Source organism: Polaromonas sp. P1_F6, from assembly GCF_056405695.1.
Map to the genome: position 1 here is coordinate 454,602 of NZ_JBFUBQ010000002.1, position 113,885 is coordinate 568,486.

Below are 113,885 nucleotides of genomic sequence, written 5' to 3' on the forward strand. Positions count from 1 at the left end.
GGCCAGCGAGGCGATGTACAACGCCGAGCAATTAGGCGTCTTTACTCCGCATACCGAGCCTCGCCAGGCACTCGAATCCGGCGAGGTGGGTTTTGTCATCGCTGGCATCAAGGAGCTTCAGGCGGCGCGGGTCGGCGACACCGTGACCCTGATCAAGCCCGGGACAGGCGGCGCTGCCTTTACCGCCACCGAGGCCTTACCCGGCTTCAAGGAAATCCAGCCTGCGGTGTTTGCCGGCCTGTATCCCTCAGAGGCCAGTGAATACGAATCCCTGCGCGATGCACTGGAAAAACTCAAGCTCAATGATGCGTCGCTGCACTATGAGCCGGAGGTCAGCGAGGCGCTGGGTTTCGGGTTTCGCTGCGGTTTCCTGGGGCTGCTGCACATGGAAATCGTCCAGGAGCGGCTCGAGCGGGAATTCGACCAGGACCTGATCACGACGGCTCCCAGTGTGGTCTATGAAGTTCTCCAATCCGACGGAACCCTCCTCAAGGTTGAAAATCCCTCCAAAATTCCCGACGGCGGAAAGGTTAACGAGATCCGCGAGCCCATTGTGACCGTGCACTTGTATATGCCGCAGGACTACGTGGGCGCCGTGATGACGCTGGCCAACCAGAAGCGCGGCATCCAGCTGAACATGGCCTACCACGGCAAACAGGTCATGCTGACCTATGAAATGCCGCTGGGCGAGATCGTGCTGGACTTCTTCGACAAGCTCAAGTCCGTCTCCCGCGGCTATGCGTCGATGGACTACGAATTCAAGGAGTTCCGGGCATCCGATGTGGTGAAGGTGGACATCCTGCTGAATGGCGAGAAGGTCGACGCGCTGTCCATCATCGTCCACCGCAGCCAGTCGGCCTACCGCGGCCGGGCGGTGGTGGCCAAAATGCGCGAGATCATTTCCCGGCAGCAATTCGATGTGGCCATCCAGGCGGCGATCGGGGCCAATATTATTGCGCGTGAGACAATCAAGGCGCTGCGCAAAAACGTGATCGCCAAGTGCTACGGCGGCGATATTTCACGCAAACGCAAGCTCCTTGAAAAACAAAAAGCGGGTAAAAAACGCATGAAACAAATCGGTTCCGTTGAAGTCCCCCAGGAAGCCTTCCTGGCCATTTTGCAGGTGGAAGATTGATGCGCGGCGCAATGAGCACGATCACGGCCGTGGTGCTGGCCGCATTTGTGGGTTATGGCGCTGCCTGGTACTTCGGCGTCGTGGACGGAAACTTCTCCCTGCTGCTGTTCCTGGCATCGGTGGTCACCGGGATTTACTGGCTGGCCGAGCGGTTTTACTTTTTGCCGCAGCGCTACCGCGCGGCGGCGGCATTCGAGGAAAGTGCTGCCAGGCGGCAGGCTGAGCTCGCCGGAAAAGGAATCAGCCAGGTCGACAACCATGTTGACGAAGCCAGAACCCGGCTCATCATGCAGCCCTGGTGGCTGGATTGGACCGCCGGCCTGTTCCCGGTGATCGTGGTGGTTTTCCTGTTGCGCTCCTTCCTGTTTGAGCCCTTCAAGATTCCTTCTGGCTCCATGATCCCGACCTTGCTCGTCAACGATCTGATCCTGGTCAATAAATTCCATTACGGCGTTCGCTTGCCGGTGCTCAATATCAAGGTACTGGACAACAACACCCCGCAGCGCGGTGATGTGATGGTGTTTCGCTACCCGCCAAAACCGAGCCTGGATTACATCAAACGGGTGGTGGGTGTGCCCGGGGATGAGGTGGCCTACCTGAACAAGAAGCTGACCATTAACGGCAAGCCTCTGGTCAAGACGCCTTTGCCCGACTTTTTTGACGAAGATATTTTGCGTTACGCCAAACAGTTCGAAGAGGTCAATGGGACAAAGAAATACCGCCTGCTGAATGACGACTCCCGGCGGGCCGGCCTCGATGAGCGGGAGGTCATGGACTTTCCTTTCAAGGAAAATTGCCGTTACAGTAGCGAAGGCGTTGTCTGCAAGGTGCCTGAGGGGCAGTATTTCATGATGGGCGATAACCGCGATAATTCGCTGGATTCCCGTTATTGGGGGTTTGTTCCCGATAAAAACATTGTCGGCAAGGCCTTTTTTGTCTGGATGAATTTCGGCAACCTCAAGCGTATCGGTTCTTTCGAGTAGCCGCTTTTTTGGCACACTTTGGTGTACCAGGGGCAATACGACAGGACTTCCTAGTCAGAGCAGGAGAAAAAATGAAACATCGTCAACGTGGCATTTCCTTTATTGGCCTTCTGTTTGTGGGCATCGTTCTTGTATGTGGTGGCATTTTGGCTGCCCAGGTTGCCCCGACGCTGATTGAATATCAGGCCATCCTCAAGGCCGCCGGAAAGGCGAGGGAAGGCAATACCGTGGCTGAGGCCAGAACTATCTTTGACAAGGCCGCCCAGATTGACGACATCAAGTCAATTACTGCCAAAGATATCGAAGTGACCAAAGAGGGTGACAAAACTGTGGTGTCTTTCGCCTATAACAAGGAAATCCACATGGCCGGCCCAGCTTATCTGCTGCTCAAGTACAACGGCCGTGCCAAGTAAGTGCGAGCGAGTGCTACCTCAAGTCCTGGTCTGCTGGCACTGCAAAAGCGCCTGCAGCATGATTTTTCCGACCCAAGGCTGCTCCAGCAAGCGCTGACGCACCGCAGCTTTTCAACCGACCATAACGAGCGTATCGAGTTTCTGGGCGATTCCGTCCTGAACCTGGCTGTCGCGGGGTTGCTCTACGAGCAACTGAGCACCCTGCCTGAGGGCGATCTTTCACGTGTGCGGGCTAACCTGGTCAAGCAGGACACCCTGCACAAACTTGCCGTCGTGCTTGGCTTGCCGGATCTGGTACGGCTGGGCGAAGGCGAGGCAAAATCAGGCGGACAGAAGCGGCCCTCCATCCTCGCCGATGCGCTGGAAGCTGTCATAGGCGCCGTTTACCTGGACGCCGGCTTTGAGGCGGCCAACCTGCTGGTGCGCCGGCTGTTCAAGGACGTGGAAATCAACCCCCAGATGCAGGCCATCGGCAAAGATCCGAAAACCGAATTGCAGGAGTGGTTGCAGGGGCGCAAAATGAACCTGCCGATTTATCGCGTGGTGGGTACCATGGGTGCGGCCCACAAGCAGACCTTCGATGTGGAATGCGAGATCACTGAATATGGCCGGGCCGAGCGCGGGATCGGCGGCTCCCGCCGGGCCGGCGAACAAGCCGCCGCCGCCGCCATGCTGATGTTTGTCAAGACACTGGATTCCTGACTCCGAGCCGGCAGCCGCCCGAAGGCCGCAGGCCAACACACCAAGATTATGAGTACAGGTAAAAAAGAACCGAAAAAACCGGTAGTTGCTGCGGCGACTCCCCCTGCAGTCGCGCCGAAAAAGCGTCAAGCCAAAGCCCCGGAAGCCGTGCAGCCGCCCGATGCGCTGGAAGCCATGCTGGCGCAGGCGCTGTCCTCGCGCGGCGCGGCCGTGCCCGCCGCTGCTGACACATCGTCCGCCGGCGAGCAGCGCTGTGGCCTGATCGCCATCGTCGGCAAGCCCAACGTGGGCAAGTCCACTCTGCTCAATGCCCTGGTGGGACAAAAGATCAGCATCACCTCGCGCAAGGCCCAGACCACGCGCCACCGCATCACCGGCATGCGCACGGTCAAGGCAACGCAGTATGTCTTCGTGGACACGCCGGGCTTCCAGACCCGGCACGGCAACGCGCTGAACCGCTCGCTGAACCGCACTGTGGTCGGCGCCGTCAATGATGTGGACCTGATTGTCTTTGTGGTGGAAGCCGGTCAATTCAACCAGGCCGACGCCAAGGTTCTGGCTCTGCTGCCCGAAAAGACACCCGCGATTTTGCTGGCTAACAAGTTTGATTTGATTCACCGCCGCGCCGAGATCGCGCCCTGGCTCAAGGAAATGCAGGAGCGGCACAATTTCGCCGAGTTCGTGCCGATGTCGGCCAACAACGCCAAGGACATCGAGCGCCTGTTCGGCATTTGCGAAAAATACCTGCCGGTCCAGCCCTGGATGTACGGTGCCGACGAATTGACCGACCGCAGCGATCGCTTCATGGCGGCGGAAATCATTCGCGAGAAGCTCTTTCGCCTCACGGGGGACGAACTTCCCTACACCTCAACGGTCATCATTGACCGGTATGAAGAAGAGGGCACCCTGCGCAAAATTGCCGCCACCATCGTGGTGGAGCGTGACGGCCACAAAGGCATGATCATTGGCGAGAAGGGTGAAAAGCTCAAACGCATCGGCACTGAAGCCCGGCATGAGCTTGAAACCCTCACGGGCGGCAAGGTGTTCCTGGAGATCTGGGTCAAGGTCCGTTCGGGTTGGGCCGACGATGAGGCCCGGGTCAAGACATTCGGGTATGAATGAGGCCCCCACGGTCGCTCACTGCGTGTAGCTCCCTGCCCCCCGAGGGGGCCGCTGCGCCTGCGGCCCGGCAAAGCCGGTTCCGCGGCCCCGGCTTGAAGGGGGAGTTCCCTCAGTTCTCGCTGCTGGTTTCCTGCCTGGCCTCCTGAACCACATGGCCACCAAACGCATCGGCGATGAACCCGCTTATGTCCTACATCGCTACGACTGGAGTGAGTCCAGCCTGATCCTGGAGGTGTTCACCCGTAAATATGGCCGGGTGGCTCTGGTGGCGCGGGGGGCGAAGAAGCCCAGCTCCAGCTTCCGGCCGATCTTGTTGCCTTTGCAGCCGCTGCATATCGCCTTTGGCGGCGACGCTGAAATCCGCACCCTGAAAAGCGCTGAGTGGCAGGGCGGCCACGTCATGCCCACGGGGGATGCATTGCTGTCGGGTTATTACCTCAACGAGCTCTTGATGCGCCTGATGGCGCGTGACGACCCGCATCCGGTGCTGTTTGACGCCTACGCCGCCACGGTGCAATTGATCGCCGCACAAAGTGCCGAAACCCTGCAGCTGGCGTTGCGCGCGTTTGAGCTGCGGCTGCTGCGCGACATCGGCCTTTTACCCCTGCTGGACGCCGAAACCGCCACGCTGGCGCCGCTCGATCCGGACACCCGCTATGTGCTGGTGCCAGAGGCGGGGCTCCGGCAAGCGCACGACGACGATCGCGTCAGCCTGCCCGGCGGGCAATGGCAGGCGCTGCAGCAGGCGCTGGGTGACGAGGCGCTGTTCTCTGACACGGTACGGGCCTGTATCCCCGGCTTCAATGAGCTTAAAACCCAGTTGCGCGGGCTGCTGCACTACCATTGCGGCGTCAAGGTCCTGAAAACCCGGCAGATGATGATGGACCTGCAAGCTTTCTAACGAGCAACCGCCATGAAACTCCTTTCGCCCGCTCCCCTCGTGTCCCATGTGTATGACAAGACCGCACTGTCGGTCAACGTCAACAAGGTCGCCCTGTTGCGAAATTCCCGCCACCTGGATATTCCTAGCGTGCGCCGTGCCGCCGAGCTGTGCCTGGAAGCTGGTGCACAGGGCATCACGGTGCACCCGCGGCCCGACGAGCGGCATATCCGCCGTGACGACGTCTTTGAACTCGCCGCGCTGATGAAGGACTGGCCAGACCGCGAATTCAACATCGAAGGCAACCCGTTCCAGAATCTGATGGGCTTTGTGCACGATCTGGCCGCCCGGGGCCTGCCGCTGCACCAATGCACCTTTGTGCCCGACAGCGAAGACCAGTTCACCAGCGACCACGGCTGGAATTTCCCCGAAGACGCTGAGCGCCTGCAGCCCCTGATAGAACAGGTGCATGACCGCCGTGTGCGGGTCAGTCTTTTCATGGACCCGATTCCCGAAGCCATGGCAGCGGCCAAGGCCGTGGGCGCCGACCGGGTGGAGTTTTATACCGAGACCTACGCGCGCGCCTGGGCAACTCCTGAAAAGGCCGAAGTTCTGGCGCGCTTTACCCGTGCGGGCCAGGCCGCTGCGGCAGCCGGCCTGGGCATCAACGCCGGCCACGACCTGAACCGCGACAACCTCACGGAGTTTGTGCGAGAAGTACCCAATGTGCTGGAGGTGTCGATAGGCCACGCTTTTGTTGCCGACGCCCTCGAGTTGGGTTACGCCGCGACCACCCGGCGTTACCTGCTTAGCATCACCCAGGCATTCGCCCCCGCATGATTGGAGCCCCCACGCTCCCCCACTGCGTGTGGGTCGCTGCCCCCCGAGGGGGCCGCCCGCCTGTGGCCCGGCAAAGCCGGTTCCACGGCTCGAGCTGGCCTGTTTTGTGTCACCTTACGGCAGCGACTGTGCGGGCAGAATGATCTACGGAATCGGTACTGACATCTGCGACGTGCGCCGCATCCGCGCCAGCCTTGAGAGGCATGGTGAACGGTTTGCCCGCAGGATTCTGAGCGACGGTGAACTTGCCACCTGGAAACACCGCAGCGCCCGCTGGCCCGACCGCGGCGTCAGCTACCTTGCCACCCGGTTTTCAGCCAAAGAAGCTTTCAGCAAGGCGATCGGCACAGGCATGCGGATGCCCATGACGTGGCGCAGCTGTGAAATCGCCAAGGCGCCCAGCGGCAAACCCGAGATCGTGCTGCACGGCACGCTCAAGGCCTGGTTTGAAGCCCGCCAGCTCACTGCCCATGTGTCCGTCACCGACGAAACCGATTACGCCGCCAGTTTTGTGGTTGTAGAGAAAAATAGCCCCTAGCGCCCGTCAATATTGCGCTAGCAGCTATCAATTTAATAGTATTTAATTCCTGATTTCAATCCCATGACCCAGCACGCTCCCCTCATCATCGACATCGCCGGCCTCACGCTGACCAAGGCCGACCGCCGGCGCCTCAAGCACCCATTGACCGGCGGGATCATCCTGTTTGGCCGCAACTGGCAAGACCGCCGGCAACTGAGCGCGCTCTGTGCTGAGATCAAGAGCATCAGGCCGGACTTGCTGATTTGCGTGGACCACGAAGGCGGGCGCGTGCAGCGCTTCAGGACGGATGGTTTTACCCACCTGCCGCCCATGCGCGCGCTGGGCTCGCTGTGGATGAAGGACCAGCTTGCGGCCACCAACGCCGCCACCGCCTGTGGCTACGTGCTGGGTGCCGAGTTGCGCGCTTGCGGCGTTGATTTCAGTTTCACGCCGGTGCTGGACCTCGATTGGGGTGAAAGCGGGGTCATCGGCGACCGCGCCTTTGGCCGCGACCCGCGCGTGGTCACGCTGCTGGCCAAAAGCCTGATGCACGGCCTGCTGCAGGCCGGTGTGGCCAATTGTGGCAAGCACTTCCCCGGCCATGGTTTCGTCAAGGCCGACTCCCATACCGACATCCCGGTCGACAAACGCAGCCTGAAGGCCATTCTGGCCGACGACGCCGCGCCTTATGAGTGGCTGAACACCACGCTCACCAGCGTGATGCCGGCGCATGTGATCTACCCCAAGGTGGACGCCAGGCCGGCAGGTTTTTCGGAAAAGTGGCTGACCTACATCCTGCGCGGCCAGCTGGGTTTTGGCGGCGCGATTTTCAGCGACGACCTGAGCATGGCCGGCGCACGCCTCATTGACGGCAAGGAAGTCAGCTACACCGAGGCTGCTGTCACGGCGCTTAACGCCGGCTGCGACATGGTCCTGCTGTGCAACCAGTCGGTGGGGGAGGGCAAACCGGTGGACGAACTGCTGGACGGCATGGCCGAGGCGCTGCTCAAGGGCCAGTGGGAAGCGCTGGAGTCCAGCGAGCTGCGCCGGCTGGACCTGCTGCCCGCCATCCCAGCCCACGAATGGGACGAACTGATGCTGCACCCTGCCTACATGCACGCGATGGGACTGATTCCCTGAGATGCGTTTGCCGGAGATGCTATTAAATAAATAGCTGTTGGCGCAAGACTGTATTGGGTCTCAGGCATTTTTCTTGTAAATTTGACCGATTCGGGACCCGCGCGGGCGGCTGTGACCACACCGCAGTGGGGTCAGGCTGAAGGCCACTCCAGCCGGCCCACCGCATCCATATGCGTCAGGTACACCCGCAGGTCAAATTCATACTGGTGGTAGCGCGGCTCCATATGGGTGCAGAGCTGGTAAAAAGCCTTGTCGTGCGCTTTTTCCTTGATGTGGGCCAGCTCGTGCACCGCAATCATCCGCAAAAACTCTTCCGGCACTTCCCTGAACAGCGTGGCCACCCGGATTTCACGCTTGGCTTTGAGTTTGCTGCCCTGGACCCTGGAAACGGTGGTGTGTGTGCCCAGCGCATGGGCAATCACGTGCAGCTTGCTGTCAAACGCGACTTTGGAGAGTGGCTCCGAGCTGCGTAAAAACTCGCTTTTGAGCCCCATCACGTAGTCGTACAGGGCCTTGTCCGTCCGCACGCCATGGGCAAGGGGGTATTTGGCGAGCAGCACCTCACCCAGCCGGCCTTGCGCCAGCAACTGCTGCACCTGGGTCTGCAGACTGTCGGGGTAGCCGAGAAGGTATTTGAGTGGCATATGGTTCACCCCCGTCCAGGCTCACTGCGTGTAGCCTGTTCCCCCTCAAGGGGGCGGCGCCAGCGGTCTGGCAAAGCCAGTCCCGCGGCCCCTGCTGGTGTGGAATCGCGTATGGCGAAGTGCGCGATCGTGGGCTAAACCTCACGTCGCAGCGCGGGGAACAGAATCACATCGCGGATGCTGGGGCTGTCGGTCAGCAGCATCATCAGCCGGTCTATGCCGACGCCGCAGCCGCCGGTCGGCGGCATGCCGTATTCCAGCGCGCGGATGAAGTCGTGGTCATAAAACATGGCTTCGTCGTCACCGCTGTCCTTGGCGGCTACCTGGGCGTTAAAGCGCGCGGCCTGCTCTTCAGCGTCGTTCAGCTCACTGAAACCATTGCCGAATTCGCGGCCGGTGATGTAGAGCTCAAAGCGCTCTGTCACCTCAGGGCGGCTGTCATTGGCGCGGGCCAGGGGGGAGATTTCGGTCGGGTGCTCCATGATGAAGGTCGGTTGCCAGAGCTTTTCTTCGACCAGCTCTTCGAAATACAGCACCTGCAGGCCGGCCAGGGAGCGTGTAGACAGACGGTCTTTTTCCTCGTTCATGCCCAGCTTGCGCAGCGCATTCGTCAGCCACACGGTGTCATCGACGTTGTTGCCGGCTTCGGTGTGCTTGAGGATGGCTTCGCGAATGGTCAGGCGGGCAAAGGGTTTGGCGAGGTCGACTTTTTCTTCCTTGCCGCCGTAGCTCAGCTGTAGCGTGCCCACGGCTTTCTGGGCTGCGTCGCGAATCAATGCTTCGGTGAAGTCCATCAGGTCGTTGTAGTCCCAGTAGGCCGCGTAGAACTCCATCATGGTGAATTCAGGGTTGTGCCGTACCGAGATGCCCTCGTTGCGGTAGCTGCGGTTGATCTCGAAGACGCGGTCAAAACCGCCGACGATCAGGCGCTTGAGGTAAAGCTCCGGCGCGATGCGCAGGAACATTTCCTGGTCCAGCGCGTTGTGGTGCGTCTTGAACGGCTTGGCATTGGCACCGCCCGGGATGGGGTGCAGCATCGGCGTCTCGACTTCCAGGAAGTCGTGGCCGACCATGAATTCACGGATAGAGCTGACGGCCTTGCTGCGGGCGGTGAAACGCTTGCGTGCCTGCTCGTCGGTGATCAGGTCCACATAACGCTGGCGGTATTTCTGCTCCTGGTCGGCCATGCCATAAAAATCTCCAGGAAGGGGGCGTAGGCTCTTGGTCAGCAGGCRCACGCTGGTGGCGTGGATGGATAACTCGCCGGTCTTGGTCTTGAAGACCTTGCCTTCTGCCGCGACGATGTCACCCAGGTCCCAATGCTTGAAAGCGGCATAGAGCTCTTCGCCTATTTCGTCGCGCGTGAGGAAAATCTGGATACGCCCGGTGCTGTCCTGCAGGGTGGCAAAACTCGCCTTCCCCATGACACGCTTGAGCATCATGCGGCCGGAGATTTTCGCGGGAACCGCCTCGGCGGCCAGCGCCTCGCCATCCTTGCCGCCGTGCATGGCGTGCAGCTTGCCCGCGTGGTCGGACGGCTTGAAGTCGTTCGGGAACGCAATCCCCTGGCTCCGGATGGCCTTGAGCTTTTCGCGGCGTTCCGCGATCAGCTTGTTTTCGTCTTGGGCGGGGGGCAAGGTGTTGTTATCGGACATGGTCAGAAGTGTGAAAACGATCGGGGCGCCGCTATCAGGCCGGTTTTGTGGCTGTGCGGATAAAGCGCCAAACCGTTGATTTTAGTTTTTTAAGTGGCTGGTTTCCCCATTCAGGGCCGGCTGCCCCTATTTAAGCCTTGATAATCCCGCCTATGTACCTGCGCGCCGGCGTTTTTTCCCTGGGTTTGCTCATGGCCAGCCGCCTGCTCGGCCTCCTGCGGGAATCGGCCCAGGCCGCTGCTTTTGGCGCCACCGGACTTGGCGACGCGGTGATTGTGATGTTCACCCTGCCGGACTTGCTGGTCGGCATATTGTTCAGCGGCGCCCTGGGTTACGTGTTGTTGCCGGAATGGGCGCGCCAAACGCCTGCGCAACAGGATGCCAGCCAGAAAAAAGTCGCACGGGCGCTGCTCGGCACTGGTCTTGTGCTGGCTTTGCTGATCTGGTTACTTCGGGGGGCGCTGTCCCATGCGCTTGCACCTGGCCTGCGGGGCGACATGGCCATCCTTGGCCGCGACTCGCTGGCCTGGAGCGCCGCCGTGCTGCCGCTGGCCATGCTGGCCGCGCTCTGGGTAACGCGGTTGCAGCATGAACGGGATTTCGTAGGCATGTACAGCGGTAATCTCGTGGTCAACCTGCTGCTGGTTTTTGCGCTGTTCCTGGCGCCGCAAAACAGCGGAGATCGAACTGTCTTTATCCTGGGCTGCTTCCTTGTGCTGGCGATGGTCGCGCGCCTCGGCTGGCTGGGCTGGCGGCTTCCGCAGGCTGCGCCGACTGATCCGGCGGCGATGGCTATGCCGGCCCCGCCTGCTGCGGGCATATGGATATGGGCCGGCCTGTCTTCGGGCCTGCTGCTGCTGTTGCCCCTGATGGGGCGCAGCCTGGCGTCCCAGGCCGGGGAGGGGGCCCTCGCAGACTTTAATTACGCCTGGAAGCTGGTGGAGTTGCCGCTGGTGCTCGCGGTGCAGCTCGTGGCCAGCCTGGCTTTTCCGGCAATCACCCGCACCCAAGCGGGCTCTGCGGAACGCGACAGGGCTTTGCAAATTGCCTTTCTCCTGGCCTGGGCCCTGGCTTGCGCAGCGATTGCCGTGGTGGGCAGCTTTTCGCTGCCGCTTGCTCAACTGCTGTTTGGCTGGGGCCGCATGGATGCCGGGCATCTGGAAGTTATTGCGCGCTGGGGGGCCATCGGTATCTGGTCACTGCTGCCACAGGCTTTGATCGCCGTATTGCTGACAGTCATGGCTGCATCGGGGCATATGCACCGCGCGGTCTGGGCTTATGTCGCCGGCCTGGCTGCGCTCGCCGTTGCAGCTTGGTCCGGGCTTGCCGGAGGCGCGCTTGTGATGGGTGCGCTCAATGCTGTATTGGCTGGCATCACCCTCGCCATGTTGTTTGCCGAGCGCGAGCAGCTTCACCGGGCGCTGCCGTGGCGTGCCATGCTTGCCCCATTGGCCGCTTGCCTGCTTCTGGTAGCGGCCAGTCGCTGGTTTGGCCGCTGGAATTTTCTGCCCAGCGCGCTGGCAGCCAGTTTTTTTGCGGTAGTGGTGTTGGCCAGCGCGCTGCTGGCCAGCCCTTTGCTGCGCAGTTTTCTGGGCCGCCAGCCGTTGGCCGTGCCGCAGGCCGGCGGGCAATAATGGCTTATTCCTCTTTCGTCCCATGATTGACTTACTGACCATTACCAACCAGCCAGAGCTGGCGAAACGCTGTGACCGGATGCCGGCCATGCGGCTGTTTGTCGATCTTGAGCGCAATGGCAAGGCCGAGCGCCAGGCCGGGCGCAACACTTTCATCAGTACGCACCAGATTGACGATGTGGGCCGTGTCAAGGCAGTTTTACGGCACTCGCGTCTCATGGTCCGCGTCAATCCATACCGGCTCGATCAGCCAGCTGCAGCCCGTGCGGAGGTCGATGCTGTGCTTGCGCAAGGGGCCGACCTGCTGATGCTTCCGATGTTTTCGACCGCGCAGGAATTGCGGAGCTTCTGCGAAATCGTCGATGGCCGTGTGCCGGTAGTGCCCCTGCTCGAAACCGTGGGTGCGCTCGAATCACTCGAGCAATGGCTGGACACGCCGGGGCTTGGAGAGGTCTTCGTCGGCCTGAATGACCTGCACTTGGCGATGGGCTGCCGCTTCATGTTCGAGCCGTTGGCCCAGGGCCATGTTGACCGCGTAGCGGCAGCGGCAAGGCGGCGAGGTTTACCGATGGGCTTTGGCGGGATCGCCCGCGCAGACGAGGGCTCACTTCCCGGCCGCGATGTTATGGGTGAGCATTTGCGCCTGGGTTCGCAGGCGGTGATTCTTTCGCGGACTTTCAACCGGCCCGATGGTGAACAGTCGTTCGAGGCGGCGGTGGAAGCGCTTCGCGAGGCCGAGTCCGGACTCGCGAAGCGTAGCGCGGCACAAATTGATGCCGACCGCATACGCGTGGCCGCGTTGATCGGCCAGCTCGCGCAGACGGCAAGGCCCGCATGAAACGCCTGATGGACACGGCACTGTCGTTTATGGCGCTACTGCTGCTGTCGCCATTGCTGCTGCTGGCAGCCCTTGTGATCGGATTCGATAGCGGTTTCCCGGTTTTCTTTCGTCAGACGCGGATCGGAAAAAATGGCAGGGAATTTGACATGTACAAATTTCGCAGCATGGTCAGAAATGCCCCGGGGCTCGGACCACATTTCACCGCGAACAACGATCCGCGTATTACACGGGCGGGCCGCTGGATCCGGCGAACCAGCATTGACGAGCTGCCTCAATTGATCAATGTGCTGCGAGGTGACATGAGCCTGGTCGGCCCGAGGCCGCATGTGCCGGCCGAGCGGTCCCTGTATACAGCCGCCGAATGGGAAAGCCGCTGCAGCGTGTTGCCCGGAATCACCGGCCTGGCGCAGATCAGCGGGCGTTCGGACATCTCGTTTGAGCAACAGTGCGCCCTTGACCAGCAATATGTCCAGGAGAATTCATGCTGGCTCGATATCCGGATTCTCTGGGGAACGGTACGCCAACTCGGCGGTAAACATGCCAATTGAGGGGACATGGTTGTCCGCTTCAGCAGGGGCCGGACCCTATAATCCCGCTATTGCAGCCGACTCCCCAAAGCAGCGCTCTGGCCGCTGAAACAACGTGAATCAAAGACAAGCTGAATCTCCCATGGAGCAAAAGCCGATCGGCTACAACGTTCACACGGGCTCCGACCGGCAGGCAATGCTTGAGGCAATAGGGCTTTTTTCGGTGGAACAGCTGTTTGCCGATGTGCCGCAGCAGGTTCGCCTTCGGCGCGAGCTTGACATTCCTCCTGCCCTTAGCGAATGGGAGCTAATGCGTGATGTCACGGCGATGGCCGGGCTGAACCAGACAGTACTCACGCATTCAAATTTTCTCGGCAGCGGCGCCTACGAGCATTACATTCCGGCCGTTGTCGACGCCATCGTTTCCCGCGGCGAATTCCTTACGGCCTACACGCCTTATCAACCCGAAATGAGCCAGGGCCTGCTACAGGCCCTGTTTGAGTTTCAGGTGCTTGTGGGCCGCTTGCTGGGCCAGCAGTCCGTCAACTGCTCGGTGTATGACGGTGCGACGGCGCTTGCCGAATCGTGCTGGATGATGTGTTCAGCCACCGGTAAGCGCCGTATTGTGGTGGCTCAGGCGCTCTGGACCGAATATCGCGAAGTGTTGACTACCTATCTGGAGCCGCGTGGTGTTCGGCTCGATAGCGCAGGGCATGATGCTGGCACTGGCCAGATCGACGTCGCGGCCATAGCCGCATTGTTAGCGTCCGGCGATATCGCCGGTGTCGTGCTGCAAAGCCCCAATGCCCTTGGCGTCGTCGAGGATGTCGCAGCACTTTCGCCGATTTGCAAACAAGGGCAGGCACTGCTTGGGGTGTGTGTCAACCCGTTGCTTTGCGGCTGGATCGAAGCGCCTGGCAGGCTCGGGGCAGACATTGTTGTCTGCGAAGGCCAAACGCTTGGTTTACCGCTCAGTGCAGGCGGGCCTTATGTCGGCATCATTGCTTGCAGCAAACCACTTGAACGGTACCTGCCGGGCCGGCTGGTCGGCCGGGTGCACGACCTCAACGGAAAACTTGGTTACGCGCTGGTCAAGGAAGATCGCGAGCAGCACGTGGCACGCGACAAGGCTACCAGCCACATTTGTTCCAACCAGGCGCTCAATGCGATTCGCGTTGCAATCTACCTGGCGTGCCTGGGTGACGCAAATTTCATGCGAATCGCTGAGGCTAATGCGGCGAATGCAGCCCTGCTGCACGAGCTGCTGGTTGCGCTGCCCGGCGTCAGGCCGCTGCGCAGCGGCGCTTTTTTCAACGAATTTTCGATTGAATTGCCTGTTGCCGCCACGGCCTTTTGTGCGCGCATGCGCAAGCTCGGATTTTTCGCGGGTGTGCCCATCGCGGCTGCGTTGGCGGGCCACAAGAACGGCCTGCTGGTCGCGGTCACTGAAACCAAATCACGCGCTGATATCGAGGCTTATGCCACGCATGCGCGGGCTTGCCTGCAGGAGTGCTGAGATGGCTGCTACGTCCGCCTCCCAGACCATCACCGAATTGCACCGCTCTGGCGCGGCCAGCGATGTCTTTGCCGGACGCCTGTCCGGGAAGACGCCTGCGCTGCCGATTTTTGCACGAGCCCGTACCGCCATTGGGCTGCCCGAAGTCAGCGAGGTTGACGTCGTCAGGCATTTCACTCGCCTGAGCCAGGAGTCTCATGGTGTCGACAACGGGCCCTATCCGCTGGGCTCGTGCACGATGAAATACAACCCGAAGCGCAATGACGAGCTCGCACGTCTTTCTGGTTTTGCCAATGCCCACCCGATGCAGGATACCGACACGCTCGGCGGCGTCTGGGAAATGTACGAGAGGCTGCAGGCCATGATTTGCGAGGTTACGGGGATGGACGCCTGCTGCCTGGCACCTGCTGCCGGTGCCCATGGCGAACTCGCAGGCCTGCTGGTGATCCGTGCACATTTTGCGCGGCTGAATACCCGTCGCCCGGTGGTGCTGGTACCCGACTCGGCACATGGCACCAACCCGGCGTCGGCGGCCATGGCAGGCTTTGACTGCCGTATCGTGCCGTCCGACCTCAAGGGCCGGGTCGATCTTGCCGCGCTGCGCGGGATGTTGACCTCCGATGTCGCGGCTTTCATGTTGACCAATCCCTCAACTCTGGGCCTGTTTGAGGACCAGATCGTCGAGATTGCCGATGCGGTTCATGCCAACGGTTCATTGCTCTATTACGATGGTGCCAATCTCAATGCACTGATGGGTATCGTGCGTCCCGGCGACATGGGTTTTGACGTAGTTCACGTCAATGTGCACAAGACTTTTTCGACGCCGCATGGCGGCGGTGGACCGGGCGCCGGCCCGGTCGCGGTCAAGGCCGCGCTGGCTGCCTATCTGCCGAGCCCGGTCGCAGTTCGAAAGAACGGCGTGGCTCAACGAGACGACGACAGGCCGCTTTCCATCGGTCGCATGAAAAGCTTCCACGGCCATGTTGGTGTGTTGCTGCGTGCTTACGGCTACTTGCGCACTATGGGTGGGGCCGGCTTGCGCCAGGCGTCCGAAAATGCGGTGCTGAACGCCAATTACCTGCAGCACCGGCTGGCGCCAATGCTGCCGCCGGTTTACGACCAGTTCTGCAAGCATGAAACCCTGTTGTCGGGCGAGAAGCTCAATACATCGGCACGCCAGTTCGCCAAGCGGCTCATCGATTACGGCATCCATCCGCCAACGCTGGTAGGTGCGGGCTGCGTTTATTTCCCGGGTGACCTCAAGTCGGCGATGTTGATCGAGCCAACCGAAACAGAGACCAAGGCCAGCCTGGACTACCAGGTGGAAATTTTCCAGCGGGTCTTTGATGAGGATGCTACCGATGAAGCGCTTGTCGAAAGTGCACCGCTGAGCCGAAAAATTGCACGAATTGATTTGAAGACTTAAGGATTTGCCATGTGTGGAATAGCTGGCGTGGTCAACGCTGCGGGTACGACCAAAGATGATGTCTGGAAGATGATCGACTGCATCAAGTACCGTGGGGTCGATGAGCAGGGGGTGGAGGACCTTGGGCAGGCGGTGCTGGGTCACGCACGACTTGCAGTGGTGGATCCCGAAAACGGCATGCAGCCCATGTCGAGTACCGACGGCAAGGTCTGGGTTGTTTTCAACGGCGAAATCTTCAATTTCATTGAGTTGCGCGAACAGCTCAAGGCCAAGGGCTACAAGTTCAAGTCGCGCTGCGACACCGAGGTGCTGGTGCATCTGTGGTGCGAAAAAGGCGAAAAAATGCTCGACGACCTGGTCGGCATGTTCGCTTTTTTTATCTGGGATCAACGAACGGAAACCGGCATGCTTGCGCGTGACCGCCAGGGCATCAAGCCGTGCTTTTATGCCCCTTATCAAGGCGGCCTGGCTTTCGCCAGTGAAATAAAGGCCATCCTTGCGCTGCCGAAATTTAAACGCAAAGTCAATGAATCCGCGCTTGGCAATGTCTTTACCTTCAACTATTGCCCTCCGCCGGAGACTTGCTTTGAGGGCATTCGCCATCTGCCGCCCGGCACTTTTATGCGCTATGGAGCGGGAAAATTCTCCGAACCGGTGCGCTACTGGAGCTGGCCCCTCGATGGTCCGCGTGTTGAAGCGTCTCAGGAACAGCTTGAGCAGGCACTTAACGAGGCAATCAAGCTGCAAATGAGGTTTGACGTCGACGGTGGCCTGTTTCTTTCTGGCGGTGTCGACTCGTCGGTGATCGCCAATCGGCTGGTGCCGCAATGGAACCGGCCGCAACTCGATGCAATCGGCTTACGCATCGAGGACAAGGGGTTTTCGGAGTACTCCTATGCTGAGCGTGTGGCATCGGAGCTCGATATCAATCTGAAGCCGCTTGATATCAAGCCAGCCGACATTCCTGAGATTGCACAAACTGTGGTGCGGCACGCGGAACAGCCACACGGTGATTTTTCATTTTTTTTATTCTTCCTGCTCTCGCGTGAGGCACACAAGCAGGGAAAAATCGTGATGTTCACGGGTGATGGACCTGACGAGGTGATGCTCGGCTTCCGTCACAACGAACAGTTTTTCTCGGAAATGACACGCACCAATTTTCCGATGCGCAGCTACTTCGACCTGATCAGCTACAGCACCGAAAAAGACCGTCAGCGGATGATGAGCCCGGCTTTTTTCCCGCACACCCAGGGCGCCCTGGACAGGTTTATGGAAATCATCGAGCCATTCGGCGACCTTGAGCCGGCAGAGCAGGTTGCAGCCTATGAACTCAACTCACTCATGCCGGGCAATAATTCGGTCAAGGGTGACCGTATGGGAGCCTGCTGGTCAATCGAGGGCCGTGCACCTTTTCTCGACCACCGGGTCAGCGAAATGTTTGCACGCCTACCAGTGACTTCAAAGTTCCGCGATGGCATCGGCAAGCATTTTCTCAAGCAGGCCGCGGCGAGCTATTTCGACCACGATTTCGTCTTCCGTCCCAAGACCATGCCGACCCTGCCGATTGGCGAGTGGATCAAAGGGCCGCTTTATACCTGGGCACGCCAAGTGCTGAACCTGCCTGATGGCGGCCGCTTCGACCGCAATGAGCTGCTGGTGATGCTGGAGGAGCACCGCAGTGGTTTGCATAACCATACGAAACAGCTACGTACTCTGTTGATGACGAAGCTCTGGTTGCAGGAATTTTTTCCCGAAAACGCATAATTAAAGACGGAAGGCCGGACATGGCAGATTTTGATTACTACCTCGCGCAGTTTGTCGATATTCATGGCCGGCCCAAGGCAAAGTTGGTGCCTGGCAAGCACAAGGAAATGATTTTTGGGGCGGGGGCGGGCTTCGCGGGCTTTGCGATTGCCGGTATGGGAATGGGTCCACATGGCCAGGAGTTCATGGCCGTCGGTGACCGCGACAGCGTGCGTCCCGTGCCCTGGATGCCGTCGACGGCCAGCGTGAGCTGCGATGGACATGTCGATGGCAAACCACATGCGCTTGATTCACGCGTCATCGCCAAGAAGGCGATTGCCGCCTTTCGCGAGGCCACGGGCCTTGAATTTTTCTCCGGCCTCGAACCCGAGTTTTTTCTGCTCAAAGCAACTGCTGCTGGTGGATACGAGGTTGCCACCGGCTCGGAGTCGCTCGACAAGCCTTGTTACGACTTCCGGCACCTGTCGTCGGTGTCTGAATTTCTCATGGAGTTGCGCGCCGCACTCGAGGGGGCGAATATCGACGTGTATCAGATTGACCATGAAGACGCAAACGGTCAATTTGAGATGAACTTCACCTATGCAGATGGTCTGCGCACAGCAGACAACCTGACCTACTTCAAAATGGCAGCGACGGCGATCGCGAAAAAACACGGCATGCTGTGTTCGTTCATGCCGAAACCGTTTGCCGAACGCTCGGGCAGCGGTCTGCATATGCACATGTCGGCGGGCAAAAAATTTGGTGACAACGCTTTTGAAGATAAGGCTGATCCGGGCGGCATGAATTTGAGTCCCTTGGCCTATCATTTCCTTGGCGGGCTGATGGCTCATGCCCCGGGGTTGACCGCGATCGCCGCTCCATGCGTCAACTCCTACAAGCGACTGGTCTCGCGCGGCTCGCGCTCTGGTGCTACCTGGGCGCCGGTCAATATTGCCTGGGGGAATAACAACCGGACCGCGTTTGTCCGTATTCCGGGGGGGCGGCTTGAGTTGCGCGTTCCTGACGCCTCATCAAATCCTTATCTCCTGACCGCTGCCATCATTTATGCGGGTCTGGACGGCATCAAGCGTAAGCTTGATCCTGGGATGCCGTGCAACGAAAATCTTTACCAACTGAGATCGGATGAGCTGGATGCACGCGGGATTCAGCGGTTGCCGGCTTCGCTGCCAAATGCACTTGATGCGTTGGAATCTGATGAAGCATTGTGTGCCGGGCTTGGTCAAGCCTTTGTCGACGAGTTCACACGGCTTAAGCACCTTGAGTGCGACGAATTGTTGCTCCATATCGCGCCGGCTGAGTTCCGGCGATACGTTGATTTTTATTGACGGACTGCATTGCGTCATGCCGTGTGTTCGGTCAAGCCAAAGGTTTCCAAGCTGGCCAAATTCGCACGCTAGAAAAACCGTTCGTCCCATGCGTGTTCATCGATGAGAGTGCTCTTTGTCAGTTATGGTGGCGGGCATATCGAAATGTGCCTGCCCGTAATGCGAGCGTTACGCCAGCTTTCGCCAGCTATTGAACTTCGGCTTATGGCGCTGACCACTGCTTTCGCAGTTGCTCACGATGCTGGCGAGATGGCGCTTGGTTACCGTGATTTTTGCGATCCTGCAGAGTGGGAGCGGATCAAGGCCTATGGTCATCAAATGATGCGAGGCCAATCTCACCCATCGATAGATACATCTGAGTCTCTGGCTTACCTTGGTCTCAATTTTGCCGAACTCGTTGATGAGTTGGGCGAGGAGGATGCTTGGGCGCGCTGGCACAGTCAGGGACGCCAGGGATTTATGCCATTGCGATTTTTCGAGCGAGTACTCGGTAGGGTTCGTCCAGACGTAGTCGTTACGACTAATTCACCGCGCAGTGAGCAGGCTGCCGTTGCTGTTGCTATTGAGCTTGGCATTCCCACTTTGTCAATGCTTGATCTGTTCGCGCTGGCGAGTGATCCGTTTTTGCGACGAAAGATTTACGCCGACCGGTTGACTGTGCTGAACGAAGGGGTTAAGGCCAATTTGGTGAATGCGGGGTTTAATGCGGACCGGTTATTCGTGACCGGTAATCCGGCATTCGATGTTTTGGGCACGTCGACGGCGCGGCAAGCTGGCGAGACATTTCGCCGGTCGATGGGCTGGGATAAAAAAAATATCGTGCTGTGGGCGGGCCACCTGGAGGCTCCCGACGCTTTGCCGCACGAGTTCGCCGGTACCGGTCTGGCGCGGCTGGTGCAGGATTGTCTGGTGTCTTGGCTTGACTCTCGTCCTGATGCCGCGCTTGTTATTCGTTATCATCCCAACGAATGGCACCGCTTTCCGGTGCCGCAGGGAGTTCCGCGGCTACATTGGAGTCAACCCCAAATCGAACCGCTACTGCCTGTGTTGTTGGCGGCGGACCAGGTCATCGTTCAGGGAAGCACCGTCGGGGCGCAGGCCTATTTTGCCGGGAAACGTTTGATCAATATCACCTTTTCGCCTTTTGTCAAAAGCACAGGCCTTGATTACCAAGCCCTCGGCCTGGCTGACGGTGCGTCTGACATCGCCATGCTCCAACAACGACTTGACGAGGGTTTGGACCACCGCTGTCGGGAGTTGTCGGCTGCACGCGAAGTACCGGAAGCGGCGACCGCCGTGGCGTTGCATATTTTGCAGCTTGTGAAAGGGCACGGTCATGGGCATGCCGGATAAGTTGTCTCTGCTCGGTATTATCCTGGCGCGGGGTGGGAGCAAGCGGTTGCCCGGGAAAAACATTCGGATGCTGCAGGGCAAACCTGTATTGGCGTGGAGCATCGACGCCGCGCGTTCGGCGCATTCGCTCGACAAGGTTATGGTGTCGACGGACTCGTCATCCATCGCTGATGTCGCGTCTCGTTTTGGTGCCGAGGTGCCCTTCCTGCGACCTGCCGAGCTTGCGGGTGACGATTGCAGTTCGGTGGATGCGGTGTTGCACGCGCTCGATTATTGGCATGACCATGGGCATGAATTTGATGCCGTAATCCTGCTTGAACCGACTTCGCCATTGCGCGCGAGTGGTGACATCGACGCGGTGGCTGCACTGTTAGCACGTCACTGGGATGTGGCCGACGCTGTGGTTTCGGTCGGCGAGGTTCAACTCGAGAAGCCCGATGTTATGAAAGTCGTCGGTGCTGACGGCTATCTCTCGAAGTGGGGCGATGCTGTGCCGCCTGCCACCGACGTTGCTGGGTCTGTCGCCTATTTTCCATATGGCGTGGCTTATGCGATTAAGACTGCGGTGCTTCGCCGCGATATGACTTTTTATCCGCGCAACGTGATTGGCTACAAAATTCAGCGATGGCAAAACTATGAGATCGATGATGAATTCGACTTTGCATGTGTCGAAGCCATCATCCAACATTTCAAGGGAGAGTTGCCATGAAGGCATTGGTGATTGGCCTCGGATCGATGGGTAAACGAGGTATTCGTTGTCTGCAACATCATGCGGTGACATCGATCTGCGGCTTCGATAGGGCCCCGGAGCGTCGTGCAGCGGCTGCCGCACAGTACGGCATCAAGACTGTCGAGACCTTGCAGTCGACCGATCTGCAGGCATTCGACGTGATATTGATCTGCACACCACCGGATCAGCATCATACGGCGATGGCATGGGCCATCGACGCTTATCGCCCTTGTTTCGTGGAAGCCAGTGTAATTCGCGATCCATTGCCGGAGCTGCTTGAACGAGCTTACCGTCATAAGGTATTGATCGCGCCGTCCTGCACGCTTCGATTTCATCCGGCGATTCGCGACATAGCCGCCATCGTGAAATCCCAGCGTTATGGCAAGGTTTGCAATTTCTCCTATCACTGCGGGCAGTATCTGCCAGATTGGCATCCTTGGGAAAAAGTCAGCGATTATTATGTTTCTCAGCCGCTGACCGGCGGTGCGCGGGAAATTGTGCCGTTCGAGTTGACCTGGATGGTCGAGGTGTTTGGTTGGCCGCTAGCGGTACAGGGCCTTCGGATGAGGACCACCGACGTAGGTGCGCCTATCGACGACACTTACGCCTCGTTGCTGAGCTTCGGCGGATTTGTCGGAACCATGGTAGTTGACGTTGTGGCTCGCCAAGCGGTGCGCAGGCTTACCTTGAATTTCGAACGTGCGTCACTTTACTGGGACTGGGACGAAGCTCGGGTGCGCGTGTATGAAGCAGACGCCGGGCGCGTGCTCGAGCTGCATCAGCCAAAGATGGCCGCTCAAGTCGGGTACAACCGGAACATCGGCGAAGCAATGTATCTTGATGAAGTGGGCAGTTTTCTTGCTGCGGTGCGAGGCGAATCAGTGTTTTCGCACAACCTCGCGGCGGATATTCGTGTGTTGGAATTGCTTGAAACCATCGAAAACGGTGTCATAACCTGACCGTTGAATAGAAAGGCTTTCGAACCATGAGCATGTCATTCCGCGAGCGCTTGCATCGAGTCATCCCTGGCGGCGCTCATACCTATTCGCGTGGGGACGACCAGTATCCAGCGAACGCAYCGGAGATATTGATCAGCGGCAAGGGGGCTTACGTCAAGGCCGCCGATGGACGGACATTTCTGGACTATGGGATGGGCTTGCGCGCGGTTACGCTCGGCTATGCCGACGATAGGGTGAATCGCGCGGCCATGGGAGGTATGTCGCTTGGTGTCAACCTGACCCGCGCTTCTGTGCTGGAACTGGAAGCGGCTGAGCGCCTGGTTGCGTTAATTGATGGCGCGGACATGGTGAAGTTCGCCAAAAACGGCTCGAATGTCACGACGGCTGCCGCAAAGGTGGCTCGGGCCTACACGGGCAGGCAGTACATCTGTGTACCGCGCCAGCATCCATTTTTTTCGTTTGACGACTGGTTTATCGGAGCGACCCAGCTCAAGCGCGGCATTCCGCCGATTCATCATCAGACCACGCTGCTCTTCGACTACAACAATATCGCAAGTCTGCAGGCGTTGTTTGATGCGCATCCGGGAAACATCGCCGGAGTGATGCTTGAACCAGCCACTACGGTCGGTCCTTGCCCGGAATGTGCTTCGGCCAATCGCATGGCGCCTCCTGACTGCCAACGTTGCCCGGGCCACGCAGGCAATTTTCTGCTACAGGTACAGGCGTTGTGCCGACGCGACGGCGCATTGTTCATTCTCGACGAAATGATCACTGGATTTCGCTGGCATCTCAAGGGCGCGCAGTATTTGTTCGGCGTTAGCCCGGACCTGACAACCTTCGGTAAAGGCATGGCCAACGGTTTTGCCATGGCCGCGCTGGTCGGCCGGCGTGAGGTCATGGAAGTTGGTGGCATCAACCGTCCCGGCCAGGAGCGCACTTTCCTGATCTCGACGACTCATGGCGGCGAAATGTCGAGTCTCGCCGCGTTTATGGAAACTGTCAGCATCTATGAGGAGTTGCCGGTTGTTGAGCATTTATGGAGTTTCGGTCGCGAGCTTATCGAAGGGCTTGAAGCGCTCGCGCGCGAGGCTGGTGTCGACCATTCATTCCAGATTCAAGGCAATGCAATTTCCATGAACTACCTGACGCTTGACGCACAAGGTCAGGCAGATCTCAGGCTGCGCACGCTTTTTTCACAGGAGATGATACGCGGCGGGGTGTTGATGCCATGGATCGCGCCGAGCTACGCACATAACCAGGCGGACCTTGACCGGACGATGCAGGCGGCACAGAAGGCCTTCGGAATCTACGCGCAGGCGCTCGAGAACGGCACACAGGGCCTGTTGATCGGTGATCCTATCAAGCCAGTGTTCCGGCAATATAACTAGGGCGGAGGGCGGCGTATGAGCGATCCATTCGGGCTTGATGGGAAAGTCGTCGTCGTTACGGGCGCGGCGGGCATTATCGGGCGTCAAATTAGCGCGGCCTTTATCGAAGCTGGCGCTCGGGTGTTCGCACTCGACCGTGATGCCGACCTTCTTGAGAAAAGCCTCGGTCCGGCGCATGAGGGTCTGCTGACCTGCGCAACAGACATTGCCCGACAGGATGACGTAAAACATGCGTTCGAGTTGTTGTTCGCAAAATGGGGCACCCCGGATGTACTGCTAAACAATGCAGCGACCAAAAGCGAAAACTTTTTCGAGCCTTTCGAAACCTTTCCGATTGACGAATGGAATGAGGTGATGTCGGTCAATCTGACCGGCGCAATGCTTTGTGCGCAGGTGTTCGGCGGTGCGATGGCGCATCGTGGCGGCGGCAGCATTGTAAACACCCTGTCAATCTATGGCATTGTCGCGCCTGACCAGCGCATTTATGAAGGCTCGGAATATCTTGGTCGGGCGATTAACACTCCCGCCATCTACGCCGCCAGCAAGGCCGGTCTATGGGGACTAACAAAATACCTGGCGGCGTACTGGGGCCATCGTGGTGTGCGCGTGAATGCCGTGACGCCAGGCGGTGTATTTAGCGGACAAAATAATACATTTGTGGAAAACTATTCGCGCCGCACTCCCCTGGGGCGCATGGGCGGAGCCGATGACATGGTCAATGCAATGCGCTACCTCAGCAGCGATGCCGCAAAATATGTGACGGGTCATAATTTGGTCGTTGATGGCGGGTGGACCGCATGGTAGGGAACGAAGCGGCGAAGCCGGTTTTTCTGATTGCCGAGGCGGGAGTCAACCATAACGGCGAGCTTACGATGGCGTTACGTCTGTGCGATGCGGCGAAAGCGTCAGGTGCGGATGCGGTCAAATTTCAGACTTTCCGGGCCGAAGACCTGGTCATTCGTGGTGCTCCGACAGCGGAGTACCAGGAGCGTCAAACAGGTGCTCAAGACCAGTTCGCGATGCTTGCGAAGCTGGAGTTGTCTGAGGCACAGCACGGGGAGATCAAAAAGTATTGCGATGCCATCGGCATCGAATTTTTCTCTACGCCGTTTTCTGTCGATGCCGTTGACATGTTGGTCCGTCTCGGTGTCGGGCGGCTTAAGCTGTCTTCGGGCGAACTTACACATCGCACACTGGTTGAACATGCGGCGGCGACCGGGTTGCCGCTCATCATTTCCACAGGCATGGGGACGATGGCAGAAATTCGCGAGGCGCTCGGCTGGATCGGTGCCGCACGCGGTGGCCTGCACGATGTCGTGGTATTGCATTGCACTTCTGCCTACCCGGCGCCTGATAGCAGTTTGAACCTTCTGGCGCTGGCAAGCATGGCGCAAGATCTCGGGCTTGCCACCGGCTACTCAGACCATAGTATGGGCGTCGAAGCATCCCTCGCTGCGGTGGCGATAGGCGCCAGCGTGATCGAAAAGCATATTACTTTGGACCGCACGCTTCCCGGGCCAGATCACAGCGCTTCTCTTGAGCCTGGTGAATTTTTGCGCATGGCGCAAGGTATAAGACGGGTTAGTGCGATGCTGGGTGACGGCCTTAAACAACCGCTTCCCGAGGAGATTGACACTGCTCGTGTCGCCCGACGCAGTGTCGTTGCTGCGGTTGACATAGCGCCCGGGGAAGTTGTGCTTGCAACCATGCTGGCCTGCCGGCGGCCGGCGACCGGTATCGCGCCACGGGATTTTCAGCGTGTCGTTGGCCGACGCTCGCTCGTCGCAATTCCTGCGGATTCGGTTATTCAATGGAATCAGCTCTCCGATTCGGAAGGCGATTGAGTGCCATGGGCGAATATCGGCGAAAAATCATCTACCTGAGCGGAACGCGGGCCGACTTTGGCTTGATGCGGAGTACGCTGATCGAAACCGCACGGCTTGCCGGTCTCAGTGTGGCAGTCACCGGCATGCATCTCGACGCCCGTTACGGCAACACCATTGAAGATATTCGCGATGCCGGTCTGCGCATTTGTGGGGAGATTCCTGTCGATGTTTCAACGCGCAGCCCGCAGAGCATGTCTGCCGGTATCGCCGAGTGCCTCAAGGGACTGACCGTCCTGCTTGATCGTGAACGTCCGGACCTGTTGGTCGTATTGGGTGATCGTGGCGAGATGTTGGCAGGAGCGATTGCCGCCTTGCATCTGGGAATTGTTTGTGTGCATGTTCATGGCGGCGAGCGATCTGGTACGGTTGATGAACCAGTCAGGCACGCAATCAGCAAACTGGCTACCTACCATCTTGTAGCCACCGAGCAGTCACGGGAGCGGTTGATTCGTATGGGCGAGCCGCAGCAGCGGATTTATGTGACGGGCGCCCCCGGCCTTGATGATTTGGCGCAGGACGCGGACATTTCTCCCGAAGCGTGTCGGGAGAGCCTTGGTCTGTCGGCAGGGGCCTTCGTGCTGGCTGTGTTTCACCCAGTGGTGCAGCAGGCGGGGGATGCTTGTGGGCAGACTACCGCGCTGTTGCAGGCGCTGGGTAAGACAGGTCTGCCGGTAGTCTGGTTGGAGCCTAATGCCGATGCCGGCTCCGGTGACATTTTGAAAGCGCTCGACGAAGTGGCACTTCCCGCCGGGTCTCGCCGGTTCCGTCATTTAAAGCGCAATCTATTTTGTGCGGCCATGAGACATTGTGCTGTGATGGTCGGAAACTCGTCTGCTGGGATTATCGAATCCGCCTCCTTCGGTACACCGGTGGTCAACGTCGGTGATCGCCAGAGACTTAGGGAAAGAAATGCCAATGTACAGGATGTCCCCGTAGAAGCCGGCGCGATCACTGTCGCGATTGCCGAAGCGTTGAGGCACGGAAAATGGCCGTGTGACAATAGGTATGGTGATGGGCTGTCGGGTCCGCGTATTGCGAGCCATCTTGTCGACCTTTCTCTGGACCGTTCAGTGCTTGAGAAAATCAATTCCTATTGAGTAAATATAGCCGCCACACCATGAATTCCCGTGCGATAGCCATAAAACCCGAGTCGCTGATTGTTTTCGGCGCGGGTGGTCATGGCCGGGTGGTGGCCGATGCTGCGCTGCGCGGGAAACGCTGGACGCACATTGTGGCCTCGGATCGCGACCCGCAGCGCTGTCATGGCGAACTTTTGCCTGGCGTAGATCTACTCGGTGTGCAGGGCTTGGCGGTGTTCCCATATCTGATCCACATCGCGATTGGCAACAACCTATCGCGCGAACGCGAGGCCGTGTTGTGGGGATATTCGCGCCTTGCTTCGCTGATTCATCCTGCGGCTCAGGTTTCTCCCTTCTGTACTATTGGCGAGGGATGCTTTGCGGCGGCATGTGCAGTGATAGCACCGAGCGCAAGGGTCGGAGTTTGTGTCATTGTCAATCATGGTGCCGTGGTCGATCACGATGCCCTTGTTGGATCCTTTTCCCACATTGCACCCAATGCGGTTCTTGGGGGTGAGGTGAAAGTCGGGCAACGTGTGTTGATCGGTTCTGGTGCAGTCGTACTGCCAGGTATCGTCATTGCGGATGATGTTACTGTCGGCGCTGGCGCTGTTGTGCGTGCCAACCTTGTGGACGCGGGTGTTTATGCAGGTGTCCCGGCAAGGAGAATCAAGTGAACCCAGCCACGCTGACGGCTTTAACCGTACCGCCAGGTCTTACGTTACGAGAAGCGTTGTTGCGTATGGACCAAACTGGGCGCGGAATCCTGCTCGTGCTGGACAACAAAGGTGCGCTTGCGCGTACGCTGACGGATGGCGATTTACGAAGGGCCATTCTTGGCAACGCTGGGGATTCAATGCCGGTGAGTACGTTGCCGGAAACCCCGCCGATTACAGTTGGCGAGGAAGCAAGCGCGGCAGCAGTACTTCAGTTAATGGATCAGTACCAGATAGATCACGTGCCAGTGCTGGACGCTGCGGGAAAGTTGCTGGATGTGATATTTCGTCGTGAGTTATCGCAGCGTGTCTGGCTTTCGTCGCCCCATCTCGGCGAGGAAGAAACCCTGTTTGTGGATGATGCCTTCAAGAGCAACTGGATAGCTCCGCTGGGTCCTCACGTAGACGGTTTTGAGGCAGAGCTGGCAAGCCATGTCGGTGTTGGACACGCCGCCGCTGTCAGTTCCGGAACTGCCGCCATTCATCTTGGGTTGATTTTGCTTGGCGTGAAACCCGATGACACTGTCTTCTGCTCTTCCCTGACATTCGTTGGAAGTTGCAATCCAATTGTTTATTGCGGGGCAAAACCGGTCTTTATCGACTCCGAACCTGAGAGTTGGAATATGTCGCCAGCTGCTCTTGAACGCGCTTTTGACTGGGCCAAGCGTGAGCGGAAAATGCCGTCTTGCGTCATTCTTGTCAATTTGTATGGCCAAAGCGCCGATATGGACGCATTGCTTCCGATTTGCGAGCGTTATGGTGTACCTGTACTTGAGGACGCGGCTGAGTCACTGGGCGCGCACTACAGGGGAAAGAGTAGTGGGGCTTTTGGAAAAGTTGCAGTTTATTCGTTCAACGGCAACAAGATCATCACGACATCGGGAGGGGGCATGCTGGTGGCTGACGATCCCGACCTGATCGCAAGGGCACGAAAGCTCTCGACACAGGCACGTGAGCCCGCTGCTCATTACGAGCACACCGAAATCGGATTTAACTATCGCATGAGCAATGTTCTGGCCGGAATTGGGCGAGGACAGCTTCGGGTGCTGGAACAACGTGTTTCGCAGCGTCGGCGCGTGTTTGAGCGTTATGTAGAGGCGATGGCGGATTTTCAGCAACTTCAGTGGATGCCAGAGCCGGAAGGCTGTCACTCGACCCGATGGCTGACATGTTTCACCTTGCAGGGATCAGATGCCGAAGCGAGGAGCCGCCAGGTGATGAAGGCGCTTGAGCGGCATTTGATTGAGGCCAGGCCGGTCTGGAAGCCCATGCACTTGCAGCCACTCTTTGAGGATGCTCCGTATTTTTCGCATGAACCTGATGTCGATATTTCTGCCGGTCTTTTCCGGACCGGTATCTGTTTGCCTTCGGGCTCCAATCTTGATGCGGCTCAGCAGGATCGTGTGATTGATCACTTGCGGCATGTCCTGCTCATGATGGAGGGCCGTCGTGCGCTTGCGTAAAGAGACTGTTCCGCTGTGGACTGCAGATCTCTTGCTGGTTTGCTTAGGGTGGTGGGCCGCATTTTGGTTGCGGTTTAATTTTGACATTCCTGAAGAGTTTGAAGCACTCGCCCTGCAGAGCATGCCATGGGCGTTGGCTGGGTCTTCGGCCGGACTGGTCATCGCACGCGTTGACCGGCAAATCTGGAAGTACATTGGCCTGCCCGAGCTACGGCAACTGGTTTGGGGGGTATTTCTCGGTGGACTGTTGGCTGCCGCCGCTGTGCTGATGATCCGGTATCCGGATTTTCCGCGATCTGTCCTCCTGCTGCATCCACTCGTTGCATTGATATTGCTTGGCGGAGCTCGCGCTGCCTGGCGGACATTTGTCGAGCACGGTAGCCCGTCGGACGAATCCCGGGCCTTGTTGATTGTCGGATCGCTTCATGATGCTGCCGATGCCCTGCGTGCGATCAAGGGATCCAGGCAGTGGCATTGTGTGGGTATTGCTTCATCCGTTGAGTCCGAACAAGGGCGTTATCTTCATCAGATACCGGTATTGGGATTTCCGGCTGCAATTGCCGACATGGCTGCGTCTACGGGGGCATCAACTGCGCTCATTGCCAGTCCGCCGGGCTCTCGGGAGCGTCGCGAGGTCCTCATGCAGTCCAGTCCGCCCGGACTGACGTTGCTAACCATGCCGAGGCCGGATGAATGGTTGCAGTCCGAGAGCGCAAGTCCGAGGAAAATTGAACTGGAAGATTTGCTGGGCAGGCAGGCGGTGGAACTGGACACGCAGGGACTGGCGGAGCTTTTTTCGGGGCAAACCGTGTTTGTATCGGGTGCTGGCGGGTCTATAGGGTCGGAACTTTGCCGGCAGATTGCGCGATTGGGTGTCGCCCGGCTGGTTTGTGTGGACGCCTCGGAGATTGCCATTTACAAGCTGGAGCAGGAGCTGCGGGAAGCGCATCCGCAGATGCAGGGGCTCTATTACACGGCCAATGTCAGGGAGCATGCCCGCTTGCAGGCCATCGCAATGCAGTACAAGCCCTCGGTGTTTTTTCATGCGGCAGCGTACAAACATGTCCCATTGATGGAGTTGAATAACGAAATCGAAGCGGTCCGAACCAATATTCTCGGAACCATTCACGCCGCTAAAGTGGCCGGTGCGTGCGGTGCCCAGAAGTTTGTCTTGATCTCCACTGACAAGGCAGTGAATCCCACCAATATCATGGGAGCCACCAAACGCATGACGGAACTCGTGGTGCAGAGCATTGCGCGCGAGTACACCGACACCCAGTTTGTGTCGGTTCGGTTCGGAAATGTTCTGGGCTCAAGCGGCTCTGTGGTTCCCTTGTTCACTGAGCAAATTGCGCGTGGTGGCCCGATCACTGTGACGCACCCCGACATCGTGCGCTATTTCATGACGATTCCGGAGGCCGCCAAATTAGTACTGCAGGCCGGGCTTATGGGGCGCAGTGGCCAGATTTACGTGCTCGATATGGGTGAGCCTGTAAAAATTGTGGATCTGGCCCGGATGATGATTCGTCTTTCGGGTAAATCCGAACACGACATTCCGATCACTTTCACCGGTTTGCGTCCCGGCGAAAAACTATTTGAAGAATTGATGGCTGATGACGAAACCACGGAGCCCACTCCCCATCCCAAGCTCCGTGTGGCCAAATCGTCGGGCGATCAGGCCGTTGCCATCGACGATGTAACAGCCTGGATATCCGCTGTTGGTGCCGCACCGTCCGGCGAAACCGTGAAGGCTTGGTTAACCAGTCATGTTCCGGAGTACAAATCCCGGATCTGATTTGGCCGGTTCCTTGTTTACAGCGAAATTCCTGTACGTTCCAGAATGTCGCCGACCAGTTCCAGCCGCATCAATGGGTTGTCCAGTTGCATCAGGCGCTGCTTCAATTCCAGCGGCATCGGTAACAGTTCGCACCAGCGGTTGGCGACCCATCCGCAGTCGTTCAGCCTGTAGGGTGCCAATAGCGGCATTTGTGCCTGCGGCACCTCGCGTTCCTGCAGGCTTTTGATCAGCTTGCCTAGCGCATTGGCCGTGGCCTGCAGGTCAACCGGAATTTCCACCGGTTGGTCGTCTTCCAGTCGGGTGACGTCGGCAATCCACAGGCCATGCCTGAGTTTTTCACGGCGGGTGATTTCAAAGCGCTGTGCACCGGTGCAGCGTACGACCATCAGGCCCGGCTGGGGGATTGAAAACTCAGTGATGGTGGCCAGGGTGCCCACGGTGCTGAAGGCCTCGTTTGCAAAGCCGTCGCTCGTGGGTGTGCCGGCATCGGCGGGCCGGCGCACCTCGGAGCCTTCGGTGAGCGAGACAACGCCGAAAGGCGCGCCGGCCTTGTGGCATTTTCCGATCATGTCGAGGTAGCGGACCTCAAAAATGCGCAGCGGCAGCACGCCGCCCGGGTATAGCACCGCGCCCAGCGGGAAGAGGGGGAGGGAGCTCAGCGTCAAGGCTTCTGGCATGGTCTCATCGTGCTTTGGAGTGCCGTGAACCACATCATCCCATGTGACCCGTGCGGTGAGCTTCTCGTACGTCTAATACGCTTTGCTTCAGGGGCTTTTCGAGGGGAGCTTGCCGGGTTCTCAACTGACGGCATCAGCCGGTTGGCGCAGCAGCATGGCCAGGGAATTGGCCACGGTCTTGCGCAGTTCCCTGCGGTCGCAGATCAGGTCAACTGCGCCTTTGGTCTGCAAAAACTCGGCGCGCTGAAAGCCTTCAGGCAGCGTGACGCGTACGGTGGACTCAATGACACGCGGGCCGGCAAAACCGATCAGGGCCTTGGGCTCGGCGATCACGATGTCACCCACGAAAGCAAAGCCGGCGCTCACACCGCCCATGGTCGGGTCGGTCAGCACGCTGATGTAGGGCAGTCCTTTTTTGGCCAGGCGGGTCAGCGATGCATTGGTTTTGGCCATTTGCATCAGGCTTAGCAGGCCTTCCTGCATGCGTGCGCCGCCGGTGGCGGTAAAGCAGATGAAGGGCACTTTTTGCTCGATGGCCGCATGCACGCCGCGCACAAAGCGCTCGCCCACCACGCTGCCCATGCTGCCGCCCATGAAGTCGAATTCAAAGCAGGCCACCACCACGCCGATGCTGTGTACGGCTCCGCCCATCACGACCAGGGCGTCGGTTTCCTGGGTGTTTTCCAGGGCTTCCTTCAGGCGTTCGGGGTACTTGCGGCTGTCCTTGAATTTGAGGGCGTCGACGGGCAGCACTTCCTGGCCAAGCTCATAACGGCCTTCGGGGTCCAGAAAGGCGTCCAGGCGGGCGCGTGCGCCTATGCGGTGGTGGTGGCTGCACTGCGGGCAGACATTCTGGTTTTTTTCCAGGTCGGTCTTGTAGAGCACAGCTTCGCAGCTCGGGCACTTGATCCACAGGCCTTCGGGCACGCTGCGGCGCTCGGTCGGGTCGGTGGGGCTGATTTTGGGAGGGAGGAGTTTTTCTAACCAAGACATCGAGTTAGTCCTTAGAGTGTCGGGCGGCATCCGGAGGCATTTGCCGGGCGAAAAGCGCAATTATGCGCCGGTTTTTCCGATGTTTTGCCCGGCAAAAGCAGCATGAAAAGTCAGCCTAAAGCAGTACGGATTTCTTTCAAAAAGTCATGCGCCACCGCTGCCACCTTGTCGCGCGGCTGGTTTTCAATCAGCTGGATGATCTTGCTGCCGATCACCACTGCGTCGGCCACCTTGCCGATGGCCTTGGCAGTGGCGGCGTCGCGAATACCGAAGCCCACGCCGACGGGCACGTTCACATGCTTGCGGATGCGCGGCAGCATGGCCTCCACCGCGTCCACGTCCAGGGTGCCGGCGCCCGTCACGCCCTTGAGCGAGACGTAGTAGACATAGCCGCTGGCGACTTGCGCCACCTGGGCCATGCGTGCGTCGGTGCTGGTGGGGGCCAGCAGAAAGATCAGGTCCATGCCGTGGGCGCGCAGCCGGGCGGCAAACTCCACGCACTCTTCAGGCGGGTAGTCCACGATCAGCACGCCATCCACGCCAGCTTGTGCGGCGTCGCGGATGAACGCACTTTCGGTTTTGCTGCCGCCGTGCTTGATGTCGTAGCGCTCGACAGGGTTGGCGTAGCCCATCAAAACGACGGGGGTGGCGCTGTCTTTGGTGCGGAATTGGCGCACCATCTCCAGCACCTGTGCCAGGCCGATGCCCAGGGACAAGGCCTTTTCACCGGCTTTCTGAATCACGGGGCCATCGGCGCTGGGGTCGGAAAAGGGCACGCCCAGCTCGATCACGTCGGCGCCGCCGGCCACCATGCTGTGCATCAGCTCGGGGGTGACGTCGGCAAACGGAAAACCCGCCGTGACGTACGGAATCAAGGCCTTGCGGCCCTGGTTTTTCAGCGTGGAGAAGGTGGTTGCAATGCGGCTCATGACTGCACCCCGCTTCCCTTGGCGCCGCTGGCGTCGAACGACGCTGCCGAGGCCGCGCCGCCCTTGACGGAGAGGCCGCGCATCGAAGGCCGGTCGTAAAACTCCGCGCCGGAAAGGTCGGCTACGGTGCCGATGTCCTTGTCGCCGCGGCCAGACAGGTTGACGAGCAGGCTTTGGTCAGAGCGCATGGTGCGCGCCATCTTCATGGCGCAGGCCACGGCATGGCTGGATTCAAGCGCCGGGATGATGCCTTCAGTGCGGCACAGATAGTGAAAGGCTTGCAGCGCTTCGGTGTCGGTGATGCCGACGTATTCAGCACGGCCGATGTCCTTGAGGAAGGCGTGCTCGGGGCCGACGCCGGGGTAGTCGAGGCCCGCGCTGATGCTGTGCGTTTCGGTGACCTGGCCGTCGTCGTTTTGCAGCACATAGGTGCGGTTGCCGTGCAGCACGCCGGGCAGGCCGCGCTGCAGCGACGCCGAGTGCTTGCCGCTGTCCAGGCCTTCACCGGCGGCCTCGACGCCGATCAAGCGGGTTTCGGCATGCTGGATATAGGGGTGGAAGATGCCCATGGCGTTGCTGCCGCCGCCCACACAGGCAATCACCGCGTCGGGTTGCTTCGTGCCAATGAACTCCGGCATCTGCTGCAGGCATTCGGTGCCGATCACGCTCTGGAAGTCGCGGACCATCATGGGGTAGGGGTGGGGCCCCGCCACCGTACCGATGATGTAGAAGGTGTTGTCGACGTTGGCAACCCAGTCACGCATGGCTTCGTTGAGCGCGTCTTTGAGCGTCTTGCTGCCGCTTTCGACCGGCACCACGGTGGCGCCCAGGAGGTTCATGCGGTAGACATTGGGGCTTTGGCGCTTGACATCTTCGCTGCCCATGTAGACCACGCATTCCAGGCCGTAGCGGGCGCAGATGGTGGCCGTGGCCACACCGTGCTGGCCGGCGCCGGTTTCGGCGATGACGCGCGGCTTGCCCATGCGGCGCGCCAGCATGGCCTGGCCTATGGTGTTGTTGATCTTGTGCGCGCCGGTGTGGTTGAGGTCTTCGCGCTTGAGGTAAATCTGCGCGCCGCCCTGCTCACGGCTCATGCGTGCGGCATGGTAGATCGGGGAAGGGCGACCTACAAAATGCGCCAGCTCGGAGTGGAATTCGGCGAGGAACTCCGGGTCGTGCTGGTATTTGGCGTAAGCGTCTTTCAGCTCATTGATGGCGTGGGTCAGTGTTTCAGAAACAAAACTGCCGCCGTAAATTCCGAAATGGCCTGAAACGTCAGGCTGGTGGTACTCGTACATGGTTAAGACTCTTTGCAAGTAGCTCGTCGGCGGCACGAACGGCCGCGACAAACTGGTTGATCTTGTCGGCGCTTTTGATTCCCTTGGAAATCTCGACGCCCGAACTGACATCAACGGCCAGCGTTGTGCAACGCGGCCTGACTTGCAAAATGCCATCGATCACGTTTGCAGGCGTCAATCCACCAGACAAAACGAGGTGAGCGCTGACGTTTGGAGGAAGAAGTGACCAATTGAATGTTTTCCCGCCGCCACCATAACCTTCGACATGAGCGTCGAGCAGGATGGCTTGTGCGGCCTTGAAGTCTTGTGCGTATTTTACGAGATCAAAGCCGCCGGAGGTTCCAGGCGTGCTTTCAGTGGTTTTTTCACCAAGTGGAATGCGTGCGGCACGCATGAACGGGCGCCCGGCTTCCAGGCAGGTTTCCGGTGTTTCGTCACCGTGAAATTGCAGTAAAGCCGTTGGTAGGCCTGCGCAAGCAGCTATGATTTTTATAGCGGGAGCATTGACGAAAAGCAGCACCGGCGTCACGAAAGGAGGCAGGCGGCGAGCCAGTTCGGCGGCGCGTTCGGCTGTCACATAGCGCGGGCTGGCCTCGTACATTACAAACCCGATTGCATCGGCTCCGGCAGCCACGGCCGCGTCCACGTCTTCCTCGCGGGTGAGGCCGCAGATCTTGATTCGGGTGCGGGTGGCGGGCGTCATGGAAGCCAATCATAGGCCGCTGTGCGACTTGGGAGGCCATAGTGGTCTTCATAAACCGGTCCCAAGAAGTACAACCCATCGGGTGAAAAAGTGGGCGCGGCGGCGTCGCGGCTGCGCGCATCCCTTACCTCGGCCAGCCAGCCTGGCGGGTAGTTGCCTTGGCCGACAGCCACCAGGCAGCCCATGATGTTGCGAATCATGTGGTGCAAAAAGGCGTTGGCCTCGAACTCGAAGCGCCAGTATTTGGAGCCCGTACCGGCACGCTCGGAGATGTCGATCCGGCTGATCGTTTTGACGGGGGACTTGGCCTGGCACTGCGCGGCCCGGAAAGAGCTGAAATCGTGCTCGCCAATGAGGTGCGTGACGGCCTGTCGCATCGCAGCGCCGTCCAGAGGCCGGTAAACCCAGCCGACACGCCCAGCCTCCACGCTGGGCCGTACCGGCGATTCCAGCACCACGTAGGCGTACCTGCGTGCGATGGCGCTGCCGCGGCAATGGAATTCATCGGGGACCTCGCGCGCCCATTGCACCGCGATGTCACCGGGCAAAAAGGTGTTGGTGCCGCGCACCCATGAGGCGATATCGCGCTGCAGGGGCGTGTCAAAGTGCACGACCTGCATCAGCGCATGCACGCCAGCGTCGGTGCGCCCGCAGCAGAGGGTACGAATCGGCTGGGCGGCAAACTTGGCCAAGGCCAGCTCCAGCTTGTCCTGCACGGTATTGCCCGAGAGCTGGCTTTGCCAGCCCTCGTAGGCACTTCCGCTGTAGCTGACGCCGAGGGCAATCCTCACGGTTGAACCCCGGCCGGTGCGCAGTGAACGCGGTGCGTTCAGGCTGCGCTCACGCCAAGGCGTTCAGGAACGCCTGCGCCTTGACTTTCAACGGGCCGCTGGCTTCTGCCAGCACTTCTTCGGCCAGCGAGCGGGCACCGTCGGTGTCACCCAGTGAGCGGAACTCTTCGGCCAGCATGAACTTGGTTTCAAGCGGGTCATCCGACGAAGAAGATACTTCAAACTCAGGAGCGGGACTCTCCGTTGTTGGGCCATTGAGGTCAAGTGAAAGCGAGCCCAGGTCGAATTCCAGCATGCCGCTGTCGGCTACTGCCGGGGCCGGGGCCGGAGCCGGAGCGGCCTTGACCGGCGGAACCGGTTTGGCTGGCGGGACGAACGGCTCGGGTTCAAAATTCAGGCCTTCGGACAGAAAGGAAATCTCGGGTGCCGCTTCGGCGGGTTTGGCCGCAGCAGGTGCCGGTGGCTTGGCCGCAGGCATGGCAACCGTTGCGCTGCTGAAATCCATGTTCAGGGCGGCGGGTTCCGGTTTCTTGGTAACGGGCGGGGCAACTGGTTTTGGTGCAACGGGTGCCGATATTGCCGCAGGGGTTGTGGCTGTATCAGGCTCATCACCGAGTGAGAAATCCAGGTCAAGATCAACGTCCACGGCCGGGGTTGGCGCAGGGACATTGACCGGTTGAGCCACCATGGCCACGGTACCGCCCGGGCTGAACGCCGATGTCCCGGCGGCAGAGGCTGTGCCGGCGGGCTGTCCGCCAGGCTGGTACATCGGGTTCGAAGGGTCGAGCTCTCGGCCCATCTCGGTGATGTACGCCCATTCCGGGCCATTGCCGTGGGTCAGGTTGAAGGCTTCGATGGCGACGGTCTCAAATGCCTTGCTGTCGCGGCGTTTGGCATAGATTTCCATCAGCTTGGCGTGAATTGCCACGCGCATGGGGCTGGTGCGCATCGCCTCCTTGAGGATTTCCTCAGCTTGCAGGTCGCGTCCATATGCCAGGTACACGTCGGCTTCGGCTACGGGGTCTACGTCGCCAGCGGCGTCCAATTGACTGGGCGAATACACCAGGGACGAGCCCGTGGCGTTGCCTTCATTCGTGTCAATTCTTTGGCCGCCGCTGGCGCCGAAAAAAGAATCGGGCTGCAACCTGCTTTCAAGGAAAGAGCTGTCAACCTGGGCCCCGCCTGCGCGCTGGCGGTACCGGTAAAAGCCGAATCCGGCGAGCAACGCGACCAGAAGGCCTACGCCCGGCAATACCAGGGGGTTCTCCATCAGTTCGTCTAGCAGGCTGGGTTCAGGCGGCGGCGGCGGTGGCGCAACGACCGGCTTTTTGGGCACTACTGGAGCGGCTGCGACCGGAGCAGCGGGCTCACTGGCCGCGGGGGCTGGTTGTGAAGCCGCTACAAGCGGCTCGGCGCTTGCGGCCGTCGCTGAGGCCGCAGAGGCGGGTGCCATGGCAACCGCAGGTGTCGTGCCGGCAACTGCTGCTGCGCTGGCCGCCTGTGTGGTTGTAGCGGCTGCTTTGGCGGAGGTTGCCGATGATGCGGCGATGGAAGGCGCCGAAGCTGCCGGAGCCGCCGCGGGCACCGTGACGCTGGACGGGGCTGGAACAGCCACACCTGGCGTTTTGGCCGCGCTGGCTGCGGGTGCCGCTGCCGGACCGCTTCCGAGTTTGTTGAGCTCGTTGATATTTTTGGACAGCTCCGCAACCCGTGTCGAGGCTTCTTTGGCTTGCCGTTCCTTGGCAATCTTTTCTTCGGCGGCTGTCGCTGCCTTGCCCTTGACGGCTCCCTTGGACAGGGTGAGCTTGTCGGGGGTGGTGCTGGCAGGCGCCCGGTCTTCCACCTTGGCCTCCACCTTGCCGCCGGCCTGGCGGTCGGCACCGGCTACCTGTGCCGCCGGCACGCCTTCTGCGAGTTTTCGGCGGAAAGTGTTGAAGTCCTTGCTTTGCGCGACGATGGTCTGGGTAGCTTCGCCGGGGGAGACAGCACCGGCCGATTCMGCGGTCGGAATGTCCAGCACGGCGCCGGACTTGATGCGGTTGACGTTGCCGCCGATGAAGGCATCCGGGTTGCTTCGGAGCAAGGCGACCAGCATCTGGTCCAGTGAAATGCTGGACGGCTTGTTCTGGGCAGCGATTTTGCCTGCGGTGTCACCGGATTTGACGGTGACCTGCGTGTCGCCAGCAGGGGCTTTTTCCGCCTTTGCCGCAGGTGCCTTGGCTACGGGGGCGGGCCTGGTGGCACTGGAGCCGGGGCCTGACGGGGAATAGGGGATGGACGCGATGCCTTTGGAGGGCGGCGCGGCATTGGGCGAACCGGGGCGTGACAGCACAGGTGCAGTTGGCGCAACTGCTGTGCCGCTACTGCCGGACCGCAGGGCCGGCGGGTCAAACAGCATGGTGTAGTCGCGTGTAATTCGCCCGTTCGACCAATTGGCCTCCAGGATGAGGTCCACGAAAGGCTCGGTAACGGGGCGGTTGCTGCTCAATCGAAGGAAAGCCCGTCCGTCCGTCCGACGTTGCAGGCTGACTTCGACGCCGGTGACCACCGTGCCGTATTCCATGCCTGCTGCCCTGAAGGCTTCTGCCGGTGCAACACCGGCCCGAAGGCTGGCTGCTTCATCGGGCTTGAGGTCCGTGATCTCGATTTCGGCGCGAAGGGGTTCACCCAGTGCCGATTGAACGGTGATCCGGCCCAGCGCGAGCGCATGGGCTTCAAGACTTGCCAGGCTGCCCAGCAATGCAATGGCACTCGCCAGGGCGCCAATACGCCAACGACCGCGTTTATTCATGGGGTTGGGAGCCTCCAGTGCTCGGTCTGCATGTAACTTTATTCTGCTTAAGCGCACAAAAACCTCGATGCGAATTTTCGAAAAACAACCTTAACATCAAGGCATTAGGCTGACAAGCTAAGACACCACTTAAGTTTTGACACATCGAGTTAGCATCAACTTACATGTTCAGGATGTTGTCAGACGACAACGCACGGAAACAAGTGGTTACGGATGAGCGGCCGCATGTTGGCAACCGCTTACCCCGAATTATTCACCCCTGAAGCAGTATACGGAGCATGCGGCGCAGCGGTTCGGCCGCACCCCAGAGCAACTGATCGCCCACGGTGAAGGCACCGAGGTAGTCGGGGCCCATGGCCAGTTTGCGCAGGCGACCCACCGGAATCTGCATGGTGCCCGTCACGGCGACTGGTGTGAGGTCCTTGATCGAGGCCTCACGCGTGTTGGGCACAACTTTGACCCATTCGTTGTCGGCAGCGATCATGGCCTCGATATCGGCCAGCGGAACGTCCTTCTTCAGCTTGAAGGTCAGGGCCTGACTGTGGCAGCGCATCGCGCCTATGCGCACGCAGAAGCCGTCGACCGGCGTTTCAGCCGTGCCGAAGCCAGCGCCCTGGCCCAGGATCTTGTTGGTTTCCGCGCCGCCCTTCCATTCTTCCTTGCTCATGCCGTTACCCAGGTCCTTGTCGATCCAGGGGATCAGCGAGCCACCCAGCGGCACGCCGAAATTGGCCGTCTCATCGCTATTCAGTGATTGCTGTTTGGCCAGCACGCGGCGGTCGATTTCCAGGATGGCTGATTTGGGATCGTCCAGCAAGGCGCGGACTTCGCTATTGAGCGTGCCATATTGCGTCAGCAGCTCGCGCATGTGCTGGGCGCCGCCGCCGGACGCCGCCTGGTAGGTCATGCTGGTCATCCATTCGACGAGGCCGGCCTTGTACAGCGCACCCACGCCCATCAGCATGCAGCTCACCGTGCAGTTGCCGCCAATCCAGTTCTTGCCGCCCTTGGCCATGGCGTTCTGGATGACCGGGAGGTTAACCGGATCCAGGATGATGATGGCATCGTCGTTCATGCGCAGCGTGGAGGCCGCGTCAATCCAGTGGCCCGTCCAGCCGGCGGCGCGCAGCTTGGGGAAGACTTCAGTGGTGTAGTCGCCGCCCTGTGCCGTGATGATGATGTCGCACTTCTTCAACGCTTCAATGTCAAAGGCGTTCTTCAGGGTAGTTTCGTTTTTGGCCTGGGCCGGGGCTTTGCCGCCGGCGTTCGAGGTCGAGAAGAAAACCGGCTCGATCAGGTCGAAGTCGCCTTCAGCCTGCATGCGGTCGATCAGGACGGAGCCGACCATGCCGCGCCAGCCGACGAGTCCCGTGAGATTGCCTTTGAGTTTCATTGCGTTGCCCTTCAAAAAGTCAAAAATAAGGCTTTTTGGCCCGGCTCATCGAGCCGGCAGGGCACGACGAACCAGGCTTGCTAGCCTTTAATGGTGGTCGTTTTGGTGATCTGGGCAAAAACCGGCGCAGCGCCGATCGCGCGCGTAGCGGCGATAAAGCGGGTGAGTGCGGGGTTTTTGCGCATGGTGTTAATTGTAGCCAGGCTTGGCTTTATCGGGGCTGGCAGCCGCCTCAAACCCGTTTTTTACCCTTGGTTTGAGGCGATTTGCGGTAAAAAAACGTCAGGTCAGCGCTTTTACGACTGCGTTGCCCATCTCCACCGTGCCGACCTTCGTCGTGCCTTCGCTATAGATGTCAGGCGTGCGCAGGCCCTGGCTCAGCACGGCGTCCACGGCTTTTTCGATGCGGGCGGCGGCCTCGGGCTGGTTCAGGCTGAAGCGCAGCATCATGGCCGCGCTCAGGATGGTGGCCAGCGGATTGGCCACGCCCTTGCCGGCGATGTCGGGTGCGCTGCCGTGGCTGGGTTCGTACAGGCCCTGGTTTTTGTCGTTCAGACTGGCCGAAGGCAGCATGCCGATGGAGCCGGTGAGCATGGCGGCGGCATCAGACAGGATGTCGCCGAACATGTTGCCGGTGACGACCACGTCGAACTTCTTCGGTGCCTTCACCAGCTGCATGGCGGCGTTGTCGACATACATGTGGTCCAGCGCGACGTCGGGATACTGCTTGCCGACTTCGGTGACCACGTCTTTCCAGAGCTGGAAGGTTTCCAGCACGTTGGCCTTGTCGACGCTGGTGACGCGCTTGTCACGCTTGCGGGCCGCCTGGAAGGCCACGTGGGCGATGCGTTCGATCTCGGGGCGCGAATAGCGCATCGTGTCAAAGGCCTCTTCCGAGCCGGGGAAGTGGCCATCAGGCGAAACGCGGCGGCCGCGCGGCTGGCCGAAGTAGATGTCGCCGGTCAGCTCGCGGATGATGAGGATGTCCAGGCCGGACACCAGTTCGCGCTTGAGGCTAGAGGCGTCCACCAGCTGCGCATAGCAAATGGCGGGGCGGAAGTTGGCAAAGAGGCCGAGATTCTTGCGCAGGCCCAGGATGGCCTGCTCGGGCCGCAACGGGCGGTCCAGCGAGTCGTATTTCCAGTCGCCGACCGCGCCGAACAGTACGGCGTCGGCTTCCTTGGCGAGCTTCAGCGTAGGTTCGGGTAGCGGATGGCCATGGGCCTCATAGGCTGCGCCTCCGACCAGTGCACTTTCGGTTTCAAACTTCAGGTCAAGCGCCTTCAAGACCTTGACGGCTTCTGCGACGATTTCGGTGCCGATGCCGTCACCCGGGAGAATTGCGATTTTCATTTTTACTATCTTTTTTATAGCTTCTTGCGCCCGTCCCTATTGGTCTAGAGCGCGATTTGGTTGTTAATTTAGCCTGCCACCGTGTGGTTCAGCCACGGTTTGGTTGCCAGGCGCTCGGCTTCAAAGGCCTTGATCTTGTCGCTCTGGCGCAAGGTCAGGCCAATGTCGTCCAGGCCGTTGAGCAGGCAGTACTTGCGGAAAGCCTGCACGTCGAAAGGCAGCTCTTCGCCCTGCGGCTTGACGATCACCTGGCGCTCCAGGTCGACCGTGAGCTGGTAGCCGGGGAAGGCCAGCGCTTCGTCGAACAGCTGGGCCACCTGCGCCTCGGGCAGCACGATGGGCAGCAAGCCGTTCTTGAAGCTGTTGTTGAAGAAGATGTCGGCATAGCTGGGCGCGATGATCGTGCGAAAGCCGTATTGGTCCAGCGCCCRGGGCGCATGTTCACGCGAGGAGCCGCAACCGAAGTTCTTGCGAGCCAGCAGGATGGAGGCGCCGGCGTAGCGTGGCTGGTTCAGCACGAAGTCCGGGTTGGGCTTGCGGCTGGCCGGGTCCTGGCCGGGAAAGCCCGCATCCAGGTAGCGCCATTCGTCAAACAGGTTGGGGCCGAAGCCGGTCTTGCGGATGGACTTGAGGAACTGCTTGGGGATGATGGCGTCGGTGTCGACGTTCTCGCGGTCCATCGGGGCGACCAGGCCCTTGTGTACGGTGAATTTCTGCATGGTGCGGCTCTTTAAGAGAATTTTCTGATGTCAACGAAGTGACCGTGCACTGCCGCCGCCGCGGCCATGGCCGGGCTGACCAAATGCGTACGCCCGCCAGCGCCTTGCCGGCCTTCGAAGTTGCGGTTGGATGTCGATGCGCAACGCTCGCCTGGCTCCAGCCGGTCGGCGTTCATGGCCAGGCACATCGAGCAGCCTGGTTCGCGCCATTCAAAGCCGGCGGCCACAAAAATCTTGTCCAGGCCTTCGCGCTCGGCCTGTTCCTTGACCAGGCCGGAGCCCGGTACCACCAGCGCGAGCTTGACGTTCTTGGCAACCTTCTGGCCGATCTTTTTGATGACGGCGGCTGCCTCGCGCATGTCCTCGATGCGGCTGTTGGTGCAGGAACCGATGAACACCTTGTCGATGTACAGGTCGTTCAGCGCCTTGCCGGGCTCCAGGCCCATGTACTTCAACGCGCGTTCGATGGCATCGCGCTTGTTGGCGTCTTTTTCCTTGTCGGGGTCGGGCACGCGGTCGTCGATGGACAGCACCATTTCGGGCGAAGTGCCCCAGGTGACTTGCGGCAGGATCTGGCTGGCGTCGAGCTCGACGACGGCGTCGAACTTCGCGTCAGCATCCGAGTGCAGCGTGTTCCAGTATTTGGCGGCCATATCCCATTCGACGCCGGTGGGCGAGAGCAAGCGGCCTTTGACGTAATCAATGGTTTTCTGGTCGACCGCCACCAGGCCGGCGCGGGCGCCGGCTTCAATTGCCATGTTGCAGACCGTCATGCGGCCTTCCATGCTGAGCGCACGAATCGCCGATCCGGCGAATTCAATGGTGTAACCCGTGCCGCCTGCCGTGCCGATCTTGCCGATGATGGCCAGCACGATGTCCTTGCCCGTCAGGCCGGGGGCGAGCTTGCCTTCAACCTTCACGAGCATGTTTTTGGCTTTTTTGGCCAGCAGGGTTTGCGTCGCCATCACGTGCTCGACCTCGCTGGTGCCGATGCCGTGCGCCAGCGCGCCGAAAGCGCCGTGCGTGGAGGTGTGCGAGTCGCCGCAGACCACCGTCATGCCGGGCAGCGTGGCGCCGCTTTCGGGGCCGATGACATGCACGATGCCCTGGCGCTTGGAGAGGAAGGGGAAGAAGGCGGCCGCGCCGAATTCCTTGATGTTGCTGTCCAGCGTGGTGATCTGTTCCTTGCTCACCAGGTCGGTGATGCCGTCGTAGCCCAGTTCCCAGCCGGTGGTCGGCGTGTTGTGGTCGGCGGTGGCGACGATGGAGCTGATGCGCCAGACCTTGCGGCCGGCCTCGCGCAGGCCTTCAAAGGCCTGCGGGCTGGTGACTTCGTGCACCAGGTGGCGGTCGATGTAGAGGATGGCTGTGCCGTCGTCTTCGGTATGAACGACGTGCTCGTCCCAGATTTTGTCGTAGAGGGTGCGTCCCATGGTTTCCTTCGTGGTCTCTCGTTGTCGTCTGTCGTGAGGGTGATTTTAGGCCGCTGAACTCGCAGCCATGGCTGCGGTTTGGGCGGGTCGGGCTGCATTGGCGTGCGGTTCGGCGGGCTGTGTGAGGTGCTCCACCAGCAGCCGCGCCGTCAGGGGCAGGGTGGAAAAGTCTCGCGCCACCAGCTGGATCTGGCGCTCGGCCCAGGCGTCCAGCAGGGGTATGGACTCCAGCTCGCCGACGCCGTGCATGAGCTCAAAAGCGCGCTGCGGCATCACGCCGACGCCCAGGCCGTTGTGGATCATGCGGCACATGGCGTCCAGGCCGGTGACATGGATGCGCAGCTTGATGGTGCGGCCCAGCCGGGCGGCCGCCTCGCGCATGGCCAGGTAAATCGAGCTGTTGGAGTGCAGGCCGACCTGGTCGTAGTCCAGTGCTGCTTCAAATTTGAKAGCGCCTTGCGCAAACAGGGCGTGGCCTCTGGGCACAATCAACACTAATTTATCGGTGCGGTAGGGCAGTACCTGCAGGTCACCCGCGCCGTCGGCGGTGTTGCAGATGCCCAGATCGGCCGCGCCTTCCTGCACCGCCCGGACCACCTCGGTGCTCAGGTGCTCTTCCAGATCGATCTTGATGCCCGAATGCTCGCGGGTGAACGCGCCCAGGTCTTCCGGCAAAAACTGCACGATGGCCGATATGCTGGCGTGCACGCGCACATGGCCGCGCACGCCGTCGGCGTATTCGCTGAGCTCGCTCTGCATCTTCTCCAGGCTGAACAGCACCGAGCGCGCATGGTGCAGCAGGCTTTCGCCGGCGGGCGTCAAATCGACCCCGCGGGTGTGGCGGTACAGCAGCGGTGTGTCCAGCGTGATTTCGAGGTCGGAGAGGCGTTTGCTCACGGCCGAGGCGGCAATGAATTCGCGCTCAGCCGCCTTGCCGATGCTGCCGAGCTCGCACACGGCCACAAAGAGCTGAAGCGAGGTCAGGTCAATGCGGCGGGCAAAGTTGCGTTCGGAGCTTTTCATGGCATGGGCGTGGCGTCATCGTGTTAGACGATGGTGAAACGCTATTTTGCTACCACGATTGATGTTTTGTCATCGCATTACGCGATGCCCTGCTTGCCAATAGGCGTTTTCGGCCTCGGACCACCAGAATTTTAGATGTTTTGAGGCTCTAGACTAATAGGGACGAGCGAAAGCAGCTATCAAAAACGTAGCAGGCAGCTGCAGGGCCTTGGGGCATAAAAAAGCCCGCCGGTGTTGCCACGGGCGGGCTTTGTGTCAACGCGAGGTGGCTTAGCGCTTGGCCAGCGGCAACACCTGACGGGTCGTGGAGCCGGTGAACAACTGGCGTGGACGGCCGATCTTGTACTCGGGGTCGCCGATCATTTCGTTGAGCTGGGCGATCCAGCCGACGGTGCGGGCCAGCGCGAAGATCGCCGTGAACAGCGGCACCGGGATGCCGATGGCGCGCTGCACGATGCCGGAGTAGAAGTCGACGTTGGGGTAGAGCTTGCGCGACACGAAGTATTCGTCTTCCAGGGCAATCTTTTCCAGCGCCATGGCGAGCTTGAACAGCGGGTCGTTTTCCAGGCCCATTTCCTTGAGCACTTCCTTGCAGGTTTCCTGCATCAGCTTGGCGCGCGGGTCGTAGTTCTTGTAGACGCGGTGGCCAAAACCCATCAGCTTGACGCCGGAGTTCTTGTCCTTGACCTGCTTGATGAAGTCACCGATTTTCTCGATGCCGCCGGCTTTCTGGATGTCGCCCAGCATGTTGAGTGCCGCTTCGTTGGCGCCGCCGTGTGCCGGGCCCCAGAGGCAAGCCACGCCGGCAGCAATCGCTGCAAATGGGTTGGTGCCGGACGAACCGCACAGGCGCACCGTGGAGGTCGAGGCGTTTTGCTCATGGTCTGCGTGCAGGATGAAGATGCGGTCCAGCGCGCGTTCTAGCACCGGGTTGACCTTGTACTCTTCGCACGGCGTGGCGAACATCATGTGCAGGAAGTTGCCGGCATAGCTCAGGTTGTTCTTGGGGTACATGTAGGGCTGGCCCACGGTGTACTTGTAAGCCATGGCGACCAGCGTCGGCATCTTGGCGATCAGGCGGATGGCGGAGATATCGCGGTGCTCGGGATTGGTGATGTCGGTGCTGTCATGGTAGAAGGCCGACAGGGCGCCGACCAGGCCGGTCATGATGGCCATCGGGTGCGCGTCACGGCGGAAACCGCGCAGGAAAAACTGCATCTGTTCGTTGACCATGGTGTGGTTGGTCACGCGGCTGACGAAGTCTATTTTCTGCTCGGTATTGGGCAGCTCTCCGTACAGCAGCAGGTTGCAGGTTTCCATGTAATCGCAGTTGGTGGCCAACTGCTCGATGGGGTAGCCGCGGTACAGCAGCTCGCCCTTGTCGCCGTCGATGTAAGTGATGGCCGACTGGCAGGCAGCGGTCGACAGGAAACCGGGGTCATAGGTGAACATGCCGGTCTGGGCATACAGCTTGCGGATATCAACGACGTCCGGACCAACGCTGCCCTGGTAGACCGGCAACTCGATGCTGGGGCTGCCGTTGCTGAAGGACAGGGTGGCTTTGTTGTCAGCTAGCTTCATTTCGTGCTTCTTTCTTTCGTATCAGTGTCAATGGAGGACGGACGCGTAATCAGGGGCCGGCGCTGCAGGCTGCAGCAACTTTAAAACTTCATGGGCTTCAGAAGTAGAGGCGCTTGCCTTGGCCGCTTCATCGGGCAGCTGGCTGGCAACTTTTCGTTTTAACAGCAGGTCCAGCAAATCGTTGTCGGACAAATCCATTAAATCATTTAACCCTTTAGCCTGCCTGACGGTTAGCGTCGCTTCGTGCGCCAAAAAGAAGCGCTCAATCAGCAAATCGTTTTCCAGCAGGCCGCGCCGGCAACGCCACTTGAGCTTGCTCAGGGCTCGCTCGTCCAGCAGGGCGTCGGCGGTTTCCATATCGTTCAGACCGTGGAGGTTTCGCCGCCGGGCCGCCCCAAGGCGAAACGCGCCCCCTCGGGGGGCAGCGAAGTACACGAAGTGACGAGCGTGGGGGCCATGGTCACGCCGCCGGGCCGCCCCAAGGCGAAACGCGCCCCCTCGGGGGGCAGCGAAGTACACGAAGTGACGAGCGTGGGGGCCATATTTTCAAACTGTCCTGAGAACCATCATTTCCTTGATCTTGCCAATCGCCTTGGTCGGGTTCAGGCCCTTGGGGCAGACGTCGACGCAGTTCATGATGGTGTGGCAGCGGAACAGGCGGTACGGGTCTTCCAGGTTGTCCAGGCGCTCGGCGGTGGCTTCGTCGCGGCTGTCGGCGATGAAGCGGTAGGCTTGCAGCAGGCCGGCCGGGCCGACGAACTTGTCGGGGTTCCACCAGAAGCTGGGGCAGGAGGTGGAGCAGCTGGCGCACAAAATGCACTCGTAGAGGCCGTTGAGCTCATCACGCTCCTCGGGGCTCTGCAGGCGCTCTTTTTCGGGCGGCACGTTATCGTTGATCAGGTAGGGCTTGATCGAGTTGTACTGCTTGAAGAACTGCGTCATGTCGACGATCAGGTCGCGCACCACGGGCAGGCCCGGCAGGGGCTTGAGGATGATGACCTCGGGCAGCGTGCGCATGTTGGTCAGGCACGCCAGGCCGTTCTTGCCGTTGATGTTCATCGCATCGGAGCCGCAAACGCCTTCGCGGCACGAGCGGCGAAAGCTGATGGTCGGGTCCTGCGCCTTCAGCTTCATCAGCGCGTCCAGCAGCATGCGCTCGTGGCCGTCGAGCTCTACCTCGATGGTCTGCATGTAGGGCTTGGCATCGGTGTCCGGGTCGTAGCGGTAGATCTTGAAGGTACGTTTGGTCATGGGGTTCTCGCTTCTTGTGGGGTCGCAGGGCCGTCTGTCTGTTTGTCGTCTTGTTTTAGAACGTGCGCGTCTTTAGTGGCACGGACTCGACGGTCAGGGGCTTCATCTGCACCGGCTTGTAGGCCAGGCGGCTGCCTTCGCTGTACCAGAGCGTGTGCTTGTGCCAGTCGGTGTCGTTGCGGCCGTTCGGGTGCGCGGGCGTGTCGCCGTAGTCGTCGACAGAGTGCGCGCCGCGGCTTTCCTGGCGGGCCGCGGCGGACACGATGGTGGCCTGCGCTGCTTCGATCAGGTTTTCCACTTCCAGCGCTTCGATGCGCGCGGTGTTGAAAATTTTCGACTTGTCCTTGAGGCCGATGCTGTTGACGCGGGCGCGCAGCGCGGCGATTTTCGTCACGCCTTCGTTCATGATGGCCTGTGTGCGGAACACGCCGGCATGCTGCTGCATGGCGGCGCGCAGGTCGTTGGCCACGTCTTGCGCGTATTCGCCGTCGGTTGCGTTGTCCAGGCGCGCGATGCGGGCCAGGGTCTTGTCGGCGGCATCCGCCGGCAGCGGTTTGTGCGTGGTGGTCTTGGCGAACTCGACGATGTGGTTGCCGGCGGCCTTGCCGAACACCAGCAGGTCGAGCAGCGAGTTGGTGCCCAGGCGGTTGGCGCCGTGCACGCTGACGCAGGAGCATTCGCCCACCGCGTACAGGCCGTTGACCACCTGGCTCTGGTTGCTGGCGTCCTGCGTGACAACCTGGCCATGGATGTTGGTCGGGATGCCGCCCATCTGGTAGTGGATGGTGGGCACCACGGGAATCGGTTCCTTGGTGATATCGACGTTGGCGAAGTTGTGGCCGATCTCGAACACCGAAGGCAGGCGCTTCATGATGGCGTCCACGCCCAGGTGGGTCATGTCCAGCAGGATGTAGTCCTTGTTGGGGCCGCAGCCGCGGCCTTCCTTGATTTCCTGGTCCATGGAGCGCGAGACGAAGTCGCGCGGCGCCAGGTCTTTCAGCGTGGGCGCATAACGCTCCATGAAACGCTCGCCGTTGCTGTTGCGCAGAATTGCGCCTTCGCCGCGGCAGCCTTCGGTCAGCAGCACGCCGGCGCCGGCCACGCCGGTGGGGTGAAATTGCCAGAACTCCATGTCCTCGAGCGGGATGCCGGCGCGCGCCGCCATGCCCAGGCCGTCGCCGGTGTTGATGAAGGCGTTGGTTGATGCGGCAAAAATGCGCCCTGCGCCGCCGGTGGCCAGCAGCGTGGTCTTGGCTTCAAAGATATGAACATCGCCGGTTTCCATTTCGAGGGCGGTCACGCCCACGACATCACCAGCCGAATCGCGAATCAGGTCCAGCGCCATCCACTCGACGAAAAAGCTGGTTTTTTCCTTGACGTTTTGCTGGTACAGCGTGTGCAGCATGGCGTGGCCGGTGCGGTCGGCTGCGGCGCAGGCGCGCTGCACGGGCTTTTCGCCGTAGTTGGCGGTGTGGCCGCCGAAGGGGCGCTGGTAAATCGTGCCGTCGGGGTTGCGGTCGAAAGGCATGCCCATGTGCTCGAGGTCGTACACGACCTTGGGAGCTTCGCGGCACATGTATTCAATGGCATCCTGGTCGCCGAGCCAGTCGGAGCCCTTGACGGTGTCATAGAAGTGGTAGTGCCAGTTGTCTTCGCTCATGTTGCCGAGCGATGCGCCGATGCCGCCCTGGGCTGCAACGGTGTGCGAGCGGGTGGGGAACACTTTGGAAAGCACGGCCACGTTGAGGCCGGCGCGTGCCAGCTGCAGCGATGCGCGCATGCCGGAGCCGCCGGCACCGACGATGACGACGTCAAATTTGCGCTTGGGGAGTTTGGATGTTGCTGTCATGATTTTTGTGGGGGTGTCGGTCTTCTTGTCGGGTCTGTGGGGTCAGCGAGGGCTTAAAGGCGCCACAGGACCTGGATGCCCCAGCCGGCGCAGGCCACCAGCCAGACAATCGTGAAAACATTCAGAACCAGCTTGATGGAGGCTGGTTTGACGTAGTCCATCCAGATGTCGCGCATGCCGACCCACACGTGCAACAGCAGGGCAACGATGACCACAAACGTCAGCGTCTTCATCCATTGGGACGAGAAAATGCCGGCCCATTTGTCGTAGCCGATGGGGCCTTTGCTGAAGATGACCTGGGCCAGGACCAGCACGGTGAAGAGGGCCATCAGCGCGGCCGTGATGCGCTGCGCGAGCCAGTCGCGCAAACCATAGTGGGCACCGACAACGATGCGCTTGGAGCCGTAGTTAACTGCCATTTTTGTGCTCCTTGATTAGTACGCGCCGAAGAGCTTGAGTGCCAGCACGATTGAGATGCCTATGCTCACAGCCAGTGTGAAGAGGGCGGATGATTTGCCGAATTCCTTGCTGACGGCGGCGTGGCTCACGTCCATCCACAAGTGGCGCAGGCCGGCGATGAAATGGTGCAGGTAAGCCCAGATCAGGGCCAGCGCCACCAGTTTCCAGATGATGCCGGGAAGGCCCAGCATGCCAACATTGAAGGCCCCCTTGAATTTCTCGAACGAGATTTCAGAGGAGATCGAAGTGTCGAACATCCAGATGATGAAGGGCATCAGCAAAAACATGATGAACCCGCTGATACGGTGAAGGATGGAGACAATGCCTGCGAGGGGGAGGCGATAGGAGGGGAGGTCGGTCAGAGCGTTGATGTTGCGGAACTCGGGCCGCTTCTTCGCTACGGTTGTCGCTGATTCGGACATACTTGGCTTTCTGTGTTTTTGAGTAACGGCTTTGTAACTGCCAAAGCGGCTCAACCCGAAATTCTATTGCAATGCAGCAACAATCCCGGCTGCTTCGGGTGATGGCCGGAAATTTTTGTCGGGAAAAGTGCGTTTGGCTGCGCAACAGTTCGCAATTGCTGCGCGAAGGTCGTCGTAACTGACATGACGATTACAAATCACCCCATCCGGACGGCAATTCAGCGGCGCGCATATATCGCTGCTGACGCCTCGTTGGTGTCATGGCTTGAAGGGTTTTCATCGTCAGTCATGTCGTTATGGGTTGCACCGGCGGGCTCTCGCGGCCATGCTGCGGCAGGTTAGCCTGGCAGGGTTTTCTGTTGCCCTTGAGCCTGCTGCCGCTGTTCAGTTCAGTGTGTTGTGATAGTGATGTGTGTCGGTGCGGTAGTAGCCGCGGCGCAGCTCCATGGGGGCATCGTTGTAGGTGTAGGCGATGCGCTCCACGCTCAAAAGCGGTGCTCCGTGCTCTACTTTTAATAGCAGCTCGCGCCCGTCAGCGGCTGCTTCAGCGCGTATTTTTTCTTCGGCGCGAACCATCCGCACGTTGAATTCGGTCTCAAACAACGCATACATGGGGCCGTGGTAGTCGGCCAGCCGCTCGGCTGTCAGGCCCTTGAAGGGTGCGGCAGGAAGCCAGATGTCTTCAAGAATGGTGGGTGTGCCGGCAAAGCTCAGCACGCGTCGGGCCTGCAGCACGGCGTCCCCGGTGCGCAAGGCCAGCGTGCGTGCAATCTCGGCGCTGGCGCGCACGCGCCGGCAGTCGATGATGTCGCGTTGGGCCGGGCCTTCGCTGCCCGGCGTGCCGCTGTCGGGGACCAGCTTGAGAAAGCGGAACTGGACATGTTGCTCGGCGTGGGTGGCGACAAAGGTGCCCTTGCCCTGGCGGCGGACCACCAGGTTGTCGGTGGCCAGCTCGTCGATGGCCTTACGCACCGTGCCCTGGCTGACGCGGTAACGCGCTGCCAGGTCCATCTCGGAAGGGATGGCTTCGCCCGGTTTCCATTCGCCTGATTGCAGGCTTTGCAGGATCAGGGCCTTGATCTGCTGGTACAGCGGACTGAACGCCGGCGTGGCACCTGGAAAGTCATCGGCGGGTAGGGCGGGAATGGCGGTCATGGGTTGGATTCTGGCTGGCCGTATCATATCTTATATAAGACATAAGACAAATTGACGCCCGCTGCTTTTCAAGCGTAAAATCTTTGGCTGAGCCAGCGCGCGGCCTGCCGTTTTGCGGTGATTTTGACGGGTAAAAGCATAAGACCCGTCAGTAATCACTTCCAGATATTCCAGGGTCGCGCCAGACATCTCACACCACATCCCTCATCTCAACCGATTTTCAACTTCCTGGAGTCCTCCCATCATGAGCAAAAAACCCGTCCGCGTTGCAGTCACCGGTGCAGCAGGCCAAATCGGTTACGCATTGTTGTTCCGCATTGCTTCCGGCGAAATGCTCGGCAAGGACCAGCCCGTCATTCTTCAATTGCTCGAAGTGCCCGTTGAAGGCCCGCAAAAAGCGCTCAAGGGCGTGATGATGGAACTCGACGACTGCGCGTTCCCGCTGCTGGTCGGCATGGAAGCCCACAGCGACCCGATGACCGCCTTCAAGGATGCCGACTACGCGCTGCTGGTCGGTTCGCGCCCACGCGGCCCTGGCATGGAACGTGCCGAGCTGTTGGCCGTTAACGGCGCCATCTTCACGGCGCAGGGCAAGGCGCTCAACGCCGTCGCCAGCCGCAACGTCAAGGTGCTGGTGGTTGGCAACCCCGCCAACACCAATGCCTACATTGCCATGAAGAGCGCCCCTGACCTGCCGCGCAAGAACTTCACCGCCATGCTGCGCCTGGACCACAACCGCGCCGCCAGCCAGATCGCAGCCAAGACCGGCAAGGCCGTGGCCGACATTGAAAAACTCACCGTCTGGGGCAACCACTCGCCCACGATGTACGCCGACTACCGTTTTGCCACCATCAAGGGCGAAAGCGTCGCCAAGATGATCAACGACCAGGAATGGAACGCCAACGTGTTCCTGCCTACCGTCGGCAAGCGCGGCGCCGCCATCATTGAAGCGCGCGGCCTGTCCTCGGCCGCATCGGCCGCCAATGCCGCCATCGACCACATGCGCGACTGGGCCCTGGGCACCAACGGCAAGTGGGTCACCATGGGTATCCCTTCGGACGGCCAGTACGGCATTCCGAAAGACGTCATGTTCGGTTTCCCCGTGACCTGCGAAAACGGCGAATACAAACTGGTCGAAGGCCTGGAAATCGACGCTTTCAGCCAGGAACGCATTACCAAGACCCTGGACGAGCTTAAGGGTGAGCAAGACGGCGTCAAGCACCTGCTCTGAGCAATTAATGAGCGATGTGCGCCGCGCAGGGCCGCCCCAAGCAAGCACGGCCCCCTCGGGGGGCAGCGTAGTACACGAAGTGACAAGCGTGGGGGCTCGCCAACATCCGCGCGACGTTCTGTTGGGTGCCCAGGCACAAGCCGGGTTTCTTCCGGTTTGTGATCACTACAGCGGTGTTGAAGCCCGCATGCGCAAAAGCCTGCAATTGCAGGCCGAGATGATCGAGGAGTTCGGCGCCTGCGTGTTTGACGTGACGCTGGATTGCGAAGACGGCGCACCCGTGGGCGGCGAAGCCGACCATGCCGCGATGGTCGTGGCGCTGGCGGCCCTGGCCAGCGACAAGGCCCGCGTCGCGGTGCGCATCCATTCGGTGGACCACCCCGCCTTTGATGCCGACATGGCTGTCATTGCCGGGAAGCTGTCCCGCCATCTCTCACACATCATGGTTCCCAAGGTGGAATCGGTTGCCGATGTGGTCAGGGCCGAGCAGGCTCTGCTCKCAGCATCGGCCGGTGGCCTGCCGCTGCACGTGCTGATCGAGTCTCCACTCGCGGTGCGAAACGCTTTCGACATTGCTGCTCATCCGCGCGTGCAGTCGTTGAGTTTTGGCCTGATGGATTTTGTCTCGGCGCATGGCGGTGCGATTCCCGCCGACGGCATGAGCAGCCGCGGCCAGTTCACGCATCCGCTGGTGATGCGCGCCAAGCTCGAAATCGCGTCGGCTTGCCATGCCCACGGCAAAGTGCCGTCGCATTGTGTTGTCACAGAGTTCAATGACACTGAGGCCATGACTTCCGCCGCACGCCATGCCGCCCGTGAACTGGGCTACACCCGCATGTGGAGCATCCACCCCAACCAGATCCGGCCTATCCTGGCGGCTTTTGCGCCCACCGAGGGCGAGATTGAAAGTGCTACAAAAATAATAGCTGCTGCCGCAAGCTCAGACTGGGCCCCCATCAGTTTTGAAGGCAAGCTGCACGACCGCGCGAGCTACCGCTACTTCTGGCAGGTTCTGGAGCGCGCGCACCAGACCGGCCGTGTCTTACCGCACGAGGCGCAGGCATATTTTTCTGCGCCGCTTCACTGATTTTTCCGATTGACTGTTGACCGTTCCAAAGGACCCCCCATGAAACATTTCGCTCTCTCTGCCTTGATGCTGGCCGCCCCGGCCCTGTTGCTGGCCCAGACGGCGGCCCCTAAAGCCGCCGCACCCAAGGCTGCAGCCGCAGCTGACCAGCCTGCCCAGGCCGCCAAGCGTGCACCGATCAGGCGCTCTGCCGCCAAGGTGGTGGAAGAAAGGACGCCCATTGACGATGACCCGTCTGTCACCTTGACCCCTGAAGACCTGGAGCTCGCCAAGCGGGTTTACATTGGCACGATTCCCTGCGAACTGGGTGCCTCCGTCACCATCACGCCGAATGAAAAACGCCCGGGCTTCTTCCTGGTGCAGACGGGCAAGATGCGTTTTCGCATGCACCCGGTCGGAAGCCGCACCGGTGCCATCCGCCTGGAAGACGGCCGTGCAGGCGCCATGTGGCTCCAGTTGGGCAACAAGTCGATGCTGATGAGCCAGAAAATGGGCCAGCGCCTGGCTGACGAGTGCATGAGCCCGGCGCAGGTGACTTTTGCCGATGACATGAAGAAGAACCCCCCGACCAGCATTCTGGAGGCCTTGCCTGCCGCCAAAGCTGCGCCAGCTCAGGCTGGCACGGGTTCTGCTCAGCCAGAAACTGCCCCGGCCAAAGCCCCATAAAGCCCCATAAAGCCCAATACAGACACAGACCGCGACCGCACGCGCATCGACCGTGCAAATTTTGAGTACAGGAGAAGAAAACCATGATGCCCGAGTTCATACAAACCTACCGCAACCATGTGGCCGAGCGCGCCGCGCTGGGTATTCCCCCGCTGCCGCTGTCGGCCCAGCAGACCGGTGAGGTCATTGAGCTGCTGAAGAACCCACCCAAGGGCGAAGAGGCCTTTCTGGTGGAGCTGATCACGCACCGTGTGCCGGCCGGGGTTGATGCGGCCGCCAAGGTCAAGGCCAGCTATCTTGCTGCCGTGGCGCACGGCACCGAAAAGTGCTCGCTGATCTCCCGTGAGAAAGCAACGCAGTTGCTGGGCACCATGCTGGGCGGCTACAACATCAGCCCCATGGTCGAGCTGCTCGACGACGCTGAAGACAGCGTCGCCACGCAAGCGGCCAACGGCCTGAAGCACACGTTGCTGATGTTCGACCAGTTCCACGATGTGCAGGAAAAGGCCGGCAAGGGCAACAAATACGCCAAGGCCGTGCTGCAAAGCTGGGCCGATGCCGAGTGGTTCACCAGCCGCCCGGAAGTGCCAGAGTCGATCAAGCTCACCATTTTCAAGGTGGCTGGTGAAATCAACACCGACGATCTCTCCCCCGCACCCGACGCCTGGAGCCGCCCTGACATCCCGCTGCACGCGCTGGCCATGCACAAGAATGCCCGCCCCGGCGTGACGCCCGAAGAAGACGGCAAGCGCGGCCCGGTCAAGTTCATTGAAGAGCTGAAAGCCAAGGGCAACCTTGTGGCCTATGTGGGCGACGTGGTCGGTACCGGCTCCTCGCGCAAGTCCGCAACTAACTCGGTGTTGTGGTTCACCGGTGAAGACATTCCCTTTGTGCCGAACAAGCGTTTCGGCGGTGTCTGCCTCGGCTCCAAGATCGCGCCGATTTTTTACAACACCATGGAAGACTCGGGCGCGTTGCCGATCGAACTCGACGTGAGCCAGATGGCCATGGGCGATGTGATCGAACTGCGCCCCTATGAGGGCAAGGCGCTGAAAGACGGCAAGGTCATCGCCGAGTTCAAACTCAAGAGCGACGTGCTGTTTGACGAAGTGCGCGCCGGCGGCCGCATTCCGCTGATCGTCGGCCGCGGCCTCACGGCCAAGGCGCGTTTTGCGCTGGGCCTTCCCGTGTCTACCCAGTTCCGCTTGCCGCAGAACCCGGCCGACAACGGCCGCGGCTTTACGCTGGCACAAAAAATGGTTGGCCGTGCGGTCGGCTTGCCTGAAGGCCAGGGCGTACGCCCCGGCACGTACTGCGAGCCCAAGATGACTTCCGTCGGCTCGCAGGACACCACCGGTCCGATGACGCGCGACGAATTGAAAGACCTGGCTTGCCTGGGTTTCAGCGCCGACCTGGTGATGCAGTCCTTCTGCCACACGGCGGCTTATCCCAAGCCGGTCGATGTGAAGATGCACCACGAGCTGCCCGAGTTCATGAGCGACCGCGGTGGCATCCCGCTGCGTCCGGGCGACGGCATCATCCACAGCTGGCTCAACCGCATGCTGCTGCCCGACACCGTCGGCACCGGCGGCGACAGCCACACGCGTTTTCCCATCGGCATCAGCTTCCCCGCGGGCTCAGGCCTGGTGGCTTTCGGTGCTGCCACCGGCGTCATGCCGCTGGACATGCCTGAGTCGGTGCTGGTGCGCTTCAAGGGCGAAATGCAGCCCGGTATCACGCTGCGCGACCTGGTCAACGCAATCCCGTTGTACGCCATCAAGGCCGGTCTGCTGACGGTCGCCAAGCAAGGCAAGAAGAACATCTTCTCGGGCCGCATCCTGGAAATCGAAGGCTTGCCCGACCTCAAGGTGGAGCAGGCTTTTGAATTGAGCGATGCCTCGGCCGAGCGTTCTGCCGGCGGTTGCACGGTGCACCTGAACAAGGAGCCCATCATCGAATACATCAACAGCAACATCACGATGCTGAAGTGGATGATCGCCACGGGTTACTCGGATGTGCGCACCATCAAGCGCCGCATCGCCGCCATGGAAGCCTGGCTGGCCGACCCGCAATTGCTCAAGGGCGATGCGGACGCCGAATACGCTGCCGTCATCGAGATCGACCTGGCCGACATTCATGAGCCTATCGTGGCTTGCCCGAACGACCCTGACGACGTGAAGACGCTGAGCGAAGTGGCCGGCAGCAAGATCGACGAAGTCTTTATCGGCAGCTGCATGACCAACATCGGCCATTTCCGCGCCGCTTCCAAGCTGCTCGAAAACAAGCGCGACATCCCCGTCAAACTGTGGATGGCGCCGCCGACCAAGATGGATGCCAAGCAGCTGACCGAAGAAGGCCACTACGGCGTGCTGGGATCTGCCGGCGCACGCATGGAAATGCCGGGTTGCAGCCTGTGCATGGGAAACCAGGCGCAGGTGAAAGAGGGCGCGACGGTGTTTTCCACCTCCACCCGCAACTTCCCGAACCGCCTCGGGAAAAACTCCAACGTCTATCTCGGTTCCGCCGAGCTGGCGGCGATCTGCTCCAAGCTGGGCCGCATCCCCACCAAGGCCGAATACATGGCCGACATGGGTGTGCTGACCGCTGCCAGCGACAAGATCTATCAGTACCTCAACTTCGACCAGGTCAAGGACTACACCGACATGGCTGACACGGTGAAGGACGGCGTGGCCGCTTAAGTGGGCACCCTGCCGTCGGCTTGACAGCCGCAAGCTGAAATGGAAGGATGAAGTGATGAAGAAACCGTCACTTCTTTCCTTCCTTTTTTTTGTTCTTTTTTTGGCCACCGGTGCAGCCGCTCGAGCTCAGGAAGCGCGCACCAACGCCTTCAACGACCCCTTCCTGCAGGTCACTTCGGCGATCAATCCGTGCCCTGTGCCGGAGGGGCCGCTCTATACCGAGCAGGAAGTGCGCGACGTAGCCCATGTGCGGGCGCAGCACGGCGGCAGTTGCTACCGCGTGGGGCGTTGCCGCCTGGCCAACTCGTATTGGTACGATGCCGAAATCATTCCGCGCGTGTCGCAATACATCAAGCTCGACGGCCGGTTCGACGACACCAGTGTGTGGGTGCAGGGCGAGCGGCGTTTGGTCTTTCTCAAAGGTTGCGTCAAGACACGCGAGCAGTCCGAGGCGCTTGAAAAAGCGGTCTGGCTGGTCGACGACGTCATGGGGGTGGTGAACTACCTGCGTGTGGGTGATGAGCCTGTGCGTTACGTGCCGGCGCAGGTTGAAAAGAAATAACGTCCTCCTTTCGACATGAAACACAAAAAGTCTTGCAAGAAATTGCGGGACTTTTTGCTTTTCAATGATCGGAAGTTACAGCCCCGAAGGCAGCGGGTCCACCACCCGCAGTTCCGAGCCATCGACAAACTTCAGGTACCAGAACTCCGGCGCGAGCGGCAGATTGGGGCGCATGTGGCTGATGTTGGCGGGCAGCACATAGACCGTGCTGGCACCATCGTCTGGTGGCGGCGCGAGGTAGTGGCGCTTGACTGCCACCAATCCGCCTATGGTGGAAACCACGGTGCCTATCGATTCGGTGACGGCATTGACGGTGGTGCCCTGGCCCAGCATGTGGATGGTGGTCTGGCCCATCAGGTCGGGGCGTGAGGCTTCTATGTACAGCACTGCCGCGGTGTTGATGCGCAAATCGTCGGGCGCGCTGGGCTCAGTGGCTTTGTTGAACGAGATAAAGGGCATGGATAGGGCCGGTTGGAGACAGGTTTTCGGGCGAATTCTCAGGAAATATGCAGCTCTTTGTGCTCACCCAGCTTGCGCGGCAACTCGCCCAGGATGGCCGCCTTGGCCATCCTGGCCAGCTGCACCATCTTGCTTTCCTTCACATCCCAGTATTCGGCGTGATGAATGCGCACTTCCAGCAGCGCCAGGTCCGGGTCGTTGACGCCCGCAGGAAACCAGGCGCGGGCAAGCGGTGACCAGAGTTCTTCTTTTTTGGCCTGGTCTTCCGCGATCACGGCCTGGCCCGACACCGATACGTAGCTGTCGGCGCCCGGGTCGGCGTAGGACACGTTGACGTTGCCGTCATGCTGCAGCCGCTGGGCCATCTCGCTTTTGCGTGAGATGAAGAAATACAAATGAGATTCCGCATCGAGCGACTGGTTCTGCGTGGTCAGGGGATGGGCGTGCAACATGCCGCTGGCCTGTCGGTGCGTCAGCATGCCGAACTTGATGCCCTGGATCAGCTCCCAAAGGGTGTCGTGGTCTGATTTTGTTGCGCTCATGAAAACTCCCGTGGGTGGTGGCCAATGCGTCGATGCTAGGCATCAAGCCGCGGGCCGCTCATCAGCGGGCGGCGCGGGCAGCTGTCAGCAAGTACCGACAGCCCCGTTTCCAGGCACAGCCTGTGTAAACCATCGCCCTGCGGGGGAACTAATGGCGCGAGCGGTTACCATATAGATGCAAGTAATTCGCATTTGTATTACGGTTTGCTTACAGGCGCCCCGCAGGCTTCAATGCCTGCGCCGCGCCCGGCCCGGTTCGGGCGAACCGGGCCGTTTTGATCTCTAAAAGGTGTTTCATGAAACTGTCGTTCCCATTCTTTGCCGGCGCTGTGCTGGCTGCTGGCCTGTTGGCCGCGCCAATGGCCTCCACCGCCCAAACCGTCACGCCCACCGCCGAAGGCATCGTGGTTTACAACGCCCAGCACGCCAGCCTGACCAAAGCCTGGGCTGAAGCCTTCAGCAAGGAAACCGGCATCAAGGTCACTTTGCGCAACGGCAGTGACACCGAGCTGGGCAACCAGATCGTGCAGGAAGGCAAGGCCTCGCCCGCCGACGTGTTCCTGACGGAGAATTCGCCGGCCATGGCGCTGGTCGACACGGCAGGGCTGTTCGCTTCGCTGGACGCGGCCACGCTGTCTGAAGTGCCTGCCAACTTCCGCCCCGCGCATGGCCGCTGGACGGGCATCGCCGCGCGCAGCACGGTGTTTGTCTACAACAAGGCCAAGCTCACGCCGGCGCAGTTGCCCAAGTCCATGCTGGACCTGGCCACGCCCGCCTGGAAGGGCCGCTGGGCCGCGTCGCCCTCCGGCGCTGATTTCCAGGCCATCGTGAGCGCGTTGCTCGAACTCAAGGGCGAAGCCGCCACGGCCGCCTGGCTCAAGGCCATGAAGGAAAACGCCACGCCTTACAAAGGCAACGGCACCGTGCTCAAGGCCGTCAATGCCGGCCAGATCGAAGGTGGCGTGATTTACCACTATTACTACTACGGCGACCAGGCGAAGACCGGCGAGAACAGCAACAACGCCCAGCTGCATTACTTCCGCAACCAGGACCCTGGCGCTTTTGTGAGCATTTCCGGTGGCGGCGTGCTGGCCTCGAGCAAGCACCAGCCCGAAGCCCAGGCCTTCGTGAAGTGGGTTGCCGGCAAAGGCGGACAGGACATCCTGAGAACCGGCGACGCGTATGAGTACGCCGTCGGCACCGGCGTAGCCTCCAACCCCAAACTGGTACCTTTGGCTGAGCTGCAGGCGCCCAAGGTGGAGCCTTCCAAACTCAACAGCAAAAAAGTCACCGACCTGATGACCCAGGCCGGCCTGCTGTAAACCACTTCCAATCGCTCCTAACCACTTCAGGTCCGCGGATCTGACACCTGCCTTGAGTGCCTTGCCCTTTGATGTCGGCGCCGACTCCCTTAACCCGGCGAGTGCGGCCCTGCGGCCTTCGCCTGTAGCCGGGCGCGGCGGCTGGCGCCTGTCGGGGGTGGGCAGCGCGGCCCTGCTGGTCTCGTTGCTCGCTTTGTTGCCGCTGGGTTTTGTCATCTGGGTCGGCATCCAGGCGGGTTGGGACACGGCCTCTGCGTTGATCTTCCGGCCCCGTGTGGGTGAACTGCTCGTCAACACTGCTTTGCTGGTAGCGCTGACGGTGCCCTTGTGCGCCGTGCTGGCCGTGGCCCTGGCCTGGCTCACCGAGCGCAGCGACCTGCCCGGTGCGCGCACCTGGGCCTGGCTGGCCGTCGCGCCGCTGGCCGTGCCGGCTTTTGTGCACAGCTATGCCTGGATGACGGTCGCCCCCGGCCTGCACGGCTTGCCCGCCGGCGTGATGGTTTCGGTCATCGCCTACTTTCCATTTTTGTATTTGCCGGTGGCCGCAGCCTTGCGGCGGCTGGATCCGGGCATGGAAGACAGCGCCGCCTCGCTGGGCTTGAGCCCTTTGGCGGTGTTCTTCCGCGTGGTGCTGCCGCAGCTGCGGCTGGCGGTATGCGGCGGCTCACTGCTGGTGGGCCTCCACTTGCTGGCCGAGTACGGCCTTTACGTGATGATCCGCTTCGACACCTTCACCACGGCCATCGTCGACCAGTTCCAGTCGACCTACAACGGGCCTGCGGCCAACATGCTTTCCGGCGTACTGGTGGTGTGCTGCTTCGCGTTGCTGGGACTGGAATCGGCCGCGCGCGGCAAGGAGCGTTATGCGCGCGTAGGTTCCGGCGCGGCGCGCATGCCTTTCAAACGCAAGCTGGGCCGCTTTGCTGGCTTGTGCCTGCTGCTGCCCGCGCTGGTTACCGCTCTGGCGCTGGGCGTGCCGCTGGTTACCCTGGGCCGCTGGCTGGTGGCAGGCGGGGCTGCCGTATGGCGCGTGGATGAAATCGGCCCGGCGATTTTTCAGACCCTGGGGCTGGCGCTGGCCGGTGCGCTGTTGACCACATTGGCCGCTGTGCCCATGGCCTGGCTGTCGATACGCTCGCCCGGCCGGCTGCAGCGCGTGCTGGAGGCCTGCAACTACATGGTCGGTTCGCTGCCCGGTGTGGTGGTGGCGCTGGCGCTCGTCACGGTGACGGTGCGCATGCCGATTTACCAGACAGCGCTCACGGTGCTGCTGGCCTATTTGCTGATGTTTTTGCCACGCGCCCTCATCAGCCTGCGCGCCGGCATCGCGCAGGCGCCGGTGGAGCTGGAGCAGGCCGCGCGCAGCCTGGGCCGCACGCCCGCGCAGGCGCTGTGGGCCATCACCCTGCGGCTGGCCGCGCCCAGCGCGGCGGCCGGCGCGGCGCTGGTGGGCCTGGGCATTACCAATGAACTCACCGCCACGCTGATGCTCGCGCCCAACGGCACGCGCACCCTGGCGACTTCCTTCTGGGCCTACAGCAGCGAGATCGACTACGCAGCCGCTGCGCCCTACGCGCTCATCATGGTGCTGTTGTCGCTGCCCATGACCTGGCTGCTCTATACCCAATCCAAACGCACGGCGGGACGATGACAACTTCTCTTGAACTGAAGGGCCTGCGCAAACACTATGGCCCTGTGGAAGCACTGGGCGGCGTTCACTTGCACGTGCCGGCCGGCAGCCGCACCGCCATCGTGGGTCCGTCGGGTTCCGGTAAAACCACCTTGCTGCGCATCATTGCCGGCTTCGAAGTGCCCGACGCCGGCCGCGTCGTGCTGGGCGGGCGGCAACTGGCAGACGGGCCGGAGGCCGTGCCGGCGCACCAGCGCGGCATCGGTTTTGTGCCGCAGGACGGCGCGCTGTTTCCGCACCTGACGATTGAGGGCAACGTCGGCTTTGGCCTGCCGCGCAATACGCCCCGGCGCGCTGAACGCATTGCCGAATTGATGGACATGGTCGCGCTCGACATCGCCATGCTCAGCCGTCGCCCGCATGAGTTGTCTGGCGGCCAGCAGCAACGCGTGGCGCTGGCCCGCGCGCTGGCCCAGCGCCCGCAGCTGATGTTGCTCGATGAGCCTTTTTCCGCCCTGGACACGGGCCTGCGCGCCAGCACCCGCAAAGCTGTCGCGCAATTGCTCAGTGGCGCCGGTATCACCACCATCCTGGTCACGCACGACCAGGCGGAGGCCCTGTCATTTGCCGACCAGGTGGCCGTGATGCGTGAAGGGCAACTGGTGCAGGCTGGCCGCCCGGTGGATCTTTATCTGCGGCCCCGTGATGCCGCGGTGGCCGGCTTCCTGGGCGAAGCCATCGTGCTGCCGGCGCAGCTGGCGGGCGGCTGGGCTGACTGCGCGCTGGGGCGAGTCGCGGTCAACAACGGCCAGCGCAGCGGTGCGGCGCAGATCATGCTGCGGCCAGAGCAACTGCAGGTGGCTGAAGTCCCGGCGCAGGCGGCCGCGCACAGTGCGGATGCCGCTGCGTGCTACGGCGCGGTTATCGACACCGATTTTGGCGGTCCGGTCTGCGTGCTGTCGGTGCGCCTGGTGCGCGGCGCTGGACTGGGCACGGCAGAAGAAACACCCGCGGCGACGGAGCTTGCTGCGTGGGACGTACCGCTGCTGGTGCGCAGCTCCGGCCTGCATGCCCCGGCGCCGGGCGCCATGGTCCGCATCACGGTGGCTGGCCAGGCCCACGTGTTCGAATAAACCGGCCTGGGTGCCGGTTTCCGGAATTTAAGAAAATAGTGGCCGTAGCCCAATAAGAACGGGCGCAAGCAGCTATTAAATTAATAGCATTTTTCCTACTTCTACGGGTGCGATGAACCCAGCTGGAGGCGGACGTTTACCCGGCACGCCCCGCGCAAAGCGGCATGGCTCGACCAGTACATGCCTTGTTACGAATCTTTAAGGCGTCTTACACAGGTCTTTGGGTATATTGTGTACGGTGTACACAAATTAATGGTTGTGCACTTGCACGCCGGCAACTTGATCGGTTGTTGCGGCGTTTCAGGTGACAACTGCTTACCCAAGGAGATTTCCCATGGCCCGTTACGTAGATGGATTCATCGTTGCCGTCCCCGCCAAGAACGTGGAGGACTACCGCAAGCTGTCCCGCAAGGCCGGCAAGATCTGGAAGGAGTATGGCGCGATCGAATACACCGAGTGCATCGCCGACGACGTGAAACCGGGCAAGGTCACGTCCTTTCCGCAAAGCGTCAAGCTCAAGGCCGGCGAGGTGGTGGTGTTCTCGTGGATCACCTACAAGTCACGCAAGCAGCGCGACAGCGTCAACAAAAAGGTCATGTCCGACCCGCGCCTGGAGGCCATGATGGATCCGAAGAATCTGCCCTTCGATGGGAAGCGGATGATTTTTGGCGGCTTTAAAACGATTGTTGAGCTTTAAGCATCTAGCTCTGTGCCGCCAGCGCGTGCAGCGCCTGGCGCGTGAAGTCATCCGCCGGGAAAAACGTCTCCATCGCCAACTCCTGCAGCGTCACATCCACCGGCGAGCCGAAGATGGTGGTCGTGCTGATGAAGCTCAAAACGCCTGAAGGCGTGTTGAATTTAAAAGGCATCACAACGCCAGGATGCTCGCCTTCCAGGTTCGGCCCCTTGGCTTCTTCGGGCACGGGGTAGGCCTTCAGCTCTTCCAGCAAGGCGACCAGCGCCGGGTCGGCGGTGGCCGTGATCTGCTGGCGCAGGCGCTCAAACAAATGGTCGCGCCATTGCAGGAGGTTGGCGATGCGCGGCGCCAGGCCCTTGGGGTGCAGGCTCAGGCGCAGCACGTTGATGGGCGCCTCCAGCAGCGACGCATCGGCGCCCGCCATCAAATGCGGCACCATGCGGTTGGCGGCCACGATGTTCCAGTGGCGGTCCAGCGCCAGGGCCGGGTAGGGCTCATGGCTTTTGAGCAGCAGCTCCACCGCCTGGCGGGCCGAAGCCAGCGCCGGGTCGTTTAGCGGCCGCTCGCGGTACATGGGCGCATAGCCGGCCGCCACCAGCAGCGCATTGCGCTCGCGCAACGGGATGGCCAGCCGCTCCGCGAGGCGTAGCACCATTTCCCGGCTGGGCATCGAGCGGCCGGTTTCCACAAAACTCAGATGCCGGGTGGATATCTCTGCTTCCTGGGCCAGGTCCAGCTGGCTCAGGCGCCGGTGCTGGCGCCAGTGGCGCAGGTGGTCGCCAAAGGGTTGTGGCGCACTGCGCTGCGCGGGGCGGCTGGGGTGGTGGGTGCTGGCGGTCATGGTCCTCATCGTAAAGCTATGTGAGCAGGTTTCCATTACCTGCCAGGTTATCGACGGGCTGCTGCAGCGCAGGAATGATGACCTCCATGCGCACCGACCGGCGGCCCGGAGCGCTGATCAATATCACCGGCTGCTACTTTCAGGAGTTTTGCCATGTCTTCGAGTTCCATCCTTTCCTCTCCCAGCTTCCTGCGCAATGTGCTGCGTGTGGATGCGCTGTCGTGCATCGCTTGCGGTGTATTGCAAGTCACCTTTCCAGCCGCGATGGCCCGCCTGCTGAACCTGCCCGAGGGCCTGATTGCCTACACCGGAGAGTTCTTGCTGGTCTATGCGGCAGTCGTTGCGTTTGTTTCAACGCGTAATCCTTTGCCGCGCGGCGTTATCTGGGCGCTGGTGGCGGGCAATATCGGCTGGGCGCTGGCCTGCGTGCTGATGCTGGCCAGCGGCCGTGTGTCACCCTCCATGCTGGGTGTGGGCTATGTGGTCATACAGGCGCTGACGGTGGCGGTGCTGGCCGAACTGCAGTACTTCGGCCTGCGCCGCGCGGCGCCCCAGCCGGCCTGGTAATCAAGCACAAGCAAGGCACAAGACTCGGTAGAGGGGCAGGGTATGCGGCGCCGGACTCCCACGGGGCCGCAGTGCCTGCCAGAATGGGGGCTGCCGTCAATAAAAAGGAGTCCGCCATGGCCAAACCGCCTCCCCACGCTTTTTCCTCCACGCTCAAAAGCTTCAAGACCGCCTCCGGCAAAACCGGCAAGTTCTACTCCTTGCCGGAACTCGCCAAACAATTTCCCAAAGTTTCCCGCCTGCCGGTGTCCATGCGCATCGTGCTTGAGTCGGTGCTGCGCAATTGCGACGGCAAAAAGGTCACGGCCGAACACGTGGCGCAACTGGCCCACTGGCTGCCCCAGGCCGAGCGCACCGAAGAAATCCCGTTTGTTGTCTCGCGCGTGGTGCTGCAGGATTTCACCGGTGTGCCGCTTTTGGCCGACCTGGCCGCCATGCGCAGCGTGGCGCTGAAGCTGGGCAAGAACCCAAAAGCCATCGAGCCGCTGGTACCGGTCGACCTGGTGGTCGACCACTCCATCATGGTCGACTACTACGGCAAGAAAAATTCGCTGGACCTCAACATGAAGCTGGAGTTCCAGCGCAACCGTGAGCGCTACGAGTTCATGAAATGGGGCATGCAGGCTTTTGACACCTTTGGCGTGGTACCGCCGGGCTTCGGCATCGTGCACCAGGTCAACCTCGAATACCTCTCGCGCGGCGTGCACAAAAGCAGGGACGGCGTGTACTACCCCGACTCGCTGGTGGGCACCGACAGCCACACCACCATGATCAACGGCATCGGCGTGGTGGCCTGGGGCTGCGGCGGCATCGAGGCCGAGGCTGCCATGCTGGGCCAGCCGGTCTACTTCCTCACGCCCGACGTGGTGGGCTTTGAGCTGACCGGCCGCCTGCGTGAAGGCGTCACAGCCACCGACCTGGTGCTGCGGGTGACCGAGCAGTTGCGCAAAGAAAAAGTCGTCGGCAAGTTTGTCGAATTTTTCGGCGAAGGCACGCGCACGCTGGCCCTGCCGGACCGCGCCACCATCGGCAACATGGCGCCCGAATACGGCGCCACCATGGGCTTCTTCCCGGTCGACGAAAAAACCATTGACTACTTCAAGGGCACGGGCCGCACCAAAGAAGAGATCGAAGCCTTCGAGGCCTACTTCAAGGCGCAGGGCCTCTTCGGCGTGGCCAAGGCCGGCGAGATTGATTATTCGCACGTGGTCAAACTCGACCTGGGCGACGTCACGCCCAGTCTGGCCGGCCCCAAGCGCCCGCAAGATCGCATCGAGCTCGGCAACGTCGCAAGCCAGTTCAAGTCGCTCTTCAGCAAATCGATTGCCGAGAATGGTTTTAACCAGCCCGCCGGCATGCTCAACACCCGCCACCTGGTGCGTCGCACCGATGAAGGCCGGCAAGACACCTTGCCGGCCGCACCGCCCACACCGGCCGGTGCCGCACGCCCCGTGATGGAGATGGAAGGCAACCGCCCCACACTGGCGCACGCACGCGCCAGCAACACCACGGACGCGCCCGCCAAGGCGCAGACCGAGGTGGTTCATTCAGCCCCCGGCATTACGGTGGGGAATGGCGATGTGCTGATCGCCGCCATCACCAGCTGCACCAATACCTCCAATCCCAGTGTGCTGCTGGCCGCGGGCCTGCTGGCCAAGAAGGCGGTGGAGGCGGGCCTGAAGGTCCAGCCGCATATCAAGACCTCGCTCGCGCCCGGCTCGCGCATCGTGACCGAGTACCTCACCGAGACCGGCCTGCTGCCTTACCTGGAGAAGCTCGGCTTCGCACTGGCCGGCTACGGTTGCACCACCTGCATCGGCAATGCCGGCGACCTGACGCCCGAACTCAATGAGGCCATCAGCAAGAGCGACCTGGTCTGCGCGGCCGTGCTGTCGGGCAACCGCAACTTCGAGGCTCGCATCCACCCCAACCTCAAGGCCAACTTTCTGGCCAGCCCGCCGCTGGTGGTGGCCTACGCCATTGCCGGCACGGTGATGCGCGACCTGATGACCGAACCCGTCGGCAAAGGCAAGGGCGGCAAAGACGTGTACCTGGGCGACATCTGGCCGACCAGCGACGAAATCTACAAGCTCATGAAGTACGCGATGAACGGCAAAGCTTTTCGCGCCAATTACGCCAAGGTCAAGACCGAGCCGGGCAAGCTCTGGGAAAACATCAAGGGAGTCAAAGGCACGTCATACACCTGGCCCGCCAGCACCTACATCGCCGAGCCGCCTTTCTTCAAAGACTTCACCATGAAAGCGGGCGAGGCGGGCAGCGTGTCCGTCAAGGGTGCGCGCATCATGGCGCTGTTTGCCGACTCCATCACCACCGACCACATCTCGCCGGCCGGCTCGATCAAGGCCAGCTCGCCGGCAGGCCTGTGGCTGCAGGAAAACGGCGTGCAGAAGGCCGACTTCAACAGCTACGGCGCGCGCCGCGGCAACCACGACGTGATGATGCGCGGTACCTTTGCCAATGTGCGCATCAAGAATTTGATGATCCCGCCCGATGCGGAAGGCTCGCGCGAGGAGGGCGGCGTCACGCTGTTCCAGCCCGGCAACGAGAAGATGTTCATCTACGACGCCGCCATGAAGTACATGGACCAAGGCACGCCCACCGTGATCTTTGCCGGCGAGGAATACGGCACAGGTTCGTCGCGCGACTGGGCCGCCAAAGGCACGCAACTGCTGGGCATCAAGGCCGTGGTGGCGCGCAGCTTTGAGCGCATCCACCGCAGCAACCTGGTCGGCATGGGTGTGCTGCCTCTGCAGTTCAAGCCGGGCGAATCGTGGCAGACCTTGAAGCTCACCGGCAATGAAGTCATTGACGTGATTCCGCACCCCGAACTCAAGCCGCAAAGCGAAGCCAAGCTGGTCATCACGCGTGCTGATGGTTCGCGTGAAGAGCTCACTGTGATCTTGCGTGTGGATACGCCGATTGAGGTGGACTACTACCGCAACGGTGGCATCTTGCCGTTCGTGTTGCGGCAACTGCTGGCTTGATGGCCTTGCGGCTGGCGCTGTAAAGATCGGGCGTCAGGGCACAGGACGGAACTGGCCAAAGTCGCCATGGGCTTCACAGCGTTCCCATGCATACCGCAGGCCGCAGAGTTTTCCACGGTTGGGATCGGCATGTGCACGGATGTTCCACGTGTCGTAGTTGCGGGAACCGATCCAGGCAGTGGATCCCGCCAGCCACGCATAGTGGGCCAGCGCTCGGTTCTCGCGCACGAGTTGGCAGGTCAGGCCTGAACCGTACACACCGATGACAAAGGGTGACAGGCCGCCCGCCTCCTGGTCCATACCCTCTTTGACACCCTCGAAATAAGGAAGGATCTCGTCATTGATTTGCTCCGGGTTAACGTCCATGTCCACCGCAAAATAGATGGCACTGCCTGGGGGTTGCCTTAGCCGCGTCGCATAGTCGTGTGCAGACTGCCCGTCAAGTTTTCCACGGGCCTGGCCAAAATCGGTGAGTGCTGTGGCTCGATCCTGGTAGACCGTCACGATATCCAGCCCGCTTTGCGCCAGAGCGTTCGCCTCCGCGGGCGTGATCCGCTTTTGAGGATCGCTCGTGGTGCGGGAGTAGTAGCGGATCACAAATGTCTTGCCTTCTGTGGCCAGACAGGGCGCAAAGGGATGGCAAGGCCGGTTGGTGGAAAGACCTTCTTTGTTCATGGCTGAGCTTTCTCTTGGCGCGGGGCCTCAGGTTTGGAAGTAGCGTCGTAAATCCCTCAGTGAGGGCGAACCGCCATCACTCCGCCAGGCAATCGTCTGTGGACTTCAGGCGCAAACTCCAGTCCCGTTCGGACGGCTTGCTGGTGATTCCCGCTGCAAAGAGCAGCGCCTGTGACAGGACGGCCTGCGAATATTTGCCAGCATTGCCTGCGGGGCATGTCACCGTCACCTCCAGTGTTTTGGTGTCAATCCGGCTGGGCGGCGTAGAAGGGGGAAACACAAACTTCCTGCCGCCAGAATAAAACTCCTTCAACCGGCTGATGGCTGCCAGCGCCGCGTCGGCGGTACGCGTATCTCGCGACCTTTGGGCTTGTGTGCCTGGCAGTGAGGACCCGCGGAACTGCACCGGTGTCGTATTTGCGGCGGTGATGGTCACCGGCACATTGACGACACGTGCTGTGGGCGAACTGTCGGTGATCCGTATCGACAACGCATAGGTTTTGGTGACCTTGCTCCCGGTAATGCTCAGTTCCGCCCGCGTATCAAAACGGATAGGCGGCTTGAGTGTGATGCCGTCAATCGGAACGCCCTCCAGTTCTGCGAAGTAGGGTTTGACACCGCCGGAAATTTCGATGCTGCGCCGGTCATCTGTGCCTGCTACCAGGTTGCTTAGCGAGGCGGGCGAGGTGGCCAGTGCAGTGATCACCTGTGCCACGCCGCAGTCCTTGAAGGCGTCCTCTGGCCAGGTGACCACCCTTCCAGTCAACCGGTCATTCACATCTTGCGTCAGAAGGAGGGTTTCAGAGGCCGCAAGAATCAGTTCCTCAATGATTTGAGGCGTGCCGGATCGGCTGCGCACATTGCCTGCTGGCGTATCAGCCGTTGCAGCTGTGCTCATGGTGTTTGCCTTTTTCAGCGCGTCGCTCAGGCCGGTGTCGACACTGGCCCCTGGTGCAAATTGCCCGGCCATACTGGCAAGACCGGAAATCGCCGAGGGAACATTGTTGAGGGCGGGTGTGGACTCGACCAGTGACCGAACTACCGCCGCGTCAATCAGGTTGACGGTGGCGATCAACTCGCCGGCGGCCCGGTTGGCTGACTCCGTGTATTTCCTGCCGGATTTCAGGGCGCTGTCGGCAGAGGCTTGTACCTGCGTTGCCGCCGCGAGGGCAACGGTGAGCGCCGGCATTTGCGGGTCGCTGGGGGACGATACGGCAGTCACGGACTGTGCTTTGGCCACCGCCATGCCCAGCCTGCGTCTTGAGCTTTCCAGTTGGGACAACTGCCTGCCGAGGTCCCGAAGCTCTTCCGAACTGATATTGAAATGGAGCACCGCACGTCTTGCGCAGTTCAGCGCATCTACACCGGCGAGATAGATCATGACCGTGGGGCGCCGCAGGTTCATGTTGCCCAGGGTATAGGCCGTGCCGCCTGCCAGGGACACTCCCAGTATGGCGTTGCGGTGTGCGCCGCCGGCTGCCAGCGCCGCCACCAGCGCGCCTGTCACGACCAGGCCGCTGGCCAGCGAAGTTTCGCGGTCCATCTGATCCGCGACGGCGGAGCGATACGCGTCGCGCGCCTTGTCCGCATATTCCAGCGCACCAGGCATGCCTGGCGTGGTGGGTGATGACTGGTTCCAGCGCACCATTGGGCTGGCGCAGCCCGTGAGTACCAGGGCGCAAAAAATGGCGATCCATTTCTGGCATGCATGTGTGTTCATTGGCTCCCCCTTTTTTTCTTAAAAATGATGCGCAATGCTCTTCGAGCCATTGCAGAATAAGTCTGTAAGGATTTGTCTGCATCCTTTAAACGGAGTAGGCGGGGCGTCATTTGTCGTGTTTGCCTTATCCCACGGCACAATCCGGGTTATGGGAAGTGTTCAGATTCTTGTGGCGGGTGGAGGTATTGGCGGACTGGCGGCTGCGTTGGCTGCAACGCGAGCCGGCTGTGATGTTCGTCTGTTTGAACGCGCCAGCGTCTTCAGCGAAGTCGGCGCGGGCATTCAGCTTGGTCCGAATGTGGTCAAGGTACTGCACAGCTGGGGATTGGTTGATGCACTGCAGGCCGTGGCCGCCTTTCCGGAACGCTTGCAGATACGCAGTGCGATGTCCGGAAAGCAACTGGGTGAATTGGGCCTGGGTGCGGCAATGGTCCAGCGGTATGGCGCGCCTTATCTCTCCATTCATCGCGCAGACCTTCACGGCATGCTGCTGCAGGCCGTGCAGCAGCATGCCGACGTAAGGCTGCACCTGAGCCGGCCTCTGCAGTCCTTCAGCCAGACCGCGCAAGCCGTCACGGTGCAGGCCGACGACGGCCCTGGCATTGAAGGTGACGCCCTCATAGGTGCTGACGGCATCTGGAGCACAGTGCGCCAGGAACTGCTGGGTGACGGTCTGCCACGCCGCACCGGCCACCTGGCTTACCGCGCCTTGGTGCGGCAATCCGATCTACCTGAATTGCTCAGGAGCCGGCAGATCACGGTCTGGCTGGGGCCGCGCATGCACGTGGTGCAGTACCCGGTGCGCGGCGGTGAATGGCTCAATGTGGTGGCCATCGTGCAGGGTGAAGCCGCTGCCGAAGCCGACCTCTGGGACCACAGTGCCAACACCTCCGATCTGGGCGCGGCGACGGCCGGCTGCTGTGCCGCGCTGCGCGAGGTACTGGATGCCATCGGGGGCTGGCGCTTGTGGGTGCTGCATGACCGCGCGCCGATGCGGGGTGCCCACCAGCACGCTGTAGGCCGCGTGGCCTTGTTGGGCGATGCCGCCCACCCGATGCGGCCGTATCTGGCACAAGGAGCGGGTATGGCGATTGAAGACGCTGCCGAACTGGGCCATGCCTTGGCTCAGGCGCTGGACCCGGCGTTCGACGTGCCCACCATGCTGCAACGTTATGCGCTCAACCGTTGGCAGCGCAATGCGCGCGTGCAGGCGAGGGCCTTGCGCAATGGGCAGATATTCCACGCCAATGGGGTGTCGCGGTGGGGCAGGGATACCGCAATGCGTCTGTTGGGTGAGAAGCTGCTGGATATGCCCTGGCTATACGGGGCAAGCCCAACCTACCTTGATGGGCATTGAGCCCATAGAACGACGGCTGTTTGCGCAGGCCTTGCACGGTTGATACGCGCTTTCATCGCGGGCAGTGCGTCAATTTGTGGTCCGGGCTTCATGACGGCAAGGAATTCCGCCCGGACTGGGAAAAACCTCGTGGGACCGCGGTCACGCCCGGGTGAAGTTTTGGGGACGCTTGTGGATGCGGTCGCTATTTATTCACGGGATTTTGTTTTTCTCGGACTTTGGAACTTGTATGTACTTCCTCATCCTGTCGAATTTTTCATCGTAAACCAGCACAGTGTCCCTCTGTTCGGGCCGGAGAATTCTCAAGCTGTTGTACCTGGTTTCCACTTTCTCTTCGGTGTTCATAAAAATCTTGTGATCCCACCGCTCTTCCGGGTCTTTATAAACAGTTTCGATGATGACCTTGCCTGGGAAAACTTCGTTAAATGCGATGTAGTACTCCGGATGAAGGGAGGGGTCGTTCTTTCTGAGGAGCACCAGGAGGAGGTAGGCATCGTTCAGTCCTTCCCGCGTGTCCTTGAGCAGAATGGCGATTTCTTTCTTGTCCTGGCCGCTGAAATCGCCTTCCCTTAACAGGCTTGAGTATTTGAGATTTCCGGAATTCACGAACCGATAGGCCGCTCCTTCATCGGATGAATAGAAATCGAGAAGCTTTTCCTTGACGCCATACGGCAATTCCTTGAGATAAAACGCATCGAAGTCGCTGCCGTATTTTCTGCTGAAGCCTTCTGCTGAAATCAGGTAGTTGTCGTTAAGCAGGGCGGGCAGCAGGGTGGGGTATTCGACGGCACCTTTCATCGCGAGCTTTAAATAAGCTTTCCAGTTTTCCTGGCCGACCTTCGGTTGATACTTTTCCAGATCCTGCGGCGTATTTGCTTCAATCACGGAGTACCCGCGTTGCTTTTCGCCTTTGCCGTCTTTGCAGGTAGCGCAATAAATGGTTTCACCAAAACTGAGTGCGTAGAGTTTTTCAGGAAGTTGGTCGTACTCTTTTTTGTAGCTTGCATCCAGGAGTTTTCCCTTGGTGATATGACCGGTATCACCGGTAAAGATGGCGAGTGTCTTTGACTCGGCGACAGCCTTTGCCGCCGTGTCTCCCGTTGTATTACCTGTTGTATCCGCTAACGCGGCATACCTATCGCTTTCGTGCGTAAAGTCGTAGACGTAGTATTTGAAATATTCAAAATCATTTTTTGCAAAGAAAATCCCGAGCGCAAACACAATCACTGCAAGCGCTGATAAGGTCTTTTTGGTCTTGGACAGGGTCGAAAAATTCATATCAGATGAGTGGTTGGTGAACAGCAGGCGAGCAATATATGCTGATTGAAGGGGTGGCCCGTGAAGCGGAGTCAAGAATGGAGCCGGACAATCGAAGTATCGCTGACGATTTTGGCTGATACAACAACGCAGGATTCTGCTCAAGCTTGGCTCGCATCCAGGTTGGGTAGGGGGCCTACCTTTGCATTTGTCCTTTTTTCGCCAAGATATCGTCAGCCCCGATAACGTGTGGCATGGTGGCCCGCTATGGCAAATTGAGGAATTGGGGAGGGATAGCAACTTAGTCCAATTGCTATAGAAGTGATAGCGGTTTGCGCTGTATTTGTAAGGGTTTCGGCTATTTTTTTATAAATTCTTGCAGATCTGTTCGTAGCTTCCATATCTCCGGAAACACCACCACATCCAGCATCTTGCGCAGGTAGCTGACGCTGCCGGTGGTGGTCTACGCCATTGCCGGCACGGTGATGCGCGACCTGATAGGCCGCCCACTGGCATGCCGTGGGCCGCGTGACCCTGCTGCGCGATGCCGCCCCCCCGATGAGGCCCTACCTGGCGCAAGGCACGGGCATGGCGATCGAAGACGCCGCAGAACTCGGCCACACCCTGGCCCAGTCGCTGAACCCGGCGCTCGATGTATCCACCGTGCTGCAGCGTTATGCGCTCAACCGCTGGCAGCGCAATGCGCGTGTGCAGGCGAGGGCGCTGCGCAACGGGCAGGTGTTCCACGCCGATGGGGTGCGGTGGGGGCGGGATGTGGCGATGAATGTGTTGGATTTGCCTCGGTTGTATGGAACGACAAGCAGGCGCTCCCTGATGATCGGAAAAACAATCGGGATTTATGGATTACGTTTCCGGCCAGCCCTAGTCCGCGTAGGCCCCCGCAGCCTTGATCACCGGCGTCCAGCGTGCAATTTCGCTGCGCAAATATTCGCGATGGCCCGCGGGTGTGTTGCGCGCGTCTCGAACCACCTCGATCCCGGAAGCGAGTTGTGCCCGTTTGAATGCGTCCGTCTGGATTGCGCCCAGCAATGCAGCGTTGATCCTGGTTTGTACCGCCTGAGGCGTGTTCTTCGGTGCATACAAGCCGTACCAGACGCCAAGCCGGATGGAGGGAATCCCGAATTTCTCGAGCGTCGGGATCGCCGAGGCGCCAGGAACGTTGAGCGGCCTGGCTGATGTCACGCCGACGGGCCTGGTTTTTCCGCTAAATACATGAGGGAGCACGTTGGCTGTCAAATCGCACATCAGGTCTACATGGCCTCCCAGTAAATCCGCCAACGCCGGAGCGGTCCCGCGATAGGGAACGGTGGTCATGCCGATGCCCAGCGAAGACTGGAGGAGAAGGCCGCACAGATGCGACGCCGACCCAATGCCGCCGTTGGCAAGCTTGACCTGTGGTTGCGTGGCTATCCACCGCACCAGCTCAACCGCTGAGCCCGTAGCTATCTGTGGGCGCGTCACCAGCATCAGTGGCGATTCAGCCATGATGCCCAAAGGTTCGAAGTCTGTTTCCGGGTTGAAACCGAGGCGGCGGTATAGCGCAGGGGCTGTCGCCATCCCGATATGGTTCAACAGCAGGGTATAGCCGTCGGCAGTCGCACGCAAGGCGATGGTACTGCCCAGGTTTCCACCGGCGCCTGACAGGTTCTGGATGATGATGGATTGCCCTAACTGCTTTTCCAGCGGTAAGGCAAGCTCCCGCGCGAGCTTGTCCATAGGACCTCCTGCGGGGTAGGGAACAATCAATGTCACCGGTTTCGAGGGGTAAACACCTTGCGCCTGCGCGCCCATGCCGCATGCCAGCAAGGCCCAAAAAACCAGTGAAAACAGTTTCTTGCTCATAAGTTTCTCCAGGGTTACCGGTACTTTTCAGACTGGCATGCGAAGGGCCGCATAGCCGACGGCCGAGGCCCGCAGGGCTCGCCGCGCCTGCGTCGCTGCCAGGCATTTCTCGATGATGGCCGGCTCCGATGTAAAGGGCGTACCACCTGGAAAGGGCGGCTTGGGGTCGTATTCGATCTGGAGCTGGATTTGCTTGGCTGTTTCGTCTCCCTTCAGCATTGCGACGACCTTCAAGGCCATGTCGATGCCGGATGTCACGCCGCCCGCAGTGAAGATATTTCCGTCCACACACATGCGCTCTCTGGTGACGACGGCACCGAACGCCGGCAGAAAATCGATGGCCTGCCAGTGGCAGGTGCTTCGCCTGCCCTTGAGAAGGCCCGCGGCGCCGAGCAGCAGCGAACCCGTACAGATGCCGAAGATGTACTTTGCTGACTTTGCTTGCCTGCGGGTGAAATTGACCCACTCGGCATCCAGTATGGCGTCGTCGGTTCCAGGTCCCCCCGGCACCACCAGCAGGTCGCAGGGCGGTGCGTTTGCGATGGTCGTGGTGGGTGTCAGCGTGAGGCCGCGGTCCGAGCGGACTGGCTCCAGTGACTTCCCTACGAGCTCGACATGCACCCCCGGCACACGTGCCAGTACTTCAAAAGGCCCTGTCAAATCAAGTTGTGTCAGTGCATTGAAGAGAATAATATTAACTTTCATGAACACCCTCCTTAATACGCTGACGGTAAGGCCAGGTGCCGCAGGGACAGTGCCAAAAGCGGGCGAATGTGCGCCAAAATGGGTGGCATTTCTCTTGTTCGACGGCTTCCAGCCCATTGACCTCGCCGGGCCGTGGCAGGCATTTGCCACGGCAAATGAAGAGGTGGGCGTTCCGGCGTATTGCCTGATCACCATGGCACAGAAGGACGTTGTAACGAGCGCCGATGGTGCACTGAAAATCCATGTGAACCACGATCTGGGGGCTGCCGCGGCATTGCCGATCGATGCGCTGGTGGTACCGGGCGGTGGCGGTATCCATGCGGCATGTGCCGATCTTCAATTGGTCAACTGGCTGCGGGAAAGAGACCAGGCCACACGTAGAACCTGCAGCGTTTGCACGGGGGCCTTCCTGCTCGCCGCCACCGGGCTGTTGAGTGGCCGGGAGGTCACCACCCACTGGCGATCCGCCGAGAGATTGCAGCGGGACTTTCCGGACCTCAGGGTTAACGACGACAAGATCTACTGCGAAAGCGGCAAGTACTGGACCACGGCGGGTGTTACCGCCGGTATCGACCTCGCGCTGGCCCTTATCGAGCGCGACCATGGCGCCGACATCTCGCAGCGCGTTGCGCGGCGGCTGCTTGTCTATTTACGCAGGGACGGCGATCAGCGCCAGTACAGCCAGGCCCTGAGGATTCAGGATCGGGCCGTTGCACCATTTCGCCAGTTGATCGAGTTGTTGCAGGCCCGGCTTGATCACGAATGGTCCGTCGACGAGATGGCGGATATGTGCAATATGTCCCGGCGCACTTTTCAGCGCAAGTTTGCGGAAAACTTCGGCATGGGCCCCATGGCCGCACTCAACAGCTTGCGGTGTGAACAGGCGGAAATCCTCGCCAGCTCGGGGCGTTTGTCGGGGAAGGAAGTCCAGAGGCATACCAGATCGACCCGGGGTATTTCCAGGACAGCGGCGCTTGCTGATCACCAAAGCCCCCGGGATTCACCGTCTGCACCCCGGGGGCGCCTATAAGTCAGTGCGTAGTTTCCAGATCTCAGGAAATAAAACCACATCCAGCATCTTGCGCAGGTAGCTGACGCCGCCGGTCCCACCCGTGCCGCGCTTGAACCCGATCACGCGTTCCACCGTGGTCACATGCCGGAAGCGCCAGAGCCGGAAAGCGTCTTCCAGGTCGGTGAGTTCTTCGCCGAGCTGGTAGAGGTCCCAGTATTTCTTCGGATCGCGATACACCACGAGCCAGGCCTGCTCAACCTCATCGCTTTCGACATAGCCTTGCGTCCAGTCGCGCTGCGTGTGGCTGGCCGGTACGGCCAGGCCGCGGCGGGCCAGCAGGCGCAGGGCTTCGTCGTAGAGTGACGGGGCCTCATACGCGGCTTGTACCTGCGCGAGCAGGTCGGGCCGGTGCGCATGCGGCTTGAGCATGGCGGCGTTCTTGTTGCCGAGTGCGAATTCGATGCAGCGGTATTGCGCGCTTTGAAATCCGCTGGAGTTGGCCAGGTAAGGGCGTATCGCGCTGTACTCGGGCGGCGTCATGGTGGCCAGCACGTCCCAGGCGTGTACCAGCTGCTCCATGATCTTGCTCACGCGGGCCAGCATCTTGAAAGCGGCGCCCAGTTCGTCTTTCGCGACGTTGGCAATTGCCGCGCGCAGCTCGTGCAGCATCAGCTTCATCCAGAGTTCACTGGTCTGGTGCTGGATGATGAACAGCATTTCGTTGTGGTCGGGCGAGAGCGGTTTTTGTGCGCTGAGGATCGCGTCGAGCTGCAGGTAGTCGCCATAGCTCATCGACTGACTGAAGTCGAGCTGCGCTTTTTCGTCCCGTACGATGTCTGCGGGCGCTTGGGGTTTGTTGTCGTTGTTGTGGTTGTTCATCAGGTGACCGCGTGCTTCTGGTTGAATTCGGCTTTTTGCCACTCGGCGGTTGCCAGCACCTGCTTCAGATGCTCGACGGCATTCCACACGTCTTCAAAACCGATGTAGAGCGGCGTGAAGCCGAAGCGGAGGATGTCGAGGTGCTTGCCGGCGCCGCCGTCTCCGGCGCGGAAGTCGCCGATGACGCCGCGTGCGATCAGCGCCTGCACGATGGCGTAGGCACCTTGGGTTTTGGTCAGACAGACCTGCGAGCCACGCTGGGCATGTTCGCGCGGTGTGGCCAGGCCCAGGCCGTGGCCGGCACAGCGTTCTTCGACGAGTTGAATAAACAGGTCGGTGAGTGCCAGCGATTTTTTGCGCAGGGCCTGCATGCCACCGAACGTCTCGGCGGCCAGCACAGTGTCCAGTCCGCACTCCAGCGCGGTCATGCTCAGGATGGGCTGGGTGCCGCAGAGGTAACGTGAGATGCCTGCGGCAGGCCGGTAGTCCGGAGTGAATTCAAAAGGTGCTGCATGGCCCCACCAGCCGGCCAGCGGCTGCCAGAAGCGGTCTGCATGTTTGGGGTTGACCCAGACAAAGGCCGGCGCGCCGGGGCCACCGTTGAGGTACTTGTAGCCGCAGCCAATCGAGAAATCGGCTTTCGCCGCATTCAGGTCTACCGGCACGGCGCCCGCGCTGTGTGCCAGGTCCCAGACGGTGAGTACGCCTGCTGCATGCGCTGCGGCGGTGACGGCGGCCATGTCGTGCATGGCTCCGGTGCGGTAGTTCACGTGGGTCAGCATCAGCACGGCCACTTCGCTGGTGAGCGCGGCGGCAAGCTCTTCGGGCTCGACCAGTCGCAGCCGAAAGCCGCGTTCACGGCACAGGGCTTCTGCGATGTACAGGTCGGTCGGGAAGTTGCTGCGCTCGCTGACGATGACCTTGCGCGTGGGCGCGTCCTGGGCCGCGATGTGCAGTGCAGCGCTCAGCACCTTGTAGAGGTTGATGGAGGTGCTGTCGGTGGCCACTACTTCGCCGGGGGCAGCACCTATCAGCCGGGCAATCTTGTTGCCCAGGCGTTGCGGCAGCTCAAACCAGCCGGCATTGTTCCAGGAGCGGATCAGGCCCTGGCCCCATTCGGCCGTCACGGCTTCAGCGACGCGAGCGGCGGCTGTTTTGGGCAGCACGCCCAGCGAATTGCCGTCGAGGTAGATCACATCTTCGGGCAAGGTGAATTGCTGGCGCAGCGTGCGCAGCGGGTCTTGCGCATCGAGGGCGCGGCAGTCTTGCAGAGTGGTCATGGAGTGGTCTTCATGGAAGTTCACGCAGGACTGCGCGAACGGGTGAGGCGTCGGCCCGGGTGAGTTTGAGCGGCAGGGCAATGAGTTCGTAGTCGCCTTCGGCCACGTCGTCGAGTACCAGGTTTTCGAGCACGCGCAGGCCGTGCGCCAGCAACTGGTGGTGGCTGGGCAAATCCTGGCTGGTGGCGGGGTCCACGCTGGGCGTGTCAATGCCGACAAGTGCTATGTTTTTGGTAGCTAGCAGCGCAAGCGTGGCGGGGGCTATGGCCGTAAATGACCCCCATGACTGACTGGCTGCCGCTGAGGTACGCAGCAACACGCGGGGCGGCAGGTTTTCCAGCGCATGGGCGATGTGTTCCGGCTGCACCAGCGGGCCGCAGTCCATGCAGTGGATCACGCGGCACGGCCCGAGGTAGGGCGCGAGGTCGAGTTCGCCGACGCTTGTTTCACCGTTGGCATAGTGCAGCGGCGCATCGGCATGCGCGCCGGTGTGGGGCGATAGTGTGATGCTGTTGACGTTGACCGGGCAGTCCGGCGCCAGTGAAAAATGCAACTGCTGCGAATAGGCCGTGTCGCCGGGGAACACCGGGGCGTTTTCATCCACCGACGGTGAGATGTCCCAGAGTTTTCGCGGTGGTGATGTGGTGGAAGCGGAGGTGCGGGCTGTCATGGGTGCAAAGGTAGCACCGGCAAAAAAGCCGTGGTGTCGGTTATTTCCAACAATCTCAAAAATAGTTGAAACCTAAAGTACCTGACAAAAGCGGGCCGCGCAGTCGTCGGGCGCGGCCTGTGGAATCCGTCAGCCTCGGGCACAATTAAAGGCTGTAGCGCTCGTTGCGGCATCGATTTACCAGAACACCTTTACAACCCCCTTCAAAGAGACAAAAGGCACACCATGAATTCCGAGAACAAGTCCAGCGGCAAAGTCGCACTCGTCACCGGCGCGGGCACCGGAATTGGCAAGGCTGTGGCCCTGGCCCTGCTGCGTGAAGGCTACAGCGTGGCGCTGGTGGGCCGTCGCGCCGAACCGCTCAACGAGGTTGCCAAAGAGTCGGGCACAGACCGCGCACTGGCTTTGCCGACCGACGTGAGCCAGCCTGACTCCGTGGCGGCGGCATTCGCCAGGGTCAAGGAAAAGTTCGGCCGGCTGGACTTGCTGTTCAACAACGCCGGTGTGGGCGCGCCGCCCGTCAACCTCGAAGACATCACGTTTGAGCAGTGGACCAATGTGGTCAACATCAACCTGACCGGCTCCTTTCTCTGTGCGCAGGCCGCCATCAAGCTGATGAAAGACCAGTTGCCCCAGGGCGGCCGCATCATCAACAACGGCTCGATTTCCGCCCATGCGCCTCGGCCCAACTCAGCGCCTTATACCTCGACCAAACACGCCATCACGGGCCTGACCAAGTCGATCTCGCTGGACGGGCGCAAGTACAACATCGCCTGCGGCCAGATCGACATCGGCAATGCCATGACGGAGCTTGCGGCCCGCATGGCCAAGGGCGTGCCCCAGGCCAACGGCGAGATCGCCATTGAGCCGATGATGGATGCGAAGGAAGTCGCCGATGCGGTGGTGCACATGGCGTCGCTGCCGCTGTCGACCAATGTGCAGTTCATGACCATCATGGCCACGAAGATGCCGTTTGTGGGCCGCGGTTGAGGGATGTTGTGTTGAGCCCGGCGCATATTGCTCAAGGTATGCATGGTGCATAGCCAGGGCAATTGAGGGTTGCATGAAATGTGTTGTATTGTATGTATATGAGCAATACAGCATCTGATCTGGAACAGTACCTCGAAGAGTTGGCACGTACTGCCCAGCCCGGGGATCGCCTTCCGACCATTCGGGATTTGATGCGCCGGTTTGCCGTCTCCCAGATGGTGATTCAGCGCGCCTTCCAGGGCTTGAAAGCCAGGGGACTGATTGCATCGCAGGTAGGCCGTGGCACCTATTTTCGCGTGGAGGGTGAAGCCACCGGTGCCAGTCCGGGCGCCCAGCCATCGGCCGGCAGATCCGTGTTGCTGCTGCGCCGTTCCATCAGCATTGCCCGCGGCCGTGTGTTGATAGAAGGGCTTCAGCGCCGCTTTACCGCCGACGGCCACCGTGTACTGGAAGTTTCCTACACCGATCCCGCCCATGCGCGGACCATCTTGAAGGGTTCGCCCCGCTTTGACGCCTGCGTGGTTCAGTCGAGCTACAAAACCATCACGATTGATTTGCTCGCAGCGCTGAAAGAGAAATGTGATGCGTTGGCCGTGGATGGCGCGGCCCTCGCTGGAGCTGACGTCGAGGTGGTCGGCATGGAATGGGGAGAGCCACTGGCTGCGGCGATCACGCTTTTGCAGCAGCAAGGCCATACGCGCATTGCGTATGCAACGACGTCGCACCCATTTCTGGCAACCCAGATGGGACGGCGGCGGTTCGACTACCTGCAGACCACCCTGACAGGAATTGAGCTTCAGGCGATCACTGTGCCGCACCTGCCTGATGAGAACTACGAAGCGGTGCTTGTGGGGATGATCAAGGCCAGTCTGGATGCCTCGGGGCAGCTACCTTTCAGCGCGTTGGTGGCGTGGGGCATCGAAGATGGCGCCAGATTCCGGGAACTGCTGCAAGAAGCCGGTGTTGGCATACCCGCACTGCTGAGCGTGGTGTTGCTGGGACGTACGGATCTGGCGAACGAGCACGCCAACTTCTTTGACACGGTCGGATGCAGCGTGGCCGATCAGATCGAATATTTGTATCAGGCCATCAATGCACGATGGGCCGACCCCTCAATCCCCTATGGCGTACGCCTGATTCCTGTCACCCGAAAAGCGGGTCAATCCATTGCAGTGCTGCCGCCTGCTGGCCAGCCGGCGGCGCAGGCTTCCCGCAAACCCGTCAAAACCCCCGGCGAAGCGCTTGCCGGGTCTTGATCATTTAGCCGAACGCGTGCTGTTACGCCTGGAATTCGATGGCAGAAACGGGCAGTGTGCGACCCTCTCGCGCACTCCGCAGTCCTAGCTCAATCAAACCGATGACCTGCATCGCCTCATTGGCCGTGACGGGGTTGACTCCCTTGCCATGGATGGCATCGCGTACTGCGCTGTAGTAGGCAGGGTAGTCACCCGCAACGCAGTTTATTTCGCGCCTTGCGCAAACGCCGTCAAGCCAAACTGAAACCGCGGCAGGCAAGTGATCAACCCCCCAGTCCCGCGCGGGCGGTCGCTTTCCGGCTTTTAGCGCATCCTCTTGTGGATCAAGCCCCATCTTGACGAAACTGCCCAGGCTTCCATGCACTGTGAAGCGCGGCCCCGGGGCAAGCGTTAGAGCACTGCCATGCAGAATGATCCGGCTTTGGCCATAGCGCAGCACGGCGTGAAACCAGTCGGGAGTCTTGGCACCATCGCGTTGCTGCGCGAGGTCGAGCGCAATCGATTCGGGAAGCCCGAATAGCTGCAACGCCTGATCCAGTAAATGTGCTCCAAGGTCGTACCAGAGTCCGCCGCCTGTATCGGCTTGTTCACGCCAGCGGGCAAGAACTTCCGGCCGGTAGCGATCAAAGTGCGATTCAAAATGAACGATTTTCCCCAGCTCACCGGAGGCAATGACCTGGCGCACCGTCAGGAAGTCCGCATCCCAGCGCCGATTGTGGAAGACGGAGATCAAGCGCCCGGCGGCCTGCGCTTTTGCCTGCAATTGCCGTGCTTCGTCCAACGTTACCGTAAAGGGTTTGTCGACCACCACATGCTTGCCTGCGGCCAGCCCCGCGCAAGCGAGCGAAAAATGTGTGTCGTTGGGTGTTGGTATCACCACAAGGTCAATGTCCGGACGCGCAAAAAGCCGCTCTGCAGTTGCCTCGACCTGCACATCGGGCCAGTCGGCATACACTTTGGAAGGATCGCTGCTTGAAATCGCAGCAAGCCTGAGCCCCGGGACTCCTGCTATCAAAGGCGCATGAAGCGTTTTGGTGGCGTAACCGTAACCGACGATGCCAACGGAGAGAGTTTTAAGCACAAGGTGTCCCTTTTAGGTTGACCGCTTATCGAGGTTGCGTCACGCGCTCGACCGTCTCAATCGTGATTGCCGCCGATTCGCCCACATAGTTGCTCGCAACAAGTGCCAGGGCCAGGCCCTCAGGAAGCCCATGCTTTGCAAACATCGGGTGCTCACTGATGCTTGTTATAAACGGAACGCCTTCGGATTGGGACCGTTGCGCTGCTTCGTAGAGTACCTTGTGTGCTTCGTGGCGTCCCATCAGCCTGGTCAGCCGCATCATGACGGCTTCTGAAGCGATCAGGCCGTTCGATAATTCAAGATTGTGCCGCATCGCCTCAGTGTTCACGGTGAGACCCTTTGCCAGTGTGGCAAGGGTTTCGGCAATAGACGCCGAGATGATGGCGATTTCTGGAAGCAAGGTGTCGGTCACGTTGGTTGCCGACGAGTCGCCTTCGTCCATGCGCACCATGGCTTCAAGGGCCGCAGGCACCCGCATCCGCATCATGCGCGCAAGACTGACCAGCAGCAGCGCGGTGGAAGGATTGCGTTTCTGCGCCATGGTCGAGCTGCCTACCTTGCCCATATGAAACGCCTCCGCAACCTCCCCGATTTCTGTGCGCTGCATGAATACGATGTCTTGCGCGATTTTCTGCGCCGTCCCCGCAAGCAGTCCCAGTGCTGAAATGTAGTCGCACACGCGGTCATAAGACGAACGGCTTGGCAGCCCGGCTGGCGGTAACCCGAGTTGCTCAGCCATGCGGGCTTCCACGGCCCGGCCTTTGATGCCCATCGCCGCGAAAGTGCCTATCGCACCGCCCATACAAGCGACGAACGATGAGGCCAGGCGCAGCATCAGGCGGTCGCGGTCCCTGTCCAGTTCGTCGATCCAGCCGGCAAGCTTGAAGCCGAACGTCATTGGCAACGCATGCTGGCCGTGTGTGCGGCCCGCCATCACCGTGGCCCGGTGTTCCAGTGCCAGTCCGCCGAGTGCGGCGATGGCTGCATCCAGGTGACCCGTCAACAAGTGGTGTGTCTCGAGCATCTGCAGTGAACTTGCGGTATCGAAGATGTTCTGGGTCGTCGCCCCCCAATGGATATAGCCCGCTGCCGGGTCGCCACACAGTTCTTCGAACTGGGAGAGGACGGGAACGAGCGGATGTTGAGCAAACGCGATGTCCCGGGACAGGCGTTCCAGATCGAAGAGCCGGGCATCGGCCTTCTTCCCGATGATTTGCGCGGCCTCGGCGGGAATGACACCAAGCTCGGCCTGGGCACGAGCCAGTGCTGCTTCGACATCGAGCCATACCTGCAAAGTGGCCCTGTCGCTCCAGATGCGCTTGGCTTCGCCGCTGAACCAGTGGCCGGTGATAAATGACTCAAACATACTTGTATTCATGGGCTGCTTTGCTTGAGGCGGTATGCCTGTATTGGCCATGCTCGCTTAAAAATTTGTGATGGATACATATTGTATTTAAGTAATATCATGTTTTATATTGAATAAATTAGAAATTAATACAATTTACAATAAATATAAATACAATATACTCGCCATGCATTCAGCTGGTACATAAAACATGGAGACACGTCATGGAAGATCTTTTCGCTCGCCAGCGAGCCGGGCGTCGCAGGCTGTTGAACCAGCTTGCCTTGCTGGGCGCCGGCGCGTTATTCCCGGGCATTGGCCGCGCACAATCGGACAAGCCTGTATCGCTGATAGTCGGGTACTCTGCCGGCGGCAGTGCCGATCTGGTCGCCCGCGTTGTGGGTACCGAGCTGTCGAAGCGCCTGGGGCGTCAGGTCATCGTCGAGAACGTTGCGGGCGCCAGCGGCATGATCGCCGCGCAAAAAGTGCTCAATGCGCCAGCTGACGGTAACCTCATCTACATGGGCGGCACGGATACCGTGCTGGTGCCCATGGTCAATCCGAAAGCCAGGCTTGATTGGGAGAAGGACCTTCTGCCGGTTGGAAGAATGACCACGGTGCCCCTGGTATTCGCCGTCCCCGCGGGTTCGCCCCACGCGACGCTTTCCGACCTGGCGGGCGCGCTGCGAAAAAGCGGTAAAGAGAACTTCAATTACGCAACGCCCGGAATTGCGACGATGCAACATCTCTACGGGTCGCTTATCAATAAGCGGGCGAAGGTGGAAATGTTGCATATCCCGTACCGTGGTGGTGCCCAGATCGTGAATGATCTTGTTGGTGGCCAGGTGGACAGCGCGGTGCTGGTCTTGTCGACGGCAATGCCCTTTCTCAAGGAGGGCAAGATCAAGGCCCTGTCGGTGTCGGATAGTGCACGCGTTCCGCAGCTGCCGAATGTCAGGCGCATTGGCGAGGAAGAGGGCTTCAACGGAATTTCACTGCCGCTCTGGCAAGGCCTGTTTGTGAAAGCGGGAACCTCCCCCTCTATCGTGGCCGCTTATGAAAAGGCATTGCTGGACGCCCTCGCGCAGCCCGACGTGCGCACAAAGCTGGCGGAAGCCGGCATCACGGTCGCTCCGATGACCGGCCGTGAGCTTCGTGCGTTCGTCGGTCCACAGGCCGCGCTGTACCGCGAGATTGTGAAGACCGCAAAAATCACCATGGAATGACAAGCGGCTCATCCTGGCCCGGTTGCGATGAAAAAAAGATGACGGCATTGCCCGTCAGTCCTGGCGGCGATGGGCGGCTTTTGGCCGACATAGGCGGGACCAATGCGCGCTTCGCATGGCAGACCAGTGCCGGGGAATCCATCAATGACCTGGTGATATTGCCTTGTGCAGGATACGCCAGCCTTGCGGATGCAATCCGGCATTACCTGGGCGTCATGGGGCGAAGCGCCCCTCCTGACTGCGCAATCGCGATTGCCAATCCAGTGCATGGGGATCAGGTGCGAATGACCAATCATCGTTGGACTTTCTCGATCAAAGCACTGAAAGAGCAATTTGGATTCGCGAAGCTGCGGGTGCTGAATGACTTTACGGCGCTGGCCCTGGCGCTGCCCACGCTGAAGCCAGAGGAGTTGCGTCAGGTTCAGGGGGCAAAGGCCGCCCCTTTCGCTGCGATGGGTTTGATCGGGCCCGGTACCGGTTTGGGCGTTTCGGGGCTGTTGCCTGACGGACAGGGTGGTTGGATCCCGATCGAGGGGGAAGGCGGACATGCCACTTTGGCGGCTTGCACTCCGCGTGAGCAAGCGGTACTTCATTGGTTAAGCCGCCGCTACGGTCACGTTTCGGCCGAGAGAGCCGTGTGCGGCCAGGGCCTGGTGGATATTTACCATGCCGTCAAAGAAGCCGACGGCTACGCACCTGATGTCAGACTTGATGCGGCGGGCGTAGCGTCAGCGGCTCTGGATGGGCGTGATCCCTGGTCCCGTGAGGCGCTCGATCTTTTCTGCGCATTCCTCGGAACGGTCGCGGGTAATCTGGCACTGACGCTCGGGGCTCGCGGCGGGATATTTATCGGCGGCGGCATCGTTCCGCGCATGGGAAAAGTTTTCGAGCGTACGGCGTTTGGGCAACGCTTCAAGGCAAAGGGCCGCTTTGCAGGGTTCCTGACAGACGTGCCGGTGTATGTCATTCAGTCCGGGCAATCACCTGCGCTTCGCGGTGCCGCAATTGCGTTGGACAGCCCGTCCGCTTCAGCGCCTGGTGTTCCGCGAGAAGGGTGACACGGCTCGCAGTGCCGATGGAGCCCACGCTCTATCGTTGATCCCTCAGCGTTTACGCGAGCTGCCCGAGCAAAAGGAACTCCATGAGTGCCTTTTGTGCGTGCATCCTGTTTTCAGCCTCATCCCAGACCACGGACTGCGGGCCGTCGATCACGTCGGCTTCGACTTCTTCGCCGCGGTGGGCAGGCAGGCAGTGCATGAAAAGCGCATCGGGCTTGGCCGCGGCCATCATCTCGGCGTCCACGCACCAGTCGGCGAAAGCTTTCTTGCGTGCTTCGTTTTCGGCCTCATAGCCCATGCTGGTCCATACGTCGGTGGTGACCAGGTCGGCGCCGGCGCAGGCTTGCATCGGGTCCTTGAAGACTTTGTAGCTTTCGGCCGAACGGATGCCCGCGATGGACTGGTCAACCTCGTAGCCGCCCGGGGTGCTCACGTGCACCTTGAAGCCGAGGATTTCGCTGGCCTGCAGCCAGGTATTGGCCATGTTGTTGCCGTCGCCCACCCAGGCCACTGTCTTGCCTTTGATGGAGCCGCGGTGCTCGATGTAGGTGAAGATGTCGGCCAGGATCTGGCAGGGATGGAATTCGTTGGTCAGGCCGTTGATGACCGGCACGCGCGAGTGCTCGGCGAAGCGGTCGATCTTGGTCTGCTCGAAGGTGCGGATCATCACCAGGTCGACCATGCGGCTGATGACCTTGGCGCTGTCTTCAATCGGCTCGGCGCGGCCCAGCTGGCTGTCGCCGGTGGTCAGGTGCACCACGCTGCCGCCCAGTTGGTACATGCCGGCTTCAAAGCTCACGCGCGTACGCGTCGAGGCCTTTTCGAAAATCATCGCCAGCGTGCGGTCGACCAGTGGCTGGTGTTTTTCGTAGGTCTTGAATTTCTTCTTGATGATGGCGGCACGCTCAAACAAGTAGGCGTATTCGGCCGCGTTCAGGTCACTGAACTGCAGGTAATGCCGCACTAAAGGAGCCCCCACGCTTGCCACTGCGTGTGCTGCGCTGCCCCCCGAGGGGGCTAATTTTCCTTGGGGCGGCCCGGCGGAAAATTCTTTCGTTGCGGTCATGCTGATTTTTCTTTCAAAAGCTGCTTGATCAGCGGAACCAGGATGGCCACCGCTTCGTCGGCCTCGGCCGTGGTCATGATCAGTGAAGGCACCATGCGGATCACGGTGTCGGCGGTCACGCTCAGCAGCAAGCCGTTTTCGGCGGCGCGGGCGAGAAGTTCGCCGCAGGGCACCGTGAGCTCAATGCCCAGCATCAGGCCGCGGCCGCGGATTTCTTTCAGGCCCTTTTCACCGGCGAGTTCGCGAGCCAGCGCCGCGCGCAGGTGTTCGCCCACCTTTACCGCATTGGCCAGCAGGCCTTCTTCTTCCATGATACGCAGGGTTTCCACACCGGCGCGCATGGCGAGCGGGTTGCCGCCGAACGTGGTGCCGTGGTTGCCGGGGCCAAAGATGTGGGCGGCTTTGGGGCCGGCCACCACCGCGCCAATCGGCACACCGGAACCCAGGCCTTTGGCCAGCGGCATCACGTCAGGCTTGATGCCCGACCATTGGTGGGCAAACCATTTGCCGGTGCGGCCCATGCCGCACTGCACCTCGTCGATCATCAGCAGCCAGTCGCGCTCGTCGCAGAGGGCCCGCACTTCGCGCAGGTAGTCGTCCTTCATGCTGTTGATGCCGCCTTCGCCCTGGATGGCTTCAAAAAACACCGCGACCACGTTGGGGTTGTTGGCGGTGGCGGCTTTCAGCGCGTCGATGTTGTTCAGCGGTACCCGGATAAAGCCTTCGACCAGCGGGCCGAAGCCGGCCTGCACCTTGGGGTTGCCGGTGGCGCTCAGGGTGGCGATGCTGCGGCCGTGGAAGGCTTTTTCATAGACGACGATTTCCGGGCGCTCAATGCCTTTGTCGTGGCCGAACTTGCGCGCCAGCTTGAGCGCGGCTTCGTTGGCTTCCAGGCCGGTAGAGCAGAAAAACACGTTTTCCAGGCCCGACAGTTCGACCAGTTTGGCGGCCAGGGTTTCCTGCAGCGGCACATGGTAGTAATTGGAGCTGTGAATGATCTTGGCAATCTGCTCTTGCAGGGCCGGCACCAGCTTGGGGTGGTTGTGGCCCAGAGTGTTGACGGCGATGCCGCCCAGCGCGTCGAGGTAAGCCTTGCCGTTGACGTCCCAGACGCGGCAGCCCTGGCCGTGGTCCAGCGCGATGGGCAGGCGGCCATAGGTGTTCATCACGTGAGGGGAGGCGGCTTCGATGTGCTTGGGCAGGGCTGCGGTCATGGAGAACTCCGGAACAAGGGCTGTGACAGTGTGGAAAATCGGAGGCCCGCGACAAGTGAAGCGGGCCTGGGCTGATTTTAGGCGCAGAGTTTGCGGGCTTTTGTGACGATCCTGCATCACTGCAATGCAGGCGCCTGGCGCCTCCTGATGTTGAAAATCAGGCATCAAGTCTTATATAAGAGTCGCAAATAAGATAGAATTGTTGTGCGGTGCAGCATGGGGTGAATACGATCCCCTTCCCACGTCAGGCGCCGCAAAAACCCTCCATCCGATGGTCTCCAACACCGCCAAAGAAGTCTTCATTCAGGGTATTACCCGCGACGGCAAAACCTTCCGGCCCAGCGACTGGGCCGACAGGTTGTGCGGCGTGATGAGTCATTTCCGCCCGGGCGGCCCGCAGCCCGGCAGCCACCTGACCTACTCCCCCTGGTGCGTGCCCACCGTCATCAACGGCGTCAAGTGTGTGGTCGTTAACTCAGAGCTGCGCGAGGCCGAGCCCATGGCCTGGGACTTCGCCATCAACTTCGCCAAAGACAACGATTTACAGGTGGCCGAAGCCTGTTTAATTCCGGATCCCCCGCGCAAAGACTGAGGTTTTCGAAGCGCCCAACAAAAAAGCCGTCTTTCGACGGCTTTTTTGCTTTGCTGCAGCGCACCCTACAAAACGGCGGACGGTATTTTCGTTAGAAAGATGCCGTCCGGGCGATTTGCCTGATTGCTCAGGCGGCCTTTGCGGGGGCCAGTGCCAGGGCTTTCACCTTGGCGGACAGGCGGCTCTTGTCGCGCGCTGCCTTGTTCTTGTGGAAGATGCCCTTGTCGGCAACCGTGTCCACAATGCTTTGGGCCTTGGCGAACAGGTCCTTGGCTTTGTCTTTGTCACCGGCTGCAACGGCTTTTTCGACGTTTTTCACAGCGGTGCGGTATTTGGAGCGCAGCGAGGTGTTCGCAGCGTTGAGTTTGACGTCCTGGCGGACGCGCTTACGGCCCGACGCGAGGCGGGGGTTCTTTTTCTTGGGTTTGGCGGTAGCCATATATAAATTCCTTTAATCCTGGGGAGGAGTCTGTGGATGTTGCAGCAAAGCCCACGATTATAGCCCCCACAGTCGTTCACTGCGTGTAACTCCTTGCCCCCCGAGGGGGCCGCCCGCCTGTGGCCCGGCAAAGCCGGTTCCACGGCTCATGCTGGTGAAGAGGGGTTTGACAGTCATTTGCTATCAAATTGGTAGCGACTTTCGCTTGTTTTATAAGGGCTTGAGGCCGATTTTATGCCTGGATTCAGCGCTTTGAGCCGATTTTTCGGCACCGTATCAAGCCAGCTTGACATTGGTTGGGCGGTGCAAGGCCGAGGCTAAACTCCACGGGTGTCCCTATTCAAATCCGCCTCTACCGTATCCCTTCTGACCCTGGTCTCCCGAATCACCGGTTTGGTGCGGGAACTGCTGATTGCCTCGACTTTTGGCGCCAGCGCCATGACGGATGCCTTCAATGTGGCATTTCGCATTCCCAACCTGTTCCGGCGGCTGTTTGCCGAAGGGGCTTTCAGCCAGGCTTTTGTGCCGGTGCTGGCGGCCACTAAGGCCCAAAACGGCGAAGCCGAGACCAAACTGCTGATAGACCGGGTCGCCACTTTACTGGCCTGGGCGCTGCTTTTGACTTGCGTGGCCGGCGTGGCGGCAGCCCCGGTGCTGGTCTGGGCCATGGCCAGCGGCCTGAAGCAGGAGGCGCGTGGCTTCGAGGCTGCCGTGTTCATGACACGCTGGATGTTTCCTTACATCGGCTTCATGTCGCTGGTAGCGCTGTCCTCGGGCGTGCTCAACACCTGGCGCCGGTTTGCCGTGCCGGCTGCCACGCCGGTATTGCTCAACCTTTCCATGATTCTGGCGGCCTGGTTGGGCGCTTCCTGGTTCAAGGCACACGGGATCGAGCCGGTTTACGCCCTGGGCGGCGGCGTGATGGTGGGCGGCATCCTTCAACTGGCGGTGCAGGTGCCGGCGCTGTTCCGGCTGGGGCTGCTGCCGCGCATTGGCTGGAACCCTTCTGCGATCAAGGCGGCCTGGGCCGATCCCGCCACCCAAAACATCACCCGGCTCATGGTGCCGGCCCTGCTGGGTGTCAGCGTGGCGCAAATTTCGCTTCTTATCAATACGCAGATCGCTTCGCACCTCACGCCCGGCAGCGTCAGCTGGCTCACTTACGCCGACCGCCTGATGGAGTTCCCGACCGCAATGCTGGGTGTGGCCATCGGTGTCGTGCTGATGCCGCAGCTGTCGGCTGCCAAAGCCGCCGGCGATGCGGCGCGCTATTCGGCCATGCTTGACTGGGGCCTGCGCATTGTGGTGCTGCTGGCCGTTCCCTGTGCCGTGGCCCTGATGACGTTTGCCCAGCCGCTGGTCGCCACGCTTTATCACTATGGTGCTTTTACCGACCGCGACGTGCAGCAGACCACCACGGCCTTGATGGGCTACGGCGCGGGCCTGTTGGGACTGGTGGCCATCAAGGTGCTGGCGCCCGGTTTTTATGCCAGCCAGGACATCAAGACGCCGGTGCGCATTGCGGTGGTCGTCCTGGTGGTGACACAGCTGCTCAATCTGGCGCTGGTGCCGTTTTTGCAACATGCCGGGCTGGCGCTGGCCATCGGTATTGGCGCGCTCATCAATGCGCTCTGGCTGCTGTGGGGGCTCAAGCGGCGCGGCAGCTACACGCCGGCGCCCGGTTGGGGCATGTTTTCGGCACAGGTGGTGGGTGCCAGTGCGTTGCTGGCGGTTTTCCTGCTGTGGGCGGCCGGGGCCGTGAACTGGGTCGGTCTGAAAGGCCAGTATCTGGAGAGAATAGGGCTGCTGGCGCTTGTCCTGATTGCGTCAGGCGCTATTTATTTCATAGCGCTATGGGCATCGGGCCTGAAGGTGCGAAAACTCCTGAAACACTGAGCTGTCGCCTTTTTCAGACTCTTCAAGGGCATTCCTTGATTCCCTTTTTGCGCCGGTTTATGAGACAGTAGGGTATGCAATTAAATCTGACCGTACCGTCTCCATTGCAGTATTTCTCCAGCCTTGTGGAAAGCGACGAGCATTTCCCTCTGCTGGAAGCCGCCGTCAGCCTGGCGCAGGACGAATACCCCGACCTTGACGTGCAGCAGGTGCTGGGCGACGTAGACCAGTTGCTGGCCCGCCTCAAGCGCCGCCTGCCTGCCGACGCTCCCGCGCTGCAGCGCCTGCGGGCACTGAACCAGTTCTTCTTCCACGACCTGAACTTTGGCGGCAACGTCAATGATTACTACGATCCCGACAACAGCTACCTGAATGCCGTGCTGCGCACACGCCGCGGCATTCCCATCACGCTGGCGGTGCTATGGCTTGAGCTGGCCCTGGGCTTGGGCCTGAACGCGCGCGGCGTGGCCTTTCCCGGGCATTTCATGGTGAAGGTCAACCTGCCCAAAGGCCAGGTTGTGATTGATCCGTTCAGCGGCCAGTCGCTCAGCCGGGAAGAGTTGTCCGAGCGGCTGGAGCCTTTCCGGCAACGCAGCAGTGCCGACGAAGAATTTGAGGTGCCGATGGGCCTGTACCTGCAGTCGGCGCCGCCGCGCGAAATCATCAGCCGCATGCTGCGCAATCTCAAGGAAATCCACAAGACACAGGAAGACTGGCAGCGCCTGATTCCCGTGCAGGACCGCCTGATCGTTCTGCAGCCCGAAGCATGGACCGAATACCGCGACCGCGGCCTGGCCTGGGCCGCGCATGGCGAGCCCGAGCGGGCCATTGCCGACCTGGAAATCTATCTTGCCAACGCCGAAGACGCGCTTGACATCGACACCATGGCCGAACGGCTGACCCAGCTGCGCCAGAGCCGCCACTGAGTCGCTCTGCCATCTCCCTGGTTTTTCTGCGGCTATTTGCTATTGATTTGATAGCTGTTTGCGCTTGTAAGAAGCGCGCTACGGCCACTTTCTCTCAAAGAAGTTCGATCTCGCTGAGCGTGAGAAAGCAGCTTTCCCGTGTGATCGCCACAAAGTCTTCCAGCCAGGGCCGGCCTGACATGGCTTGCGTGCACGCAACATAGAGGCGTCCCGTCAGGCCCTTTTTGCCCACCGGCCTTGCGGTCACGTAACCCCGATCCAGGTAACTTTGCACGGCCCATTTGGGCAGGGCGGCGATGCCGCGGCCACTGGCCACCAGTTGCAGCATGGCAATCGTCAGCTCGGTGGTACGGCGCGCAGGCCTGACGCCGGCCGGCTCCAGCACCTGGCGCACCACGTCGAGCATTTCGTCGGGTACCGGGTAGGTGATCAGGGTTTCGTTGGCGAAGTCCCTTGCCGTGAGATGCGTTTTCGCCGTCAGCGCATGCTCATTCGCCAGCAGCGCCATGATTTCAAAGCGGAACAGCGGGTGGAAATCCACGGCTTCGCTGGCGTCTTCTTCCGAGACGATGGCGATGTCGGCGCGGTCCTGCAGCACGAGTGCAATCGGGTCGGGGTGAAAGCCCGAAACAATGTCCAGTTCCACCTCGGGCCAGCGTGAGCGAAACGAATCCATGGCCGGCATCAGCCAGTCAAAACAGGTGTGGCATTCCACAGCGATGCGCAACTGGCCTGAACGCCCTGTGGCCAGTCGCGCCACATCCCGCTCGGCTTCCTCGACTTGCGACAGCACCGCGTCGGCCAGCGCCAGCAGCCTGAGGCCCGTGGTGCTGAACTGCGGGGGTACGGACTTGCGCTCGAACAGCGGCGTGGCGTAGCGCTCTTCGAGCAGCTTGACCTGATGCGAGAGTGCCGACTGCGTGAGGTTGAGCAATTGCGCCGCGCGCACCAGGCTGCCGCTGTCGCGCAGGGCGGTCAGTGTGCGCAGGTGGCGCAGTTCAAGGATGGACGGGCTCATCAGTTATTCCCTGCAGATCGATCAGCAGATTAATCGGTGAAGCAATTATTTTCATATTGAAAGGCAATATCTTTCGTTTGAATAATAGTTGAATCTGGCCGACCATGCGTTCTTCTGTGATTGATTTGCATTGGGAGATAACTGGATGGTCCACACACATACCCTGGGTTTTCCGCGCATGGGCGCGAACCGGGAACTGAAATTCGCGCTCGAAAAACACTGGCGCGGCGAGATTGACCTGGCTGCACTGGAAGCCACCGGAGCCGGCCTGCGCGAGCAGCACTGGGCCGTGCAGGAAGAAGCCGGGCTGGACTTTGTCACGGTAGGCGACTTCGCTTTTTACGACCACGTGGCCAATCACATCCAGATGCTGGGTTGCGAACCGGCGCGCTTTGGCTTCACCGGCCGGGAGTCTGCCCTCAGCCGCTACTTCTCCATGGCGCGCGGCGTGAATGCGCACAGCGACCATACACACAGTGCCGACTGTGCGTGCGCGGATGGCAAGGCGGGCGGCGGCAGCTTCGCGCTGGAAATGACCAAATGGTTTGACACCAATTACCACTACCTGGTGCCCGAATTCAATGCAGGGACGCAATTCAGCCTTGCTTCGGAGCGCCTCTTCGATGAAGTGGCGCAGGCCCAGGGCGCCGGCCACCGGGTCAAGGCGGTGCTGCTCGGGCCGCTGAGCTTTCTGTGGCTTGGCAAGGAAAAGACAGGCGGCGAAGAGCCCGGCTTTGACCGCTTCAGCCTGCTCGACAAACTATTGCCGGTGTATGCGCAGATTCTCGGGCGGCTGAAGGCGCAAGGTGTGGAGTGGGTGCAGATGGACGAGCCCATCCTGGGCCTGGATTTGCCCGAGCAGTGGCGCTACGCCTTTGAGCGCAGCTATTCGCAGCTTGCCCGCAACGCACCCCAGCTGCTGCTGGCCACCTACTTTTCGCCGCTGGCCGACAACCTGAGGCTGGCTTGCCAGCTGCCGGTGGCGGGCTTGCATGTCGATGCGGTGCGTGCGCCCGAGGAACTGGTGGGGGTGGCCGACTGGCTGCCTGCGCACAAGGTGCTGTCGGTGGGCATTGTGGACGGCCGCAACATCTGGCGCACAGACCCGGACGCGGCGCTGGCAAAGCTGCGCGCGGTGACTGCCAGGCACCAGGGCGAACTCTGGATCGCGCCTTCCTGCTCGCTGCTGCACGTGCCTTTCAGCCTTGCAGCCGAGAACGCGCTGGATGCGGAACTGCGCGCCTGGCTCGCCTTTGCTGTGGAAAAACTGGGCGAGCTGCGCATGTTGCGCGCGGCGTTCACGGGAGAAGAGTCTCTGGTTGCCAGGGAGCTCGCTTCAGCCCGCGCGGCTGTTGCGGCGCGCCGGCGCAGCCCCCGTGTGCACCGGGCCGACGTGGCATTGCGTCTTGCACGCAGCGTTGCAGGCGACGATTGCCGCAGCTCACCTTTTCCGGTGCGCCAGGTCCTGCAGCGCGCCCGCCTTGCGCTGCCGCCGCTGCCCACCACCACCATCGGCTCCTTCCCGCAGACGCCGGAGATCCGCGCTGCGCGCGCAGCGTTCAAACGCGGCGAACTCGGCGCGGCGGGCTACCGTGAAAAGATGGAAGCCGAGATTGCGCTGGCGGTACGCAAGCAGGAGGCGCTGGGCCTTGACGTCCTGGTGCATGGGGAAGCCGAGCGCAACGACATGGTGGAGTACTTCGGCGAGCAGCTTGACGGCTTTGCCTTCACCGCCAACGGCTGGGTGCAGTCCTACGGCTCGCGCTGCGTCAAGCCGCCGGTGATCTTCGGCGACGTGGCCAGGCCTGCGCCCATGACGGTCGAATGGACGGCCCATGCGCAGAGCCTGACAAAGCTGCCGATGAAAGGCATGCTGACCGGCCCCGTCACCATCCTGCAATGGTCCTTTGTGCGCGACGACCAGCCGCGCAGCCTGACCTGCGAGCAGATCGCCTGGGCCATACGCGACGAGGTGGTGGACCTTGAGAGGGCCGGCATCGGCATCGTCCAGATCGACGAGCCGGCCATTCGCGAAGGATTGCCGCTGCGCCGTGCGAGCTGGGCCGCGTACCTGCGCACCGCCACGCGGGCTTTTCGCATCAGTGCCTCGGGTGTGCGCGACGAGACGCAAATCCACACCCACATGTGCTACGCCGAATTCAACGACATCCTGCCGGAAATCGCAGCAATGGACGCCGACGTGATCACCATCGAGACCAGCCGTTCCGACATGGAACTGCTGCGCGGCTTTGGCGCCTTCAGGTATCCCAATGAAATCGGGCCGGGCGTATATGACATCCATTCACCGCGCGTTCCCAGCGTGGACGCCATGGTGCGCTTGCTGCGAAAGGCCGCCAGCGTGATCCCGGCGGAAAACCTCTGGATCAATCCCGACTGCGGGCTGAAAACGCGGGGCTGGCCGGAAACCGAAGCGGCGCTCGGCAACATGGTGCGGGCCGCGCAAGAAGTGCGCAAGGAACTGGCGGCTTCCTGACGCGGTGCGCCCGGAGGGAGGGCGAATCAGGTGCCGCGCTTGAGGAAATGCGGAATCTGCATGCCGTCAGGAGAGTCCACATTGCGCGACATGGCCGGCGCCGTGCTGACCTGCACAGGCCGGCCGACCGCGCGTGCGGTACTTTGTGCGGACATGCGCGCGCCATGCACCAGGGATTCCTGCGCGGGCATGAGGCTGTTGGGGAGCGAGCTGCCCAGGCGCGCGGACGCGGCTTTGGCTGCGGGCGGTGGGTTGAGCAGCCGGGCACCCAGCGTTGCGGCGGTCGAAGGCAGGGGCGCGATCATCCGGACCGGGGCTTTGGCCGGCACCGTCGCGTGCCCCCTTTCGGGCGCGTCGTTGGCGGCTTGCGGCGGATACAACGTGGGGCGCAGCCACTCCAGGATCGGTTGCCACTGCTGCAGGTCTTGCGTTGCGGCGCTGGCCGGCAGGTCAAATATCGTCATGCCGCGTTCCAGGCTGCGTACATACAGCTGGGTTTCGCGCAGGGCGCCCAGGAAAGGCATGCCAAGGCTTTCAGACCACGCCTGCAGCGTTTTTGCGGCGCTGGTGCGCCCGTCGATGCGCATGCCCACCGTGGCGAGCCGGCAGCGGCCGCTGGCCACGCGCGGCATGGCCATCAGCTCGGCGTGGCACTGCGCGGCCGATTCACGGTCAAACATCGAATTGCACACCGGCATGACGATGACATCGGCAAACATCACCACGCGCGCCAGCTCAAAGCCGTGCATGCCGCCCGGCGTGTCAAGCACCACGTGCGTGATGCCGGTGGGCACACGCAGCATGTTTTTCTGGTCGACGGCCCAGGGCGCTATGGCGGGCAACGCGGGGTCCCGGCGCTTGAGCCAGCTTCGCGCCRACTGCTGGCGGTCTACATCGCCCAGCATGACCGAGCTGCCATTGCGCGCGCACCAGGCGGCGATGTGCGCGGCCAGCGTGCTCTTGCCACTGCCTCCCTTGCGGTTGACGACTGCGATAACCGGCATGACTGCTCCAAAGACGGATCGATGGAACAGTTTGATACATAACTAACGAAAAGTCCAGTGACCCCAAGCGCCATGGGCGCACGCAGCTAGTGTTTTTGTAGCAAAACGGCCCGGCCGAAGGAGAGGGCAGCCCCAGGTCGTGGGGCGCGAGAGGGCGGTTGCGGCGGGCTTAGCCGACGGTGACGGCGGCGCCGTCGCCCTTGGGCGCGATCACACCGATCTCGTACACCTGCTCGCCGGCGTCACGCAGGGTTTTGGCGGTGGCTTGCGCATTGGCGGCGTCCACCACCACGACCATGCCGATGCCGTTGTTGAAGGTGCGGTTCATCTCGAAGTCGTCGATACCGGCGGTTTTCTGCAGCCAGGCAAACAGCTCGGTTTGTGGCCAGCTGCCCTTTTTGAGATGGGCGGCCGTGCCTTCGGGCAGCACGCGCGGAATGTTTTCGAGCAAGCCGCCGCCAGTGATGTGGGCCAAGGCCTTGATGGGATGCGCAGCCAGCGCGGCCAGCACGTTCTTGACATACAGGCGGGTGGGTTCCATCAGGGCCTGCTTGAAAGGCTTGCCGTCAAGCTTTGCCGGAGCCGCAGCGCCGGCGCGTTCAATGCACTTGCGCACCAGGCTGAAACCGTTGGAATGCACACCGCTGCTGGCCAAGCCGAGCACCACGTCGCCGGGCTTCACGTCCTTGCCGGTCAAAATCTTGGACTTTTCGACCGCGCCCACGGCGAAGCCGGCCAGGTCGTATTCGCCCGCGGGGTACATGCCGGGCATTTCGGCGGTCTCGCCGCCAATCAGGGCGCAGCCGCTCAGCTCACAGCCCCTGGCGATGCCGCCCACCACTGCCGCGGCCGTGTCCACATCCAGCTTGCCGCAGGCGAAGTAATCGAGGAAAAACAGCGGCTCGGCGCCTTGTACCAGCACGTCGTTGACGCTCATGGCCACAAGGTCAATGCCCACGGTGTCGTGCATCTGCCATTCAAAGGCCAGCTTGAGCTTGGTGCCCACGCCGTCCGTGCCGCTGACCAGGACGGGTTCCTTGTAGCGCTTGGGCACCTCAAACAAGGCGCCAAAGCCGCCAATACCTGCCAATACGCCCTCCCGCATGGTCTTTTTGGCCAGCGGCTTGATGCGTTCGACCAGCGCGTCACCTGCGTCGATGTCGACGCCTGCGTCTTTGTAGCTCAGGGGGGAAGTGGAGGAGGTGGTCATGTGTCGGCTTTGATGCAGTGGGAGGGCAGGCGGTCAGAAGGCGGATTTGCAGCCCGGAAGCGGCCTGCAAGCCCGATAGAATTCAGCCTGAGATTCTAAAGGCTGCCCATCAGGCGCCTTTCGGGCCTTTCCAGGGACTTTTTCCAGGGTTCCTTCCGGCAAGCTCAACCCAAGGCTGTATGCAATTCACCACCACCCAAAAACGCGCCGCCACCTGGTGCGCCATCGCCGCGCTGGTCATCCTGGCGCTGTGGCTGCTGGGGCCGGTGCTGGCGCCCTTTGTCATTGCAGCCGTCCTGGCCTATGCATTGACGCCGCTCGTGAACCGGCTGGACGACATGGGCAAGGGCCGCCTGCCGCGCGTGGTGGCGGTGGTGCTGGTGGAGTTCCTCTTCATCGTGGCGCTGCTCGGCCTCTTTTTGCTGATTGTGCCCATCATGGCCAAGGAGCTGCCCGTGCTGCGCGAGCAAGTGCCGCTGCTGGCCGACAGGCTCAACACCAGCCTGGCGCCGTGGCTGGCGCAGTTCGGCATCCATGTCGCGCTGGACGTGGGCAGCATCAAGGCCTTTGTACTCAAGTACCTCAATGCCAATTTTGAAGACCTGTTCGGCTCGCTGATGTCGTCACTCAAGCTGGGCGGCAGCGTGGCGCTGGCCATCATCGGCAATGCGGTGCTGATTCCCGTGGCGCTGTTTTACCTGCTGATGGACTGGGACAAGTTTGTCGCTCGCGTGCTCGAACTGGTGCCGCCGCACCTGCGCGCGGGTTTTGACAGCTTCACTGACGAAGCCGACTCGGTGCTGGGCCAGTACCTGCGCGGCCAGTTGCTGGTCATGCTGATCATGGCGGTGTTCTATGCCGTGGGGTTGGCGCTGTTCGGCCTGGACCTGGCCCTGCCCATCGGTGTTTTTACCGGCCTGGCGATGTTCATCCCTTACCTGGGCTTTGGCCTGGGCCTGATGCTGGCGGTGCTGGCCGGCCTGCTGGAGTTCGCTTCGCTCAAGGCGCTCGTCATGGTCGCCGTGGTCTACGGCATCGGGCAACTGGTGGAAAGCCTGTACCTCACGCCGCGCCTGGTGGGCGAGCGCATTGGCCTGCACCCGCTGGCGGTGATCTTTGCCTTGCTGGCTTTCGGCCAGATGTTCGGCTTTGTCGGTGTGCTGGTGGCGCTGCCGGCCAGTGCGGTGCTGCTGGTGGGCATACGCCGCATTAAAGCCAGCTATATGGCCAGCCGGCTTTACAACAAGGCCGGCTAAGGCTGAACAGGGTCAGGATGAACGCATGGCGGGCATGAAACAGATTGCGCTGGACATCGGGCTGGCTTCAGCCCCGTCGTTCGCCAATTTTTTTGGCGGGCCGAACGAAGCCGCGCTCCGGCACCTGGAGCTGTGGGCCGGCAACACGCTGCGATCGCCGGTGCCAACCTACCTCTGGGGTGAGGCCGCCAGCGGCAAAACGCATTTGCTGAAAGCCGTGCGCGAAGCGCTGCGCGAGCAGGGTGCTGCCAGCGGCTGGATGGACGCCTCCATGCTCGAGCCGCCCGAGTTCAACGAATCCTGGGCGGCCGTCATCCTGGACGACTGCCATCTCTACACCGCCGTGCAGCAGCAGGCGGCCTTCAACTGGTTTGTCAACGCGCTCAGCGCGCCCGACGGACGTCCGCGCTGGGTGCTGGCCGCCGGCCAGATGCCGCCGGCCGACCTGGCGCTGCGCGAAGACCTGCGCACCCGGCTGGGCTGGGGCCATGTGTTTGCCCTGCAGGCCTTGACCGAACCCGAGCGGCGCGCCGTGCTGCGGCGCGAGGCCGATGCGCGGGGCGTGTTTTTGAGCGACGAGGCCATGGATTTCATGCTGACCCGCTTTTCGCGCGACCTGGGCAGCCTGATGCAGCTGCTTGACCAACTGGATGCATACGCCCTGCAAACCAAACGGGCCATCACGATTCCCTTGATCAAATCGATGCTGGAGAGCGAATAAGTGACTGTGACTGCGAAATGACTGCTTCCCGCAAGATTGCTTTATTTGACCTGGATCACACGCTGATCCCTATCGATTCCGATTACGAATGGGGCGAATTCACCATTGCGCTGGGCTGGTGCGACAGCACCGAGTTCAAGCGCCGCAACAATGAATTTTTTGAGCACTACCGCGCCGGCACGCTCGACATCCACGAATACGTGCGCTTTGCCACTGAAGCCATCCGCAAGCAGGGTGCTATCAATTCAGGAGCGGGTCACGCAAGTTTCATGCGGGACGTGGTGCAAAAAGCCATCACAAAACAGGCGCTGGCGCTGGTCGATGGCCACAGGGCCGCGGGCGATGAACTGGTCATCGTCACTGCCACCAACGAGTTCGTCACGCGGCCCATCGCCGACGCTTTCGGGGTGAAAGAGCTGATCGCGGTCGAGCTGGAGCGCGACGCCGACGGCTGGGTGACCGGCGAGATCAGCGGCACGCCCTCGGCGCGCGAAGGCAAGGTCACCCGCGTGGAACAATGGCTGGCAGCCCGCCAACTCGGCTGGAGCGACGTGGAAACCACGTTCTACACCGACTCCATGAACGATATTGCCCTGCTGGAGAAGGCCACCCACCCCGTCGCGACCAACCCGGACGAGCGCCTGCGGGCGCTGGCGACAGAGCGCGGATGGCGCATACTTGACCTGTTTATCTAGTTATCCATGATCAAAAAATTTATCGACAAGCTGTTTGGCAAATCTGACAGCACGGATCCCGGCGCCAAGCGGGTCAAAAAATCACCTTTCGGCCAGCGCCAGGATGTCACCGTCAAGGAACACGGCATCGATGTCTCGCTGGTGGACGACCGCGCCATGGACGTGGTGCGCACCCTGAAAGACGCCGGTTACGAGGCCTATATCGTCGGCGGCGCGGTGCGCGACCTGCTGGTCGGCCTGCGTCCCAAGGACTTTGACGTCGCCACCGACGCCACGCCCGAGCAGGTCAAGTCGCTGTTCCGCCGCGCCTTCATCATCGGCCGACGCTTTCGCATCGTGCACGTTATTTATGGCCGAGGGCGTGAGCACGAAGTGATCGAGGTCTCGACCTTCCGCGCGCATCTCGACAGCAGCCTGGCCGAGCAGGTCGGCGGCAACGAGCGCACCAGCAAGAGCGAACTGGCCGGCATGAAGCACGCGGTCGACGCCTCAGGCCGCGTGCTGCGCGACAACGTCTGGGGCCCGATCGAGCAGGACGCCGCGCGCCGCGACTTCACCATCAACGCGATGTACTACGACCCGGAAACGCAGGTCGTGGTCGACTATCACAACGGCATCAAGGACGCCAAGAAAAAGATCATCCGCATGATCGGCAACCCGGCCGTGCGTTACCGCGAAGACCCGGTGCGCATCATCCGCGCCGTGCGTTTTGCCGCCAAGCTCAGCGCGCTGGGCTTCAAGTTTGAAGACAAGACCGTGGCCCCGCTGCGCGAGATGAAGGGCCTGCTGGCCGACGTGCCGCAGTCGCGCCTGTTTGACGAAATGCTCAAGCTGCTGCAGACCGGCCATGCGCTGGCCAGCATCGCGCAGCTCAAGTTCCTGGGCCTGGGAACCGGCATCTATCCGCTGCTGGATGTGGTGGTCGAAAACGCCGACGAACCCTTCCTCAAGCTCGCGCTGCAAGACACCGACCGCCGCGTCGGCGAAGRCAAGCCGGTGGCGCCCAGCTTCTTGCTGTCGTGCGTGCTGTGGTTTGACGTGCGCGAAGGCTGGGAGCGCCGCAAGAAGCGCGGTGAGCACCTCATGCCCGCGCTGCAAGACGCGATCGACGATGCCTTCAACGCGAAGATCGGCGACGTGTCGGGCCGCGGCAAGCTCGGCACCGACATGCGCGAGATCTGGACCATGCAGCCGCGCTTTGAAAAACGCGTCGGCAGCGCACCGTATTCGCTGCTCGACCAGCCGCGCTTTCGCGCCGGCTTCGATTTCCTGCGCCTGCGCGCGCAGACCGGCGAGATCGAGATGGAACTCGCCGAGTGGTGGGAAAAGTTCAGCACCGCCTACGACGACGAACGCCACGCCATGATTGAAGAGGCGCGCCAGGCCCAGCAGAGCAAGCCGCAAGCGCCGCGGGTGCGTGTGAAGCGTGTTGATGCCGAGCCTGGCTCAGCGCAAGCGGAGCGCACCACGCCCGATGCCGCAGATGCCTCCGGCGAGCAGGGCGACGCAGCCCCCGCCAAAAAACGCCGCCGCCGCCGCAAGCCGGCCAATCGTGGCGCGACCGGTGGTGGTGAGGCTGCTGCTTCTCCTCCCGCCGGCAACGACGGCGATTAAGCCACACGCGCACAGGGAACGGGCATGGTTGACGCCTACATCGGCCTGGGCGCTAACCTCGGTGATGCGGCCGCCGCGTTCGCGCAAGCCACCAGGGATGTGGCCTGCCTGCCGGTTACCACAGTGATCGCCCGGTCCAGCGTTTACCGAACGGCACCCATCACCACTGCCGATGGCGCGCAAGTTGAGGCGCCGGGAGACGATTACCTCAATGCTGTTCTCAAAATCCGGACCACCCTGCCGGCGCCGGTTTTGCTACAGCATCTGCTCCAGATCGAATTGGCGGCGGGCCGCGAGCGGCCCTACCTGCACGCACCGCGAACGCTGGATCTTGACTTGCTGATTTACGGCAGCGGGTACATTGAGTCGCCGCACCTGACGGTGCCCCACCCACGCATGTGGCAACGCGCTTTTGTGTTGGTGCCGCTGGCTGAACTAGGGCTTGGCCTGGTCAGTGATCTTCAACTGGAAGCAGTTAAAAACCAGCGCATCGAAAGGCTTTCAGGCCTTTAGTGCACTCAATGGGTTAACGATTCACCAGCTATGGCAGATTCAATCAGCGATTCGCTCAAACGCGGAGTGGACTCATGGCTGCTGCGCGGCATTGGCGCGCTTGCACTGGTGGCAGGCATGCTGTTCGTAGCCTTGGCCGGTTTTGTTGCGATCAAATTGAACTCAGGGATTTTGGCCGAGCAGCCTCTTTTTGTCCTGACGATGCTGGCTGCACCAGGGCTGATCGCGGCATTCTTGCTGTCTGTCGGCTGGCGCCTGCTGCTCAATCGGCCAAACAAGTACCAATCATTGCTGCATCCCGTTGCGTGGTGGGTGATCGCGGCGCTCTTGATTGCTACAGGCTTGTGGCTGGCGTTCACGCTGGTTCCCGGAAAACAGTATGAAGGCCTTGGCTACGCGGTCTTCGTGCTGATTTTGGGGCTGGTTTCCGCGGTGATTGGCATCCGAACAGTGCGTGGTACCTGGGGAGTGAACAACGCGGCCCCATCGGGCGTCGCAGGCGTGAATTCCTGGTCCTTCAAGGTTGCGACAGTGCAGGGGGCTCCCTTGCGCATTCATTGGTCCTTGCCAGTGGGTGGTTTGATGCTCTCAATCTTTTCAGGGTTCAGTTTGACGGAGTGGCTCTACTACTGCCTCGCATTTTTGGCTCTCATTTCAATTCACGAGCTAGGTCATTTCGCCGCCGCGCGATTCCTGGGTCTCAAAGTGTTCTCTGTCGATATTTCCGGCTTGGGTGGTCAATGCAATGTCCAGGCCCCACGCGGAATTCGAGACACCCTGCTGGTGTTCTCAGCGGGCCTGCTGGCTCAATGCGCCTTGCTTTTGCTGACATGGCTGTACATCGCCATTTTTGGTTGGCCCACCAGCGCGTTTGGCAAGTGCGTGGCCGTGACATTTACCGTTTACAACGCCATCCTGTTTGTGCTGAATCTGATTCCCGGTAAAAGTTTCAGCGGCCTCTCGACCGATGGAAACATCATCTGGAAGGTGATCCTCCATGCCACAAAGGGCACGCCTCACCCGTTCCCGGATCCCCTTGCGATAACCCGTGTCTTCCCCGCAGAAACAAGCTTGTTATCGTTGGAGGAGTTTTCGACACCTGGCTTTACCACGGGTGTCGAGATACTGAATGACAGCAAGACACCTATGGAATTCGTCTTGACAACCCTCATGCAGCAACTGCAGCTTGACCGGGAAAAAGCGATCATCTTGATGTTGGACATCCACAAAAATGGTGGCGCCTTGGTGCCGACAGCCGGATTGGACAGAGCTGAGGCCATTGCAGCGGCTGTCACGGAAGCGGCCCGCAATCAAGGTCATCAATTGGTTTGCCGGGCTGTGGAAGCTCTGGGCTTGCCAAGAGCCGCCACATCACAGTCGCCAGTGATGTTCAGCCGTGAAGTGGGCGGCGCCTAAGGCGCAAGCCGCTCCCGCAACCACCTCGCATCACCCTGCAGCGTATACCGCAACCGGTCATGCAAGCGGCTCTTGCGGCCTTGCCAGAACTGCCAGTTGTCCGGCTTCAGCCGATAGCCGCCCCAGTGCGGCGGGCGCGGGGGCTGCAGCAAAAATTTGGCCCCGTATTTGGCGGCATTCGTCACCAGCACGCTGCGCCCTGAAATCACTTCGCTTTGTGGGCTGGCCCAGGCGCCTATGCGGGAGTCGAGGGGGCGGCTGCTGAAGTAGGCGTCGCTTTCTTCGGCGGAGACTTTTTCGACCACGCCTTCGATGCGAACCACACGCTCAAGCTCTATCCAGTGAAATTGCAATGCCGCATACGGGTTGCCGGCCAGTTCCTGGCCCTTGCGGCTGTCGTAGTTGGTGAACCAGGTGATGCCGCGCTCGTCATAGCCCTTGATCAGCACGATGCGCGTAGAGGGGCGCAGGTTGCTGGCCACGGTGGCCAGCGTCATGGCATTGGGCTCTGGCACCTCGGCCGCGATGGCTTCCTGCAGCCATTGGCCGAACTGTTTCAGCGGGTCGGCGTCGGACGCTTCTTCGTTGAGTTCGGCGCGTTCGTAGCTTTTGCGCAGATCGGCGATGGAGGGAGTGGGCTGGCTCATGGCTCTGATTGTGCCCGCACAGGGCATATCCTTGCCTGCGGCGGGCTCCCGATGAGGTGTTTGCTTGATACCGAATTAATATTCGTTTATATTCGCAGGCTTCGATGAAACCCAAAGACGACGAAAAGCAGCGCGCCATTGCCGAGGCCACCTTCAACCTGGTGGCCCAGACCGGCCTGAGCGGGCTGACCATGGCCGACATTGCCCGCACGGCCGGCATCGCCACCAGCACGCTGTACGTCTATTACCCGTCCAAGGACGAGCTGATCAGCCAGCTCTATGAAGAAGCCAAGACCGCGACCATGCTGCGCTTGATGGATGGTGTGGTGCCCGGGACCCCCTTGCGCAGCCGTGTGCGCCGCCTCTGGGGCAACCTGCTGCGGCACCGGCTGGAGCGTTATGCCGAGGTCGTGTTCCAGGAGCAGTACTACAACTCTCCCTGGTTCACGCAGGGCAACCGCGAGTTGTCGACCCGACTGGCGGCGAGCTTCTTTGCATTGATCGAGGAGGGCCAGAAGCAGGAGATTTTCAAGCCTGTGCCCTTGCCGTTGTTAACGGCCACCCTGGTGGGCTCGGTGCGGGAAACTGCCAACCTGATACGCACCCAGGTGCTGCCCGACGACGAGGCGGTGCACCAGGCGGCTTTTACCCTGTGTTGGGACGCCATCAAGGCCTGAATCTTTGAAACGCCTCTGAAAGGCAATACCCCTCATTTCTGCATGCCCAAGTTTTTACGGATAAAACCCTGATTTAAGCGAATATAAATTCGACAAGTAGCCTCCCTTTTTTTCTCCCTTTTGATTTCCCACTAACAAAAACCGCAAGGAGTTCCACGATGCCCACCCTCAACATCAACGGCAAGGACGTATCCGTCAACGCCGACCAATCCACCCCTATTCTCTGGGCCCTGCGTGACACGCTGGGCATGACAGGTACGAAGTTCGGCTGCGGTGCGGCGCTGTGCGGCGCGTGTACCGTGCATCTCAACGGCGCGGCCATACGCTCGTGCATCACGCCGATTTCTGCCGCTGCCGGCCAGAAGATCACCACCATCGAAGCGGTTGCCACCGACCGCGTCGGCAAAGCCGTGCAGGACGCCTGGGTCAAACATGACGTGGCGCAGTGCGGCTATTGCCAGAGCGGCCAGGTGATGAGCGCCACCGCCTTGCTCAAGTCCAACGCCAAACCGAGCGATGCCGACATCGACGGCGCCATGGCCGGCAATATCTGCCGCTGCGGCACCTATGTGCGCATTCGCGCTGCCATCAAAGACGCCGCCCAGGCACTGGCTTAACTGGTTTAAAGAAGGAGAACACCATGTATTCCAACGCCACAGACACCTTCGACATCGCCGCTCAACTGCCAAAAGGCCTTCAAGCCCTGATGCATAAAGCGCAAGCAGCTACCAAAACCATAGCAGATGCTGAACTGCCTCGCCGCAGTTTCCTCAAGGTTGCAACCGCCGGTGGCTTTGCACTCGGCGCTTTTCCGATGCTGACGCAAGCGCAAACCATGGCCACAGCGGGTGCACCGGCGGCATCCAGCCTCAAGCCGACCCAGCAGCCCTCGGCCTTTGTGCGTATCGACAAGGACGGTACGGTGACCGTCACCATCAACCGGCTCGACTTCGGGCAGGGCGTTCAGACCGGCTTGCCGATGATCCTGGCGGAAGAGCTGGATGCTGACTGGGCTTTGGTCAAAAGCCAGCACGGCAATGCCGACCCGGCTTATGTGGATCCGGCTTTCGGCATGCACCTCACGGGCGGCTCGGGCTCGATCAAAAACTCCTACACGCAGTACCGCGAGCTGGGCGCGCGCACCCGCGCCATGCTGGTCTCGGCCGCCGCGCAGCAATGGGGGGTTGATGCAAGCAGCCTGCGCACGCAGCAAGGCGTGGTGATTGGCCCCGGCGGCAAGCGCCTGACGTACGGTGAGCTGGCCGAAGCGGCCATGAAGCTGCCGGTGCCGGAGGCCGTCACGCTCAAGGATCCGAAACAGTTCCGCATCATCGGCAAGCCCACGGGCCGGCTCGATGCCCGTGCCAAATCCACCGGCGGCCAAAGCTACGGCATCGACGTGCGCCTGCCCGGCATGCTGACAGCCGTGGTGGCGCATCCGCCGGTGTTTGCCGGCAAGCTCAAGTCGCTGGACGACACCGCGGCCAAAGCCGTTCCCGGCGTGAAGGCCGTGCTGCGCGTGCCGCTGGACCGCGGCGGCGAGGGCGTGGCGGTGGTGGCCGAGGGCTACTGGGCCGCCAAGCAGGGCCGCGACGCGCTCAAGGTCGAGTGGGACACCAGCGGCGTCGAGAAGGTCGACAGCGTGCAGCAACTGGCCAGCTACCGCGCGCTGGCGCAGAAAACCGGCGCACTCAAATACAAGGACGACATCAGCAAGCTGGCGTCAGCACCCAGGAAGATCAGCGCCGAGTTTGTCTTTCCTTACCTGGCTCACGCACCCATGGAGCCGCTCAATTGCACGGTGCAGCTGAGCGGGCAGGGCGCGGACGCGAAAGCCGAACTCTGGCTGGGCACGCAGATGCCGGGGCTGGACGCGCTGGCCGCCTCCAAGGCGCTGGGCGTGGCGCCGCAAAACGTCAAGATGAACGTGCAGATGGCCGGCGGCGGCTTTGGCCGGCGCGCGATTGCCACCAGTGATTACGTGGTGGAAGCCTGCAATGTCGCCAGGGCCGCACGTGGCGCCGGGCTGACGGCCGCGGTGCGCACACTGTGGAGCCGCGAGGACGACATCAAGGGTGGCTACTACCGTCCCATGCATGTGCACCGCGCCGAGATCGGCTTTAACGACAAAGGCGAGATCCTGGGTTGGGACCACGTCATCGTCGGCCAGTCCATCGTCGGCGGGACGCCGTTTGAAGGTTTTATGGTCAAGGATGGTGTGGACGGCACCATGGTTGAAGGCATGAAGGAGCCTTACGATATCCCGATGCGGCTGTCCGTACATCACCCCAAACTCAATGTGCCGGTGCTCTGGTGGCGCAGCGTGGGTTCTACCCACACGGCGTACGTCATGGAAACGTTGATTGACGAAGTCGCGCGCAGCAGCGGGCAAGACCCTGTGGCCTGGCGCATGAAGCAGTTTGGCAGCAAGCACCCGCGCCACGCGGCCGCGCTGCAGCTGGCGGTCGACAAATCCGGTTACGGCAAACGCACTTTGCCCGCCGGGCGCGCCTGGGGCGTGGCGGTGCATGAGTCGTTCAACACCGTGGTGGCTTATGTGGTCGAGGCATCCGTCAAGGACAACACGCCGGTGCTGCACGGCATCACTGCAGGCGTGCATTGCAACCTCGCCATCAACCCGACCAGCATTGAAGCGCAGGTACAGGGCGCGGCGCTGATGGGTTTGTCGATGTGCCTGCCGGGTGCGGCCATCACGCTCAAGGACGGTGTGGTCGAGCAAAGCAACTTCGGCGACTTTCCCGTGCCGCGTATCACCGACATGCCGACGGTTGCCGTCTTCATCGTGCCTAGCGCCGATGCGCCCACGGGTCTGGGCGAGCCCGGCCTGCCGCCGTTGGCCCCCGCCTTTGCCAATGCGATCGCCAAGCTCACAGGCAAGCCGGCGCCGCGCGAGCTGCCCTTCAAGCTGGCGTGATGGCAGGCGGCAAGCCCACGGTGCTGGTGCTGGCCTCAGGCCGGGGTGAGCGCTTTGCCGCGTCGGGTGGCGGCACGCACAAGCTGCAGGCGCTGCTGGCCGGCAAGCCGGTGCTGCAGCACACGCTGGACGCCGTGGCTGCCAGCGGCTTGCCCTGGCACCTGGAAGATGCCGGCCACCCTGGCATGGGCGACTGCATCGCGGCCGCCGTGCGGGCCACGCCCGAAGCTGCGGGCTGGTTGATTTTGCCGGGTGATTTGCCGATGGTGCAGGCCGCCACGCTGCAGGCAGTGGCCGACGCGCTGGCGCAGCACGCGGTGGTGGTGCCGGTGTTCAGGGGCACGCGCGGCCACCCGGTCGGGTTTTCGGCCGCGTGCCGCGATGCCTTGCTGGATTTAAAGGGAAATCAGGGTGCAGCGCCCGTAGTACGTGCGCAAGCAGCTATCAATTCTGTAGCATTCATGGGCGTGGCCGATGAAGGCACAGTCACCGACATCGACACGCTGGACGATTTGCGCCGGGCTGAAGAACTGTTCAGCCAGCGTTGACCGCCCTGAACGGCCTCGGGAGCTCTCAGCCCTTTGCGATGACTGCGCAGGCCAGCCGCGGGCCGGAGTTGCCGGTGGGCTGGGTCTTGTAGTCGTCGGGGTCACGGTGAACGATCAGGCCCTTGCCGACGATGTCGGTCGTGCCGCTGCCGACTGAGAGGGTCTTTGATTCAAAGCTGAATTTCGCGACGCCGCTGGCATCGGCTTTCAGGCTGGGCAGGTCGCCTGTGTGATGGGCCATGTCGGCATGGCTGCCGTGCTGCTGGCCGGTGGGGTTGAAGTGCCCGCCTGCACTCATGCCGTCGCCGCTGGAGCAGTCACCTTTTTCATGCACATGAAAACCGTGCTCGGCATTGGGCTTGAGGCCGCGTATCTCGCCTGAGACCAGCACCTTGTCGCCGCTCTGCACAAAGCTGACGGTGCCGGAGGCGGTATTGCCGGTGGTACTTTGCAGCTGGGCCACGGCGCGCGGGCCGTTCATGGATGAGGCGCAGGCGGCCAGTACAAAGGCGGCAAGGGCGGTGGCGAGTGGTGCCAGGTGGTATTTCATGATGCAGGTCTCCTGATGGTTGATTCAGTGGCTGACTGTAGGGCGCCTTGTCCCTGCTGACAAGGCAGGGGCCTCCGCTGTCTGGGCCTATTTGGCCAGCTCCAGCAGCTTCCCCAGCGCGTGGTCGTGAATTCCCAGGGTTTTAAGTTTGTCGTAGGTGAGTTGCGCATATTCGCGCGTGGTGCCGTAGCGCCCGCACGAGTCCGAAAAGATCTGCCGGTAAACGTCTTCGCTGAGCACGCCCGTATGGTTGGGGCTGCGCTTGGACAAGGTGAAGGCCAGCGCCCGCACATTGCCCTCTGCAGTCTGGCAGCGCAGCCACTTGGGGTCGTACACGCCATTGGGCATTTCGCGTTCCCACAGCGCGGGCAGGGCGCCGGCAACCTGCGCCTGCGGTATCCGAAACACCATCCCCTTGCAACTGCCGCCGTGCAGGAGGCCAAACACCAGGCCCGGGCATTCCGGCGTGCCGCGGTTCAGGCGGCTCCACATCTTCAGGGCGCGGTGGTAGCCGTGGATGGTCGCAAAACGCTCCTCGGCATGTTCAAACTCCGGGCGCCAGATGAGCGAGGCATAGGCGAAGATCCAGAGATCGCTTTGGCCGCCCCATTCGCGGATGACGGTCTCAAGCATGTGGTCCGGGTTGCGGGAAACGCTGATGCCGGGGCTGGCGGCTTGTTGGGCTGAATTTTCCACAGCCGCACTTTACAATGCGCTGAGTTTTTGTGACGGATTTAGTGACGGGAGTGGGCAATGTTTTCTCAGGACGATGAGGGCCAGCAAGGCTTGGTGTTGGCGGTCGTTCTCGGCCTCGTGGCTTTCGTGATCGCGCTGGTGGTGGGGCTTTGCATGCATCGGCTCGGCCGGGCGCCTTCCGCCGCTGTTGCCCCTGCCCAAATATCCCTGCCCGTGCCAGAGGTGGCGCCGACGCTTGCCGAGCCAGCCAGCACCGTGGACCATGCCGCGAACATTGCCGGCCGGGCTTCGCAGGCTGCAGCCGACGCCGCCAGCGTGAAGGTGGAGCAAGGCGCGGTGCGGTTTTATTTTGCCTCGGGCGATGCAGACCTTGCGGACGGTGCGGGTGCTGCCCTGGGTGAAGTGGTCAAGGCCGCCAAGGCTGGCCGCACGCTGGTGATCACCGGTTTTCACGATGCCACAGGGGACGCCCAGAAAAATGCAGCGCTTGCCCGGCAGCGGGCCCTTGCCGTGCGCGAGGCACTGAAGCAGGCCGGTGTTTCCGATCGCCAGATTGTGCTGAAAAAACCCGAGCAGCTTGTAGGCGGCGGCAGCGACGCCGAAGCGCGGCGTGTGGAAATTACCCTCCAGTAAAGCCGCACTCACGGGTTGTTTCAGAACTTTGCAGAGCAGCTTTTGGGCTGCGTTTCGTAACCACGTAGTAACCATGTGGCGGTAAACAGGCCGGTAACCCGTTACCATAGAGTCAGTAATAAAGTTACATACCCAGTGACTTGACCATGACCGGAGTTACAACATGGCCCTTCACCCCGCAGTTTTAAAAATCACCGCCCGTATCGCAGAGCGCAGCCTTCCCACGCGCAGCGCCTACCTTGCACACCTGCGCGCTGCCGCCACCCGCGAACCCGGCCTGGACCGCATGGGTTGCGCCAATGTGGCGCATGCCTTTGCCGGCATGCCGCTGGACGACCGCTTCAAGGTGGTGACCGAGCGCAGGCCCAACATCGGCATCGTCACCGCCTACAACGACATGCTGTCGGCGCATACCCCGCTCCAGGCCTACCCGTCCTTCATCAAGGACGAGGCGCGCAAGCTGGGCGCCACGGCGCAGGTGGCCGGTGGCGTACCTGCGATGTGCGACGGCGTGACGCAAGGCACCAGCGGCATGGAGCTCAGCCTCTTCAGCCGCGACGTGATTGCCATGAGTACGGCCGTTGCGTTGTCGCACGACATGTTCGACGCGGCGCTGATGCTGGGTGTATGCGACAAGATCGTGCCGGGCCTCTTGATAGGCGCGCTGCAGTTCGGGCATCTGCCTACGGTGTTTGTGCCGGCCGGGCCCATGACATCGGGCATTCCCAACAAGGAAAAAGCCCACGTGCGTGAGCAGGCCGCGCAAGGCCTGGTCGGCCGTGACGCCCTGCTTGATTCCGAGTTCAAGTCCTATCACAGCCCCGGCACCTGCACCTTCTACGGCACCGCCAACAGCAACCAGCTGCTGCTTGAAGCCATGGGCCTGCACGTGCCGGGCACTGCGTTTGTGAACCCCGGCAACGCACTGCGTGAGGAGCTCACGCGCGAGGCGGCACGCACCGTGCTGGGCATCGTCAAGGCGAAGCGCTTTGCGCCCATCGGCCAGATCGTCGATGAAAAAGCCATCGTCAATGCCATGGTCGCGCTGCTCGCCACTGGCGGCTCCACCAATCACCTGATCCATTGGGTAGCCGTCGCGCATTCGGCCGGCATTGTGATCGACTGGAATGATTTTTCCGACCTCTCCGATGTGGTGCCGACGCTGGCCCACGTCTACCCCAACGGCAGCGCCGACGTGAACCAGTTCCAGGCCGCAGGCGGCCCCGGCTTCATCATTCGCGAATTGCTGGACGCGGGCTTCATGCATGAAGACGTGCTCACGGTGCGTGAAGGCGGCATCCGCGAATACACACGCGAACCGGCGCTGGCCGGCGCGGCGCTTGCCTGGCACGACGTGGGCGCTTCCAAAGACGAAACCATCGTGCGCACACCTGCCAAACCATTCAGCGCCACGGGCGGCCTCAAGCTGTTGCAAGGCAACCTGGGCCGCAGCGTGATCAAGGTGTCGGCGGTGCCTGACGACCGGCATGTGATTGAAGCGCCTGCGCGGGTGTTTGATTCGCAGGAAGCCTTGCACATCGCGTTCAGCGCCGGAGAACTCAACCGCGATGTGGTGTGTGTGGTGCGCTGGCAAGGCCCACAAGCCAACGGCATGCCCGAGCTGCACAAACTGACGCCGCCGCTGGCCGTGCTGCAGGGCAAGGGATTCAAGGTCGCGCTGGTCACCGACGGCCGCATGAGCGGCGCTTCGGGCAAGGTGCCGGCCGCCATCCATGTGTCGCCCGAGGCCGCTGCCGGCGGCCCGCTGGCCAAGGTGCGCGACGGTGATGTAATTCGTGTGGACGCCATCACCGGCGAATTGAAGGTACTGGTGAACGATGCAGAATGGACCGCCAGGCCGGTCGACACCATGCCTGCCGATTTGCGCGCGGCCAACGGCATCGGCATGGGACGAGAGTTGTTTGCCGGTATGCGCCGTCACGCGCTGACGGCTGAAGAAGGAGCTTTATCGTGGATATAAACCTGAACGTCAGCGGAAAACTGACCCCCCTGCAGATCATGCAGGATGCCCCAGTGATACCCGTGATTGTGCTGACCGACGTGAGCCAGGCGGTGCCGCTGGCACGTGCGCTGGTGGCGGGCGGCATCCGCATGCTCGAAGTCACCCTGCGCACGCCGCAAGCGCTGGCCTGCATTGAGGCCATTGCGCGCGATGTGCCCGAAGCCGTGGTGGGGGCGGGCACTGTGCGTAGTGCCGCCGACGCCCAGGCCTGCGCCATGGCCGGTGCACGCTTTGCGGTAAGCCCCGGTTACACCCATGCGATGGGGCAGGCCTGCAGGGATGCGGGCCTGCCGCTGCTGCCAGGGGTGGCCACCGGCAGCGAGATCATGATGGCGCAGGAAGACGGCCTGACAGAACTCAAATTTTTCCCGGCCATGCRGGCGGGCGGCCCGGCCATGCTGAAGGCCTGGAACGGCCCCTTTGGCGATGTGCGGTTTTGCCCGACGGGCGGCGTCACGGTGGCCAATGCGCCTGAGTTTCTGGCGCTGCCCAATGTGGTGTGTGTAGGCGGGTCCTGGTTGACCCCTGCGGACACGCTGGCTCGCGGCAACTGGTCACACGTCACTGCACTGGCTTTTCAGGCCTGCCAGCTGGCACGCAATGCTGCCTGAGCCTGGCAGCCTGCCCGCTATTTATGAGGAAAATAGCGCTCCCAGCCTTTCTGGATGAGCGCAAGCAGCTATTAAAAGAATAGCAGTGAAGCGCAATGAACTAACGCAGGCCAGCGCCCGCAGCACTTTCATCACGCTGGATCAGCTCAATCTTGTAGCCGTCCGGGTCCGTCACAAAGGCAATCACCGTGGTGCCGCCCTTGACCGGGCCGGCCTCGCGCGTGACGTTGCCGCCCGCCGTCTTGATCTTCTCGCAGGCCGCATAGGCGTCTGGCACGCCCAGCGCGATATGGCCAAAAGCCGTGCCCATGTCGTAGCTTTCGGTGCCCCAGTTGTAGGTCAGCTCGATTTCGGCCTGCGCCGGGTTGCCTTCATAGCCGACAAAGGCCAGGCTGTATTTGTACTCGGGATTTTCCG

104 protein-coding genes and 1 pseudogene (2 of these 105 cut by a window edge) are annotated in these 113,885 nt (G+C 61.1%); 61 read left to right on the plus strand and 44 right to left on the minus strand.

Going from position 1 to position 113,885, the window contains the following annotated elements; genetic code table 11:
- The 9 genes from lepA to nagZ all read left to right on the plus strand — a co-directional run.
- A protein-coding gene (lepA, locus tag AC1DY9_RS08020) for a translation elongation factor 4 (protein WP_457279378.1) crosses the window boundary here: on the plus strand, positions 1–1,135 show its 3' portion. Its footprint begins 677 nt before the window's first position; the window shows 1,135 of its 1,812 coding nt (coding positions 678–1,812); its start codon lies off the left edge, out of view; its stop codon occupies positions 1,133–1,135.
- A gap of 11 nt (positions 1,136–1,146) precedes the next feature.
- On the plus strand, positions 1,147–2,118 hold the full coding sequence (gene lepB, locus AC1DY9_RS08025) for a signal peptidase I (RefSeq protein ID WP_457279377.1): 972 nt from the start codon (positions 1,147–1,149) through the stop codon (positions 2,116–2,118).
- Between the two features lie 71 nt (positions 2,119–2,189).
- Complete coding sequence (locus AC1DY9_RS08030; RefSeq protein ID WP_457279376.1) at positions 2,190–2,531, plus strand: DUF4845 domain-containing protein; 342 nt, start codon at positions 2,190–2,192, stop codon at positions 2,529–2,531.
- Positions 2,532–3,233: a ribonuclease III gene (rnc, locus tag AC1DY9_RS08035; protein ID WP_457279375.1), complete on the plus strand. Its 702-nt coding sequence runs from the start codon at positions 2,532–2,534 to the stop codon at positions 3,231–3,233.
- Positions 3,234–3,407: 174 nt separating this feature from the next.
- Positions 3,408–4,355: a GTPase Era gene (era, locus tag AC1DY9_RS08040; protein ID WP_457279798.1), complete on the plus strand. Its 948-nt coding sequence runs from the start codon at positions 3,408–3,410 to the stop codon at positions 4,353–4,355.
- 151 nt (positions 4,356–4,506) lie between these two features.
- Positions 4,507–5,256 (plus strand): DNA repair protein RecO, encoded by a 750-nt coding sequence (gene recO / locus AC1DY9_RS08045; protein ID WP_457279374.1) that lies wholly within the window; start codon positions 4,507–4,509, stop codon positions 5,254–5,256.
- Between the two features lie 12 nt (positions 5,257–5,268).
- Positions 5,269–6,075, plus strand: a complete 807-nt coding sequence (locus tag AC1DY9_RS08050) for a pyridoxine 5'-phosphate synthase (RefSeq protein ID WP_457279373.1) — start codon at positions 5,269–5,271, stop codon at positions 6,073–6,075.
- A gap of 139 nt (positions 6,076–6,214) precedes the next feature.
- Positions 6,215–6,613, plus strand: a complete 399-nt coding sequence (gene acpS / locus AC1DY9_RS08055; RefSeq protein WP_457279372.1) for a holo-ACP synthase — start codon at positions 6,215–6,217, stop codon at positions 6,611–6,613.
- 63 nt (positions 6,614–6,676) lie between these two features.
- Positions 6,677–7,735: a beta-N-acetylhexosaminidase gene (gene nagZ, locus AC1DY9_RS08060; RefSeq protein ID WP_457279371.1), complete on the plus strand. Its 1,059-nt coding sequence runs from the start codon at positions 6,677–6,679 to the stop codon at positions 7,733–7,735.
- Between the two features lie 131 nt (positions 7,736–7,866).
- Here nagZ and AC1DY9_RS08065 read toward each other — a convergent pair whose 3' ends face one another.
- Together AC1DY9_RS08065 and lysS are read right to left on the minus strand one after the other, a co-directional pair.
- Positions 7,867–8,379 carry a YgjP-like metallopeptidase domain-containing protein gene (locus tag AC1DY9_RS08065; protein WP_457279370.1) on the minus strand — a complete coding sequence of 171 codons (513 nt, stop codon included), beginning with the start codon at positions 8,377–8,379 and terminating at the stop codon, positions 7,867–7,869.
- A 134-nt stretch (positions 8,380–8,513) separates the two neighbouring features.
- Positions 8,514–10,034, minus strand: a complete 1,521-nt coding sequence (gene lysS, locus AC1DY9_RS08070) for a lysine--tRNA ligase (protein WP_477666243.1) — start codon at positions 10,032–10,034, stop codon at positions 8,514–8,516.
- Positions 10,035–10,171: 137 nt separating this feature from the next.
- On the opposite strand from lysS, the gene AC1DY9_RS08075 reads away from it, so the two are divergent.
- The 17 genes from AC1DY9_RS08075 to AC1DY9_RS08155 all read left to right on the plus strand — a co-directional run bounded on the left by AC1DY9_RS08075 (position 10,172) and on the right by AC1DY9_RS08155 (position 30,436).
- Entirely contained in the window at positions 10,172–11,668 is a 1,497-nt protein-coding gene (locus AC1DY9_RS08075; RefSeq protein ID WP_477666244.1) for a lipid II flippase MurJ, read from the plus strand.
- Between the two features lie 22 nt (positions 11,669–11,690).
- The gene (locus AC1DY9_RS08080) at positions 11,691–12,506 is read left to right on the plus strand and encodes an aldolase/citrate lyase family protein (protein WP_457279367.1); all 816 of its coding nucleotides are present in this window, start codon (positions 11,691–11,693) and stop codon (positions 12,504–12,506) included.
- Complete coding sequence (locus AC1DY9_RS08085; protein ID WP_477666245.1) at positions 12,503–13,057, plus strand: sugar transferase; 555 nt, start codon at positions 12,503–12,505, stop codon at positions 13,055–13,057. Before AC1DY9_RS08080 ends, AC1DY9_RS08085 begins: the two co-directional genes overlap by 4 nt.
- 121 nt (positions 13,058–13,178) lie before the next feature.
- Positions 13,179–14,552, plus strand: a complete 1,374-nt coding sequence (gcvPA, locus tag AC1DY9_RS08090; RefSeq protein WP_477666246.1) for an aminomethyl-transferring glycine dehydrogenase subunit GcvPA — start codon at positions 13,179–13,181, stop codon at positions 14,550–14,552.
- A gap of 1 nt (position 14,553) precedes the next feature.
- On the plus strand, positions 14,554–15,978 hold the full coding sequence (gene gcvPB / locus AC1DY9_RS08095) for an aminomethyl-transferring glycine dehydrogenase subunit GcvPB (RefSeq protein WP_457279364.1): 1,425 nt from the start codon (positions 14,554–14,556) through the stop codon (positions 15,976–15,978).
- Positions 15,979–15,987: 9 nt separating this feature from the next.
- Positions 15,988–17,742, plus strand: coding sequence for an asparagine synthase (glutamine-hydrolyzing) (asnB, locus tag AC1DY9_RS08100; protein ID WP_477666247.1), 1,755 nt, complete (start codon positions 15,988–15,990; stop codon positions 17,740–17,742).
- A 20-nt stretch (positions 17,743–17,762) separates the two neighbouring features.
- Positions 17,763–19,067, plus strand: coding sequence for a type III glutamate--ammonia ligase (gene glnT / locus AC1DY9_RS08105; RefSeq protein ID WP_457279362.1), 1,305 nt, complete (start codon positions 17,763–17,765; stop codon positions 19,065–19,067).
- 204 nt (positions 19,068–19,271) lie between these two features.
- Positions 19,272–20,420, plus strand: coding sequence for a UDP-glycosyltransferase (locus AC1DY9_RS08110; protein ID WP_477666248.1), 1,149 nt, complete (start codon positions 19,272–19,274; stop codon positions 20,418–20,420).
- On the plus strand, positions 20,404–21,129 hold the full coding sequence (locus tag AC1DY9_RS08115; RefSeq protein ID WP_477666249.1) for an acylneuraminate cytidylyltransferase family protein: 726 nt from the start codon (positions 20,404–20,406) through the stop codon (positions 21,127–21,129). Before AC1DY9_RS08110 ends, AC1DY9_RS08115 begins: the two co-directional genes overlap by 17 nt.
- Positions 21,126–22,109 carry a Gfo/Idh/MocA family protein gene (locus AC1DY9_RS08120; protein ID WP_477666250.1) on the plus strand — a complete coding sequence of 328 codons (984 nt, stop codon included), beginning with the start codon at positions 21,126–21,128 and terminating at the stop codon, positions 22,107–22,109. Before AC1DY9_RS08115 ends, AC1DY9_RS08120 begins: the two co-directional genes overlap by 4 nt.
- Before the next feature lie 26 nt (positions 22,110–22,135).
- On the plus strand, positions 22,136–23,497 hold the full coding sequence (locus AC1DY9_RS08125) for a glutamate-1-semialdehyde 2,1-aminomutase (protein ID WP_477666251.1): 1,362 nt from the start codon (positions 22,136–22,138) through the stop codon (positions 23,495–23,497).
- Between the two features lie 15 nt (positions 23,498–23,512).
- Positions 23,513–24,301 (plus strand): SDR family oxidoreductase, encoded by a 789-nt coding sequence (locus AC1DY9_RS08130; RefSeq protein WP_457279357.1) that lies wholly within the window; start codon positions 23,513–23,515, stop codon positions 24,299–24,301.
- Positions 24,295–25,341 carry an N-acetylneuraminate synthase gene (gene neuB, locus AC1DY9_RS08135; protein ID WP_457279356.1) on the plus strand — a complete coding sequence of 349 codons (1,047 nt, stop codon included), beginning with the start codon at positions 24,295–24,297 and terminating at the stop codon, positions 25,339–25,341. Before AC1DY9_RS08130 ends, neuB begins: the two co-directional genes overlap by 7 nt.
- 5 nt (positions 25,342–25,346) lie before the next feature.
- Entirely contained in the window at positions 25,347–26,480 is a 1,134-nt protein-coding gene (gene neuC / locus AC1DY9_RS08140) for a UDP-N-acetylglucosamine 2-epimerase (protein ID WP_477666392.1), read from the plus strand.
- A gap of 20 nt (positions 26,481–26,500) precedes the next feature.
- The gene (locus AC1DY9_RS08145) at positions 26,501–27,139 is read left to right on the plus strand and encodes an acetyltransferase (protein ID WP_457279354.1); all 639 of its coding nucleotides are present in this window, start codon (positions 26,501–26,503) and stop codon (positions 27,137–27,139) included.
- The gene (locus tag AC1DY9_RS08150) at positions 27,136–28,641 is read left to right on the plus strand and encodes a DegT/DnrJ/EryC1/StrS family aminotransferase (protein ID WP_477666252.1); all 1,506 of its coding nucleotides are present in this window, start codon (positions 27,136–27,138) and stop codon (positions 28,639–28,641) included. Before AC1DY9_RS08145 ends, AC1DY9_RS08150 begins: the two co-directional genes overlap by 4 nt.
- Positions 28,628–30,436 (plus strand): polysaccharide biosynthesis protein, encoded by a 1,809-nt coding sequence (locus tag AC1DY9_RS08155; protein WP_457279352.1) that lies wholly within the window; start codon positions 28,628–28,630, stop codon positions 30,434–30,436. The genes AC1DY9_RS08150 and AC1DY9_RS08155 overlap by 14 nt, the downstream gene beginning before the upstream one ends.
- 17 nt (positions 30,437–30,453) lie before the next feature.
- Here the strand turns inward: AC1DY9_RS08155 and AC1DY9_RS08160 are convergent, their stop codons facing one another.
- The 19 genes from AC1DY9_RS08160 to AC1DY9_RS08250 form a co-directional block, all read right to left on the minus strand.
- Positions 30,454–31,116 carry an LON peptidase substrate-binding domain-containing protein gene (locus AC1DY9_RS08160; RefSeq protein WP_457279351.1) on the minus strand — a complete coding sequence of 221 codons (663 nt, stop codon included), beginning with the start codon at positions 31,114–31,116 and terminating at the stop codon, positions 30,454–30,456.
- A 120-nt stretch (positions 31,117–31,236) separates the two neighbouring features.
- Positions 31,237–32,109 (minus strand): acetyl-CoA carboxylase, carboxyltransferase subunit beta, encoded by an 873-nt coding sequence (gene accD, locus AC1DY9_RS08165; protein ID WP_457279350.1) that lies wholly within the window; start codon positions 32,107–32,109, stop codon positions 31,237–31,239.
- 110 nt (positions 32,110–32,219) lie between these two features.
- Positions 32,220–33,038, minus strand: a complete 819-nt coding sequence (gene trpA, locus AC1DY9_RS08170) for a tryptophan synthase subunit alpha (protein WP_457279349.1) — start codon at positions 33,036–33,038, stop codon at positions 32,220–32,222.
- Complete coding sequence (trpB, locus tag AC1DY9_RS08175; RefSeq protein WP_457279348.1) at positions 33,035–34,336, minus strand: tryptophan synthase subunit beta; 1,302 nt, start codon at positions 34,334–34,336, stop codon at positions 33,035–33,037. Before trpB ends, trpA begins: the two co-directional genes overlap by 4 nt.
- Entirely contained in the window at positions 34,314–35,039 is a 726-nt protein-coding gene (locus tag AC1DY9_RS08180; protein WP_457279347.1) for a phosphoribosylanthranilate isomerase, read from the minus strand. Before AC1DY9_RS08180 ends, trpB begins: the two co-directional genes overlap by 23 nt.
- Positions 35,036–35,830, minus strand: coding sequence for a tRNA pseudouridine(38-40) synthase TruA (gene truA / locus AC1DY9_RS08185; protein ID WP_457279346.1), 795 nt, complete (start codon positions 35,828–35,830; stop codon positions 35,036–35,038). Before truA ends, AC1DY9_RS08180 begins: the two co-directional genes overlap by 4 nt.
- A 49-nt stretch (positions 35,831–35,879) precedes the next feature.
- Entirely contained in the window at positions 35,880–38,621 is a 2,742-nt protein-coding gene (locus AC1DY9_RS08190; protein WP_477666253.1) for a FimV/HubP family polar landmark protein, read from the minus strand.
- Positions 38,622–38,874: 253 nt separating this feature from the next.
- Positions 38,875–40,014 carry an aspartate-semialdehyde dehydrogenase gene (gene asd, locus AC1DY9_RS08195; RefSeq protein WP_457279344.1) on the minus strand — a complete coding sequence of 380 codons (1,140 nt, stop codon included), beginning with the start codon at positions 40,012–40,014 and terminating at the stop codon, positions 38,875–38,877.
- A 282-nt stretch (positions 40,015–40,296) separates the two neighbouring features.
- Positions 40,297–41,367 (minus strand): 3-isopropylmalate dehydrogenase, encoded by a 1,071-nt coding sequence (gene leuB / locus AC1DY9_RS08200; protein ID WP_477666254.1) that lies wholly within the window; start codon positions 41,365–41,367, stop codon positions 40,297–40,299.
- Positions 41,368–41,435: 68 nt separating this feature from the next.
- A complete protein-coding gene (gene leuD, locus AC1DY9_RS08205; protein WP_477666255.1) occupies positions 41,436–42,086 on the minus strand; it encodes a 3-isopropylmalate dehydratase small subunit in 651 nt (216 codons plus the stop codon).
- A gap of 11 nt (positions 42,087–42,097) precedes the next feature.
- Entirely contained in the window at positions 42,098–43,519 is a 1,422-nt protein-coding gene (gene leuC, locus AC1DY9_RS08210) for a 3-isopropylmalate dehydratase large subunit (RefSeq protein ID WP_457279340.1), read from the minus strand.
- 45 nt (positions 43,520–43,564) lie between these two features.
- Positions 43,565–44,542 (minus strand): LysR family transcriptional regulator, encoded by a 978-nt coding sequence (locus AC1DY9_RS08215; protein WP_477666256.1) that lies wholly within the window; start codon positions 44,540–44,542, stop codon positions 43,565–43,567.
- 270 nt (positions 44,543–44,812) lie between these two features.
- Positions 44,813–46,123 (minus strand): citrate synthase, encoded by a 1,311-nt coding sequence (gene gltA, locus AC1DY9_RS08220; RefSeq protein ID WP_457279338.1) that lies wholly within the window; start codon positions 46,121–46,123, stop codon positions 44,813–44,815.
- 27 nt (positions 46,124–46,150) lie between these two features.
- Positions 46,151–46,480 (minus strand): FAD assembly factor SdhE, encoded by a 330-nt coding sequence (locus tag AC1DY9_RS08225; protein WP_457279337.1) that lies wholly within the window; start codon positions 46,478–46,480, stop codon positions 46,151–46,153.
- Positions 46,481–46,669: 189 nt separating this feature from the next.
- Entirely contained in the window at positions 46,670–47,374 is a 705-nt protein-coding gene (locus AC1DY9_RS08230) for a succinate dehydrogenase iron-sulfur subunit (protein WP_122955671.1), read from the minus strand.
- Between the two features lie 55 nt (positions 47,375–47,429).
- A complete protein-coding gene (sdhA, locus tag AC1DY9_RS08235) occupies positions 47,430–49,223 on the minus strand; it encodes a succinate dehydrogenase flavoprotein subunit (protein WP_477666257.1) in 1,794 nt (597 codons plus the stop codon).
- Positions 49,224–49,276: 53 nt separating this feature from the next.
- Positions 49,277–49,642 carry a succinate dehydrogenase, hydrophobic membrane anchor protein gene (sdhD, locus tag AC1DY9_RS08240; protein WP_457279335.1) on the minus strand — a complete coding sequence of 122 codons (366 nt, stop codon included), beginning with the start codon at positions 49,640–49,642 and terminating at the stop codon, positions 49,277–49,279.
- 15 nt (positions 49,643–49,657) lie between these two features.
- Positions 49,658–50,104, minus strand: a complete 447-nt coding sequence (sdhC, locus tag AC1DY9_RS08245; protein WP_457279334.1) for a succinate dehydrogenase, cytochrome b556 subunit — start codon at positions 50,102–50,104, stop codon at positions 49,658–49,660.
- Between the two features lie 384 nt (positions 50,105–50,488).
- Positions 50,489–51,259 carry a GntR family transcriptional regulator gene (locus AC1DY9_RS08250; RefSeq protein ID WP_477666258.1) on the minus strand — a complete coding sequence of 257 codons (771 nt, stop codon included), beginning with the start codon at positions 51,257–51,259 and terminating at the stop codon, positions 50,489–50,491.
- 244 nt (positions 51,260–51,503) lie between these two features.
- Here AC1DY9_RS08250 and AC1DY9_RS08255 point away from each other — a divergent pair, with 244 nt between their 5' ends.
- From AC1DY9_RS08255 to AC1DY9_RS08275, 5 genes are all read left to right on the plus strand, one after another.
- The gene (locus AC1DY9_RS08255; protein WP_457279332.1) at positions 51,504–52,490 is read left to right on the plus strand and encodes a malate dehydrogenase; all 987 of its coding nucleotides are present in this window, start codon (positions 51,504–51,506) and stop codon (positions 52,488–52,490) included.
- Positions 52,491–52,578: 88 nt separating this feature from the next.
- On the plus strand, positions 52,579–53,577 hold the full coding sequence (locus AC1DY9_RS08260) for an HpcH/HpaI aldolase/citrate lyase family protein (protein ID WP_477666259.1): 999 nt from the start codon (positions 52,579–52,581) through the stop codon (positions 53,575–53,577).
- 39 nt (positions 53,578–53,616) lie between these two features.
- Positions 53,617–54,243: a hypothetical protein gene (locus tag AC1DY9_RS08265; RefSeq protein WP_457279330.1), complete on the plus strand. Its 627-nt coding sequence runs from the start codon at positions 53,617–53,619 to the stop codon at positions 54,241–54,243.
- Positions 54,244–54,326: 83 nt separating this feature from the next.
- The gene (locus AC1DY9_RS08270; protein ID WP_457279329.1) at positions 54,327–56,942 is read left to right on the plus strand and encodes a bifunctional aconitate hydratase 2/2-methylisocitrate dehydratase; all 2,616 of its coding nucleotides are present in this window, start codon (positions 54,327–54,329) and stop codon (positions 56,940–56,942) included.
- A 55-nt stretch (positions 56,943–56,997) separates the two neighbouring features.
- On the plus strand, positions 56,998–57,504 hold the full coding sequence (locus tag AC1DY9_RS08275) for a BON domain-containing protein (RefSeq protein ID WP_457279328.1): 507 nt from the start codon (positions 56,998–57,000) through the stop codon (positions 57,502–57,504).
- A gap of 75 nt (positions 57,505–57,579) precedes the next feature.
- Here AC1DY9_RS08275 and AC1DY9_RS08280 read toward each other — a convergent pair whose 3' ends face one another.
- Together AC1DY9_RS08280 and AC1DY9_RS08285 are read right to left on the minus strand one after the other, a co-directional pair.
- Entirely contained in the window at positions 57,580–57,963 is a 384-nt protein-coding gene (locus AC1DY9_RS08280; RefSeq protein ID WP_457279327.1) for a hypothetical protein, read from the minus strand.
- A gap of 38 nt (positions 57,964–58,001) precedes the next feature.
- Complete coding sequence (locus AC1DY9_RS08285) at positions 58,002–58,505, minus strand: pyridoxamine 5'-phosphate oxidase family protein (protein ID WP_457279326.1); 504 nt, start codon at positions 58,503–58,505, stop codon at positions 58,002–58,004.
- A 296-nt stretch (positions 58,506–58,801) separates the two neighbouring features.
- On the opposite strand from AC1DY9_RS08285, the gene AC1DY9_RS08290 reads away from it, so the two are divergent.
- From AC1DY9_RS08290 to AC1DY9_RS08305, 4 genes are all read left to right on the plus strand, one after another.
- Positions 58,802–59,827, plus strand: a complete 1,026-nt coding sequence (locus AC1DY9_RS08290; protein WP_477666260.1) for an iron ABC transporter substrate-binding protein — start codon at positions 58,802–58,804, stop codon at positions 59,825–59,827.
- 52 nt (positions 59,828–59,879) lie between these two features.
- Positions 59,880–61,478, plus strand: coding sequence for an ABC transporter permease (locus tag AC1DY9_RS08295; protein ID WP_477666261.1), 1,599 nt, complete (start codon positions 59,880–59,882; stop codon positions 61,476–61,478).
- Positions 61,475–62,590, plus strand: coding sequence for an ABC transporter ATP-binding protein (locus AC1DY9_RS08300; protein ID WP_477666262.1), 1,116 nt, complete (start codon positions 61,475–61,477; stop codon positions 62,588–62,590). The genes AC1DY9_RS08295 and AC1DY9_RS08300 overlap by 4 nt, the downstream gene beginning before the upstream one ends.
- Positions 62,591–62,924: 334 nt before the next feature.
- A complete protein-coding gene (locus AC1DY9_RS08305; RefSeq protein WP_477666263.1) occupies positions 62,925–63,287 on the plus strand; it encodes a DUF1428 domain-containing protein in 363 nt (120 codons plus the stop codon).
- A gap of 4 nt (positions 63,288–63,291) precedes the next feature.
- Here AC1DY9_RS08305 and AC1DY9_RS08310 read toward each other — a convergent pair whose 3' ends face one another.
- Complete coding sequence (locus tag AC1DY9_RS08310) at positions 63,292–64,128, minus strand: helix-turn-helix domain-containing protein (protein WP_477666264.1); 837 nt, start codon at positions 64,126–64,128, stop codon at positions 63,292–63,294.
- Between the two features lie 153 nt (positions 64,129–64,281).
- On the opposite strand from AC1DY9_RS08310, the gene AC1DY9_RS08315 reads away from it, so the two are divergent.
- On the plus strand, positions 64,282–64,695 hold the full coding sequence (locus AC1DY9_RS08315) for a hypothetical protein (protein WP_477666265.1): 414 nt from the start codon (positions 64,282–64,284) through the stop codon (positions 64,693–64,695).
- Positions 64,696–64,811: 116 nt separating this feature from the next.
- Complete coding sequence (locus AC1DY9_RS08320; RefSeq protein ID WP_477666266.1) at positions 64,812–67,700, plus strand: aconitate hydratase; 2,889 nt, start codon at positions 64,812–64,814, stop codon at positions 67,698–67,700.
- A 33-nt stretch (positions 67,701–67,733) separates the two neighbouring features.
- Here the strand turns inward: AC1DY9_RS08320 and AC1DY9_RS08325 are convergent, their stop codons facing one another.
- Both AC1DY9_RS08325 and AC1DY9_RS08330 read right to left on the minus strand, forming a co-directional pair.
- A complete protein-coding gene (locus tag AC1DY9_RS08325; RefSeq protein WP_477666267.1) occupies positions 67,734–68,375 on the minus strand; it encodes a DUF1906 domain-containing protein in 642 nt (213 codons plus the stop codon).
- Between the two features lie 76 nt (positions 68,376–68,451).
- Positions 68,452–70,095, minus strand: coding sequence for a hypothetical protein (locus AC1DY9_RS08330; protein ID WP_477666268.1), 1,644 nt, complete (start codon positions 70,093–70,095; stop codon positions 68,452–68,454).
- Between the two features lie 148 nt (positions 70,096–70,243).
- Between AC1DY9_RS08330 and AC1DY9_RS08335 the strand changes: the two genes are divergently transcribed.
- The gene (locus tag AC1DY9_RS08335; protein ID WP_457279316.1) at positions 70,244–71,452 is read left to right on the plus strand and encodes an FAD-dependent monooxygenase; all 1,209 of its coding nucleotides are present in this window, start codon (positions 70,244–70,246) and stop codon (positions 71,450–71,452) included.
- 192 nt (positions 71,453–71,644) lie between these two features.
- Here the strand turns inward: AC1DY9_RS08335 and AC1DY9_RS08340 are convergent, their stop codons facing one another.
- Positions 71,645–72,730 (minus strand): hypothetical protein, encoded by a 1,086-nt coding sequence (locus AC1DY9_RS08340; protein WP_457279315.1) that lies wholly within the window; start codon positions 72,728–72,730, stop codon positions 71,645–71,647.
- A gap of 483 nt (positions 72,731–73,213) precedes the next feature.
- Between AC1DY9_RS08340 and AC1DY9_RS08345 the strand changes: the two are divergent.
- Positions 73,214–73,519: pseudogene (locus AC1DY9_RS08345) on the plus strand (FAD-dependent monooxygenase); the annotation flags it as partial.
- Positions 73,520–73,591: 72 nt separating this feature from the next.
- On the opposite strand, the gene AC1DY9_RS08350 reads toward AC1DY9_RS08345, so the two are convergent.
- Positions 73,592–74,572 carry a tripartite tricarboxylate transporter substrate-binding protein gene (locus AC1DY9_RS08350; RefSeq protein ID WP_457279314.1) on the minus strand — a complete coding sequence of 327 codons (981 nt, stop codon included), beginning with the start codon at positions 74,570–74,572 and terminating at the stop codon, positions 73,592–73,594.
- A 27-nt stretch (positions 74,573–74,599) separates the two neighbouring features.
- On the minus strand, positions 74,600–75,277 hold the full coding sequence (locus AC1DY9_RS08355; RefSeq protein WP_477666269.1) for a DJ-1/PfpI family protein: 678 nt from the start codon (positions 75,275–75,277) through the stop codon (positions 74,600–74,602).
- An 82-nt stretch (positions 75,278–75,359) separates the two neighbouring features.
- Here AC1DY9_RS08355 and AC1DY9_RS08360 point away from each other — a divergent pair, with 82 nt between their 5' ends.
- Positions 75,360–76,307 carry a GlxA family transcriptional regulator gene (locus tag AC1DY9_RS08360; RefSeq protein ID WP_477666393.1) on the plus strand — a complete coding sequence of 316 codons (948 nt, stop codon included), beginning with the start codon at positions 75,360–75,362 and terminating at the stop codon, positions 76,305–76,307.
- On the opposite strand, the gene kynA is transcribed toward AC1DY9_RS08360, so the two are convergent.
- From kynA to kynB, 3 genes are read right to left on the minus strand one after another with little or no spacing between them, the layout of a single operon-like run.
- Positions 76,302–77,168, minus strand: a complete 867-nt coding sequence (gene kynA, locus AC1DY9_RS08365; RefSeq protein WP_457279312.1) for a tryptophan 2,3-dioxygenase — start codon at positions 77,166–77,168, stop codon at positions 76,302–76,304. The genes AC1DY9_RS08360 and kynA overlap by 6 nt on opposite strands.
- The gene (gene kynU / locus AC1DY9_RS08370; protein ID WP_477666270.1) at positions 77,168–78,448 is read right to left on the minus strand and encodes a kynureninase; all 1,281 of its coding nucleotides are present in this window, start codon (positions 78,446–78,448) and stop codon (positions 77,168–77,170) included. Before kynU ends, kynA begins: the two co-directional genes overlap by 1 nt.
- 10 nt (positions 78,449–78,458) lie before the next feature.
- The gene (kynB, locus tag AC1DY9_RS08375) at positions 78,459–79,118 is read right to left on the minus strand and encodes an arylformamidase (protein ID WP_477666271.1); all 660 of its coding nucleotides are present in this window, start codon (positions 79,116–79,118) and stop codon (positions 78,459–78,461) included.
- A gap of 225 nt (positions 79,119–79,343) precedes the next feature.
- Here kynB and AC1DY9_RS08380 point away from each other — a divergent pair, with 225 nt between their 5' ends.
- Together AC1DY9_RS08380 and AC1DY9_RS08385 are read left to right on the plus strand one after the other, a co-directional pair.
- Positions 79,344–80,108 (plus strand): SDR family oxidoreductase, encoded by a 765-nt coding sequence (locus AC1DY9_RS08380; RefSeq protein WP_477666272.1) that lies wholly within the window; start codon positions 79,344–79,346, stop codon positions 80,106–80,108.
- A gap of 98 nt (positions 80,109–80,206) precedes the next feature.
- Entirely contained in the window at positions 80,207–81,364 is a 1,158-nt protein-coding gene (locus AC1DY9_RS08385) for a GntR family transcriptional regulator (protein ID WP_457279308.1), read from the plus strand.
- Between the two features lie 22 nt (positions 81,365–81,386).
- Here AC1DY9_RS08385 and AC1DY9_RS08390 read toward each other — a convergent pair whose 3' ends face one another.
- On the minus strand, positions 81,387–82,445 hold the full coding sequence (locus AC1DY9_RS08390) for an oxidoreductase (protein ID WP_477666273.1): 1,059 nt from the start codon (positions 82,443–82,445) through the stop codon (positions 81,387–81,389).
- 25 nt (positions 82,446–82,470) lie between these two features.
- Positions 82,471–83,823 (minus strand): class-II fumarase/aspartase family protein, encoded by a 1,353-nt coding sequence (locus tag AC1DY9_RS08395; protein ID WP_457279306.1) that lies wholly within the window; start codon positions 83,821–83,823, stop codon positions 82,471–82,473.
- Between the two features lie 191 nt (positions 83,824–84,014).
- On the opposite strand from AC1DY9_RS08395, the gene AC1DY9_RS08400 reads away from it, so the two are divergent.
- On the plus strand, positions 84,015–85,016 hold the full coding sequence (locus AC1DY9_RS08400; RefSeq protein ID WP_477666274.1) for a Bug family tripartite tricarboxylate transporter substrate binding protein: 1,002 nt from the start codon (positions 84,015–84,017) through the stop codon (positions 85,014–85,016).
- 38 nt (positions 85,017–85,054) lie between these two features.
- Complete coding sequence (gene glk, locus AC1DY9_RS08405; protein WP_457279304.1) at positions 85,055–86,074, plus strand: glucokinase; 1,020 nt, start codon at positions 85,055–85,057, stop codon at positions 86,072–86,074.
- Positions 86,075–86,126: 52 nt separating this feature from the next.
- Here glk and argF read toward each other — a convergent pair whose 3' ends face one another.
- Both argF and AC1DY9_RS08415 read right to left on the minus strand, forming a co-directional pair.
- Complete coding sequence (argF, locus tag AC1DY9_RS08410) at positions 86,127–87,038, minus strand: ornithine carbamoyltransferase (protein ID WP_457279796.1); 912 nt, start codon at positions 87,036–87,038, stop codon at positions 86,127–86,129.
- Between the two features lie 98 nt (positions 87,039–87,136).
- Positions 87,137–88,354, minus strand: a complete 1,218-nt coding sequence (locus tag AC1DY9_RS08415; protein ID WP_457279303.1) for an aspartate aminotransferase family protein — start codon at positions 88,352–88,354, stop codon at positions 87,137–87,139.
- A 271-nt stretch (positions 88,355–88,625) separates the two neighbouring features.
- Here AC1DY9_RS08415 and AC1DY9_RS08420 point away from each other — a divergent pair, with 271 nt between their 5' ends.
- Entirely contained in the window at positions 88,626–88,946 is a 321-nt protein-coding gene (locus AC1DY9_RS08420; RefSeq protein WP_411885285.1) for a DUF3579 domain-containing protein, read from the plus strand.
- A gap of 127 nt (positions 88,947–89,073) precedes the next feature.
- On the opposite strand, the gene rpsT is transcribed toward AC1DY9_RS08420, so the two are convergent.
- Complete coding sequence (gene rpsT / locus AC1DY9_RS08425; RefSeq protein ID WP_007864125.1) at positions 89,074–89,385, minus strand: 30S ribosomal protein S20; 312 nt, start codon at positions 89,383–89,385, stop codon at positions 89,074–89,076.
- 330 nt (positions 89,386–89,715) lie between these two features.
- On the opposite strand from rpsT, the gene murJ reads away from it, so the two are divergent.
- Together murJ and AC1DY9_RS08435 are read left to right on the plus strand one after the other, a co-directional pair.
- A complete protein-coding gene (murJ, locus tag AC1DY9_RS08430; protein WP_477666275.1) occupies positions 89,716–91,281 on the plus strand; it encodes a murein biosynthesis integral membrane protein MurJ in 1,566 nt (521 codons plus the stop codon).
- Between the two features lie 74 nt (positions 91,282–91,355).
- Positions 91,356–92,207, plus strand: a complete 852-nt coding sequence (locus AC1DY9_RS08435) for a SirB1 family protein (protein ID WP_457279301.1) — start codon at positions 91,356–91,358, stop codon at positions 92,205–92,207.
- Between the two features lie 94 nt (positions 92,208–92,301).
- Here the strand turns inward: AC1DY9_RS08435 and AC1DY9_RS08440 are convergent, their stop codons facing one another.
- Positions 92,302–93,225, minus strand: a complete 924-nt coding sequence (locus AC1DY9_RS08440) for a LysR family transcriptional regulator (RefSeq protein WP_457279300.1) — start codon at positions 93,223–93,225, stop codon at positions 92,302–92,304.
- A 145-nt stretch (positions 93,226–93,370) separates the two neighbouring features.
- Here AC1DY9_RS08440 and metE point away from each other — a divergent pair, with 145 nt between their 5' ends.
- Complete coding sequence (metE, locus tag AC1DY9_RS08445) at positions 93,371–95,719, plus strand: 5-methyltetrahydropteroyltriglutamate--homocysteine S-methyltransferase (RefSeq protein WP_477666276.1); 2,349 nt, start codon at positions 93,371–93,373, stop codon at positions 95,717–95,719.
- A 26-nt stretch (positions 95,720–95,745) separates the two neighbouring features.
- Here metE and AC1DY9_RS08450 read toward each other — a convergent pair whose 3' ends face one another.
- Positions 95,746–96,723: a division plane positioning ATPase MipZ gene (locus tag AC1DY9_RS08450; protein WP_477666277.1), complete on the minus strand. Its 978-nt coding sequence runs from the start codon at positions 96,721–96,723 to the stop codon at positions 95,746–95,748.
- Positions 96,724–96,892: 169 nt separating this feature from the next.
- Positions 96,893–97,933, minus strand: coding sequence for a phosphoribosylformylglycinamidine cyclo-ligase (gene purM / locus AC1DY9_RS08455; protein WP_477666278.1), 1,041 nt, complete (start codon positions 97,931–97,933; stop codon positions 96,893–96,895).
- 179 nt (positions 97,934–98,112) lie between these two features.
- Here purM and AC1DY9_RS08460 point away from each other — a divergent pair, with 179 nt between their 5' ends.
- The 6 genes from AC1DY9_RS08460 to AC1DY9_RS08485 are packed head-to-tail and all read left to right on the plus strand — an operon-like array spanning position 98,113 to position 104,148.
- On the plus strand, positions 98,113–99,189 hold the full coding sequence (locus tag AC1DY9_RS08460; RefSeq protein ID WP_477666279.1) for an AI-2E family transporter: 1,077 nt from the start codon (positions 98,113–98,115) through the stop codon (positions 99,187–99,189).
- Positions 99,190–99,223: 34 nt separating this feature from the next.
- On the plus strand, positions 99,224–99,910 hold the full coding sequence (gene hda, locus AC1DY9_RS08465; protein ID WP_457279795.1) for a DnaA regulatory inactivator Hda: 687 nt from the start codon (positions 99,224–99,226) through the stop codon (positions 99,908–99,910).
- Positions 99,911–99,927: 17 nt separating this feature from the next.
- A complete protein-coding gene (locus AC1DY9_RS08470) occupies positions 99,928–100,605 on the plus strand; it encodes an HAD family hydrolase (protein ID WP_477666280.1) in 678 nt (225 codons plus the stop codon).
- A gap of 6 nt (positions 100,606–100,611) precedes the next feature.
- On the plus strand, positions 100,612–102,219 hold the full coding sequence (gene pcnB, locus AC1DY9_RS08475; RefSeq protein ID WP_477666281.1) for a polynucleotide adenylyltransferase PcnB: 1,608 nt from the start codon (positions 100,612–100,614) through the stop codon (positions 102,217–102,219).
- A gap of 24 nt (positions 102,220–102,243) precedes the next feature.
- Positions 102,244–102,732 carry a 2-amino-4-hydroxy-6-hydroxymethyldihydropteridine diphosphokinase gene (gene folK / locus AC1DY9_RS08480; protein WP_477666282.1) on the plus strand — a complete coding sequence of 163 codons (489 nt, stop codon included), beginning with the start codon at positions 102,244–102,246 and terminating at the stop codon, positions 102,730–102,732.
- Between the two features lie 30 nt (positions 102,733–102,762).
- Positions 102,763–104,148 (plus strand): ATP-dependent Clp protease adaptor ClpS, encoded by a 1,386-nt coding sequence (locus AC1DY9_RS08485; protein ID WP_477666283.1) that lies wholly within the window; start codon positions 102,763–102,765, stop codon positions 104,146–104,148.
- Here AC1DY9_RS08485 and pdxH read toward each other — a convergent pair.
- Positions 104,145–104,795 (minus strand): pyridoxamine 5'-phosphate oxidase, encoded by a 651-nt coding sequence (gene pdxH, locus AC1DY9_RS08490; RefSeq protein ID WP_477666284.1) that lies wholly within the window; start codon positions 104,793–104,795, stop codon positions 104,145–104,147. The two genes, AC1DY9_RS08485 and pdxH, sit on opposite strands and share 4 nt — an antisense overlap.
- Before the next feature lie 104 nt (positions 104,796–104,899).
- Between pdxH and AC1DY9_RS08495 the strand changes: the two genes are divergently transcribed.
- The 4 genes from AC1DY9_RS08495 to AC1DY9_RS08510 all read left to right on the plus strand — a co-directional run bounded on the left by AC1DY9_RS08495 (position 104,900) and on the right by AC1DY9_RS08510 (position 108,955).
- The gene (locus AC1DY9_RS08495) at positions 104,900–105,472 is read left to right on the plus strand and encodes a TetR/AcrR family transcriptional regulator (RefSeq protein ID WP_477647368.1); all 573 of its coding nucleotides are present in this window, start codon (positions 104,900–104,902) and stop codon (positions 105,470–105,472) included.
- A 158-nt stretch (positions 105,473–105,630) separates the two neighbouring features.
- On the plus strand, positions 105,631–106,089 hold the full coding sequence (locus AC1DY9_RS08500; RefSeq protein WP_457279289.1) for a (2Fe-2S)-binding protein: 459 nt from the start codon (positions 105,631–105,633) through the stop codon (positions 106,087–106,089).
- Positions 106,090–106,112: 23 nt separating this feature from the next.
- The gene (locus tag AC1DY9_RS08505; protein ID WP_457279288.1) at positions 106,113–108,407 is read left to right on the plus strand and encodes a xanthine dehydrogenase family protein molybdopterin-binding subunit; all 2,295 of its coding nucleotides are present in this window, start codon (positions 106,113–106,115) and stop codon (positions 108,405–108,407) included.
- Positions 108,407–108,955 carry a nucleotidyltransferase family protein gene (locus AC1DY9_RS08510; protein ID WP_477666285.1) on the plus strand — a complete coding sequence of 183 codons (549 nt, stop codon included), beginning with the start codon at positions 108,407–108,409 and terminating at the stop codon, positions 108,953–108,955. The genes AC1DY9_RS08505 and AC1DY9_RS08510 overlap by 1 nt, the downstream gene beginning before the upstream one ends.
- A 25-nt stretch (positions 108,956–108,980) precedes the next feature.
- Here the strand turns inward: AC1DY9_RS08510 and AC1DY9_RS08515 are convergent, their stop codons facing one another.
- Positions 108,981–109,505, minus strand: a complete 525-nt coding sequence (locus tag AC1DY9_RS08515; protein WP_477666286.1) for a superoxide dismutase family protein — start codon at positions 109,503–109,505, stop codon at positions 108,981–108,983.
- An 87-nt stretch (positions 109,506–109,592) separates the two neighbouring features.
- Positions 109,593–110,138: a gamma-glutamylcyclotransferase gene (locus AC1DY9_RS08520; protein ID WP_457279794.1), complete on the minus strand. Its 546-nt coding sequence runs from the start codon at positions 110,136–110,138 to the stop codon at positions 109,593–109,595.
- A 120-nt stretch (positions 110,139–110,258) separates the two neighbouring features.
- On the opposite strand from AC1DY9_RS08520, the gene AC1DY9_RS08525 reads away from it, so the two are divergent.
- The 3 genes from AC1DY9_RS08525 to eda all read left to right on the plus strand — a co-directional run bounded on the left by AC1DY9_RS08525 (position 110,259) and on the right by eda (position 113,468).
- Complete coding sequence (locus tag AC1DY9_RS08525) at positions 110,259–110,834, plus strand: OmpA family protein (RefSeq protein ID WP_477666287.1); 576 nt, start codon at positions 110,259–110,261, stop codon at positions 110,832–110,834.
- A gap of 163 nt (positions 110,835–110,997) precedes the next feature.
- Entirely contained in the window at positions 110,998–112,815 is a 1,818-nt protein-coding gene (edd, locus tag AC1DY9_RS08530) for a phosphogluconate dehydratase (RefSeq protein WP_477666288.1), read from the plus strand.
- A 38-nt stretch (positions 112,816–112,853) separates the two neighbouring features.
- Positions 112,854–113,468 carry a bifunctional 4-hydroxy-2-oxoglutarate aldolase/2-dehydro-3-deoxy-phosphogluconate aldolase gene (gene eda, locus AC1DY9_RS08535; RefSeq protein WP_477666394.1) on the plus strand — a complete coding sequence of 205 codons (615 nt, stop codon included), beginning with the start codon at positions 112,854–112,856 and terminating at the stop codon, positions 113,466–113,468.
- A 100-nt stretch (positions 113,469–113,568) separates the two neighbouring features.
- Here the strand turns inward: eda and gloA are convergent, their stop codons facing one another.
- Positions 113,569–113,885, minus strand: partial view of a lactoylglutathione lyase gene (gloA, locus tag AC1DY9_RS08540; RefSeq protein ID WP_457279283.1) — the 3' portion only. The gene runs 94 nt beyond the window's last position; only the last 317 of its 411 coding nucleotides appear in the window; the start codon falls outside the window, past its right edge; its stop codon occupies positions 113,569–113,571.

Coding starts and splice junctions, on each gene's coding strand:
- lepB (WP_457279377.1), top strand. CDS start 1,147: ATGAGCACGATCACGGCCGTGGTGCTGGCCGCATTTGTGGGTTATGGC.
- AC1DY9_RS08030 (WP_457279376.1), top strand. CDS start 2,190: ATGAAACATCGTCAACGTGGCATTTCCTTTATTGGCCTTCTGTTTGTG.
- era (WP_457279798.1), top strand. CDS start 3,408: ATGCTGGCGCAGGCGCTGTCCTCGCGCGGCGCGGCCGTGCCCGCCGCT.
- recO (WP_457279374.1), top strand. CDS start 4,507: ATGGCCACCAAACGCATCGGCGATGAACCCGCTTATGTCCTACATCGC.
- AC1DY9_RS08050 (WP_457279373.1), top strand. CDS start 5,269: ATGAAACTCCTTTCGCCCGCTCCCCTCGTGTCCCATGTGTATGACAAG.
- acpS (WP_457279372.1), top strand. CDS start 6,215: ATGATCTACGGAATCGGTACTGACATCTGCGACGTGCGCCGCATCCGC.
- nagZ (WP_457279371.1), top strand. CDS start 6,677: ATGACCCAGCACGCTCCCCTCATCATCGACATCGCCGGCCTCACGCTG.
- AC1DY9_RS08065 (WP_457279370.1), bottom strand. CDS start 8,379: ATGCCACTCAAATACCTTCTCGGCTACCCCGACAGTCTGCAGACCCAG.
- AC1DY9_RS08080 (WP_457279367.1), top strand. CDS start 11,691: ATGATTGACTTACTGACCATTACCAACCAGCCAGAGCTGGCGAAACGC.
- AC1DY9_RS08085 (WP_477666245.1), top strand. CDS start 12,503: ATGAAACGCCTGATGGACACGGCACTGTCGTTTATGGCGCTACTGCTG.
- gcvPA (WP_477666246.1), top strand. CDS start 13,179: ATGGAGCAAAAGCCGATCGGCTACAACGTTCACACGGGCTCCGACCGG.
- gcvPB (WP_457279364.1), top strand. CDS start 14,554: ATGGCTGCTACGTCCGCCTCCCAGACCATCACCGAATTGCACCGCTCT.
- asnB (WP_477666247.1), top strand. CDS start 15,988: ATGTGTGGAATAGCTGGCGTGGTCAACGCTGCGGGTACGACCAAAGAT.
- glnT (WP_457279362.1), top strand. CDS start 17,763: ATGGCAGATTTTGATTACTACCTCGCGCAGTTTGTCGATATTCATGGC.
- AC1DY9_RS08110 (WP_477666248.1), top strand. CDS start 19,272: ATGGCGCTGACCACTGCTTTCGCAGTTGCTCACGATGCTGGCGAGATG.
- AC1DY9_RS08115 (WP_477666249.1), top strand. CDS start 20,404: ATGGGCATGCCGGATAAGTTGTCTCTGCTCGGTATTATCCTGGCGCGG.
- AC1DY9_RS08120 (WP_477666250.1), top strand. CDS start 21,126: ATGAAGGCATTGGTGATTGGCCTCGGATCGATGGGTAAACGAGGTATT.
- AC1DY9_RS08130 (WP_457279357.1), top strand. CDS start 23,513: ATGAGCGATCCATTCGGGCTTGATGGGAAAGTCGTCGTCGTTACGGGC.
- neuB (WP_457279356.1), top strand. CDS start 24,295: ATGGTAGGGAACGAAGCGGCGAAGCCGGTTTTTCTGATTGCCGAGGCG.
- neuC (WP_477666392.1), top strand. CDS start 25,347: ATGGGCGAATATCGGCGAAAAATCATCTACCTGAGCGGAACGCGGGCC.
- AC1DY9_RS08145 (WP_457279354.1), top strand. CDS start 26,501: ATGAATTCCCGTGCGATAGCCATAAAACCCGAGTCGCTGATTGTTTTC.
- AC1DY9_RS08160 (WP_457279351.1), bottom strand. CDS start 31,116: ATGCCAGAAGCCTTGACGCTGAGCTCCCTCCCCCTCTTCCCGCTGGGC.
- accD (WP_457279350.1), bottom strand. CDS start 32,109: ATGTCTTGGTTAGAAAAACTCCTCCCTCCCAAAATCAGCCCCACCGAC.
- trpA (WP_457279349.1), bottom strand. CDS start 33,038: ATGAGCCGCATTGCAACCACCTTCTCCACGCTGAAAAACCAGGGCCGC.
- trpB (WP_457279348.1), bottom strand. CDS start 34,336: ATGTACGAGTACCACCAGCCTGACGTTTCAGGCCATTTCGGAATTTAC.
- AC1DY9_RS08180 (WP_457279347.1), bottom strand. CDS start 35,039: ATGACGCCCGCCACCCGCACCCGAATCAAGATCTGCGGCCTCACCCGC.
- asd (WP_457279344.1), bottom strand. CDS start 40,014: ATGAAACTCAAAGGCAATCTCACGGGACTCGTCGGCTGGCGCGGCATG.
- leuB (WP_477666254.1), bottom strand. CDS start 41,367: ATGAAAATCGCAATTCTCCCGGGTGACGGCATCGGCACCGAAATCGTC.
- leuC (WP_457279340.1), bottom strand. CDS start 43,519: ATGGGACGCACCCTCTACGACAAAATCTGGGACGAGCACGTCGTTCAT.
- gltA (WP_457279338.1), bottom strand. CDS start 46,123: ATGAAGCTAGCTGACAACAAAGCCACCCTGTCCTTCAGCAACGGCAGC.
- AC1DY9_RS08225 (WP_457279337.1), bottom strand. CDS start 46,480: ATGGAAACCGCCGACGCCCTGCTGGACGAGCGAGCCCTGAGCAAGCTC.
- AC1DY9_RS08230 (WP_122955671.1), bottom strand. CDS start 47,374: ATGACCAAACGTACCTTCAAGATCTACCGCTACGACCCGGACACCGAT.
- sdhA (WP_477666257.1), bottom strand. CDS start 49,223: ATGACAGCAACATCCAAACTCCCCAAGCGCAAATTTGACGTCGTCATC.
- sdhD (WP_457279335.1), bottom strand. CDS start 49,642: ATGGCAGTTAACTACGGCTCCAAGCGCATCGTTGTCGGTGCCCACTAT.
- sdhC (WP_457279334.1), bottom strand. CDS start 50,104: ATGTCCGAATCAGCGACAACCGTAGCGAAGAAGCGGCCCGAGTTCCGC.
- AC1DY9_RS08250 (WP_477666258.1), bottom strand. CDS start 51,259: ATGACCGCCATTCCCGCCCTACCCGCCGATGACTTTCCAGGTGCCACG.
- AC1DY9_RS08255 (WP_457279332.1), top strand. CDS start 51,504: ATGAGCAAAAAACCCGTCCGCGTTGCAGTCACCGGTGCAGCAGGCCAA.
- AC1DY9_RS08265 (WP_457279330.1), top strand. CDS start 53,617: ATGAAACATTTCGCTCTCTCTGCCTTGATGCTGGCCGCCCCGGCCCTG.
- AC1DY9_RS08270 (WP_457279329.1), top strand. CDS start 54,327: ATGATGCCCGAGTTCATACAAACCTACCGCAACCATGTGGCCGAGCGC.
- AC1DY9_RS08275 (WP_457279328.1), top strand. CDS start 56,998: ATGAAGAAACCGTCACTTCTTTCCTTCCTTTTTTTTGTTCTTTTTTTG.
- AC1DY9_RS08280 (WP_457279327.1), bottom strand. CDS start 57,963: ATGCCCTTTATCTCGTTCAACAAAGCCACTGAGCCCAGCGCGCCCGAC.
- AC1DY9_RS08285 (WP_457279326.1), bottom strand. CDS start 58,505: ATGAGCGCAACAAAATCAGACCACGACACCCTTTGGGAGCTGATCCAG.
- AC1DY9_RS08290 (WP_477666260.1), top strand. CDS start 58,802: ATGAAACTGTCGTTCCCATTCTTTGCCGGCGCTGTGCTGGCTGCTGGC.
- AC1DY9_RS08300 (WP_477666262.1), top strand. CDS start 61,475: ATGACAACTTCTCTTGAACTGAAGGGCCTGCGCAAACACTATGGCCCT.
- AC1DY9_RS08305 (WP_477666263.1), top strand. CDS start 62,925: ATGGCCCGTTACGTAGATGGATTCATCGTTGCCGTCCCCGCCAAGAAC.
- AC1DY9_RS08310 (WP_477666264.1), bottom strand. CDS start 64,128: ATGACCGCCAGCACCCACCACCCCAGCCGCCCCGCGCAGCGCAGTGCG.
- AC1DY9_RS08315 (WP_477666265.1), top strand. CDS start 64,282: ATGTCTTCGAGTTCCATCCTTTCCTCTCCCAGCTTCCTGCGCAATGTG.
- AC1DY9_RS08320 (WP_477666266.1), top strand. CDS start 64,812: ATGGCCAAACCGCCTCCCCACGCTTTTTCCTCCACGCTCAAAAGCTTC.
- AC1DY9_RS08325 (WP_477666267.1), bottom strand. CDS start 68,375: ATGAACAAAGAAGGTCTTTCCACCAACCGGCCTTGCCATCCCTTTGCG.
- AC1DY9_RS08330 (WP_477666268.1), bottom strand. CDS start 70,095: ATGAACACACATGCATGCCAGAAATGGATCGCCATTTTTTGCGCCCTG.
- AC1DY9_RS08335 (WP_457279316.1), top strand. CDS start 70,244: ATGGGAAGTGTTCAGATTCTTGTGGCGGGTGGAGGTATTGGCGGACTG.
- AC1DY9_RS08340 (WP_457279315.1), bottom strand. CDS start 72,730: ATGAATTTTTCGACCCTGTCCAAGACCAAAAAGACCTTATCAGCGCTT.
- AC1DY9_RS08350 (WP_457279314.1), bottom strand. CDS start 74,572: ATGAGCAAGAAACTGTTTTCACTGGTTTTTTGGGCCTTGCTGGCATGC.
- AC1DY9_RS08355 (WP_477666269.1), bottom strand. CDS start 75,277: ATGAAAGTTAATATTATTCTCTTCAATGCACTGACACAACTTGATTTG.
- kynA (WP_457279312.1), bottom strand. CDS start 77,168: ATGAACAACCACAACAACGACAACAAACCCCAAGCGCCCGCAGACATC.
- kynU (WP_477666270.1), bottom strand. CDS start 78,448: ATGACCACTCTGCAAGACTGCCGCGCCCTCGATGCGCAAGACCCGCTG.
- kynB (WP_477666271.1), bottom strand. CDS start 79,118: ATGACAGCCCGCACCTCCGCTTCCACCACATCACCACCGCGAAAACTC.
- AC1DY9_RS08380 (WP_477666272.1), top strand. CDS start 79,344: ATGAATTCCGAGAACAAGTCCAGCGGCAAAGTCGCACTCGTCACCGGC.
- AC1DY9_RS08385 (WP_457279308.1), top strand. CDS start 80,207: ATGAGCAATACAGCATCTGATCTGGAACAGTACCTCGAAGAGTTGGCA.
- AC1DY9_RS08395 (WP_457279306.1), bottom strand. CDS start 83,823: ATGAATACAAGTATGTTTGAGTCATTTATCACCGGCCACTGGTTCAGC.
- AC1DY9_RS08400 (WP_477666274.1), top strand. CDS start 84,015: ATGGAAGATCTTTTCGCTCGCCAGCGAGCCGGGCGTCGCAGGCTGTTG.
- glk (WP_457279304.1), top strand. CDS start 85,055: ATGACGGCATTGCCCGTCAGTCCTGGCGGCGATGGGCGGCTTTTGGCC.
- AC1DY9_RS08415 (WP_457279303.1), bottom strand. CDS start 88,354: ATGACCGCAGCCCTGCCCAAGCACATCGAAGCCGCCTCCCCTCACGTG.
- AC1DY9_RS08420 (WP_411885285.1), top strand. CDS start 88,626: ATGGTCTCCAACACCGCCAAAGAAGTCTTCATTCAGGGTATTACCCGC.
- rpsT (WP_007864125.1), bottom strand. CDS start 89,385: ATGGCTACCGCCAAACCCAAGAAAAAGAACCCCCGCCTCGCGTCGGGC.
- AC1DY9_RS08435 (WP_457279301.1), top strand. CDS start 91,356: ATGCAATTAAATCTGACCGTACCGTCTCCATTGCAGTATTTCTCCAGC.
- AC1DY9_RS08440 (WP_457279300.1), bottom strand. CDS start 93,225: ATGAGCCCGTCCATCCTTGAACTGCGCCACCTGCGCACACTGACCGCC.
- metE (WP_477666276.1), top strand. CDS start 93,371: ATGGTCCACACACATACCCTGGGTTTTCCGCGCATGGGCGCGAACCGG.
- purM (WP_477666278.1), bottom strand. CDS start 97,933: ATGACCACCTCCTCCACTTCCCCCCTGAGCTACAAAGACGCAGGCGTC.
- AC1DY9_RS08460 (WP_477666279.1), top strand. CDS start 98,113: ATGCAATTCACCACCACCCAAAAACGCGCCGCCACCTGGTGCGCCATC.
- hda (WP_457279795.1), top strand. CDS start 99,224: ATGAAACAGATTGCGCTGGACATCGGGCTGGCTTCAGCCCCGTCGTTC.
- AC1DY9_RS08470 (WP_477666280.1), top strand. CDS start 99,928: ATGACTGCTTCCCGCAAGATTGCTTTATTTGACCTGGATCACACGCTG.
- folK (WP_477666282.1), top strand. CDS start 102,244: ATGGTTGACGCCTACATCGGCCTGGGCGCTAACCTCGGTGATGCGGCC.
- AC1DY9_RS08485 (WP_477666283.1), top strand. CDS start 102,763: ATGGCAGATTCAATCAGCGATTCGCTCAAACGCGGAGTGGACTCATGG.
- pdxH (WP_477666284.1), bottom strand. CDS start 104,795: ATGAGCCAGCCCACTCCCTCCATCGCCGATCTGCGCAAAAGCTACGAA.
- AC1DY9_RS08495 (WP_477647368.1), top strand. CDS start 104,900: ATGAAACCCAAAGACGACGAAAAGCAGCGCGCCATTGCCGAGGCCACC.
- AC1DY9_RS08500 (WP_457279289.1), top strand. CDS start 105,631: ATGCCCACCCTCAACATCAACGGCAAGGACGTATCCGTCAACGCCGAC.
- AC1DY9_RS08505 (WP_457279288.1), top strand. CDS start 106,113: ATGTATTCCAACGCCACAGACACCTTCGACATCGCCGCTCAACTGCCA.
- AC1DY9_RS08510 (WP_477666285.1), top strand. CDS start 108,407: ATGGCAGGCGGCAAGCCCACGGTGCTGGTGCTGGCCTCAGGCCGGGGT.
- AC1DY9_RS08515 (WP_477666286.1), bottom strand. CDS start 109,505: ATGAAATACCACCTGGCACCACTCGCCACCGCCCTTGCCGCCTTTGTA.
- AC1DY9_RS08520 (WP_457279794.1), bottom strand. CDS start 110,138: ATGCTTGAGACCGTCATCCGCGAATGGGGCGGCCAAAGCGATCTCTGG.
- AC1DY9_RS08525 (WP_477666287.1), top strand. CDS start 110,259: ATGTTTTCTCAGGACGATGAGGGCCAGCAAGGCTTGGTGTTGGCGGTC.
- edd (WP_477666288.1), top strand. CDS start 110,998: ATGGCCCTTCACCCCGCAGTTTTAAAAATCACCGCCCGTATCGCAGAG.